Here is a 113,769-nt window from a genome sequence, read left to right on the forward strand (position 1 = left end):
TCGGCGGCCGCTTCAGCTCGCTGCTGCGCACCAGCGGCCTCTTGAAGGAAGAACCGAGCCCGGTGATCTAACCCTCGGTCGCTCAAAGCACGTTGAGAGTGTCGAGCACCTGGGCCGCATGCTTGCGGATGGCATCCTGCTTGAAGGGGTCCATGCGCCGCCAGGTCGCATACATGTTCGAAAGCCGCGGATTGCGGGCAAGCTTTTCGGTGTTGCGATCGAGAAAATCCCAATAGAGCGCATTGAACGGACAGGCGCGAGGCCCCGTCGTCAGCTTGGGATCATAGCGGCATCCACCGCAGAAATTGCTCATCCGGTCGATGTATTTTCCGCTCGCCGCATAGGGCTTGCTCGCCATGAGCCCGCCATCGCCATAAAGAGCCATGCCGAGCGTGTTCGGCAGTTCCACCCATTCATAGGCGTCCGAATAGACGGCCAGATACCACTCGCAGACCTCTGCCGGATCGATCCCGGCCAGCATGGCGAAATTGCCGGTCACCATAAGCCGCTGGATGTGATGCGAATAGGCATGCTCGATCGTGTCACTGATTGCGCCCTTCATGCAAACCATGTCGGTCTTGGCCGTCCAGTACATCTGCGGCAGCGGGCGTGCGGCCGAAAGATGATTGCGTTGCGCATAATCGGGCATCTCGGTCCAGTAGATGCCGCGCACATATTCGCGCCAGCCGAGGATCTGGCGGATGAAACCCTCGACCGCATTGAGCGGCGCAAGCCCCTCGAACCATGCGGCTTCCGCACGACGGATGACATCAATCGGCAAAAGCAAACCGGCATTCACGTATGAGGAGATAAGCGAGTGATAGAGATACGGCTCGCCCTTCACCATCGCGTCCTGGTAGTCGCCGAAATTGGGCAGGATCTCGTCGATGAACTGCTGCAGCTCCATCTCCGCCTGGTCCGAAGTCACGGCATAGTGGAAGCTGTCGAGTGAGCCCATATTGTCGGCAAACCGTTCCTCAACGAGTGCCAGTACGGATTTTGTGATTGCATCCTTGGCATGGCTGATCCGCCTTGGCCCCTTGAGCCCCTCGGCAGGCGGCTTGCGGTTGTCGGCGTCGAAATTCCATTTGCCCCCGACAGGCTCCTCACCCTCCAGCAGCACCCGATGCCGTCTGCGCATGTCGCGGTAGAAATACTCCATCCGCAACTGCTTGCGGCCCTTGCGCCACTGCCGGAAATCTTCGATCGAACAGAGGAAGCGATGATCTTCGCGGATCTCGACGGGTACGCCGAGATGTGTCTCCCAGCCCCGCATCTCCTCCGCCAGACGCCATTCTCCGCATTCGGTGGCGACGATGGAGGAGGCTCCGCTCTCGGCAATCGCCCGGGCAAGTTCACCCCTCAGGCTCTGCGTGTTCTCAGGGTCATCCAGCGTGACGTAACGCACCTGGAACCCCTTCTCCCGCAGCGCCTCGGCGAAGTGCCGCATGGCGGAGAAGAGGAAGGCGATCTTCTTCTTGTGGTGCTTCACATAGGTTGCTTCGCTCATGACTTCCGCCATCAGCACGAGCGAGCCCTGCGGATCGGCATCGGCAAGCGCAGACAGCGAATGGCTGAGCTGGTCACCGAGCACGAGATGGATGCGCGATGCTTTCACCATTCGATCGGCTGACCGTCATAGGCGAAGAAACCGCCCGTCTGCGCCGGCTCCAGACGGTCCAGCACCGAGAGCATCATGGCCACGCTTTCCGCCGGCTGGATCCGGTCATGGCCCTTGGAGAACCCGCCTGAAAAGCCGGTATCGACCGTCCCGGGATGCATCGCGACGACCACACTTTTCGGCCGGAGGCGAGCAATCTCGATCGCCGACGTTCGGGTGATCTGGTTGAGCGCTGCCTTGGCGGAGCGATAGGAAATCCAGCCACCGAGCTTGTTGTCCCCGATCGAGCCCACGCGTGCCGAGAGCGTCGCAAACACGCTCTTGCCTTCATTGGAGAGAAGCGGTGCAAAGTGCTTTAGCGCCAGCGCCGGGCCGATGGCGTTCAACGCAAATTGCGCCGCCATCACGTCGCCCTGGATCGCCTTGATGGTCTTTTCTGGGCCATTGCCATTGATGACGAGCGCGCCCGTCGCACAGAGGATGAGATCGAATTTCAACCCCGCATCGGAAAGCCGTGCAGCCGCAGCGCCGACGGCGCCATCATCCGTAATGTCGAACCCGTCGCGGCTTCGCGACAACTCCGTCACGCTGCCGCAGGCGGGATCGGCTTTGATGGCTGCGGCAAAGGCACCGCCGATACCACCGCTGGCTCCCAGCACGAGGGCACGGTAACCGGGGTTGAGGGACGTCATTCCGGAAAAGGCGGACATCTTGATCTCCTGCAGGTCTGTGTTTTCCAATACGGCGGACAGCAAGACCGGATCAGGCGCAGATTGTCTCAGAGGCGCTCGATGGCTCCGTCGAAGATAGGCATCGATCCGGCGTCGATATCCATCAGTCGGCAGACGAGACCGGCGATTTCTGTCTGCGCAAAAGGCTGATCTCGCTCCAGCCGGAAGCCGATCGTATAGAACGGAACCTCGGTCTCCTCAGGCGTCGGTCCGGCATGATTGCCGTCATCACCCATGCCATGATCCGCGGTGACGATGACGGTGTAACCGGCCTCGACCCAGCCTGGCAGGTGGCGGGCGAGCAGATCGCCCTGTGTCCGGGCCGCGTTGCGGTAACCGACACTGTCGCCCCCATGCTTGTGGCCCGCGTCGTCGACATTCATCGGGTGGAGCAGGAGAAAATCGGGCGCCCTGGAGCGGACGAGCCATTCGGCATCGGCAAAGAGATGGCTGTCGGGATAGGCGTCATCCCAGTAGAACAGGCCATGCGTGATGTCCCCGCTTCCATCGACGAGAAGGCGATCGCGATACCGATCGAACGGGCAGGAGACATAAAGCTCCGATACCCAGTGATAGGCGGCCGCAGCCGTCACGCCGCCATGCGCGCGCACCCGGGCGAAGAGATTGTCACCCACCGACCGCCGCACCACGCCATTGCTGACCACGCCGTGATCCACGGGCTTTCGGCCGGTCAGCAAGGTTTCATAGAGCGGTCGCGACATGGCCGGCAGTTCGCAGGTGAGCTTGCGCACATCGGCGCGGCCGGCTGCGACGAGCCCTTCCAGATAGCCGAGACAGGTACGGGCCGCGTCGTAACGCAGCCCGTCGAGAATGATCAGGATCACTTTGTTCATGGCGCGCACCATGCCACGCGATCCATGAAAGGCAAGCGACAGCGCCTCAGATGATTGGCTTGCCGCCGGTCACTGCGATCGTCGCTCCGGAAACGTAGCTGGAGAGCGGATCGGCCAGCATCACATAAGCCGTCTGCAACTCCGCCGGCTGGCCCGGGCGCTGCATAGGCACCTGCTTGCCGAAGTTCTTCACCTTTTCCTCCGGCATGGTCGACGGAATGAGCGGCGTCCAGATCGGACCGGGAGCCACGGCATTGGCTCGGATCTTCTTTTCCGCCAGCATCTGCGCCAGCCCGGCGGTGAAGTTCTGGATCGCACCCTTTGTGGTCGCATAGGCGAGAAGATTAGGGCTCGGGCTATCCGAATTGATGGACGCCGTGTTGATGATCGAACCGCCATTCGTCATGTGCGGCACTGCAGCCTTGGTCAGATAGAACATCGCATGGATGTTGACGCGGAAGGTGAGTTCCCACTCTTCATCCGGGATCTCGGTGATGTCTTCGAACGATGCCTGATGGGCGGCATTGTTGACCAGGATATCGACGCCACCGAGTTCGCGGACCGCCGTGTCCACGATCTCGCGGCAGTGATCGGCATTCTGGATGTCGCCCCGAACCAGCACCGCCTTGCGGCCGGCTTTTTCCACCCACTGGGCGGTATCCTTCGCGTCCTCATCCTCTTCGATATAGGAAATCAGGACATCGGCACCTTCCCGCGCATAGGCAATCGCCACAGCACGGCCGATCCCGCTGTCGCCACCGGTGATGATCGCCTTCAGGCCCTCGAGCTTTCCGGAGCCCTTGTAGCTGTCTTCGCCGTGATCAGGCCTCGGATTCATGTCGGCAGTCCGGCCCGGCATGGGGACCTTCTCCTGCGAGAACGGCGGTGTGGGATAATCGGCCATGTGTTCGTCTCCTCGTGTGGGGTTCGAGGGTCAAACCGGTGAGCCATGGATGAGTTCCGAACAGATCCGGCCGGAACGGAAAGGGCCGGCATGACGCCGGCCCCGAGTGAAGTTCCAATTTCAGACCCGCCAGGCGGCCACCGCCTGCGGTTTCAGCACGCGCTCGCCAAGCACCGGCTCCGCCCCTGCAGGCAGCGCCCAGTCTTCCGTTCCGTAGTTGAAGGCGAAGACGAGATCGCCGCGGCGACGGATACGGATGAAGTCGGGCACGCGGAGCGTCGAAACACCGGCCTTCTTGGTGGCCAGTTCCAGCACCTCAGCCAGCAGCCCGGCATCGGCCCAGCAGGCGAGATAGAGCACATTGCCTTTCTCGGTCAGCGCCGGATCGCCATTGTCGAAGGTGGCGAGCACCGACGCCGACGTCTCCACATATTCGCGCCAGCGGATCGCGTAACCCGAAACCGCACCGGAGACGCCATCAGAGAGACCCGGACGCAGGGAGGAAACCTGAACGACACGATTGCCCGTCAGTGCGCCGAGAGGACCCGGCGGCAGGTTTTCCGGGATGCGGAAATTGCGGTCGCGCGAACCCGTTCGCGCGCCGATCACGACGACACCCTTGGCCTTCTCAAGCTCAGCGCGTGCCGCTTCGGTCACTTCCGTCATGCAGGGCACGACAACAAGCGGATAACCCTCGAGCGAGGCACCCGGGCGGACGAAATCGACGTTCAGGCCAAGATGGCGAAGGGCCTCGTACCAGCGGAAGCAGAGCTCTTCGTAACGGAAATCCTTGCCCTGCGGCTGGATCATCGTCGACCAGTAGCTCTGGTAGTCGAAGACCAGCGCCACGGGTGCTTGCTTCGTCTCGGGAAGCGCGCCGAGAGCAAGGAGCTCCTCCGAAACCTGCATGGCTTCCTTGCCGCCCGGCGACCACTCGTCGAGGCCCGGCAGGTTCAGACCCGCATGCATCTGTTCCTGCGCGAAAGGTGCCTGGCGCCAGCGGAAATAGCTGACGACGTCGGCCCCATGCGCGAACGCCTCCCAGGTCCACAGACGCACCATGCCGGGCTTCGGCACCGGGTTCCACGGCGCCCAGTTGACCGGACCCGGCTGCTGCTCCATCACCCAGAAGCGACCCTTGCCGACGGCGCGGTAGAGATCGTGGTGATAGGGCGCGATATCGGGATGCGAGGTTTCGGCCCAGCGATTGCGCTCTTCCTCGGTAAAGGGGAACTTCTCAACGAAGCCGATCGGATAGCTGTCCCAGGAGGCCAGATCGAGATTGTCGCCGACCTTGAAGTGGTCGAAGTCGGACACGAAGCCCATGAAGTTATGGGTGATCCAACGGCCGGGCGAATGCTTGCGGATGATCTCGCACTGCGTCTTGTCGTAAGCCGCGACCTGATCCGAATGGAAGCGCCAGAAGTCGAGACGCGTCGCCGGGTTCGGCTCGGTCACCGTCAGGTTCGGCAGCGCAACGTCGTCGAAGCTCGAAAGCTCCATCGACCAGAAAACCGAACCCCAGGCTTCGTTCAACTGGTCCGTCGACTGGTAGCGCAGCCGCAGCCAGCGCTTGAAGCTCTTCAGATCCTCCGGCCCCCAAGAGAGCGTGGTATCGTGACAGCCATATTCATTGTCCGTCTGCCAGCCGACAATGCCGGGATGGGTCCCGTAGCGCTCGGCGACGATCTCGACGATCCGCGCGCTTTCCTTCCACCAGGTCTCCGATGAGAAGGTGTAGTGACGCCGCGAGCCGAAGCCGCGCGGGCGGCCCTGCTCGTCATAGGGAATGATATCGGGGCATTCGTCCACCAGCCACTTGGGCGGGGTCGCGGTTGGCGTGCCGAGCACGACCTTAAGGCCCGCTTCATGCAGCACGTCGATCGCCCGGTCGAGCCATTCGAAGGTGAAATTGCCGCGCGACGGCTCCAGACGGGACCAGGCGAATTCACCGATGCGCACGAAGGAAATGCCGAGTTCGCGCATCCGGCGCGCGTCGGTTCGCCACCGGCTTTCGTCCCAGTGTTCCGGATAGTAGCAGACGCCCAGCATTATCGTGTCAGATCCCCATTGATGACGGCCTTGCCGTCCTTGTCGAACAGATGGCAGGCCTTGGCATCGATGCCGAGGCGCAGCGTCTGGCCGGGCTTCTCGCTGGCGAGACCATCGGCCTTCACAGCAAGCTCAGAGCCATCGGCAAGCGTGACGAAGAACAGCGTTTCCGACCCCAGATATTCGGCGAGCTTGACGGTTGCCTCGATGACAACATCGCCCTGGCCGGTTGCATCGATATGCTCGGGTCGAATGCCGAAGGTCAGGTCGCCGGCCGGAACGCTCGCGCCTTGCGTCGGGATCGAGATCTCCGCCCCGGGCAGGCGCACCACGGCAACACCGTCGGCAGTCGAGGCCTGAACCTTCAGAAAATTCATCTTCGGCGAGCCGATGAAGCCGGCAACGAAGAGATTATTCGGGCGGTGATAGAGTTCGAGCGGCGAACCGACCTGCTCGATCTTGCCGGCCGACAGCACGACGATTTTATCCGCCATGGTCATGGCCTCGACCTGGTCGTGGGTCACGTAGATCATCGTCGCCTTCAGATCCTGATGCAGCTTGGAAAGCTCGGTCCGCATCTGGACGCGCAGCGCCGCATCGAGGTTCGACAGCGGCTCGTCGAACAGGAAGACTTCCGGATTGCGGACGATCGCGCGACCGATCGCGACACGCTGGCGCTGGCCGCCGGAGAGCTGGCCGGGCTTGCGCTGCAGGAGCGGCTCAAGCTGCAGCATCTTGGCGGCAACGGCAGTGCGCTCCGCAATCAGCGCCTTGGGCTGACCGGTCATCTTCAGACCGAAGCCGATGTTTTCCTCAACCGTCATGTGCGGATAAAGTGCATAGGACTGGAAAACCATGGCAACGCCGCGCTCGGAGGGGCCGATGCTGGTCATGTCCTGACCACCGATCGCAAGCGAACCGGCGGTGATGTCTTCAAGGCCCGCAATCATGCGCAGAAGCGTGGACTTGCCGCAGCCGGAGGGGCCGACGAAGACGCAGAACTCGCCGTCCTTGACGTCGAGATCCACACCCTTGATGACGCTGAGCGCGCCGAACTGTTTCTTGACGCCACGCAGGCTCACGTCAGCCATGGGTCTTGCCTCCCTTGATCGGTTCGAGTTCGAGGAGAAGTGCACTTTCCGGCATCAGCATCGGCAGCGGCAGGCCGGCAAGGCCGGCACCGGAAAGCGCGAAACTGACACCGCCGGAAAGCAGCGCTTTCTGCCCCTTGGAGATACGGATGAATTGTGGTTCTGCCGGCAGCACGGTCTTGATCCGCCACTGGCCACCGAACTGGGTCACGTGATCGGGCAGACGCAGCGGTGCTGGCTGTTCGCCTACCATCTGCGGCCCCTGAGCGACGATCACCACGATCTTCTCGTCCGAAGCCGCACCCCAGACATAACGGCCGTCGATCGGCTCCATGCGGAAACTTGCGCCCGGCGCGTGGAAGAGATCGCGTAGCCGCTTGTAGGTCTCGATATAGACCTTGAGTTCGTCGCGCTCCTCATCGGTGAGTTCGAGCGGGTTCAACTCCACACCGAGATGATAGGCGATGGCGACCAGCGCCCGGAAGGTCAGCGTATGGCGGCGACCGGTCTGATGGTTCGGCGAGGCCGAGATATGGCTTCCGAGAATTTCCGGCGGCACGAAGGCGGACGCGCCGCGCTGGATTTCCAGCCGCTCCAGCGCATCCGTGCAATCGGACGTCCAGACGCGATGGGTGCGCTTCAGGGCGCCGTAGTCGATACGCCCGCCACCGGAGGCGCAGCTTTCGATTTCGACATCGGGATGGGCCGCACGAACGCGGTCCATCAGTGCATAGACGGCGCGGGTCTGGGCTGATGTTTTCGCCTTGCCGTCGCAACCGGCCGCATGCGTCAGGTCGCGGTTCATGTCCCACTTGATGTAGGAAACGGCAAGGCTGGACAGCACCGCATCGATCTTGCCGAAGAGATAGTCGGAGACCTCCGGACGCGTCAGATCCAGTACCAGCTGAGTGCGTGATTCCAGGATAGGGCGACCCTCGATCGTCAGCGCCCAGTCGGGATGCGCCTTGTAGAGCTCGGACACCGGGTTCACCATCTCAGGCTCGAACCAGATACCGAACTGCATGCCAAGCCCGGTCACGTGATCGACCAGCGGCTTCAGACCATCAGGGTACTTGCGCGCATCGATATCCCAGTCGCCGAGGCTCGTGGTGTCGTTGTCACGCTTGCCGAACCAGCCGTCGTCGAGCACGAAGCGCTCGATGCCGAGCTCGGCTGCGGCTGTCGCCTGGGCTTTCAGCGAGTCCATCTGGTGGTCGAAGTAATTGCCTTCCCAGGTATTCAGCGTCACCGGACGGGGCGTCATCCGGCCGCCCGGCCAGCTGATCAGCTCCTCGCGTACGAAGGCGTGGAAGTCTTCCGTATCCGCACCGGCATAGGCAACCGGGCTCTCATAGCTTTGACCCGGACCAAGCACAATCTCGCCCGGCTCGAACAATTCGCCGAGATGCACGAGGCGCTGTCCATCATCGGTCCGGTCGATCACCATCTGATGGTTGCCGCTGAAGCCGAGCGTCACGCCGAAGATCTGGGTCTCGCTCTCGATGAACAGCATCGGAAAGCGATCATGCGAGGTGCGACCGCGGCGGTTCTCCTGGATCCAGGTGCCATTGCCGAGAAGCTCGCGCCGCGTCTGGAATTCGCGACCCCAGATGCCGGTGAAGCTCATCACCTGCAGGTCGCCAGCCGGCGCGAGGAAGGTGCCCGCCATGCAACGATCGAGCTGATAGTCCGTCTCGCCGCGATTGGTCAGCTTCGTTGCCATGGAAATCAGGCCGGACGGATGGGCCGTCAGCGTGATTGACAGCGCCAGCTTCGACACGGAGTCGAGACCGGCAAGCACGGTCTGGTTCTGATCCCGGAAATATTCCCACTGACCGAACTGGGCGACGAAATCGCGCCCGCCGCGATGTCCGGCAATCGCCGGCCAGCCGAAGAAACCCATGCCGCCTGTCGGCAGAAGTACAGAGGAGGGTACGGCCACGTCCATGCCGTTGACCCGGCTCGACCGTTCGATCTCGAACAGCGGATCGGCTTCCGCAGGCTCCGCCCCGAAGGAGATGATTTCCGGCATGCCGAGTTCCGGCAGGCGCAGGCTGAGTGCCAGTTGCCCCGAGTCGATGGTGATAATCTTGCTGGTCATCCCTTGGTCGCTCCGAGTGTGAGGCCAGCGATGAAGTGGCGCTGCATGAGGAAGAACATGGCGACCGGCGGCAGGGCCGCAACGATCGATCCGGCGGAAACGAGATGCCAGGCGGCAACCCACTGGCCGTTCAACGAATAGAGGCCAGCCGTGACCGGCATGGCATGCTGGCCCTGCACCAGGACCGTTGCCCAGAAGTAGTCGTTCCAGACGAAGGTGAAGATCAGCACGGACAGCGCCGCGATCGCCGGACGCATCAACGGCAGCACGATATAGCGGAAGATCCGCCATTCGGAGACGCCTTCCACGCGCGCCGATTCAATCAGCGCAAAGGGCAGGCCCTTGATGAAATTGCGCATGAAGAGCGTGCAGAAGCCGGTCTGGAAGGCGACATGGAAGAGCACGAGACCCATGGTCGTGTCGTAGAGCCCCGCGCGCAGCGTCATGTCGCGCACCGGAACCATCAGGATCTGGAACGGAATGAAGTTGCCTGCGACGAACATGAAGAAGAGGACGAGATTGCCCTTGAACTTGTAGACCGCGAGCGCAAAGCCCGTGAGGCAAGAGAGCGCCACCGCGCCGATCACCGTCGGGATCGTCACCTTGAACGAGTTCAGGATGTAATAGCCGATCGGCGAGTTGTTGAAGACCGCCGAATAGTTCTCGAAGCCGGCAAAGCCCGAGGGGATCCCGAAGTAATTGCCCGCGGCGAGGTCGCCTGCCGGGCGAACCGAGGTCACGGCCACGCCGATCAACGGCAAAAGCCAGAGGAAGAGCGCGACCGGCAGCAGGATCTTGTAGGCCGTCTGCGCAAAGGGCGAGGCCTTCTGGATCGGAGTGGGGAACATCAGGCGTTCCTTTCCTGGGCGAGTATGCGGACGATGAAGAGCGAGATGAAGACCATCATGATGAGGAACAGCACGACAGCGATCGAGGCGCCGTAACCCATGCGGAACCCGTATTCCGAGAGCGCCTGCTCATACATGAAGTAGGAGAGCACCTGGCTCGACCCGTAGGGCCCGCCGGCGGTCATGATGGATACGAGGTCGAAGGAGCGCAGCGAGCCAATCACGGTCACGACCATGGCGATGAAGGTCGCCGGCGCAAGCTGCGGCAGGATCACATACCAGAGCAGCTTCAAACCCTTGGCGCCATCCATGCGCGCGGCTTCCACCTGCTCCGGATTGATGTTGTTGAGACCTGTCAGATAGAGGATCATGCAATAGGCCGTCTGCGGCCAGAGACCCGCAACGATAATGCCGTAGGTGACGTAGCGTTCGTCGGCCAGCACGGCGATCTGTTCGCCGAACAGCATTTCCGTGAGCTTGGCGAACAGGCCGAAATCCGGCGCGTAGAACCAGGTGAACATCAGACCGACAACGACCTGGCTGATCACAAAGGGGAAGAAGAACAGAGATTTGTAGAGCCGGATCCCAGCGACGGTCTGGTTGAGAAAGAGGGCGACAGCGAGACCCGCCGGGATCGACAGCAGATAGAGCACCAGCCAGATCACGTTGTTGGACAGCGACGTATAGAAGGCATCGTCATCGATGAGCTCGGCATAATTGCCGAGGCCGATCCAGGTCATGGCGCCGAGACCGTCCCAGTCATGAAAGCTGATCCAGATCGACTCGAAGATCGGCACGAGCACATAGATCAGGAACATCAGCATGCCGGGCGCCAGGAACAGGAAGGGCGCAAGCGTCTGCTGGTTTCGCTTCCAGAAACCGGACGACGAAGGAACGGTGTTGCTCATGGCGGCACCTCTGAAGGTCAAGGGAAACGGCAACCGGATGCCATGGGCCCAGGGAGACCCACAGCACCCGGCGCAGGGAGCTCTAGTGTTTACTTGTGAACGCGGGCGCGAACCTTTTCGAGGCGCTCGAGGATCGCATCGAGGCGGTCAGGCTTGACCATGAATTCCTGGAAGCCTTCCATACCAGCCTTTGCCATTTCGGCATTGGCATCGCGATCGTAGAACTGCGCGAGCGCATAGGCGTTCGACAGCATCTCGAAACCGGCATTGAGGAATGGATCCGCCGGCTTTTCAGCCTGGTTGTTGACCGGCAGCTGGCCGAGCGTCGCGTTCATCTTGGTCTGCGCTTCCGGCGAAGCAAGATAGGCGAGGAACTTCTTCGCATCTTCCTTGTTCTTCGCGCCCGACGGGATGTGGAAGGTGTCGGTCGGCGCTTCCTCGGCCATCGGGATACCGGCCGTGATTTCCGGGAACTGCATGAAGCCGATCTGGTCTTCCGTCAGACCGCCGTCCTTCATCGTGGCAACGGCAAAATTGCCCATCAGATACATGGCGGCCTTGCCCTGCACCATCTGCGGGATAGCATCCTGCCAGTCGATCGCGGCATGGTTTTCATTGAAGTAGCCGGCATTGACGAGCTCGCCCCACTTCTCGAACACGGCCTTCACGCGCGGATCGGTGTAGGGAACCTTGCCCGAGGTCAGCTCCATGTGGAACTCATAACCGTTGACGCGCAGGTTCAGGTAATCGAACCAGCCGCCCGTCGGCCACAGGGCCTTGGTGCCGATGGTGATCGGCGTGATGCCGGCAGACTTCAGCTTCTCGCAGGCAGCCAGGAATTCCGCCCAGTTCTTCGGCGGCTCGATGCCCTGTTCCGCGAAGATGTCCTTACGGTAGTAGATGCCCCACTGGTAGTAGGTGTAGGGCACGCCCCACTTTTTGCCATCGATGGTCATCGAGGCAGACGCCGACTTCAGCTGGTCGTTCAGGCCATTGGCGTCCCAGACATCCGTGACGTCTTCGAACAGACCAGCCTTGACGAAGGGCTCCATGCGGTTGCCGGCATACCATGCGGCGACGTCAGGCGCATCGGCGGTCAGGAAGTTGCGGATGGCGGACTTGTAGCCTTCGTGGTCGAAGTTGTTCCACTTCACCGTGATATCGGGATTGGCCTTCTGGAAATCGGCGATCAATTCTTCCATCGCCTTTTTCGGCGCCGGATCGGAATGGTCGGAATTGAGAACGATTTCACCGGCGAACGCGGTAGACGACAGAAGGGCTGCACCCAGAGCAAAGCTGCTCAGGCTTTTGAAAAAGGTCATGTTTTCCTCCCTATGACCGTTATGCATCGCATTGCGGAGCTTGAAGCCCCGGATCCCACCGGAGCGGAATTCCCAGCTCTGCTTGATCATCCGATTCAAACCCGTAATAATCTACCGAGTTTTCACCGAACTTTTCCGGGATCCTAAGATTTGGAACATGTGAAGCCGCTGTTGGAGGACGAATCGGTCCCGGTTCACCCGGATCACGACCCACGCCACCCGCTGGTCATCTTCGGCGATCACCGCTTTTGTGCTGGCGAAAATCTGACGGTCCAGCGCATGGCAGGCCCGCACATGCACAGCCAGATCGAACTCAACTTCGTGCTGACAGGCCACATGACCTACTGGTTCGACGGACGCGAACTGACGGTCGACGAAGGACGACTCTGCCTCTTCTGGGGCATGATCCCGCATCAGGTGATCGACCGGCAGGAGGGCACACGTTTCGTCTGCCTATACGTGCCGATGTCGGTCTTCCTTGGCCTTGCGAACTTGAGCCGCTTTCGGGATGCGGTCTTCCGCGGCGCCATGATCGAAGCGCTCGAAATCCGCTCCTGGGACCGGGATATCTTCCAGCGCTGGCGGGAGGAACTCCTGGCCGGCGACGAGAACCTGACCGAGATCGTGCGCAACGAGTTGACGGCGCGGGTTCTCAGGATCGAACGCGACGGCTGGCGGGATCTGCGCGAGGAAGGCTCGGCGATCGCCAGCTTCAGCGCCAATGACAGCGAGCGCGTGGAGCACATCGAACGCATGCTGCGCTTCATCGCCGAGCACGCCCTGGACAGCATCTCCGCAGAGGACGTCGGCAATGCGGTAGGCCTGCATCCGAACTATGCGATGTCGATCTTCAAGCGCGCCGTCGGCCACACGATCAACCAGGCGATCGTGCGCCATCGTCTCGACACGGCCCAATCGCTGCTGATTTCGACCGATCTGTCGATCACCGACGTCGCCTTCGAAAGCGGCTTCGGCTCAGTCTCCCGCTTTTACGAGGCCTTCAGCGAACGCTTCGTCGAAAAGCCCACCGCCTTCCGGCGGCGCATGCGCTCGAAAGGCCAGCCACCGGCCTGATGGCCGGCTTCAGCGACCGGCAATGGCCGAGAGCTTCGGCATGGCGACCCCGGGACACCAGTCCTTGAAACCGATGATACGGCGGACGATCTTTTCCGCGTGGTTGCCGGCAATGTCGCGCAGCCGGTGGTCGAGGGTGGGATTGCGGAAACGCTCGAGCGTGGTCGCGACATAGACTTCCGCCTCGTCGCCCAGACCATGTTGGCGAAATCCCGGAACGACCTCTTGCGCATAGATCGCCTCGAGCTCTGTGCGGATCGCGGCATCGGCAAGGATCTCTTTCACACATTCCGCCTCGGGTCGTGCGTCCTTCAGCCAGCGATCGGCCAGGACCGTATGACCGAGATTGAGGATGTGCAGTTTCAGCCGCTCGTAAGGTGTCAGATCATCGACCACCTTGATTGCAGGATGCTCGCAAGGGATGGTCAGCCCCGGCTGCCGCTCGATCGCCCAGAGCGCATAAGGCTCCGCCACCGCGCCTGCCGGCTCGATCGGCTCCGACACGATGCGATCGACCAGCGTATTGCCCCAGATGACCCGCTCCGACAGCCAGAACACGAAGGTCGCGTCGGGAACATGGCGGCTCGCAAGGTCCACGATCAGATCCCGCAGCACCTCGCCATTCCGCGAGATGAGCTCGCAGGGCAATATCGTCAAGGGCATCGCGCCGCCGCGGAAGCGCGCGTGGAGAAGTGCCAGCAGTTTCATCGGAAAGGAGCGCGGGACCCCGTCGACGCTGTCCCCTTCGATCAAGGCATATCCCTTGTCTCCGGTATTGCTGAGCACAACCCTCGCCTCTTCGACGAAGATCCGCCTGACCTCGGCCCAGTCGCTTGAGGTCGAGAGCGATCGCGTTACCGATCGAACGCGCAGCTCCCGCTCGACCGGCCGCCCCTCCTCCAGCCCCCGGATGATCACCGGAAAACCTTCGGGCGCCGACAGGGCTCCGATGCGCCCGGCGCGCGCCGGATCACCCGACGTCTGCACCACAGTGATGGGTCCCAGTGCCTTTCCTGCCTCCATGGCCTCGCTGACGAAGAGGTCCGCATGTGCCTGGAGAAATCGGCTCGTGCCGAATTGCAGGATGGGCGTGCTCATGGTCAGGCGATCTCCTGGATGGATTGCAGCAATGTCTCTCGAGCGGACTTCAAATGCTGACGGCAGGCCTTCTCGATCTTGGCCGGATCCCGGGAGAACAGTGCCCGGGTATAATCGAGATGCTCCTCCAGCGCCCGCTGGTTGCGCGCCCGCGCGTTCGTCTTGTTCCACTGATAGTGGTAGTGAAAGACGATCGAGATGATGTCGTAGAAATCGATGATGAAGCGGTTGCTCGAGGCCTTCTGGACGAGCAGGTGGAAGCGCTCGTCGAGCTCCGAAAACTCGGTATAGCGGTTGTCGATATCGGCCAGCAGCGCGTGATGCTGGGCTTCCACCGCCTTGAGCTCCGCCCAGGCCGGATGATCTTCTGCCAGATGCACGAAGGCTGCTGCCGACCGCAGTTCGAACATCTCACGCACTTCGGTGAGTTCCAGCGCAAATTCGCGAGTAAAGCCCTTGAGCACCCAATGGCTGTTGGGCCGCTTCTCGATCAGGCCGAAGCGGCTGAAACGAATGAGGAATTCCCGAACGCTGGTCGTGCCGATACCGATCTCGCGGGCGAGCTCCAGCTCGTTGATCTGCATGCCCGGCTGAGCCCCCCCGGCCAGGATCCGCCGCATGAAGCTGCGCTCGATGATCTCCGAGAGCGAGTTCGTTTCTTCGTCCGGAAAATAATCGGCCTGTTCCGGCCGGCGCAGCACGGTCTTCGAGCGCTTGTCCCAGGCAACAAGCCCCACATCGCCGAGCCGCGTTAAAACCGCGCGCACGGTCGTCCGGCTGACGCTGAGCAAACCGCCGAGTTCCGGCTCCGAGGGAAGCGTGTCCGTTTCCTCGATCAGCTTCAGCGTGCGGTTGTAGGCATCCTTGAAGACGGTGTTCTGCTTGGCCATGGCCCTGCCTGAATGTTTCTTGGTCTAGCGTGTCGGTATTCTGCCTCTTGGCGCAAGACGCAGCCGCGCGCAATGAAAACCACCGATTGCGGTCTCCCTGCTTCCTTTGACGTTGAGCTTCTCCTCCCGCGCCCTCGTCGCGTAAATTGTTCTTTATCGATATCATACCCATTGACGAGCAACTGTCTATTGCCGATAAAAGACAAAACACAGAATCCGGTCTGGCCGGACGCATGGGAGAAACATCGGGTGTCGAAACCAGCCTGCATCCTGCTGTCGCAGGACGATAATGTTGCCGTGACCACTGTTGCGATCGAGGCGGGGTATGTCCTGCCCGGTGGCGCCGCAGCTTCGGCCAAGATCGATCCCGGCCACAAGGTCGCTGTCCGCGCCATTCATAAGGGCGAACCGGTCGTCAAATATGCGCAGGCCATCGGTCGCGCGACCACGGACATTGCGGCCGGCGACCACGTCCATTCCCACAATCTCGCCTTCGATGAAGACCGCCTATCGGTCAGCGGACTTGCCCCCCCCGAAGCCGCAACAGCAGCCGACAAGGGCCGTACCTTCATGGGTTACCGACGCGCCGATGGCCGCGCTGCGACCCGCAACTATATCGGCATCATTGCCAGCGTGAACTGTTCCACCACGGTCTGTCGCGCCATTGCGGATGCAGCGAACCGCACTATCCTACCACATTACGAGGGCATCGACGGCTTCGTGCCGATCGTCCACGACCAGGGCTGCGGCATGAGCTCGACCGGCGACGGCATGCGCACGCTGCATAGAACGATAGCCGGCTACACAAGACACGTGAATTTCGGCGGCGTGCTGATGGTCGGCCTCGGCTGCGAAGTGAACCAGCTCACGCTGTACGGCCAGAGCGGCGCCGGCGCCTCCAAGCGCCATTTTAACATCCAGGATGCTGGAGGCTCGCGCCGCGCGGTAGAAAACGCCCTTGCGATCCTCAAGGAAATCGCGGCCGAAGTTGGCACGCTCCGTCGTGAGCCGATCTCCGTCAGCGAGATCATCGTCGGCCTGCAATGCGGTGGTTCGGACGGCCTCTCCGGCATCACCGCCAATCCGGCCCTCGGCGTTGCCGTCGATATCCTGGCCGGTGCCGGTGGCACCGCCATCCTCTCCGAGACCTCCGAAATCTACGGCGCCGAACATCTCCTGCGCAGCCGTGCCGTCAACGAAGAAGTCGCCGTCAAGCTCGATGGGCTGATCTCCTGGTGGGAAGCCTATGTCGCCCAGCATGGCGCATCGCTCGACAACAATCCCTCGCCTGGCAACAAGAAGGGTGGCCTGACCACCATTCTCGAAAAGTCGCTTGGTGCCGTCGCCAAAGGCGGACGCTCGCCGCTGACCGCCGTCTACAATTACGCCGAACGCGTCACCGAACACGGCCTCGTCTTCATGGACACGCCTGGCTACGATCCCGTTTCGGCAACCGGCCAAGTGGCCGGCGGCGCCAATGTGATTGCGTTTACCACCGGCCGCGGCTCCTGCTTCGGCTCGCGCCCCGTGCCCTCCATCAAGCTGACCAGCAACACCGCCCTCTACAATGCGATGGAAGAGGACATGGACATCGACTGCGGCGTCATCGCCACGGGGGATGCCAGCGTCTCCGGGCTTGGCCGCGACATTTTCGATCTGATCATCGAGACCGCCTCGGGCAAGAAGACTAAGAGTGAGCTCTTCGGCTACGGCGACAATGAATTCGTGCCGTGGCACCTCGGTGCCACGCTCTGACCTCGACAACAAGGATCCGGATATCAGCATGAAGACGAGACGCATCGGCAAGACCGCCCTCGAAGTGACCGAATACTCCTTCGGCACGGCTCCGCTCGGCGGCCTCTACCGGCCCTGCCCCCGCGATGTCGGGATCGCCACGCTGCAGGCGGCCTGGGATCACGGCATCCGCTATTTCGACACCGCCCCCCATTACGGCTTCGGCCAGGCCGAGCGCTATGTCGGCGACTTCCTGCGCGACAAGCCGGAGGACAGCTATGTGCTCTCCACCAAGGTCGGCCGCCTGCTGGCGCCCGTGCCGAAGGACCAGATCCCGAATGTTGGCTTCGTCGATCCGCTGCCCTTCAAGCTGGTCTACGACTATAGCTATGACGGCATCATGCGCTCGGTCGACTTCAGCTATGCCCGCCTCGGCCTGAACCGCATCGACATCCTCTATGTCCATGACATCGGCGTCTATACCCATGGCCGCGCCGTCAACGACCACTACGTCAAGCAGCTCCGCGACGGCGGGTACAAGGCCCTCGACCAGCTGAAATCCTCGGGCGCCATCAAGGCCTTCGGTCTCGGCGTCAACGAAGTCCCGGCCTGCCTGGAGATGATGGCCGACATCGATATCGACGTCATCCTCATGGCCGGCCGCTATTCGCTGCTCGATCGCTCCGCTGTCGAAGAATTGCTGCCGCTCTGCGAAAAGCGCGGCACCTCCATCACCGCCGGCGGCGTCTTCAACTCCGGCATCCTGGCGACAGGCGCCGTACCCGGCGCCCATTTCGACTACACCCCCGCAACAGACGAGGTGCTCGCCAAGGTGCGCGCCATGGAAGACCTGGCAAAGCAGGCCGGCAAGCCGCTAGCCCAGTTCGCCATGCAGTTCCCGCTGCATCATCCGGTGGTCGCCTCCGTCATCATCGGCACCGCGAAGCCCGAGAGCCTCAACCGCAACATGGCGCTGACGACGGAGGAATTGCCGGCATCCGCCTTCGCCCCCTTCGAGGCGCATACGCTGGTCGCACCGCCGCTCGGCGATGACGCGGTCCGGGAATAGGAGCAGATCATGCTGAAAGGCATTCACCCCCTGCTCGGTCCCGACCTCCTGCACGCCATCGCCACCATGGGCCACGGCGACGAGATCGTGATTGCCGACGGCAATTTCCCGGCCTCGACCATGGGCCCGCCGGTCATCCGGGCCGACGGCGTCGGCGCCGTCGAGATCCTCGAGGCGATCCTCGCCCACATGCCGCTCGACCAGTTCGTCGAGGATGCCGCCTGGCGCATGCAGGTCGTCGGCGATCCGCATGCCGTCCCGGAAATCTGCGCCGAGTTCCAGGCGATGATCACGAGGCTCGCTGGCGATTTCCAGCTCGAAAGCCTCGAGCGCTTTGCCTTCTACGAACGGGCGCAGACCGCGGCCTATATTGTCGCGACGACCGAATTGCGGATTTACGGCAACATCATCCTGAAGAAGGGCGTCGTCTATCCCGAGGAAATTCACCGGGTCTGAAAGGGCCCGGAATGCCCTGAGAACAAGGGCGAAAGAGGTTTGGAGGAGACCGCTTTTGCCTGCTTGCAATCTCCAGAATGCTGGAGTAGCGTGCCTCGATAAAATGTTTTTTATCGATAAAGATCGTCCTGGTTGCGTTCTGCGGGCCGATCTAACCGGAGGAACAGGACGCGTTGAGAGGAGAACCCACAATGACCATTCTGAAGAGCATGACTCGCCGCGCCCTGATGGGGATCGCTGGCGCCGCAATGATGACATCGATGATGCCGGCCATGTCCTATGCCCAGGATGTGACCATCCCGATCATCGTCAAGGACACCACGTCCTTCTACTGGCAGATCGTGCTCGCCGGCGCCCGCCAGGCCGGCAAGGACCTCGGCGTGAACGTGTCGGAACTGGGCGCTCAGTCCGAATCCGACATCAACGGCCAGATCAGCATCCTTGAAAACGCCGTCGCCGGTGGCCCGGCGGCCGTCGTCATCTCGCCGACCGAATTCAAGGCGCTCGGCAAGCCGATCGACGAAGCCGCGAAGTCCGTTCCGATCATCGGCATCGACTCCGGCGCAGACTCCCAGGCCTTCACGTCGTTCCTGACCACCGACAACGTCCAGGGCGGCCGCATCGCCGCTGATGGTCTCGTTGCCGCGATCAAGGCAGCGACCGGCAAGGAAGAGGGCGAAGTCGCCATCATCACCAGCCTGCCGGGCGTCGGCTCGCTCGACCAGCGTCGTGAAGGCTTCCTGGACCAGATCAAGACCAAGTATCCGGGCATTCAGGTAACCGTCGACCGCTTCGCCGACGGCCAGGCAACCACCGGTCTGAACATGATGACCGACCTGATCACCGCCAACCCGAACATCGTTGGCGTCTTTGCCTCGAACCTGATCATGGCGCAGGGCGTCGGCCAAGCGATCGCCGAAAACAAGCTCGGCGACAAGATCAAGGTCATCGGCTTCGACTCGGATGAGAAGACCGTCGGCTTCCTCAAGGAAGGCGTTCTCGCCGGCCTCGTCGTCCAGGATCCGTACCGCATGGGCTATGACGGCGTGAAGACCGCGCTTGCCGTGTCCAAGGGCGAGAAGGTCGAGACCTTCGTCGATACCGGTGCAAACCTGGTGACCCAGGCCAACATGGCGGACCCGAAGATCGACGCCCTTCTGAACCCGAAGGTCAACTGATCGAGACTTCGGCACGCGCGGCCTTCGTCGCGCGTGCCGAAACGGAAACGGCAGGCGCGGGAGGCGTCGGCCGCTTTCATAGACTGACGGGAGGAATGACATGACTTCACTGCACGATGTGAGCCACCGGCACGACAATCAGCCCGAGCTGATGGAAACCGACCGCATTCCGCCGGGAACGCCGATCCTTGAACTCGTCGGCCTGCAGAAGAAGTATGGCGCCGTCGAGGCCCTGAAGCCCGCGACCGTCACCTTCCTCGCCGGAGAAATTCACGCCATCGTCGGCGAGAACGGCGCCGGCAAATCCACCCTCATCAAGCTTCTGACGGGCGTCATTCCGCGCACCGCGGGCGAAATCCGCTGGTGCGGCAAGCCAGTTGCGCTCGCGACCCCCAACGAGGCTATTCAGCGCGGCATCAATGCCGTGCACCAGGAAGTCGTTCTCTGCTCGCATCTCTCCGTCGCCGCCAACATGTTCCTCGGCGACGAGATGTCATCAGGTGGCATCATGCGCCAGCGCGCCATGACACAGGCTGCGCAAAACGTCCTCGACGACCTCGGTTTCAATCTTCCCGCCGGCGAGATCCTCGGCAACCTGACGATCGGTCAACAGCAGCTGATCGCCACCGCCAAAGCAGCGATGCGCGGTATCCGTTTCATAATCTTCGACGAACCAACCGCCTATCTGACACGCCAAGAATCAGCGCAGCTCTTCCGCCTCATCCGCCGCCTGCAGTCGGAAGGCGTCACCATCGTCTACATCAGTCACCGCATGGAGGAAGTCTTCGAGCTCGCCGATCGCGTCTCGGTCCTGCGCGACGGCACCCATGTCGGCACCCGCCTGATCAGCGAGACGAACGATGCCGAGCTGATCTCGTTGATGATCAACCGCTCGATCGAGCAGATCTACCACAAGGAAAAGCTGCCGATCGGCGCGACCATCCTGGAAACGAAAGGCCTGTCCGGCCCCGGCTTCTCGGATGTCTCGCTGACCGTCCGCTCGGGCGAGATCGTCGGCCTCTATGGCCTGATCGGCGCCGGTCGCAGCGAATTTGCGCTGGGCCTCTACGGTCGCCACAAATGCAGTGCCGGCGAGGTCTTCTGGGACGGCAAGAAGGTCGTCATTGACACCGAACGCAAGGCCATGGATCTCGGCATTGCGCTCGCCCCCGAAAGCCGCCGCGACCAGGGGCTGTGCCTCAACCTGCCGATCGGCCTCAACATCAACCTGCCGGTTTTCGGCCGCTTGAGCCGTGGCCTCACCATCAGCCCGAAACTGGAAGCCGGAAACGCCGACAAGCAGATCAACGATCTGAAGATCAAGACTCCAACCCGTGCCGTGCTGGCGTCTGCCATGTCCGGCGGCAACCAGCAGAAGATCGTCATCGGCAAGTGGCTGAGCCATGGCGCACGTCTCTTCATCTTCGACGAGCCGACCGTCGGCGTCGATGTCGGCACGAAGGCCGAAATCTACCGCCTCTTTGCCGAGCTCCTGAAACAGGGAGCGGGCATCATCCTGATCTCGTCTTACCTGCCCGAGGTTTATGAACTGGCGGACCGGCTGCATGTCTTCCGCCAGGGCAGGCTGGTAGCAACCCACGGTTACCGGACCGCCTCGCACGAGGATGTGCTGACCGAGGCGATCGGCGTCTGAGACGAGATGCCCTGAAGAACAAGCGACATGAAAAGACGACTGGGAGGACACCAATGAGCACCGATAACACCGAGACCAAGGTCGCGCCGAAGAGGGGCATGAGCATCCTCTTCAGCCTCACGCTGCTCGGCCTCCTGCTCTTCCTCTGGCTACTACTCGGCTTTGCCACCAACAGCTTCTGGACGCCCAACAACATCAGCAACCTGCTGCGTCAGGGTGCGATGACGGCGATCCTCGCCGTCGGCCAGACCTTCGTCATCATCACCGCCGGCATCGACCTCTCGGTCGGCGCTGTGGTCGGTTTCGCCAGCGTCATCCTCGCCTGGCTGCTCGCTGCCGGCCTGCCCGTCTGGCTTGCGATCATCCTCACCCTCCTGATGGGTGTCGCCATTGGCATGTTCCACGCTTTCGGCATCGTGCGCATGGGGCTTCCGGCCTTCATCATCACCCTCGCAACCCTGACCTCCCTTCGCGGCATCGGCCTCTTGATCACCAATGGTTCGACCATCTCGATCTCCAACGAGGCCTTCACCAACTTCGCCCGTGCAGACTTCCTTGGGGTACCCAGCCTCTTCTGGATGGTCATCGTGGTCGCCGTGCCCGCCTACATCTTCCTGCACCTGAGCCGCTGGGGCCGCTATCTCTTTGCGGTCGGCTCCAACAGCGAGGCGGCGCGTCTCTCGGGCGTCAACGTCAACCGCACCATCTACATGGCCTACATCCTGTCCTCGACCTGTGCAGCCTTCGTCGGCATCCTGCTTGCCTCGCGCATCGGGATCGGCAACGCCACCCAGGCAGAAGGCTGGGAGCTGCAGGCGATCGCGTCGTCGGTCATCGGCGGAACCAGCCTCTTCGGCGCCGTCGGGTCGGTCCAGGGTCCGCTGCTCGGCGCCTTCATTCTGGCGACGATCAACAACGGCGCCAACCTGATGAACGTCAACTCCTTCTGGCAGCGCATCATCACCGGTGCCCTGATCATCCTGATCGTTTATTTCGACCAGCTGCGCCGCCGCGGCAGCCGCTGAGAATTTCCCAAGGTGGGGGTGCCGCGAATGGCATCCCCTTTTTTTCGTCAAACCTTGCCGGGCAGCCGAAAGGAATAAGCATGAAGGCCGCATTGTGTGTCGAACCGGGCCGACTGGACATCGTCGATCGCGATCCCGCCCCGCACCCGAAACAGGGTGAGGCCCGGATCGCCATCAGCCATGTCGGGATCTGCGGGACGGACTACCATATCTTCGAAGGCAAGCACCCATTCCTCGAATATCCCCGCGTCATGGGCCACGAGATCTCGGCAGCGGTACGCGAAGCCGGCGAGGGTGTCGATCTCGCCGTTGGCACGAAGGTCATCGTCAATCCCTACATCGCCTGTGGCACCTGCATTGCCTGCCGCAAGGACAAGCCCAATTGCTGCACCAACATCCGCGTGCTCGGCGTGCATACCGATGGCGCGATGTGCGAGGAAATCACCGTCCCTGCCATCAACCTTTATCCAGCTGGCGATCTTTCACCGGAAGCCGCAGCCACCGTCGAATTTCTGGCCATCGGCGCCCATGCGGTCCGTCGCTCCATGGCACCCGCCGGATCAAGGGCACTGGTCATTGGCGCAGGCCCGATCGGCCTTGGCACGGCGATCTTCGCCCGCATTGCCGGCCACGACGTAACCCTGCTCGACACCAGCAGCGAGCGCCTGTCGATGGCAGCCGATCGCCTCGGCTTCACATCGGGTCTTCTCGCCGATGAGCACCTCGAGGCTGCGGTCGCGGACCTGACCGGGGGCGATGGCTTCGACGTCGTCTTCGACGCCACCGGCTACCGCGCCTCGATGGAACGCGCCTTCCGCTTCGTCGCCCATGGCGGTGCGCTCGTCCTCGTCAGCGTCGTGAAGGAGGACATCACCTTCTCCGATCCGGAATTCCACAAGCGCGAGATGATGCTGATCGGCAGCCGCAACGCGACCCGCGTCGATTTCGATCACGTGCGCAAGTCGATTGCGGAAGGCCTGGTGCCGATCGACCAGCTGATCACCCATCGCACGACACTGGACGATCTGGCGGCAGACCTGCCGCGCTGGGCGCGGGAGAAATCGGGTCTGATCAAGGCCCTGATCCAGATCGGCTGAAAACCGGACACGCAAAAGGCCCGAAGCTCAGCCTCGGGCCTTTTCAATTCGATATTCCTGAGCTCAGGCCTTCTGCAGGAAGGCAGCGATCGCATCGACCTCGCCTTGCGAGACCTCATGCCCACCCTGATGCAGGAAGGTCTCGACCGATGCCCCCTGCGCCTCGAAATAGGAGACCAGACGCTCGGTGAGCGGCAGCGGGCAGATCGGGTCGCGCTGGCCGGCCGTGACAAGGGCCGAAAGCGCTTGAAGCCCCGGCTGCGCCGGCGGATGGAAGGGGATCAGCGGATGCATCAGCACCACGCGATCGAAGAGATCGGGGGCTTCGAACAGAACCGAAGCCAGGATATTCGCGCCGTTCGAATAACCGAGCCCATACATTGCACGATCCGGGTTCTTCTCTTTATGAGCGCGGATGAACCCCGCCATCTTCGCCGTTCTCTCGGCGAGATCGGCCATGTCGTAGACGCCTTCGCCGGTGCGCTTGAAGAAGCGGGCGGCACCATATTCCGATACGTCCCCGCGCGGTGACACGATGCCCGCCTCGGGCAGGATCCGGTTGATGAGCCCCGGAAACTGATGTTCGTCTCCGCCGGTTCCGTGAAAGGTGAAGACCAGCGGCGCCGCACCCTGGGGTGCCTGGTAGAGGTGGATGTAGCTATCGAGTGCCATATTGATTCCTCCGCAACAGGGGCGACGCCGTCAGGCATCGCCCTCGCTGTGCGTTCAGTCCTGGATCGGGGGCAGATGGGCCTCGATCTGCGAGCGATACTGCTGGTAACGGGTCGGCAGCTTCAGCGCCTCGCCGAGATGCGCGGTGTCTTCGTCGCGGTTGAAGCCCGGTTCATTCGTGGCGATTTCGAACAGCACACCACCCGGCGTGCGGAAATAGATCGCCCAGAAGTAATCGCGGTCGATGACCGGCGTTACCTGGTAACCCGTGTCGAGCAGCGCCTTGCGCACTTCGAGCTGGGCAGCACGGTCTTCAACGGCAAAGGCAACGTGGTGGACCGACCCTGCACCCTGCTGGGCACGCGATGCACCGGGCAGGACTTCGAGATCGATATAATCAGCGCCATTGCCGCCGGGGACGGCGTAGCGCACGAAGTCGCCCTGCTTGTCGACCGGCTGATATCCCATGAACTTCAGGAGTTCACCCGTGGCACCTTCGTCGCGCAGCCGCATGGTCACGCCCCGGAAGCCATGAATGCCTTCGGAGACACCGACCGGACCACCGGCAAACGGCACGCGGCTGTCGCCGTCGACTTCCGCCAGCGCAAAGCCGTCGCCATCGGGACCGGCAAAGCGGAGGCGGTCTTCACCGAAGAGCGAATAGGAGCCGAGCTCCTTCACGCCTTCCTTCGACAGGCGCTCCTGCCAGAAAGCGAGCGTGCCCTTCGGCACGGAGAACACGGTTTCCGAAACCTCGCCGGCGCCGCGGCCACCCTTGCCCATATTGGCAAAGGGAAAGTAGGTCATGACCGAACCGGCATTGCCGAGTTCGTCGCCATAATAGAGGTGGTAGACGTCGGGAGCGTCGAAGTTGACGGTCTTCTTGACGCGGCGCAGGCCGAGCGTCTTGGTGAAGAAGTCATTGTTTTCCTGGGCATCCGCGGCCATCGAGGTAACGTGATGCAGGCCTTTGATCTGGGTAAGCATGGCTCTGATCCTTTCCCGGCACTCGCGCCGGTCTTGTTCTGTTGAAGCGAATATGGGCCATGGCTTTTGCGATGTGAACCGTTGTAATATTGCGGATATTATTTCACTGGGAGCAATAATCAGATGGGCGAGCTCGAAGCGATCAGAACCTTCCTGACGGTCGCGGACCAGAGCAGCTTCAGCGCTGCCGCCCGCCTGCTCGGCATGACACCCGCGTCGGTCACCCGCACGGTTTCCGGCCTTGAGGAACAGCTCGGCGTCCAGCTGCTTCTACGAACCACGAGAAAGGTCTCCCTGACCTCGGCCGGCGCGGCCTACGCAGCCCGCGTCGCGCCATTGGCGGAAGGCCTCGCCCGCGCGACGGAAGAAACCCGCGATCTGCAGAAGGTCACCGCCGGCTCGCTTCGTGTCTCGGCGCCGATGTCGCTCGGCATGAAAGTCCTGCCGACCGTCCTGTCGCAATTTGCCATCATCCATCCGCGCACCAGCGTGGCGATCGAACTCTCCGATCGCTTCGTCGATATCGTCCAGGAAAACTATGACCTCGCGATCCGCATTTCCGGACCTCCGACCGACAAGTCGACCATCTGGCGCAAGATCCGCCCCGTGCCCCGCCTTCTCGTCGCCGCGCCGTCCGTCCTGGCGCGCCATGGCACGCCGAAGGTGCCGGAGGATCTGACGACGCTGGAATGCCTGAGCTATCACGACCAGTCGAAGACCGAGACATGGGAACTGACACGATCGGGGCAGACGAGAACCGTGGAAGCGCGGGGACGCTTCGCCATCAACAACGGGGATTTTCTCTGCAAACTGGCCGTCGAGGGGGAGGGCATTGCGCTGCTTCCCCGCTTCATCGTCCAGGAGGAGCTGCGGAAAGGGGCGCTGGTCGAAGTCCTGCCGGGATGGTCAACGCCGGAAATCTGGCTGACCCTCTACTATCCGCCCTATGAGCAGCTGCCACTGAGGGTGGCAACCTTCTCGGATTTCTTCGAGGCCTTCATCAAGGAAAGCTGGGACGCGGGCCCCACGTCCTGACCGGCTTCAGCGGTCGCGCGTGAAAAATTCGCCGATCTCCTGGGCGATCTTGTCGGTCGCAATCGGCACGTCGACCTTCTTCACCTGCTCGAAAAGCGGTTCCGGAATGGCAGCCTTGCGCGCTTCTGCCAGCCCTTCGAAGAAACGCGGCGAAAACTCCGGATGCGGCTGGTAGGAAAGCCCCCAGTCTCCATAGCGGATGACGGCATTCTCGCAGGCATCGGTCTTGCCGACGACTTCAGCCCCTTCAGGCACCTTGATCACCTGATCCTGGTGCCAGGCAAGCAGCACCTGCTCTTCGCCCGTATCGGAGCGCTTGTAGGTTACGGGACCGGCAGACCAGCCGCCCTTGAACTTCTCGACATGACCGCCGAGCGCCTTGGCCATCACCTGATGCCCAAAACAGATGCCGACCATCGGCACCTTGGCTGCATGCACCTGGCGGATGAAATCCTCGAGCTTGCGGATCCAATCATGGTCTTCGTAGACGCCGAACTTCGAGCCCGTCAGCAGCCAGCCATCGGCCTCGGTCGGGCTTTCCGGGAACTCACCATCCACGACGAAGAAGCGCTTGAACGTGAAGTCGAATTTGCCGAGCAGCGCGGCAAACATGTCGGCATAGTTGCCGTACTCATCCGTGAGTTCGGCGGGCGAGTGACCCGTGACGAGAATGCCGATGGTCTTGGTGGTCATGTGAGCTTCCTGCTGAACAGCAAAAGGCGGATTCGGCCCTTGCACTCCGTCTGACTATACCAAATGTTAGTTTGATCAAATTTCAAGAGGGTGAACGGCCGAAGCGCGAGATTCAGCGCTTGGGCGGCATCCATCAGGACAGGGGAATCCGGTCGAACCATGGCGATCGAGGAACGCAGGGCGGAAGAATCGCTGAAGCAGCGCGTCTATCGGACGTTGCGCGCCCGTGTCATGTCGGGCGCCGTCGCCCCCGGTCTGCCCATCACCATCAATGGGGTCGCCGACGATCTGGGCGTGAGCGCCATGCCGGTTCGCGAAGCCCTGCACCGGCTGGTGGCCGATGGAGCGCTCGAATATCTCGACAATCGCCGCGTCCGCATACCGGAAATGACACTCTCGAAATTCGAGGAGATCATCGCCGCGCGCACGGCGCTTGAAACGCTCGCAGCGATCCGCGCCCTGCCGCACATCGACGCCAAACGCCTCGCGCGGCTCCAGGCGATCGACACCGAGATCGACGAAGCCTATGCCGCGAACGACCTGCTGCGCTCGACGGAGCTCAATTTCCTCTTCCATCGCACCCTCTACGAACCGGGGGCGAGCGGCGTGCTGCTCGATCTGATGGAATCCGTCTGGCTGCGCCTCGGTCCCTTCATGCGCCTTGCCACCGCCAAGCTTGAGGACAGCTACCGCATAGACCGCCACGCCGAGGCGATGGACGCGATCCGCAACAGCGACACCGCAGCACTTGCGAGAGCCATCGAAGCTGACATCCAGGACGGCGTCGGCCATCTCGGCCGGCATTTCCTGCGCGAGGAAGCCTCACCCCCGAAACGGGCCACAACCTGATCTGCAGGAAACGCTCAAACCCGCTTGCGCAGGGCAAGGCGCATCTGCTTTTCGACTTCCACCAGCGCGAAGAAGACCCAACCCAATCCCACGATCACCAGACCATCCATGAGCGGCACGCTTTCGGTGCCGAAGAGCCGCTGCATGAACGGCAGATAGGTGATGGCAAACTGCGCCACCGTCACCGAAATGACGCAGGCCCAGATAACCTTCGTTCCGCGGATGGCGCGCCAGGTCAGCGACGTCCCGTAGATGTTGCGAATGAAGAAGACGTGGAAGATTTCCATCACGACGAGCGTGTTCATCGCCATGGTGCGGGCAAGTTCCGCCGAATGGCCCTTGTCCAGGGCGTAAAAGAAGATCCCGAAGACGAGGGCCGCAAACAGCACGGAGACGAGAAAGATATGCCAGAGCAGGTCCGCCGTCAGCAGCGGCTCGTCGCGTCGGCGCGGCGGACGCTGCATTGTCCCGTCCTCGGAGGGCTCGAACGCCAGCGCCAGGCCAAGGGTCACCGCGGTGACCAGATTGATCCAGAGGATCTGGACGGCTGTCACCGGCAGAGCGAGCCCCGCAAAAAGCGCGATGATGATCGTTGCCGCCTCTCCCGCATTCGTCGGCAAGGTCCAGCTGATCACCTTCTTGATGTTGTCGTAGACGGTGCGCCCCTCGCGCACCGCGGCCGCGATCGAAGCAAAATTGTCATCCGCAAGCACGAGCTCGGCCGCTTCCTTGGCCGCCTCGCTGCCCTTGATCCCCATGGCGATCCCGGCATCGGCACGCTTCAGCGCGGGCGCGTCGTTCACGCCGTCTCCGGTCATGGCAACCGTCAGGCCCTGTGACTGCAAAGCCGTGACGAGCCGCAGCTTGTGCGCCGGCGAGGTGCGGGCAAAGATGTCGGTCTCGATGGCCGCCAGGGCAAGCGACGCATCGTCCATCCGGTCGATGTCGGCGCCGGTCAGCACGCGATCCGTGCGCTGCAGGCCGATCATTGCGGCAATCGCCCTCGCCGTCGCGGCATGATCGCCGGTGATCATCTTGACCCGGATCCCGGCCCGGTGGCACTCGGCAACGGCAGCGATCGCTTCCGGCCGCGGTGGATCCATGAGGCCGACGAGACCGATCAGGGTCAGCGTACCGACAAGCGCCTCTTGCGTCAGATGACGCATTTCCGGCCGCCATTCGCCGATGGCGACGGCAAGTACACGCTGCCCCTCGGCGGCAAGCATGTCCACCATATGCTCCCAATAGGCAACATCGAGGGGACCTGTCGAACCATCCGGCATGCGCTGACCCGCGCACAGCGCAAGGATCGCCTCGGGCGCGCCTTTGACATGCACGTGGCATCTGCCCTTGTCGTCGACATGGAGCACGGCCATGTAGCGATGGGCTGCATCGAAGGGAATGACGTCAACGCGTCTCCAGCCTTCAGTAAAGGGATCGGCACCTCCGCCAGTGATCTTCCCGGCAAGCGCCATCAAGGCGCCCTCCATGGGATCACCTTCGACCCGCCAGGCGCCGTTGGCCGAATGCAGCACCGCATCGTTGCAAAGGCCGGCTGCGCGCGCAAAGGCAGTGAGCACGGTATGATCGCGCGGATCGGCATCTGCCTCCTTCCAGCGCACGGCGCCCTCCGGCGCATAACCCTCGCCATCGACGGCATAGACATGCCCGGCCGCAACCAGGCTTGCCACGACCATTTCATTGCGCGTCAGCGTGCCCGTCTTGTCCGTGCAGATCACCGAAACGGAGCCGAGGGTTTCGATTGCCGGCAGTCGCCGGACGATCGCATTGCGTCGCGCCATGGCCTGGACCCCGACAGCCAGGGTTATCGTCATAACGGCCGGCAGGCCCTCGGGGATGGCAGCGACCGAGAGCCCGACAATCGTCATGAACAGTTCGGAAAAATCGAGATGGCCGACGACCAGGCCATAGGCGAGAAGAAGTGCGGCAACGATCAGAATGAAAAGCGTCAGCCAGCGGGCGAAGACATCCATCTGCCTCACCAGCGGGGTCGACAGGGTCTCCACCCTCTGCAGCATGCCGCTGATCTTGCCGATCTCGGTCGCCATTGCGGTTGCCACCACCACGCCCCGTCCAGTGCCAGCCGCAACGAGCGTCCCGCTGAACAACATGGAACTGCGGTCACCGAGTGCGGCGTCGCTGGCCACAGGGTCGCTCGCCTTGTCCACCGGCACCGATTCGCCGGTGAGGGCCGCTTCCTCGACCCTCAGGCTCCGCGCCTCGATCACCCGCAGATCCGCCGGCACGCGGTCCCCGGCTTCGACCAGAACGATGTCACCCGGCACGAGCTCGCTGGCATCGACGGAGGTTCTTCGACCGTCGCGCAGCACCGCAGCATGCGGCGCGAGCATGTCCTTGATCGCGTCCATCGCGGCTTCCGCACGCCCCTCCTGCAGAAAACCGACGATGGCATTGCCGAGGATGACGGCAACGATGACGCCGCTGTCGATCCAGTGCTGCATGAACGCGGTCACCGCGGCCGATGCGATCAGCACGTAGATGAGCACATTGTGAAACTGCGAGAGGAAACGGATGAGCCACCCCCGCGGCGCGACCATCGGGAGCCGGTTCAATCCATGGATGTGAAGCCTTTCCTCCGCCTCGTCGCTTCTGAGCCCCGATAATCGGGAAGCCGTCACCTCGAGTGCGCCCTCGGAAGGAAGAGCATGAAGCATCGGCATTTCGTGGCTGTCTGTCATGAATGTCTCTGCTCCAACCGGATCCGAATCACCTGAAACGCGAAATCTCTTGCTCGATCGTTTGCAGCCCTGGGCTGCAAAACGAGGCAAGCATGGCGGTCCGATCGACCCCTCGCCTTGATCCAAGACAATTCTGGCTATGGCACCGGCAGAACGGCTCTGGCGGCTCCGGCCGGCGACCAACCGGGGGATGTGAAAGCACAGGCTCAGGCAAGCCTTGACCGCTAGAAGCGCATCCATGCTGGGTGGAGTGTCCAACTGCCGGGCAAGACCTTGTGCCGGAAGCCACTGAAAAGGTTGAGACGAAAAGCCTCGATCGGACGGATGCCAACCGGTGAAACACTTTTGAGCGCATTCGTTTGAAAACAAGAGGCCGATAGACATGACGTCGTCCATTTCCCTGCTCAGCCCCGCCCAGATCCGGGCGCTTCCCAATTCGACGGTGAGCTCCTGGTCAGAAGAGGAGATCAGCTACCTCTCGAGCGCGCAGGTGAGCGCGCTGACGTCGTCCCAGATCTCCGCTCTGCAAACGGAAGCAGTTGCTGGTCTCTCGACCACGCAGTTGAAGGCGATCGCGCCCCGCTCGATCACCGGCCTCACCCTGGACCAGATCACCGCGCTCTCGCCGGATGATGTCTCGAGCCTCGTCTCGACCCAGGTCGCAGCAATGTCTGCCACCCAGCTCGGCGGCCTGAGCAGCGAACAGTCGGAGGCTCTGACCCCGGCACAGATTGCGCGCCTGACCGCAAGCCAGCTCAGCGCCTTCAGCATCGAGGATCTCGCCACCTTCTCTGCCGAAGACATGGCCGCGATCAACACGGCGGCTCTCCGAGGCCAATCGCCGGAGCGACTGGCCAGTTTCTCGGCAACACAGATCGCAGCATTGAAGCCGAATCAGATTTCGGCCCTGACACCTACCCAGATCGCAGCGCTGACGCCCGAACAGGTCGGCGCTTTGTGGAACACGCAAATCGCTGCCATGAGCGCCACACAGGTCGCGGCCTTGACCTCCGAGCAGCTCGATGTCTTGTCGACTTCGCAATTCACCGCAATCAGCACCCGAGCGATCGTTGGATTGAGCACAGAGCAGCTCGCCTCGCTCGGCGACGAAAAGATCGGCGCGCTGACCACAGGCCAGCTCACGGCCCTCACCTCGAGGCAATTGGCCGCCTTGTCCGTCGAGCAGGTCGCCAACTTCTCCAACACCCAGATCGCCGCGCTCAATCCGCGCGCCATCTCCGGCCTCACCACCGATCAGGTGGCGGGTCTGTCGCCGTCTCAGGTTTCCAGCCTGACCGCCACCCAGATTGCCGCACTGACCCGCACCCAGATGTCGGCCCTTAGTGACGATCAGCTGGCCGCCTTGACGACGACCCAGATCCGCGCCTTGAGCGCCACCCAGATTGCAGCCCTGCCGACGGCCACCGTCGCGGGCTTCACCACGCCGCAAATCGCGGCCCTCACGCCAAAGGCCGTCGCCGGGCTCAATGCCGAGCAACTGGCCGCCCTGAGCGTCGAGCAGTTGCAGAGCCTCAGCACCTCGCAGATCGCCGGAATGACCGCCGCCCAGGTCGCAAGCCTGTCGACGACCCAGATCGCCGGCCTCTCGCCGGCTCAGATCGGTGCCTTCAACTCGCCCGCTGTCACCGGCTTCACGCCCACCCAGATTGCCAGCTTGAGCCTCAGCCAGATCGGTGCCATGTCGAGCACGCAGATCGCGGCTCTGAAAGCAGCCCAGGTCGCAGCCTTGACGCCTGATCAGATTGCCGGCTTCACTGCGACCCAGATACGCGGCCTCACCGGCAACCAGATTGTCGCCATGTCCGTCGAAGCCGTCGCCAGTTTCTCGGGCGACCAGATTGCCGCACTCAGCGTCCGCGCCATCGCGGGCCTGACGGCCGATCAGATCGGCGCCATGTCCCTGGATCAGCTGGATGGTCTGAGCACCACCCAGATCGGCGCCCTGAGCGCCGCCCAGATTGCAGCACTGCCTTCGGACCTGATCGACGGCATGAGCCCAACCAAGATCGCCGCCATCAGCGCAAAGGCGATCACCGGCCTGACTGCCGAACGCATGGCATCGCTTGGGCCTGAGCAGATTGCCGCTCTGACGACCACCCAGATCCGCGCCTTGAAGGCAGAGCAGATTTCCGGACTGACAGCCTTCCATACGGAAGCCATGTCGAATGGCCAGATCGCGGCTCTCTCGGCCGCCCAGATCTCGGCTCTGTCCGTGGACGCGGTCAAGGCCTGGTCGCCGACCCAGATTGCTGCCCTTTCTCCGGCCTCGATCACGGGGCTGACCACGGACCAGATCGAAGCCCTCGATGACAGCCAGATCGAAGGTCTGACCGCTGCGCAGATCGCAAGAATGACCGGGCCGCAGATCGGCGCCCTGTCGGAAGCACAGCTTGCGGCCTTCCTGCCGGCGGAAATCGCGGCAATCTCGACAAGCGCGATCTCCTCCATCTCGGCCGACAAGATCGACGGCTTGAGCCTGGAACAGATCGCCAAACTGACGACGGCCCAGATTGCCGCGATGAAGAGCGAACAGGTCGTGGCCTTCACGCCGACCCAGCTCGCTTCGCTGACCGCAAGCCAGCTGCAGTCCGTCACGGCAGCCCAGATCGCGTCGCTGTCGCCGACCAACATCGCCTCTCTTTCGCGGGAACAGATCGCAGGCCTTTCCGCACGCACCATTGCCGCCCTCAGCACCGATCAGATCGCCGCCATGTCGGCGGATCAGATCGACGCCATGACGGCGACGCAGATTTCCGGCCTGACCGCGGCGCAACTCGGCGCCATGCGCAAGTCCGACATTCTCGCCTTCCTGCCGGCCGAAATTGCCGCCATCAACACCAGCGCCTTTGCAAGCCTGGACGCTGAGACGATCGCCGCCCTGAACCTCGATCAGGTCGCCGCGCTGACGCCGGCGCAACTCGGCGCGATGAGTGCTGACCAGGTGGCGGCCCTGACACCGACCCAGGTCGATGTCCTGAGCGCAAAGCAGATTGCGGGCTTCGGCGCGACCCAGTCCGCGGCGCTGACCACAGCCGCGCTAGGGGCCATGTCTCCCGAGCAGGTCGCCGCCCTGAGCACCTCGGCGATAGCAGCCCTGTCGACCACCCAGATCGCAGCGCTTTCCACCAACCAGATCGAGGCCCTGACCTCGGCCCAGATGGGGGCGCTGACCGCAACGCAGGTGGCAGCCCTCACGCCCACACAGCTCAGCAATCTCTCCACCGCGAAGCTCGCCGCGATCGGCGCAGCCGGCATCGCCGGCATGACGAACCAGCAGATCGCAGCGCTCGGAGCCGACCAGATCGCGGCTCTCACGACGAGCCAGATCGCAGCTCTGACGCCTGCGCAGGTCGGTGCGCTTACGCCGCAACAGGTGACGCTCTTCACCACGATGCAGATCGGCGCTCTCAGCTCCAGCCAAGTCGCTGCACTCTCCAACGACAGTCTGGCCACCCTGACGAGCGAGAAGATCGCGGCGCTGAACGTCAAGGCAATCCCCGGACTGACCACCTCCCAGATCGCCTCGATGTCGACGACCCAGATCGACAGTCTCAGCCAGACGCAGATCGCAGCACTCACCGCAACACAGATCGGTGCGCTCTCCTCCGCCCAGCTGGGAACGCTGTCCAATGCAGAGCTCGCGGCCATTGCGCCGACCGCAATTTCCGGCCTCTCGGCGGCCAACATCGCCGGCCTGAGCCAGGAGCAGATCGGCGTGCTGACGGCAGCACAGGTCGGCGCCTTGACCTTCGACCAGCTGAATGCCCTGCGGCCCGACCAGCTCGGCGTCATGACCGCAACCCAGATCGGCGCGCTGACGGCAACCCAGATCGCATCGCTTTCGGCCGGAACCATCTCCGCCCTCTCGGCGACCCAGATTGCCGCCATCTCCACCAAAGCCATCCCCGGCCTGAGCTCGGCGCAGATTGCCACGCTGACGGCAAGCCAGCTGGACGCGATGACCTCAGCACAGGTCGGCGCCTTGAGCGCCACGCAGCTGGCGGCCTTCAGCCCCACCGCGCTCGAAACCCTGACCGCCGCGGACATCGCGGCATTGTCACCAAGCGCGATCGGCGGGCTGACGCCTGCAGTCTTTGCAACGCTGCAGCCTGAACAGATTGCGGCCCTGACGACGGGACAGATCGCCGGCCTGAGCTATCATCAGCTCCGGGCGATGACGCAGGATCAGATCGGCGCGCTGACGACGGCACAGGTCGGCGCCATGAACGCGATCCAGCTCGCAACGCTTGGAACCGACAAGCTCGCCTGGATGTCGACGAGCCAGATCGCCGCCATGGATCCCAAGGCGATCGGCGGCCTGACGGTGGCGCAGGTCAGCAGCATGACGGCTGACCAGGCGGAAGCCCTGACGCCGACCCAGGTCGCCGGGCTGAACTCGGCGCAGCTGACGGCGCTCGGCGCGACCAACTTCAGAACCTTCTCGACGGAAGACATCGCAGCCATCAGCCAGCAGGCACTTCCCGGTCTGACGGTGAGCCAGATCTCAAACATGACGCCGGCGCAGCTGCAGGCGATCAGCGCCACCCAGTCCAACAATCTGAGCCCTGAGCAGATTGCAGCCATCCTCGCCGCCTACCAGGCTGTCTGAGGATGAAAGAATGAGAGGTCGGCCTGCAGCCGGCCTCTTTCAGTTTCGGATGGTGAACTGCACGCGATCCGCCGGGAAACGCGTCACCGCAAACTGGATCGGGCACCCCTGCGGATCCGTGTTGACCGCCCGCGTGACGAGCACGATCGCGCCCGGTGTCAGCTCCAGATGGGCGACATCATCAGGCTCGGCATGAACGGCCGAAATTTCCGTCACATCGCGCAGATAATCCTCCACCCCGCAGGCTGAGAGAGCCCGCGTGATCGAGCCGGTTTCGGCGAAGGCCTTGTCGATGCCGGCGAAGCGCTCGGACGGAAACCACATGGTGGAGCGCGAGACGGCTCGTCCGTCAGCCTTGCGGATGCCATCCAGTCTCAAAACCTCCTCACCCCGCGCCAACTGCAGCCGGTCACTCAACTCCGGCGTGGCCACCTCCCGTGACGAGGAAAGGAGAATACCCTTCAGTTCGCGGGCCTGTTCACCGATCCCTTCGGTGAAACGGGTCCGCCGTCCGATCGGGAAATCGAACTTGTCGCGCTGGGTGATCATCGTCCCGCGCCCCTGCGCGGCACGCACGATGCCCTCCTGCGCGAGTGCCGCGAGCGCCGCACGCACGGTATGGCGATTGACCCCGAATTCTTCCGCCAGCGCCGTTTCTGCCGGCACCATACCCGTCCTGTCATAGAGACCTGCCAGGATATTGGCGCGGATCCGATCGGAAATCTGGCGCCAGAGGGCAACGCCCTTCTGTCTCTGCATCACTGTTTTCGGTGTCCTTGTCACAAGCTTGTCACGACCAGCGGTTACTCCTAAAGTAACTTGTATGGTTGTCTATATTACTAGACATTTCGAGGACTGACAATGGACACAGCCAGGGAAATTGAAACAGGCCCGCAGATCGATCGAAAGCGGATCGCCGACCTGCTCGCCAAGGCAACGATAGCAGAGCTCAAGAGCGCACTTGCAGCGCTCGGCCCCATCCCGGACTTTACCGCCTTGCGCGGTCCCGAAACCGGGCTCGTGATGGTCAAGGGCCGGATCGGCGGCGGCGGCGCGCCCTTCAACCTCGGTGAAGCGACGGTCAGCCGAGCCAGCATTCGCCTTGCCGACGGTCGTGTGGGCCATGGCTACCGTCTGGGAACCGACCGCAAGGCAGCCCAGTTCTCGGCCGTGCTCGACGCTCTGGCACAGGACGAGGCCGCAAGGAACACGCTCGAAACAGCCCTCTTCGCACCCCTCGAAGCCCGCCTCACCCAAGAGGCCGAACGCCTCGAGGCCGAAACGGCCGCGACGAAGGTCGATTTCTTCACCATGGTTCGAGGAGAAGACTGATGCTCGACGTCACTGAAAGCCTGGACGGCGGCTTCCCCGATGCTGTCACCCACGCCCAGACGGTTTTTCGCAGTGTCATGGACGCCATGGCGCGCCCGGGGAGCCAGGGCGTGATCGACGTGCCGGTAGCCCCGCCCGCGCCGCTTGGCGTGGCGGCAGGCGCCTTGCTCCTGACGCTCTGCGACCACGACACCCCGATCTGGCTGACACCAGTCTTGGTCAAGTCCGCCCTGCCGGGCTGGATCGGGTTCCACACCGGCGCCAGCCTGACATCCACGAAGTCCGATGCGAAATTCGCCTTCGTCGAAGCGGGAGCACCCGTTCCCTCGCTCACGCAGTTTGCGCTCGGCACCCAGGAATATCCGGACCGTTCGACCACGCTGGTCGTTGAGATCACGGCTCTCGAGGGCGGCCAGCCTCTGCAGCTCTCGGGCCCCGGCATTCGCGACACAGCCATGATCGCACCGAAGGGTCTGCCGGAAACCTTCCTGCGGCAGTGGGCCGACAATCGCGCCCTCTTCCCCCGTGGTGTCGATCTGGTGCTGACCTGCGGTCCGCGCTTCATCGCGCTGCCGCGCACGACCAAGATCCGCGAGATGGAGGCCTGAGCCATGTATGTTGCCGTCAAGGGTGGCGAAAAAGCCATCGCCAACGCCCACAAGCTCCTTGCCGACCGCCGCCGCGGTGACCGGGCGCTGCCATCGGTGACGATCGACCAGATCGTCGCCCAGCTCGGCCTTGCCGTCGATCGCGTCATGGCCGAAGCCTCGCTCTACGACTGCGCGCTGGCAGCGCTCGCCCTCAAGCAGTCGCGCGGCGACATGATCGAAGCGATCTTCCTCCTGCGCGCCTACCGCACCACGCTGCCGCGCTTCGGCACCTCGCGGCCGATCGAAACAGGTAAGATGCGCGTCGAACGCCGCGTCTCCGCCACCTACAAGGATCTGCCCGGCGGACAGCTGCTCGGCCCCACCTTCGACTACACCCACCGCCTGCTCGATCCCTCGCTGCTCGATGACGAAACGGTCGATATGGGCGAGCAGCGCGAGGAAGGTCTGGAGCATGTCATGCGGGTCTCCGACATTCTCGACGGTGAAGGCCTGATCGAGCCGGATGGCGAAATGCCCGAGGATCACGTCGCCGCCGACATCACCCGAGAGCCGATGGAATTCCCGATGCCGCGCGACCTGCGCCTCCAGGCGCTCGCCCGTGGCGACGAAGGCTTCCTTCTGGCGCTCGGCTATTCCACCCAGCGCGGCTATGGCCGCACCCATCCCTTTGTCGGCGAAATCCGCATGGGTCTGGTCGAGGTCGAATTCGATGTACCGGAACTGGGCTTCGCCGTCTCGCTTGGCGAGATCCGCGTCACCGAATGCCAGATGGTCAACCAGTTCAAGGGCTCGGCCAAGGCCCCGCCGCAGTTCACCCGCGGCTACGGCCTCGTCTTCGGCCAGAGCGAACGCAAGGCCATGTCCATGTCACTGGTCGACCGGGCGCTCAGAACCCAGGAATTCGGCGAGGATGTCGTCGCCCCGGCCCAGGACGAGGAATTCGTGATTTCCCATTGCGACAACGTCCAGGCGACCGGCTTCGTCGAACACCTGAAGCTGCCGCATTACGTCGACTTCCAGGCCGAGCTCGACCTCGTCCGCCGCATGCGGGCAAAGCATGACGCAAGCCGCATTGAACAGACTGATCTGAAGGAGGCCGCAGAATGACCGCGCTGGCAACCGAACTCGCCACCTACAACTTCGCCTATCTGGACGAACAGACCAAGCGCATGATCCGCCGCGCGATCCTGAAGGCGATCGCCATTCCCGGCTACCAGGTCCCCTTCGCCAGCAGAGAAATGCCGATGCCCTATGGCTGGGGCACCGGCGGCGTGCAGGTCACCGCCTCGATAATCGGCCGCGATGACACGCTGAAGGTGATCGACCAGGGCGCCGACGACACGACCAACGCCGTCTCCATCCGCGCCTTCTTCCAGAAGGTCGCCGAGGTGGCCGTCACCACCAAGACCAGCGACGCCACGATCATCCAGACGCGCCACCGCATCCCCGAGGAGAAGCTCCGGGAAGGTCAGGTTCTGGTCTATCAGGTGCCGATCCCCGAACCCTTGCGCTTCCTCGAGCCGCGCGAGACCGAGACCCGCAAGATGCATGCGCTGGAAGAATACGGCCTCATGCATGTGAAGCTCTACGAAGACATCGCCAAGCACGGCCGCATCGCCACGACCTATGCCTATCCGGTCAAGGTCGAGGGCCGCTACGTGATGGATCCGTCGCCGACACCGAAATTCGACAATCCGAAGATGCACATGTCGGAAGCCCTGCAGCTCTTCGGCGCCGGCCGCGAGAAACGCATCTATGCCGTTCCGCCATACACCGACGTCGTCAGCCTCGACTTCGAGGATCACCCCTTCGAGATCCAGACCTTCGACAAGCCCTGCGCGCTCTGCGGCGCCCACAACGTCTATCTCGACGAGGTCGTGCTCGACGACAAGGGCGGCCGGATGTTCGTCTGCTCCGACACCGACCACTGCGAGACGCGCCAGGCCGAAGGCCATGTCGGCGAAATGCTCGCCCAGAACAAGGAGGCCGCAGAATGAGCGACCAGCCCCTTCTGAAAGTTCGCAACCTCTCGAAATTCTACGGCAACCGCATCGGCTGCTCTGAAGTCTCCTTCGATCTCTGGCCAGGCGAAGTGCTCGCCATCGTCGGCGAAAGCGGATCGGGCAAGACGACGCTTCTGAACTGCCTCTCGACCCGGCTGATGCCGACGACCGGCTGTGTCGACTACCACATGCGCGACGGTCAGTACCGCGAACTCTACCATATGGGCGAGGCCGAACGCCGCTTCCTCATGCGCACGGACTGGGGCTTCGTGCACCAGAACCCGGCCGATGGCCTGCGCATGACGGTCTCGGCCGGCGCCAATGTCGGCGAACGCCTGATGGCTGTCGGTGACCGCCACTACGGAAAGATCCGGCAGACGGCGAGCGAATGGCTGGAGCGCGTGGAAATCTCCATCGACCGCATCGACGACCAGCCGCGCGCCTTCTCCGGCGGCATGCGCCAGCGCCTGCAGATCGCCCGCAATCTCGTCACCGGTCCCCGCCTCGTCTTCATGGACGAGCCGACCGGCGGCCTTGATGTCTCGGTCCAGGCGCGCCTGCTCGATCTCGTCCGCGGTCTCGTCAACGATCTCGGCCTTTCGGCCATCGTCGTCACCCACGATCTCGCGGTCGCCCGCCTCCTCTCGCACCGGATGATGGTGATGAAGGATGGCCATGTGATCGAACACGGCCTCACCGACCGCGTGCTCGACGATCCCCGCGAACCCTATACCCAGCTTCTCGTCTCCTCGATCCTCCAGGTCTGACGGACGTCGCGAAAGGAAACCATCATGCCGACACCGCTCATCGTTTCGGAAGTCGCCAAGAGCTTCACCATGCATTTGCGCGGCGGCCTCGTCCTGCCCGTCGTGGCCAACGTGTCCTTCTCCGTTGCATCGGGAGAATGCGTCGTGCTCGGCGGCCCCTCAGGCATCGGCAAAAGCTCGATCCTGAAAATGCTCTACGGCAACTACGCCGTCGATCAGGGCCAGATCCTCGTCAACCATGACGGCCGCATCGTCGACATCGCCTCCGCCGATCCCCGCACGGTGCTTGAAGTCCGCCGCGGCACGCTGGGTTATGTCAGCCAGTTCCTGCGCACCGTGCCGCGCGTCTCGACCCTCGATGTGGTCGCCGAACCGCTCGTCGCACGCGGTGTTTCGACGGACGAAGCACGCGACCGCGCCGCAGAACTCCTAAGCCGGCTAAACTTGCCGCGCGATCTCTGGCAGCTGCCGCCCTCCACCTTTTCCGGTGGCGAGCAGCAGCGCGTCAACATCGCCCGTGGCTTCATTACCGATCACGGCGTCCTGCTGCTGGACGAGCCCACCGCCTCGCTCGATGCCGCCAACCGTGCGGTCGTGGTCTCGATGATCCGCGCGAAGAAGGAGGCAGGCGTCGCCCTGCTCGGCATTTTCCACGACGAGGAAGTGCGCGAAGCCGTCGCCGACCGCATCCTCGACGTCATGCAGTTCTCACCGCGAAAGGTCGCGGCATGACGAAGAAGCTCGGGCTCGAACCCCTCCTTCACGAGACTGCCCGGGTCGTCAATTCGACCCTTGGCCGCTACACCGAAGTCGCCGATCGCTGCCGCCTCGATGAAGTCGAGATGGGTGACTATTCCTACATCATGCAGGACGGCGCCGTCTGGTGCGCGACGATCGGCAAATTCGCCAACATCGCAGCCGCCGTTCGCATCAACGCCACCAATCACCCGACCTGGCGGCCGACGCTGCACCACTTCACCTATCGTGCCGCCGACTATTTCGACGGCGCGGAGAACGACCACGACTTCTTCTCCTGGCGTCGCGACAACAGGGTGTCGATCGGCCACGATGTCTGGATCGGCCACGGCGCAACCGTGCTGCCCGGCGTCACTGTCGGCGATGGCGCGGTGATCGGAGCGGGCGCGGTCGTCTCCCGCGATGTTGCCCCCTACACCATCGTCGGCGGCGTGCCGGCAAAGTTGATCCGCGAGCGTTTTCCAAGGTCGGTCGCCGAGCGCATGCAGGCGCTTGCCTGGTGGGACTGGGGCCACGACCGCCTGTTCGGCGCGCTTGAGGATTTCCGTCACATGGATGCGGAACAATTCATCGAAAAATACGCATAATTGCAGCGAAATCAGAGATTTACCTGGTTTCACAAATCCTACACGAAACTGACATTCGCATTTCACGGGCCAAGGCTAATGCCTATCCAGCACCGCAATCAATGACGGCGAAGGAAAGACGATGCTCTTCAGGCTGGACAACCTCACCCGCCAGTTCGGAACCAACAAGGCCGTAGATTCGGTCACGCTTGAAATCCCGGCTGGCCAGATGGTCGGCGTGATCGGCCGCTCCGGCGCCGGCAAGTCGACGCTCCTGCGCATGATCAACCGCCTGGTCGATCCCACCTCCGGCAGCATCCGTTTCGGCGATCTCGAAATCTCGAACCTGCATGGCACGGCACTGCGCAACTGGCAGCGCGACTGCGCCATGATCTTCCAGCAGTTCAATCTGGTGCCGCGCCTCGATGTGCTGACCAACGTCCTGCTCGGCCGCCTCAACCACCGCTCGACGGCTCTTTCGATCCTCAACGTCTTCACCCGCGAGGAGCGCCTGATGGCGATCGCCGCCCTCGAGCGTCTGGGCATCGAGCAGACCGCGCTCCAGGCCGCCGGCACCCTGTCGGGTGGCCAGCAGCAGCGCGTGGCAATCGCCCGCGCCCTGATGCAGTCACCGAAAATGGTCCTCGCCGACGAGCCGATCGCCTCGCTCGATCCGCTCAACGCCAAGATCGTGATGGATGCGCTGCGCGACATCAACGAGCGCGAAGGCATCACCGTCATCACCAATCTGCACACGCTCGATACCGCCCGCAATTACTGCGAGCGCATCATCGGCATGGCGCGCGGCCGCGTCGTCTTCGACGGCTCGCCGAACGAACTCACGGCCGAGGCTGTGCATGAAATCTACGGCGCCGACCAGCATGGCGCCGGCATCGACGAGACCATGACCTCGACGAGCATCAACATTGCGCATCAGGACAATGAGCAGCGCAAGATCCCATCCGCTGGCCTCCGCCCTCTCGCCGTCGCTGAGGCCTGAGCCACGAAGATCGCTGGCCCTGCGACACGGGCGATACGTCAAGACATACCCTCATCCTACGAAACAGGAGATGAACTCATGTTGAAGAAGACCCTGCTCGCCACGGCGGCTCTCGTTGCTCTGGCCTCCGGCGTTCACGCCGAAGACCTCAAGGAATTCCGCATCGGCATCCTCGGCGGCGAAAACGAAGCCGACCGCCTGCGCAACTTCCAGTGCATGACCGAAAAGCTTCCGTCGGTTCTCGGCGTTGAAAAGGTCTCGCTCTTCCCGGCCGCCGACTATGACGGCGTTGTTCAGGGCCTGCTGGGCGGCACGCTTGATTACGCCGAACTCGGCGCATCGGCCTTTGCCAAGGTCTACCTCGCCAAGGCTGACGCCGTCGAGCCGATCCTGACGACCGTCCAGACCGACGGTTCCAGCGGCTACTACTCGATCATGGTCGCTCGCAAGGATTCGGGCATCACCAAGGTCGAAGACATCAAGGGCAAGAAGCTTGGCTATGCCGATCCGGACTCCACCTCCGGCTACCTCGTCCCCCTCGTCACCCTGCCGGAAGCGCTCGGCGGCCCGGTGGACCAGGTTGTCGCCTCCACCGGCTTCGGCGGCGGCCACGAAAATCTCGTTCTCGAAGTCGTCAAGGGCACCTTCGACGTCGGCACGACCTGGGGTTCTGGCGTCGGCGAGTTCAAGGACGGCTACACCTCGGGCAACCTGCGCAAGATGGTCGACAAGGGCATCCTGAACATGGATGACCTGGTTGAAGTCTGGAAGTCCCCGCTGATCCCGAACGGTCCGGTCGTCGTTCGCACCTCGATGAACGAGGACATGAAGACCAAGTTCAAGGAATTCATGATGGGTCTGCCGGAGTCTGACCCGGCCTGCTTCTCGGCCATCCAGGGCGGCGATTTCAAGGGCTTCACCGAAGTCAACGTCGACTTCTACAAGCCGATCATCGACGCTCGTAAGGCCACCATCGGCGGCTGATCGCTGACGTAAGCAATGGGACCGCCGGTCGGGACACCGCCGGCGGTCTTTCCTTGAAGCCTTTCCAGAAGGAATTGCGGTGATGGCCATGACGGCGACACAGCCCCCCCTGAGCGAGCGCGGCGCCGCCGTCGAGCGCCACTGGCAGGAACTTGCCGCCAAGCGGCGCATGTATACGGGCCTCGGCGCCGTGATCCTGTTCCTGGCGGTGACCGGTTCGCTGTGGTTCGCCAACGAGACCAATGCCGGCAAGTTCTTCGACCGGCTGCCTTATTTTTTCGATTTCGTCGGTGAGCTTGTCCCCCGCGACGGCTGGGAAATCTGGCGTGCTCTGTTCGACCTGCCGTCCCCCTACGACGACGGAAGCCTGAAATACAATTATCCGGAAGGCCGGTTCTACATCACCGAGAGCCTCTACATCCCGGAATACTTCCACAAGATGCTCGAGACGGTGAACATCGCGCTGCTCTCGACCGTGATCGCCATGATCTTCGGCTATGCGCTGGCATTTCTGGCGGCGAAGAACACCATGGCCAGCGCCTGGATTCGCTGGCCGGTACGCCGCTTCATGGAAATCCTCCGTGCATTTCCGGAAGTGGTCATCGCCGGCTTCTTCTTGGCGATCCTGTCGCTCGGTCCGATCCCCGCCATTATTGCCGTCACGGTCCATACCATCGGGGCGCTCGGCAAGATGTTCTTCGAGGTCATCGAGAACGCCGATATGCGGCCGGACGAGGGTCTGAGAGCCGTTGGTGCGAACTGGTTCGAACGCGTCTGGTTCGCCATCACACCCCAAGTCATGCCGAACTTCATGAGCTATTTCCTGCTGCGCCTGGAAATCAACGTGCGTGCCTCGACCATCATCGGCGCCGTCGGCGGCGGTGGCATCGGCGAAGCACTCCGCCTGTCGATCGGCCAAGGCCACGAGGCCAAGACGCTCGCGATCATTCTCCTTCTTCTGTCGACGGTGATTGCCGTGGACCAGTTCTCTGCCTGGCTCCGCCGCAAGCTTGTCGGCGAGCAGGCCTTCCAGTCGGTCACGTGAGGTTCCCATGTCGATGATCAACACCGCCGAACTGAACCGCCTAGCCGAACGCTACCCACGCGTTCTGGAGCGCAGCCTTTGGCAACGCTACCGGATCCCTTTCTCAATCGGGATGCTATCGCTGTACTTCCTGTTCTGCTGGTGGTTTTTCGCCATCGGCAAGACGCTGTCGGAAGCCAATTGGGGCATCGCGGGCAACTATCTCGCCGACTGGGTATCGTACGAAATCCGTCCCGAATTCGACATTGACCGAGATGGTGCGCTGACGATCAGCTATCCCCGCTTCGATCCGATCGGCCCGAACCCGAACCCGGACTGGATCGAGACAACGCGCACAACGATCACCCGATCAGAAGCGCCAACGCCCTCGGCCGCAGCGCCCGCCCCGACTGCTCCTAAGCCGAGCTCCTCGTTCAGCTTCATGGCGTCCCCCACGCCGCAGGCATCGGCCCCCACAACGGCGGCCGGCAGCGCTGCGGCTGCGCCGGCAGTGACGACGGAGGAGGTGATCACTGAGGCACAGGTCGCCCTTTCAGGAAGCGCCCGAATCGACATCGCGGGTGACCGCGTGACGCTGACCCGCGGCAGTGAGACGGTAACGCTTCTGCTCGACCCGGAAGACGACACCGTGATGATCGAGGGCGCCCGGCCAGACTGGGTGGAGCAGCGCCTCGAAGGCGGCCGCGTCATCGCTTATTTCGGCTCGGCCGGCTGGATTGACGTGTCCTCCGATCGCGTCCGCGTCCGCAAGCGCTTCTTCGGCTGGGAGAACTTCATCTTCGATACCAACTCGCCCTTCTTCGGCCTCTCCACTGGCGAGGTCTGGCAGAAGATCACCTCCGGCGAACGCATAGATCCGAAAATGAGCAATCTGGCACTTGCCTGGAACAACATCCTCTACAACGCGTCATGGCAGCACCTCGACGTCTGGACCAAGTTGTTGCAGACCATCGTCATGGCTTTCATGGGCACCCTGCTCGCCATGCTGGTCGCCTTCCCGCTGTCCTTCATCGCCGCGCGCAACATCACTCGCAACCGACCGGTCAACCAGATCACCAAGCGCTTCTTCGACTTCGTCCGGTCGGTCGACATGCTGATCTGGGCCCTGTTCTTCACCCGCGCTTTCGGGCCGGGACCGCTTGCCGGCATTTCCGCGATTTTCGTCACCGACACCGGCACGCTCGGCAAGCTCTACGCCGAGGCCCTGGAGAACATCGATGACAAGCAGCGCGAAGGGGTCAAGTCAGTCGGCGCGCCGGCAGCAGCAGTCCAGCGCTTCGGGGTTCTGCCGCAAGTCATGCCAGTCTTCGCCTCTCAGGCGCTCTATTTCTGGGAATCGAACACGCGCTCGGCCACCATCATCGGCGCTGTCGGCGCCGGCGGCATCGGTCTGAAGCTCTGGGAAGCCATGCGCACCAATTCCGACTGGGAAAACGTCGCCTATATGGTGCTGCTCATCCTCATCGTGGTGTTTCTATTCGATGCCATCTCCAATAGCCTGCGCTCGCGCCTGATCGGCAAGAGTCGCCACTGACATACCGGGCGGGACCAGCCGCCCGCATTTAAGATACGAAAGCCAAAGCCTTGCGTTACGCCCTCTACTTCGCCCCCGCCGCCGATGATCCGCTGAACAGAACGGCAGCGGAGTGGCTGGGGCGGGATGCGTTCACCGGGACCGAGTTTCTCAAGGCCGCGGACGGTGGGCTTTCGAGCGACGAACTGGATGCGCTGACGGCCGATCCCCGGCGTTACGGCTTTCATGCAACTCTGAAAGCACCCTTCCACCTGGCCGACGGGCGAAGTGACGCAGAGCTGCTGGACGCGATGAAAGCCTTCACCGCGAAGACATCCGCCTTCGACATTCCTTCCGTGGTGGTCGGGCAGTTGGGCCACTTCTTCGCCCTGGTGCCGGAGAGCCTTTATCCGCCCTTGCAGGCGTTCGCGGCAAGCGTCGTGGAAACCTTCGAGCCCTTCCGCGCACCGCTTTCCGAAGCAGATATCGCAAGGCGCAAACCCGACTCGTTGCCGCCACGCCAGCGGGAAAACCTTGTGAGTTGGGGTTACCCTTACGTCTTCGACGACTTCCGTTTCCACATGACCCTGACAGGCCACGTGCCCGAAGCACAGGCGCCGGCCATGGCCGCAATCTTGAACCGACGTTTCGCCGATTTCATCCGCCGCCCCTTGAGGATCGACGCTCTCGTGCTTTTCGTCGAACCCGAACGCGGTGCTCCATTTTCCGTCCATTCCTGGCTGCCCCTGAAGGCGGCCCAACAGAACGGCTGATCTCATGTCTGAACAGATACTCTCAAACGCCCGCATCGTCCTTGAAGACCGGATCGTCGATGGCAGCGTCGTCATTCGTGACGGCAAGATCGCATCGATCGACGAAGGAAAGAGCAGCACGGGCGAAGACTTCGGCGGTGATTACCTGATCCCGGGTCTCGTCGAACTGCACACCGACCATCTGGAATCGCACTATTCCCCGCGTCCCGGCGTGCGCTGGCACATGACCTCGGCCATCCAGGCCCACGACGCCCAGATCGTCACCTCCGGCATCACCACCGTTTTCGACTGCCTGCGCATGGGCTCCGACGAGGACGGCGGCTTCGACAAGGGCGAGATGCGCGAGATGGCCGACGCCATCCAGGCCGCAGAACGCGACGACCGGCTGCGCGCGGAGCACCTCATTCACCTGCGCTGTGAAGTCGCCTCGGACAATGTGCTCGATCACTTCGCCGATTTCGAGAACGACCCGCATGTGCGCCTCGTCTCGCTGATGGACCATTCCCCGGGCCAGCGTCAGTTCCAGACGATGGACCAGTACACGCTCTACTACAAAACCAAGCGCGGCCTGACCGACGAACAGTTCGCCCGCTTCGTGGAAAGCCGCCTCTCGCTCTCGCAGAAATATTCCGCAGTCCATCGGGATGCACTCGCCAAGGTCTGCGCCGAGCGCGGCATCACCGTCGCAAGCCATGACGATGCGACGCTCGCCCATGTTGAAGAGGCCAAGGGACACGGCGTGAAGCTCGCGGAATTCCCGACCAGCTTCGAGGCTGCGGAAGCCTCCCACAAATCCGGCATGAGCGTGCTGATGGGCGCCCCGAATGTCGTGCGCGGCAAATCGCATTCCGGCAACATCGCCGCACGCGATCTCGCCAAACGCGGCGTGCTCGACGTCCTGTCCTCCGACTACGTGCCGCTCAGCCTCCTGCATGCGAGCTTCGTGCTCGCCGACGAAATCGACGGCATCTCGCTGCCCCAGGCGATCGCTATGGTCACATCAACGCCGGCACGCACCGTTAGCCTTGACGATCGCGGCCGCATCGAAGCCGGCCTGCGGGCCGATCTCGTGCGCGTCCGTCGGACGGATGGCGTTCCGGTCATCCGCTCGGTCTGGCGGGAAGGGCGTCGGGTGGCCTGATGACGCAAGCAGTCACGGAGCGGTCGGCAAGCAGGGAGACCGTCAGCGGCACGCTGGTCGCCGTCGTCGGCCCGAGCGGCGTCGGCAAGGACAGCCTCATGGACTTCGCGCGTCGGCACTTTGCCGGTCGCTCGGACTTGCACTTCGTCCGCCGCGTGATTACCCGTCCGCGCGATGCCGTGGGCGAGGACCATGAACCCGTGACGCTCGACCGCTTCGAAGCGCTTTCTCAGGCAGGCGCCTTCGCCGTCAGCTGGCGGGCCCATGGGCTCGGCTATGGCATTCCTGCCGATGTCTACCAGAGCCTAGGCCGCGGCGATGTCGTCATCGCCAATGGATCCCGCTCGGCGCTCGAAGCCTTCCGCTCCGCCTTCGCCAATCTCGTCGTCGTCAATGTCACCGCGCAACCGCAAGTCCTGGCCAAGCGCCTGGCGGCCCGCGGCCGGGAAACCGCTGCCGACATCGAAGCCCGGCTCGCCCGCGCGACCGAGCCCTTGTCTCCGGACTTGCACGTCGTCGAGATCGACAACAGCGGCGAATTGGAAGCGGCCGGCAGGACGCTTGTCGACCTGATCGAGAGCCTGCTACACAAGGACTGAGGAGCACGTGGCGCCGGTTCGCTGACAAGCCTGCCACACTCTGAACGCGAAAGCTTCGTCGTCTCGCTTTTTCCAGGCTTTCGGCTTGACTCCCGTCATGCCCTCACGTATGCGACGCTCGACTTAAAGCGTGGGCGAACTGCGCCTTTCGTTCTTCGCGATATCGCGAAGCGCAACCGGCGGGTCTTTTGATCCGCTCCTCCGACTGGCAAAAAGACGGCCCCTCGACAAGGGGAGAGCCGGAACGAACATGAAAGGATAAAAAATGTTCGCAGTCATCAAGACCGGCGGTAAGCAGTACCGCGTTAACGCCAACGACGTGCTGACCATCGAAAAGCTGGAAGCCGAAGCTGGCGCAACCATCGAATTCAACGAAGTTCTCGTCGTCGGCGAAGGCGAATCTGCAACCATCGGCGCGCCCTTCGTGGCTGGCGCCAAGGTTACGGCCGAAGTTGTCGAACAGACCCGCGGCAAGAAGGTCATCGCCTTCAAGAAGCGTCGTCGTCAGAACTCGAAGCGTTCGCGCGGCCATCGTCAGCACCACACCGTGGTGCGTATCACCGACATCGTCGCCGCCTGAAGCGCGTCTAACTACAAGGTTTAAAGGAGAACTCCCATGGCACACAAAAAAGCTGGCGGTTCCTCGCGCAACGGTCGCGATTCCAATTCCAAGCGCCTCGGCGTGAAGAAGTTCGGTGGCGAAGTCGTCATTCCGGGCAACATTATCGTGCGTCAGCGCGGCACCCAGTGGCATCCGGGCGCGAACGTCGGCATGGGCAAGGACCATACCCTCTTTGCACTCACGGCCGGCAATGTGGACTACCGTACGAAGTCGAACGGTCGAGTCTTCGTGTCTGTAATGCCGAAAGCCGAAGCAGCGGAATAAGCCGGTAGCGCTCTAAAACAGCCGGCGTCTCATCGACCCGGCTGACCGCACCAGGTTCAGTCTAGAAAACAGGGGAGATGGGGCGCCATCTCCCCTTTTTTCTTGTCCAACGAAGGAGACTGAACCATGCAAAGTCTGATGTTGAGGGACGACCAATCACGGTCGCCCGAAGAACGGCCAAGGCCCGATCGGCCGAGGAGCGATTGCCCTGTCTTATTGTCGCAAAGGCTGGTCCTGCGCGCACCCCACACCGAAGACATCGACGCCCTTGCCCATCTCGCCAACAACGCCGCCATTGCCACCATGGTGGCACGCATGCCGCATCCCTATACGGCGAAAGACGCGGCCGACTTCGTGCGACGCACGAATATCGGCGAGATTGGCAAGTGCGTCTATGCCATCACAAAGGCGGACAATGGCGAGTTCCTCGGTTGCTGCGCGCTGGAGCCCAATCCGGCCGACGACACCATCCTGGAAATGGGCTACTGGCTGGGCGAACCCTACTGGAACAAGGGTTATGCCACCGAGGCAGCCCATGCCCTGATCGACATGGCCTTCCGCACCCGCGAATGGGTAAGCCGCATCGATGCACGCTGCCGCGTCACCAACATCGCCTCGCGCCGGGTCATCCAGAAGTCCGGCTTCCAGTTCCAGGGCACCGGCATGGTCGGCAACCTTGCCATGGGCGGGCCGGTCCCCGTCGAATGGTACAGGCTCGACCGCAAGACCTGGCTGTCCCTGAAGAGCTGGGGGGAAATGCGATGAGCGCGATGCTGGCCGAAAGACCCGCCACAGTGCCGCTGATGCCGGGCGCCTGCCCGGTCATCGAAACGGCACGCCTGGTGCTGCGCCCTCACCGCATGCAGGATGCGGATGCGATTGCGAACTCGCTCACCGATTTCGCCGTTGCCCGCATGCTGACGCGCGTGCCTGTCCCTTACGACCGCGAGGATGGACGCGACTGGCTGAACATGGTGACGTCGGGCCTCAAGCCCGACTGGCACTTTGCGATCACGCTCGATGGCGTCCATATCGGGGTTGTGTCCCTGGAGCTCCGCCACGGCCTTTGGCACATCGGCTACTGGCTGAACCGCTTCTACTGGGGCAAGGGCATCATGTCCGAAGCCGTCGAGGCAGCCCTCGACCGTTTCTTCCGGCGCATGCCGCAAGCCGAGATTTTCGGCGGCGCCTTTGCCGACAACCCGGCATCGCTTCGCCTGCTGGAAGCCCGCGGTTTTCGCACGGTCGGCGTTGAGGACGTCTTCTCCAAGGCGCGCAATACCATGGCGCCGCTGGTCGAATTCCGTCTGTCCCAGCCGGACTTCGCCGGCCGCAGGAGACTTGCATAGCCGACAATGCTCCGGGCGCCAGCCGCCCGGGGCTCACCCTTCCGCCAGTTCGACCCAGACCGGCAGATGGTCGGAACCACGGGCGGAAGTATCCACACGACAGGCTTCAAGGCGACCCGCAAGGCCGCCGCTGACGAAACAGTAATCGAGATGCATGCGCCGCGCCCCGTCCTCGCTGATCCAGCTATACCCGTCCGCCGGCCGGGCCTTGAGGTATGCCTCCGCATCCGTCGGAAACCCGGAACGCGGCGCGCGCCCGTAATAGGCGTCGTTGCGGCCGACCATAGCGATATATTCGGGGCTTTCCGGCTCCATATTGAAGTCGCCCATGATCAGGAAGTCCTGCGGCAGCGGCGGATCCGGCAGGCCGAATTCATTGACGCCGGTCAGGGCGCCCCCTTCCTCGCCATAGAGCTGGACGCGATCCTTGAGGAAGGCGATTTGCGCCAGCCGCTCGTCCGGCGAGACATGGTCGAGATGAACGGAATAGACCCTGAGCGCCCCGCCCGGCGCCTCGATCACCGCCTCCAGCGCGCCCCGTTGCAGGTTGAGCCTGTCGAAGGTCCGGTGGCGCGGCAAGAGCAGGTTGCGGCTGGCGCGGATCGGAAAACGCGACAGCACCATGTTGCCGAACTGGAAGCGCCGCTCCCGCAGACGCCCATCGGTGACCGCATGATCGACCAGCACATCGCAGGCCGGTCCGAAGACAGTGAAATAGGTCGGAAAGGCCGCGGAGAAGATCTCGACAAGATCCGCATAGTCGTTCCGGCTGTAACCGCGGGTGACTTCCTGCAACGCAATCACATCGGCATCGCGGATGCTGTCGGCGATGCGATCGGGGTCGAAACGCCCGTCCTGACCGAAGCCGTATTGGATGTTGTAGCTTACGAACTTCACGATACTCTTTGACCTCCGCGCCAAGCGGCTATATCGATGGCCGCAATCTCCGCGCAGAACCTGACAGAAGAATTGACGGCAGCAAGATGAAATTTCTCGATGAGGCTAAGGTATACATTCGCTCGGGCGACGGCGGCGCCGGTGCTGTCTCGTTTCGGCGCGAAAAGTTCATCGAGTTCGGCGGACCCGACGGTGGCGACGGCGGCCGCGGCGGCGACGTGTGGGTCGAGGCCGTCAACGGCCTGAACACGCTCATCGACTTCCGCTTCCAGCAGCACTTCAAGGCAAAAACCGGCACGCACGGCATGGGCCGCAACCGGACCGGCGCCAATGGCGAAGACGTGACGCTGAAGGTTCCTGTCGGCACCCAGATCTTCGAAGAGGACAACGAGACCCTGATCGTCGACCTGACGGCCGAGGGCCAGCGTTTCCGCATTGCCAAGGGCGGCAATGGCGGCTTCGGCAACGCCCATTTCAAGACCTCGACGAACCAGGCGCCCGATTGGGCCAATCCGGGTCTCGAGGGCGAGGAAAAGACCGTCTGGCTGCGCCTGAAGCTGATCGCCGATGCCGGTCTCGTCGGCCTGCCCAATGCCGGCAAGTCGACGTTCCTGGCCTCGGTCACCCGCGCACGGCCGAAGATCGCCAATTACCCGTTCACGACGCTGCATCCGAATCTCGGCGTTGCCACTGTCGACGAACGCGAATTCATCCTCGCCGACATTCCCGGTCTGATCGAAGGCGCCCATGAAGGCGTCGGCATCGGCGACCGTTTCCTCGGCCACGTCGAGCGCACCCGCGTGCTTCTGCACCTCGTTTCTGCCCAGGAAGAGCAAGTCGGCAAGGCCTACAAGACCGTCCGCCACGAACTCGATGCCTATGGCGGCGGCCTCGAAGACAAGCCGGAGATTGTCGCACTCTCCCAGATTGACGTGCTGGACGAGGCCGAACTCAAGAAGAAGGCAGCGGAGCTGAAGAAGGCCTGCGGCCAGACACCGCTGCTTCTCTCGGCCATCACCAACAAGGGCATGACGGATGCGCTGCGCGCCCTGCGCGATGTGATCGTCGCGGCCCAGGGCAATCAGCCCCTGCCCGAGAAGCGTGAGAAGAACCGGCGGAAGCGGGACGACGACGGCAATCTCGAAGCCGGCTTCGACGGGGAAGGCGACGACTGATGACCACCCGGCTCCGCTCGCTCTCCCGCGTGAAGCGGGTCGTCATCAAGATCGGCTCCGCCCTTCTGGTTGATCGCGGTTCCGGCATGCGCAAAGCCTGGCTCGACGCCATCTGCGATGACATCGCGGCGCTGAAGGCAAGGGGCACGGACGTTCTCGTCGTCTCCTCGGGCGCCATCGCCCTCGGCCGCACCGTGCTCGACATGCCCTCCGGCGCCCTGAAGCTCGAGGAAAGCCAGGCCTGCGCAGCCGTCGGTCAGATTGCGCTGGCCCGCCATTGGGCAGAAAGCCTCTCCCGCCACCAGATCGTCGCGGGCCAGGTCCTGCTGACTCTGGGCGACACCGAAGAGCGCCGCCGCTATCTCAACGCCCGCGCCACCCTCAATCAGCTCTTGAAGATCGGCGCCGTGCCGATCATCAACGAAAACGATACAGTCGCGACGACCGAAATCCGCTACGGCGACAACGATCGTCTGGCCGCCCGCGTCGCCACCATGGCCGGCGCCGACCTGCTCGTTCTGCTCTCCGACATCGACGGCCTTTACACGGCCCCGCCCCATCTCGACCCGCAGGCGCAGTTCCTCGACACGATCGAAGAGATCACACCCGCGATCGAAGCCATGGCCGGCGGTGCAGCCTCGGAACTGTCGCGCGGCGGCATGCGCACCAAGATCGACGCCGGCAAGATCGCAACCAGCGCCGGCTGCGCCATGATCATTGCATCGGGCAAGACCATGAACCCGCTCGCAGGGATCGAAAACGGCGCAAGGCATTCCTGGTTTGCCGCCTCCAAGTCGCCGGTCACGGCACGCAAGACCTGGATCGCCGGTCAGCTACAGCCGGCCGGTATCGTGCAGGTGGACAATGGTGCCGAAGGTGCGCTGCGCTCCGGCAAGAGCCTGCTGCCCGCAGGCGTGCGATCCGTCTCCGGCGCCTTCCATCGCGGCGATACCGTGTCGATCGTGACGACTGAGGGGCGCGAGATCGCCCGTGGCCTGGCGGGTTACGATGCCGACGAGGCACGCCGCATCTGCGGGCGCAAGTCCAACGAGATCGAGAAGATCCTCGGTTATCCCGGCCGCGCCGCCATGATCCATCGAGACGATCTCGTCATGACCGAACCGAAACTGCGGGACACCGCAGCGAGTGACCGCAAGGATGCAGCCCATGCTTGATGCCGTGTCGAACCAGAACTCCGTCGAAGGCCTGATGCTCGACATCGGCCGCCGCGCCCGCGCCGCCGCTCGACCGCTGGCCATCGCCTCGACGGATGCCAAGAACAAGGCGCTTCTCGCCATGGCCGAAGCTCTCGTCGCCGCCGAGGCCGAGATCCTTGCTGCCAATGCGCTCGACCTGAAGAACGCGGCGGCCGCCAACCTCGCCGCCTCCTTCGTCGATCGTCTGACCCTGAATTCCGCCCGTGTCGCAGCGATTGCGCGGTCGATGCGCGAGATTGCCGAGCTGCCCGATCCCGTCGGCAGCATGATCACCGAATGGGACCGCCCGAACGGCTTGCATATCGAGCGCGTGCGCACGCCGCTTGGCGTGATCGGCGTGATCTACGAGAGCCGCCCGAACGTGACCGCGGATGCCGGCGCCCTCTGCCTGAAGGCCGGCAATGCCGTCATCCTGCGCGGCGGATCGGATTCGGTCCATTCCTCGCGGGCGATCCATGCCTGCCTGGTAAAGGGTCTCGTCTCCGCCGACCTGCCCGCCGATGCCATCCAGCTTGTGCCCACCACGGATCGCGCTGCCGTCGGCGCGCTGCTGTCGGGCCTCGAAGGTTCGATCGACGTGATCGTGCCCCGCGGCGGCAAAAGCCTCGTCGCGCGTGTGCAGCAGGAAGCCCGCGTGCCGGTTTTCGCCCATCTCGAAGGCCTCTGCCACGTCTATGTCGACGGCTCTGCCGATCTCGACATGGCAAAGAAGATCGTCGTCAACGCCAAGATGCGCCGCACCGGCATCTGCGGCTCGGCCGAAACCCTGCTCGTCGACAGTGCTGCCATCTCCACCCATCTGCAGCCGCTGATCGAGGTTCTGACGGAAGCCGGCTGCGAAATCCGCGCCTCGGCCACGGTGCTGCGGGTCATCCCGGGCTTGAAGCCGGCCACGGAAGAAGACTGGCGCACGGAATATCTCGACGCGATTATCTCGGTGGCGGTCGTTGACGGGATCGGTGGGGCGATCGACCACATAGCCCGCTATTCGTCGAACCACACCGAGGCCGTCATCGCGGAAGACCCCGCCGTCGTCGAGCGGTTCTTCAACGAGATCGATTCTGCGATCCTGCTGCACAATGCATCCACCCAGTTCGCCGATGGGGGCGAATTCGGCATGGGGGCGGAGATCGGGATTGCGACCGGCAAGATGCATGCGCGCGGTCCCGTTGGCGTCGAACAGCTGACCTCTTTCAAGTACCGTGTTCGCGGCAACGGCCAGGTCCGTCCCTGAGGTGGTGGAAACCGCACTCGCCCATCGCCATACCGTGATGCCGCATGTCGAGCGCGGCATGGTGGTCGGCCTGTTCGGCGGCTCCTTCAACCCCCCGCATCAGGGGCACCTGCTGGTGGCCGAGATCGCCTTGAGACGTCTTGGCCTCGATCAGCTCTGGTGGCTGGTGACGCCGGGCAATCCGCTCAAGAGCCGCAACGAACTGGCGCCGCTGGCGGAGCGGCTGGCGGCCTGCGAAGCGCTGGCCGGGGATCCGAGGATCAAGATCACGGCCTTCGAAAAGACGCTTGGCACGAGCTACACCGCCCGGACGCTGGACTTCATCCGCGCCCGCAATCCCCATGTCCATTTCATCTGGATCATGGGAGCCGACAATCTGGCCGGCTTCCACCGCTGGCAGCGCTGGCAGAAGATCGCAACGACCTTCCCGATCGCCGTCATCGACCGGCCAGGCTCCACGCTCGCCTATCTCTCGTCGAAGACGGCACGGACCTTCGATTACGCACGGGTTGACGAGGAGGATGCCGGTGTTCTCTGGCAGAAGCGGGCACCCGCCTGGACCTTCATTCACGGGCCGCGCTCGACCCTGAGCTCTACCGCGATCCGGGCCGCGGCAGGCAAGCCGCGATCTTGAGGATCGGCACCTTCGGCATTTTCGACCATGCCTTGAAAGTTTAACAGATCAATGCCACCTTTTGGTGGCGATCCGAGTTATAGAATCGCAGACGTGCTGTTCTGTTATTCCAAGGAAAGGACGAACTCTGACAACAGTACACACCAAGGGACGCGCCTCTCGCGCTATCCCGAAGAGCATGGAACGTGGCGCCGATGCTGCAGCCCGTGCGCTTGAGCTGGTCCTCGCAAGCCTCGAGGACTCTAAAGCAGAAGACATCGTCTCTATCGACATTGCCGGCAAATCGGCCCTGGGCGACTACATGGTGGTCGTGTCCGGACGCTCGAACCGTCATGTCTCGGCGATCAGCGAACACCTCATCTCCGATCTGAAGGACGAAGGCCTGGGCTCTGCCCGCGTCGAAGGTCTCGACAGTGGCGATTGGGTGCTGATCGATACGGGAGACATCATCGTGCATGTGTTCCGGCCCGAAATCCGTGAGTTCTACAACATCGAAAAGATGTGGGCGGCTCCGGACATCGAGGATCGCTTGCACTAATACGGCCGGCCGTCCTCAAGGACGGTCCCGAAGCCGGATTGACACGGCAGGGTAGTTCCTGCCGATAGAGATGGTTTTGTGACCTGAAACTGGGACTGCCCGCATGAAAATTGGCATCTATGCCGTGGGCCGGCTTAAGGCCGGTCCGGAGAAGGAACTCGCGTCCCGCTATTTGGACCGTCTTGCCAAGGCCGGGCCGCAATGTGGCCTTGAGTTCACCCGCTCCGTCGAGCTGAATGAAAGCCGCGCCGGCAATGCCGACACGAGAAAGCGCGAGGAAGCCCAGGAGCTTTCCCGCCAGATCCCCGACGGCGCGCTCATTGTCGTCCTCGACGAGCGTGGCAAGGCTTTTGACAGTGCCGAATTCGCGAAATTCGTCGGAGATGCCGCCGACAATGGCCAGCGCGACATGGCCTTCGTCATCGGTGGCGCCGATGGCATCGATCCCGAGCTGCGCGATCGCGCCCGCCTCGTCCTCAATCTCGGCAAGCTCACCTGGCCACATCAGCTGGTCCGCATCCTGATCGCCGAGCAGCTTTACCGCGCCGTGACCATCCTGACGGGACATCCCTATCACCGCGTTTGACGGCGCCGATCCCGATCGGCGACGCAATGCTTTGCCTTGATCGCAAATCAGCGTATTTTCGCCGCCGAACCGGATAGAGCCCTTGCCCACCGTCACCGAAGACATCGCAGCCGTCCTTCAAGGCCGCCGCCGAAAGGCGGGCCTGGCGATGGCTTGTGTTCTCGGAAGCCTTCTGGCATCGGCCTCGCCGCTTCTGACGCTGGCACAGCAGGCGCAGACCCCGGCGGCCCCAGGCGCCACGACGGGAGCCCTGCCGACCGCCCCGGCTCAGACAGGCGACCGGGTCGTGGCCGATCCGGCACCGGATCCGGCGCTCGAACTGCGCTCCAAGCGCGACCAGGTCAGCGCCGAACTGCAGGCCATCGCCTCCAGCATGAAGCTCTCGGAGGGAAAGGCGGCCGAACTGCAGAAGAGCATCGAAGATCTGGAAAAGACATCGGAGAGCCTGAAGACGGCCCTGATCGAGTCGGCCAGCCGCCGCAAGGACATCGAGAAGCAAATCAGCGAGGGCGAGAAGCGCCTCGCGGGTATTGGTCTGCGCGAAGACGATATCCGCGCCTCCTTCCGCGAACGCCGGGCCATGCTGGCCGAGGTTCTGGCCGCCCTCCAGCGCATGGGGCGCAATCCCCCGCCCGCTTTGCTCGTCAGCCCCGAGGACGCCCTGGGATCGGTCCGCACCGCAATCCTGCTCGGTGCCGTCGTGCCCGGGATCCGCCACGAGACCGACAAGCTTGCCGCCGATCTCGAAGAGTTGATCGCACTGCGCGAGGCCGGCAGGAAGGAGATGGACGGCATGGTCGCCGCCATTGCCAACCGCCAGGAAGAGGAGCGGCGGATGGATCTTCTGGTGGCGGAAAACGAGCGTCTCGCCCGTACCAATTCTCTCCAGCTCCAGGCAGAACGCAAACAATCGGAAGCACTTGCCGAACGCGCCTCGACCATGGAGGCGCTGATCCGCTCGCTGGAAAACGAGATCACCTCGGTGCGCCAGGCTGCCGAACTGGCGCGGGCGGAAGAGCTCAAGCGCAGCCAGATGAGCGAGGAGCAGAGGGCCCGCGCCCTGGAGCTTGCCCAGTCTGGACTGCCCGATAAAAACCGCATTGCGCCAGCATATCCGTTCTCGGAGCTGAAGCAGAAATTGGAATTGCCGGTTGCCGGCGAAACCCTGCGACAGTTCGGTGATCCGGACGGAACGGGCCACCAGGCTCAAGGGGTCGTCATTGCCTCGCAGCCTGGCGCGCTGGTGACCGCACCGGCGGATGCATGGGTGGTGTTTGCTGGAAATTTCCGAAGCTACGGCCAGATGATCATTCTGAACACGGGCGACGGCTATCACATGGTGCTGTCTGGTATGGACCGGATCAGCACGAGCCAGGGCAAGTTTGTTCTCTCCGGAGAGCCGCTGGCGACCATGGGTGAGAAAAGAGTGGCGAGCGCGACGGTATTGGCGCTGGAAACCGATCGGCCAACACTTTACATTGAACTTCGGAAAGACGGTAAACCGGTTGATTCCCGTCCCTGGTGGGCCGGAGGCGATTCTGGAAAGGCACAGAATGATACGTAGGGTCTCTCTTCTCCTCGTCGGCGCACTGATGGGCGCAACCGCGATGAGCGTCATCTATTCGGCAGGTGTTCCGGCGCAAGCGGCGGGCAATTCTACCTACAAGGAACTCTCGATCTTCGGCGACGTCTTCGAGCGCATCCGCGCCCAATACGTCACCCCGCCGGACGAGAACAAGCTGGTCGAAAGCGCCATCAACGGCATGCTGACCTCGCTCGACCCGCACTCGGTCTACATGAACGCCAAGGACGCGGCCGACATGCAGACCCAGACCCGCGGTGAATTCGGCGGCATCGGCATCGAAGTGACGATGGAAGAAGAACTGGTCAAGGTCATCACCCCGATCGATGACACGCCCGGCGCCAAGGCCGGCATCCTCGCCGGCGACTTCATCTCCGAGATCAACGGCGAAAGCGTTCGCGGTCTGAAGCTCGAAGAAGCCGTCGAAAAGATGCGCGGTGCCGTCAACACGCCGATCAAGCTGACCATCCTGCGTGAAGGCGCCGACAAGCCGCTCGACATCACCGTGACCCGCGAAATCATCCCGATCCGCGCCGTGAAGTCGCGCGTTGAAGGCGATGTCGGCTATCTCCGCGTCATCTCCTTCACCGAGAAGACCTATGACGACCTGGAAGCCGCGATCGAGAAGATCAAGAAGGAAGTGCCGGAAGACAAGCTGAAGGGCTTTGTCCTCGACCTTCGCCTCAACCCGGGCGGTCTGCTCGATCAGGCGATCTATGTTTCCGACGCCTTCCTGGAGCGCGGCGAAGTCGTTTCGACCCGCTCGCGCGATCCGCAGGATACCCGCCGCTTCAACGCAACGGCCGGTGATCTGACCGACGGCAAGCCGGTGATCGTCCTGATCAATGGCGGCTCGGCATCGGCGTCCGAAATCGTGGCCGGCGCCCTGCAGGACCTGAAGCGCGCGACGGTGCTCGGCACCCGCTCCTTCGGCAAGGGCTCCGTGCAGACCATCATCCCGATGGGCGACAAGGGTGCGCTGCGTCTGACAACGGCGCTCTACTACACCCCCTCGGGCAACTCGATCCAGGGAACCGGCATCGAGCCCGACATCAAGGTCGAGCAGCCGCTTCCGGAAGAGCTCCAGGGCAAGGTGCGCACCGAGGGCGAATCCTCGCTTCCGGGTCACATCAAGGGCCAGAACGAGAATGAAGAGGGCTCCGGCTCGGTCGCCTATGTGCCACCGGAAGCCAAGGACGACGTCCAGCTCAACTACGCGCTAGACCTGTTGCGTGGCGTGAAGACCGATCCGGCCTTCCCGGCAGACCCGCAAAAGGCGTCGCTGCAGTAAACCACTTGAAAATGGCCGCCCGCGTATCGATGATGCGCGGGCGGCCTCTTCGTATCTGGGCCGCCGGCATCACTGGAAATCGCGCATGGACCTTCATGCACCGCTCGGTCAAGAGCGAAAGGACAAACGCCGCGGCAGGTCACGCCTGCGCCTGTCCACCGTGTCTTCCGTATTTGCCGCTCTCGCTCTGCTCGGCCTGTCTGCCTGGACCTCGCTGGCGCCCATACCGCTTCAGAGCAATCCGCCGATCGGCCTCACACCGGCACCGCCGGAGCCCACGACCATCGCCAGCAGTCAGCCCGATCGCGATCCGACCGAGGCTCCGGCAGGCCTTGCGCCAAGCGGCCCTGATGACGGCGCCGTCATCCGCCGCACCACGACCGCAGACGGCAATGTCGTTACCACCTTCAGCCCCAATGCACGTCAGGGCCCGGTCGTCATAGACGCCAGCCGGACCCAGGACCCGCGGCTGGCAGGCCAGCCCAACGAGGACCTGATCGAGGTGACGGATGCCGGTGAACTCCCCACTGTCTCCGCATCGGGTCTGCGCCCTGTCGATTTTTACGCCCGCCCCTGGTCCGGCGCGCGCGGCACCCGCATCGCGATCGTGATCGGCGGCATCGGCCTCAGCCAGACCGGCAGCCAGAAGGCTGTCCAGGACCTGCCGGAGGACATCACGCTCGCCTTCGCCGCCACCGGCAACAGCCTGCAGCGCTGGATGCAGGAAGCCCGTCGCAAGGGCCACGAAATCCTGCTCCAGGTGCCCATGGAGCCCTTCGACTATCCGGCGATCGATCCCGGCCGCGGCACGCTGCTGGCCGAGAAGGCGGCCGCCAGCAATCTCGCCAATCTGCACCAGGCCATGGCCCAGATCACCAATTACACCGGCATCATGAACTATATGGGCGCCCGCTTCCTGTCCGATGACAAGGCCATGGACCCCGTCATGCGTGACATCGGCAAACGCGGCCTGATGTTCCTCGACGACGGCTCGACCGCCCGCTCGCTGTCAGGCGATTACGCCAAGGCGATCGGCTTCCCGCATGCCTATGCCGACGTGATGATCGACGCCCAGGTCGACCGTCAGGCGATCCTTGCTAAGCTCGACGAGTTGGAACGGATCGCAAGGCGCAATGGCCAGGCCATCGGCGTCGGGGCAGCCTTTGACGAAACCATTTCAGCGGTTGCCGAATGGCGCAACGAGGCCGTGGCCCGCGGCATCGAATTCGTCGGCGTTTCCGCTCTGGCGAACGAAAACACACCTTGAGGACATCATGACGAAGACCGGAACGACGAAGCCGCAGGTAAAGGCCGAGGATCTGCCCTATCGCCCCTGTGTCGGGATCATGGTGTTGAACCGGGAAGGACTTGTCTGGGCGGGCCGACGCATCCCCGAAGGCAATTCCGAATATGACGGTTCGCCGCAGCTTTGGCAGATGCCGCAAGGCGGCATCGACCCGGGCGAAGATCCGCTGCCGGCCGCCATGCGCGAGCTCTATGAGGAAACGGGCATCAAAACCGTCTCGCTGCTCGCCGAGGCCGGCCGCTGGATCAACTACGATCTGCCCGCCGAGCTGATCGGCATCGGCTTGAAGGGCAAGTTCCGCGGTCAGACCCAGCGCTGGTTCGCCTTCCGCTTCGAAGGCGACGAAAGCGAGATCGCCATCAACCCGCCCCCGGGTGGCCATGAGGCGGAATTCGACGCCTGGGAATGGAAGCCCATGCAGGACCTGCCCGGCCTGATCGTCCCCTTCAAGCGCGAGGTCTACGACCAGGTCGTCGCCGAATTCGCCCATCTGGCGGGGTAAGGTTCGCCCTCAGGCGTTTCGGAGGCCATGGGCCACGGCAAAGCCTTCATCCGCCCAGCCGGTCATGCCGCCGATCATGACCTTCACCTTCCGTCCAAGGCGGGCAAGGCGGAGCGCTGCCCGGTCGGTGCCGTTGCAATGCGGGCCGGCGCAATAGACGACGAAGAGTGTCTCCTCCGGCCATTCCGCCATGCGCCGCTCCGTCATCTTGCCATGCGGCAGGTTGATCGCGCCCGGCACATGTGCCCTTTCGAAGAGCTTCGGTCCCCGCACGTCGAGGAGAACGAAATCGGCCTCACCGCGGCTCATCACCTCATGCACGTCCCAGCAATCCGTTTCGAAGGCGAGCCGCGCGGCATAATGCGCTTCGACAAGGGCAGGATCGGCGGCAGGGATTTTGGTGACGAGGCTTGGCATGGGTGGCTCCTTTCGATTTCGGATATCGGGAACTTGCTTTTTCCTGCCGTTTGGCGAAATTGGCGCAGATGACAACATGCGTAAAGATCACGCCAAATGCCCGCACCGATTTCGCCTTTCTCCGCCTCCATGCTGACCGGCCCCAGGGTCGTCACGCTCGCCTATGACGGGCTCTGCACCTTCGAATTCGGGGTCGCCGTCGAGGTCTTCGGCCTCGCCCGTCCGGAGATGGGCAATGGCTGGTACCGCCAAGCCACCGCCGCGATCGAGCCGGGGCCTTTGCGGGCGGCCGGTGGCCTGACCGTCACCGCGGCGGGAGGGCTGGAGCTTCTGGACGAAGCGGACCTCATCGTCGTGCCCGGCTGGCGCGGCATCGATGAAGCCGTCCCGGTTACGCTTGTCGATGCCTTGCGCGGCGCCCATGCGCGCGGCGCGCGTCTGATGTCGCTCTGTTCGGGTGTTGCAGTGCTCGCCGCAACCGGCCTTCTCGATGGTCGGCACGCGACCACGCATTGGCGCTATGCCGATGCCATCAGCTCCCGCCATCCACTGATCCGCCTCGATCCGGATGTGCTCTACGTCGATGAAGGCGAAATCCTCACCGCTGCCGGCAGTGCAGCAGGGATCGATCTCTGCCTGCATGTGGTGCGCCGGGATTTCGGAGCAGAGGCCGCCAACAGCGTCGCCCGCCGTCTGGTGGTCCCGCCCCATCGCGAGGGCGGGCAGGCGCAGTTCATTGTCAGGCCGGTTCCGCAGGACCGCGAGGGCAAGAGGCTCGGACCGCTCATCGACTGGATCGACCGCAACCTGCAGCGGGAGATCACGCTCTCCGAAATGGCAACCCGCGCCGGCATGAGCGCGCGCACCTTCCAGCGGCGCTTCCGCGATCTGACCGGCAACAGCCCGGGCGAGTTTCTCCTCGCCCGCAGGCTGCGCCATGCCTGCGATCTGTTGGAGCGCCAAGCAGCACTCTCGCTCGATGACATCGCGCTTGCCGCAGGTTTCGGCACGCCGGCCACGCTCCGCCACCATTTCCGGACCCGGCTTGCGACGAGCCCGACGGCCTATCGGGCCCGCTTTGGCCATGCGAACTGAGACCGGCGCGCGACAGCGAGGCGATCATTTGACCGCCGAATTGCCGCCGTCGGCGTAAAGGGCGGAGCCGGCAACGAAACTGCCCATGGGCCCGGCGAGGAAGAGGGCGGCAGCGGCGATCTCCTCCGGTTCTGCAATGCGTTTCAGGGCATGCAGGGAGGCCGCCCAATCCTTCTGCGCCTGATCCCCGGCCATCGCCGTATCCGTTCCGCCCGGCAGCAGGGCATTGGCCCTGACACCCACTGCCGCATAATCCGCGGTGATCCCTTTGACGAGGCCCATCAGTCCAGCCTTCGCCGCACCATAGGCAGCCATCCCAGGCAGGCCGACACTGGTGCCAACGAAGCTGGACACGAAGACAAGCGCGCCGCCGCCACCTTCGAGCATGGCCGGGATCTGCACCCGCGCCGCCAGAAAGGCGGAGGTGAGATTGCCGCTGAGCACGGCATGCCAGCTGTCGGGATTAAGGTCTGCAAGAGGCGCGATCTGCCCCACGGTGCCGGCATTGTTGATCGCAATGTCGAGCCGGCCGAAACGCTCAAGCGCCGTTTCAACCAGCCGCACATGCGTGTCGGCCAGTGTCACGTCTCCGGGGATGGCCGCAGCCTGGCCACCATCCCTTCGGATCTCCTCCGCCACGCTTTCGAGGGCGTCGACGCCGCGCGCGTTTAAGACGACACTGGCGCCCTCTCTGGCAAACAGGCGTGCCGTTGCCCGTCCGATGCCGGATGAGGCACCGGTGATGATGGCAACCTTGCCGTGAAGACTCGTCATGATCAAAACCTCCGTGATTGGGAGGTCGGTGATAGGCGAACGCCAATGCTCGACCCACCCGTTTCCTGCGGGCAGGCTGCATCGGTCGGAAAAAATGAGAGCGAGGGCGTTACCGCTCGGCGGCAGCGGCTTCTTCGGCGCTTTCTTCGATCCGCTCCATATCGTCGTCGGACAGACCGAAATGATGGCCGATCTCGTGAATCAGCACATGGGTGATGATGTCGCCGAGCGTCTCTTCGTTTTCGGCCCAATAGTCGAGGATCGGGCGACGATAGAGAATGATCCGGTTCGGCATCAGGCCGGTTTCCATCGAAAACCGCTCCGAGATCCCGCGTCCTTCGAACAGGCCGAGCAGGTCGAAGGGCGTTTCCAGCGCCATGTCCTCGAACACTTCGTCGGTGGGGAAATCGGTGATCTCGATGATCAGATCCTTGGTGAGATCACGGAATTCCTGCGGCAGATGGCCATAGGCCTCGATCGCCAGCGACTCGAATGTGCTGATCGTCGGGGCATGTCGTTCGCGCCAATCCTCGCTCTGGTCTATGCGGGCCATGGATACTCCTTAACTGCCGAACATATAGGGGTTTTGCCGCGCCATTTCGAGAGTGAATTCAGTCAAGGAATAAATTCTTATTTGAATCCGGTTGACTCTTTCCTGAAGCTCTGGAATCCATAGGAACAAATAGAGAACAATTCATCAGGAGAGATCGTCATGGGCGAGAGCCCTCAGGCGCGTGAGACGCTTTTTGCCTTGCGGGAAGCCATTGCCCGGATCGAGGGAAAGCCGGACCATGTCGCGCGCACGGCCGCATCCACGGCCGCATCATTGCATCCGCAAAGCGGCAATGGCGCGCTTGAGGGCGATCGCAAGGATCTGTTCGACGGCCTGATGAACCAGATGCTGGCGCCGGGAAACCTGATCGAGATGCGCGGACGACGGCTGCAGCAGGCCGGCGCCGTGATGGGCTTCGGTCTGGCGCTGGCCCTCATGAGCGCTGAGAAGGACAGGGGAGCAAGGCAGCGCCTGCTGTTCATTGCCGATCCGCATGTCGTGCGCGAGGCCGGCCTCGCCTATGCGCCCGGCCTTCTCGATTTCGGCCTGTCATCGGCAACGCTGGTGCATGCCATGCCGCGCCGCATCGAGGATGCGCTGTGGCTAGTCGAGGCAGCACTCGCCTCCCGCGCCTTTTCGGCCATTCTCCTGGAAGTACACGGCAATCCAAAGAAATTCGGCCTCACCGAGAGCCGGCGCATGAGCCTCAAGGCACGCGCCACCGGTGGCAGGCTGATCCTCCTCCGGCAGGCCGGCGAAGAGGAGGCCTCCAGCGCTCTTCTTCGCCTGTCTGTCGAACCCGCGCCAGCGGCGGCGCGAACTCTCGCAGACGGATCCCTGCTGGGCGGCAGCATCGGGTCACCAGTCTTTCGCATCACCCTTGAGAAATCCCGCATTCCGGGCTCACCCGAACTCACTCTGGAGTGGAATTCCGATGACCGCCGCCTTCGCCTTTTCGAACAGTTCGCATCCTCAAGCCTCGGATCGTCGCATTCTGTCGCTCTTTTTCCCAAGGCTTCCGACCGACCGCATCGCCCGGCGCCGCTGGGGTCTCTCCTGGCGTTTGCCCCCCGCCTCGACCGCGCCTCCTGAGCGCGCGCCCTTCGTCTGCGCGGGTCGCATCGCCAATGCCATGCGCATCACGGCACTGGACGAGGCGGCGGAAAGCCTGGGCCTTCGAGTGGGACAGGGCCTGGCGGAGGCACGCGCCATTTGCGCCAAACTCGATGTAATCGAAGCGGATCCAGCCGCTGACCGCGCGCTCCTGGAAGCGATCGCCGACTGGTGCGATCGCTACACACCACTGGTCGCGCTCGACGGTGAGGACGGCCTGATGCTGGATATCACCGGCTGCGCCCATCTCTTCGGCGGCGAGGAGCGGCTGATCCGGGATGTCGATCATCGGCTCACCGCCTTCGGTTTCGCCGTCCGCATTTCGGTCGGCCCGACACCGGGCCTCGCCCGGGCCTGCAGCCGCTTCGGCCGGCCACAGCGTGTCGCGCCATCGGACATGGCTGCAGCCCTCGCCCCCCTCCCCATCGCCGCCTTGAGGCTTGAAACACAGACCGTCATGGACCTCGCCCGCGTTGGGCTGAAGACCATCGCCGATCTGCTGGCAGCCCCCCGGCCGCCGATCACGCGCCGCTTCGGCTCCGGCCCCATGCTCCGCCTCGATCAGGCACTCGGCCGGGAAGGCGAACCGATCTCGCCTCGGCGTCATCTGCCGCTTCTCTCGGCCGAGCGTCGCCTCGCCGAGCCGATCATGACCGAGGATCAGGTTCTCGATCTCGCCGGTCGTCTGGCCGCGGGTCTCAAGACATCGCTCGAAGCCCGCGGCGAGGGTGGTCGCCTGTTCGAACTCTTGGTGTTTCGCGTCGATGGCCGCGTCTTCCGCATCGAGGTCGGCGCCTCTGCACCACTGCGCGACGCCACCCGCATCCGCGCCCTCTTCGAAGAGCGGCTCAGCGTTTTGCAGGATGAACTCGATGCCGGCTTCGGTTTCGAACTCGTGCGCCTCAACGTTCTCCTGAGTGAGAACTTCGACGATGCCCAGCCGGCTTTGGCAGACGAGACGAACGACCGGGAGGATCTCACCCGCTTCCTCGACCAGGTTGCCGCCCGCTTGGGCGAGCGGGCGCTGCGCCTGCCCGTCTCGCTGGCCAGCCATTGGCCGGAACGGGCAACGCTGCATGCCCCCGTCAGCGACGCATCGGGATCCCTCGATCTTGTCCCATCCCAGACACAGAAGGCGGCCCGGACGGTCCGAGGCCTTCGCCCCCTGCGCCTGCTCGATCGGCCCGAGGAAGTGGAGGTCATGTCCGCCGTCCCCGATGGTCCGCCGGCCAGCTTTCGCTGGCGGCGCGTACAGCGGCGTGTTCTCAGGGCGGAAGGGCCGGAGCGCCTTGCGCCGGAATGGTGGGTGGATGACGAGGATTCACCGCCGCGCGATTATTTTCGCATCGAGGACACCGAAGGCCAGCGCTTCTGGCTCTATCGCGAGGGCCTCTATGAACGACGCACCGTCAGGCCGAGCTGGTTCCTCCAGGGCTTCTTCGCGTGAGGCATGAGCCATGACCGTTCAGCCCTTTTACGAGATCGGATTGCGCAGCAACTTTTCCTTCCTGGATGGGGCATCCCATGCCGAGGAACTGGTGGAGCGCGCACTCCTTCTCGGTCTCTCGGGTCTTGGCCTTGCGGATCGAAACACGGTCGCCGGCGTGGTGCGCCTGCATGCCTCCGCCAAGCTGAACGGCCTGGAATTCCGCCCCGGAGCGCGGCTCGTCTTTGACGACGACACGCCGGAATTGCTTGCCTATCCAATGAACCGGAAAGGATGGGGCAATCTCTGCCGCATGCTGAGCCAGGGCAATCTGCGCTCGAAGAAGGGGGTCTGCACCCTGTGGCAGGCGGATCTTCTGGAATGGTCCGGGGATCTTCTCTTCGTGGCCATGCCGCCTTCGCTGCCCGAAACCGCCGATGTCCAGACTTTCGAGACCCGTCTGGCCCCCATCCGCGCCCAGCTGGAAGGCCGCCTCTACCTTGCTCTGACACCCCGCTACGACGGTTTCGACCAGAAGACCTTCGCCGAACTCGGCGGGATCGCCGACCGTCTCGGCCTGCCGCTGATCGCCACGAATGACGCGTTTTACCACGCGCCGGACCGCAAACCCGTTGCCGATGTCGTCGTCGCGATCCGCGAGCATCTGCCGATCGCCGAAGCCGGTCTGCGCCTGCATGCCCATGCCGAACGGCATTTGAAGAGCCCGGCCGAAATGGCCCGTCTGCTGCGCGCCTGGCCCGAAGCGCTCGACAACAATATACGCTTCTTTAGCCGGCTGAATTTTTCGCTGGACGAGCTGTCGCATCAGTATCCCGACGAGATCTTCGATGGCGAATCCCCGGCCCGCGCGCTGCGCCGCCTGACCTATGAGGGCGCCCGCAAACGCTATGGGGACGACATTCCGAAGAAGGTCCTGGGTCTCCTGGACTATGAGCTGAAACTCATCGCGGAAAAACGCTACGAGCCCTACTTCCTGACCGTCTACCGGATCGTCTGCCATGCCCGAGAGGTCGGCATTCTCTGTCAGGGTCGCGGATCCGCGGCCAATTCCGCCGTCTGCTTCTGTCTCGGCATTACCGAAGTCGACCCGCAGAAGACGACGCTGCTCTTCGATCGCTTCATCTCCACCGAACGCGACGAACCACCTGATATCGATGTCGATTTCGAACACGAGAAGCGGGAGGATGTCATCCGCTTCATCTATGAAACCTATGGCCGGGAACATGCAGCCCTGACCGCCGCCGTCATCAGCTACCGCGCCCGCTCGGCCGGTCGCGAGGTCGCAAAAGCTTTCGGCCTTTCGGAAGATGTCCAGTCGGCGCTTGCCGGCTCGATCTGGGGCTGGTGGACCAATGACTTCACCGAGGAACAGGCAAACGCAGCAGGTCTCGACCTGCAGGATCCCACCACCCGGCGTGTGCTGAACTATGCCCAGACCCTGCAGGGCTTTCCCCGCCACCTGTCGCAACATGTCGGCGGCTTCGTCATCACGCGCGATCGTCTCGACGAAGTCGTGCCGATCATGAACACGGCCGATGGCCGCTTCATGGTCGAATGGGACAAGGATGATCTCGACACCTTGAAGATCCTGAAGATCGACGTGCTGGCGCTCGGCATGCTCACCTGTCTCGCCAAGGCCTTCAAGCTCTTGTCGAGCCATTACGATCGCCACGAGACCCTCGCCACGGTCAACCAGGATCAATGTTCTGAGGTCTACGACATGATCTGCCGCGCCGACACACTCGGCGTCTTCCAGATCGAAAGTCGTGCCCAGATGAGCATGCTGCCCCGGCTGAAGCCACGCGAATTCTATGATCTGGTGATCGAGGTCGCGATCGTCCGGCCCGGCCCCATCCAGGGCAACATGGTCCATCCCTATCTCGAGCGCCGTGAAGACAAGCTTGCAGGTCGGCCGATCGATTACCCCAGCGAAGAACTGCGCACCGTGCTGGAGCGCACGCTCGGTGTACCGCTCTTCCAGGAACAGGCGATGCAGATCGCCATCACGGCGGCCGAGTTCACCCCCGCAGAGGCCGACCGCCTCAGGCGCGCTATGGCCACCTTCCGCCGCACCGGCCAGGTCTCGAGCTTCCAGAAACGCATGGTGGAGGGCATGGTGCGACGGGGCTATGATCCCGAATTCGCCGCCCGCTGCTTCAGCCAGATCGAGGGTTTCGGCGAATACGGCTTTCCCGAAAGCCATGCCGCCTCTTTTGCCCTGCTGGTTTATGTCTCCTGCTGGTTCAAGGCTTTTTACCCGGATGTCTTTTGCGCCGCGATCCTGAACTCCCAGCCCATGGGCTTTTACGCGCCCGCCCAGCTGGTGCGCGATGCGCGCGAACACGGTGTCGATATCCGTCCCGTCGACGTCAATCATTCTGAGTTCGATTGCCTCCTAGAAGGCAATGAAAACGGATCATGCGCCTTCGATCCGGATCGCATCACTCCGCGTCATCGCATGATGAGAAGCGTCATCCGCTCGAAACAGGCCGTGCGCCTCGGTTTCCGCCAGATCAAGGGCCTCCCGAAAGACGCCGCCGATCTCCTCGTTGCGCGACGGGGAAAGGGCTATGATTCCGTTCGCGACCTGTGGCTGCGCACCCGGCTTCCCCGGGCCGTGATCGAAAAGCTTGCGGATGCGGATTGTTTTTCGTCCCTCGGCCTATCGAGGCGCGATGCCCTCTGGGCTGCCCAGGCGCTGGATGGAGACGCGGCGGTCGAAGTCCTGCCGCTGTTCGAAACGGTCCGCCAGGACGATCTTCAGGACGAGGCCGAAATGCTCCTTCCCCGCATGCCGCCGGGGGAAGAGGTGCTGAGCGATTACCGCACGCTGACCTTCTCCTTGAAGGCGCATCCCGTCTCGTTTCTGCGAGACGCCATGCATCGCGCAGGCCTCCGCTCGGCGGCAGATCTGGAACGCCTGCCGCATGGGGCAAAGGTGGAGATTGCCGGCCTCGTGCTCGTGCGCCAGCGCCCCGGCTCGGCCAAGGGCGTGATCTTCATGACGCTCGAAGACGAAACGGGCACGTCCAATGTCATTGTCTGGCCCAAGGTCTTCGAGCGTTATCGCCCCGTTGTCATGGGTGCCCGGCTGGTGGCGCTGCGGGGACGCCTGCAAAAGGCCCATGGTGTCATCCATGTCGTGGCCGACCATCTGGTCGATGCCAGCTCCCGCCTCGGTCTGCTTCTGGGCGATCTGAAGACGCTCGACACCCTCGCCCATGCCGATGAAGTGCGCCGCCCGGGCGTCGATCAACGGCAGGCCAAGCAGGAAAAAACCCCGCGTCCCGCCCTTGTAGCCGCGCCACCTCCCGGCCATCCCCGGCGCAGTGCCATGGCCGATCTCATGCCGAAAGGACGCAATTTCCATTGAACACCGGCTCGGGCTTTCGATCACATCTGTCGCCGGCCCCTCGAATTTTCTTGACAAAGCGCATCGTGTTTACGAGAAAGACGACAGTGAATGTCATGTTTGACGAGTGCCCCGACCATGCTGGTCTGCAGCTGCAATTACATCACCGACAAAGAGATCAAGGCCGTCATCAACGAGATGCTCGATGAGGACTGTTGGCAGCTGATCGTCCCCGGCAAGGTTTACCATGCCATGGGCAAGCGCGGTCGCTGCTGTGGCTGCTTCCCGAACGTCGTCGATCTCATCATCCGCACCACCCAGGAATACCACGCCGTCCGCCAGACCGAAGAAACCAAGGTCATCAACTTCATGGAGCGCCTGAAACAGTTCCATGAAGAGCAGAAGGCCGCCCTTGCCGCGCGCCGTCAGGCGATGATCGAGGCGAGGCGCGCTGCGGGCTGACGGTTGCTTTCCCGTCGGTCATTCCCGCTCGAACTCCCATCCCCCAATGCAATTTACCTGTCTTTCCGGCAATGCCTCTGGCTTTGCCGCGGGCTCTGCATAGGGCATACTAGGCTCAACCCGCAGAATTAGAATCTTTCTAAAAAACTCTCGACACACCCGGGTGCCATCGATAAAGTTGCAACATTCCATTCACATAAGGGACGAACATCATGAAGGGTGATCCGAAGGTCATTGAACGGCTCAACGAGGCGCTGTTCCTCGAGCTTGGCGCGGTCAATCAGTACTGGCTGCACTACCGCCTGCTGAACGACTGGGGCTACACGAAGCTCGCCAAGAAGGAGCGCGCCGAGTCGATCGAGGAAATGCAGCACGCCGACAAGCTCATCGACCGGATCATCTTCCTCGAAGGTCACCCGAACCTCCAGCAGGTCGCTCCACTGCGCATCGGCCAGAACGTCAAGGAAGTCCTGGAAGCCGACCTCGCCGGCGAATACGATGCCCGCACCGCCTACAAGGCCTCCCGCGACATCTGTCATCAGGCCGGTGACTACGTCTCGATGAAGATCTTCGAAGAACTGCTGATGGACGAAGAAGGCCATATCGACTTCCTCGAGACCCAGCTCGAGCTTCTGTCCAAGATCGGCGAAGAAAAATACGGCCAGCTCAACGCCGATTCGGCCGATTCCGCCGAATAATTCGAGCGTTCGACCGACCACGAGAGGCCTCGCTTGCGGGGCCTTTTTTCGTGAGGACAAGCTCGCGCGGCAGCCGCTGCCAAGCGATCCCTACCGCATTCTCAGCGATCTCGCCGTGCCATGAAGGCAAGACGCTCGAAGAGATGCACATCCTGCTCGTTCTTCAGAAGAGCGCCATGCAGCTTCGGCAGCGCATTCTTCACCTCGCCGCGCAGGTCAGTCGGGTCGACATCCTCGGCGACGAGAAGCCTGATCCAATCAAGCGCTTCCGATGTCGAAGGCTTCTTTTTCAGCCCCGGCGTTTCGCGGATCTCGTAGAATTGCGTCAGCGCATTGCGCAGCAAGGCCTTCTTGATGCCGGGATAGTGAACCTCGACGATTTTCTCCAACGTCTCGGCATCGGGAAAGCGGATGTAGTGGAAGAAGCAGCGGCGCAGGAAAGCGTCCGGCAGTTCCTTCTCGTTGTTGGAAGTGATGATCACGATCGGCCGAATCTTCGCCGTCACCGTCTCACCTGTCTCGTAGACGTGAAACTCCATCCGGTCGAGTTCCTGCAGAAGATCGTTGGGAAACTCGATATCCGCCTTGTCGATCTCGTCGATCAGCAGAACCGTCTTGCGCTCTGCGGCAAAGGCCTGCCAGAGCTTGCCCCGGCGGATGTAGTTTCTGACGTCGTTGACGCGGACGTCCCCAAGCTGGCTGTCGCGCAGGCGCGAGACGGCGTCATACTCGTAAAGCCCCTGTTGCGCCTTGGTGGTCGACTTGACATTCCATTCCAGCATGTCGAGACCGAGTGCGGCGGCAACCTGGCGCGCAAGTTCGGTCTTGCCGGTCCCGGGTTCCCCTTTGACCAGAAGCGGCCGCTCCAGCCGGATCGCGGCATTGACCGCAACCATCAGATCCTTGTCAGCCACATAGTCGGCGGTACCTTGAAACTGCATCATAACTGAGCCTCGCTCCATACTCGGCGGCAACGTAGTGACGCGTGTGACCGGGTGCAAGCACAGGTGCGGCTTTCGACCATTTGGCAGAAATAGCTTGTGTTTTCCCAGCAATCTGACAGGCTGCATCCCATGAACGCTGATGCGTGTCCGTCTGCAAGTGCCCCATCCGCAAGGACGGAATTTCGGGCTCCGGACATCACCGACCTTCTCATCGACCCACTATTCGCAGTCTGGACCCATTGGTCCGGCAGCAATGCCTCTTATAACGGCAGTCTCCTGTAGACCGGCGGAACGCTTTGTCCGACCCGCAGATCTCTCATGGATGTCTGTCCCGACCGCAGCCTCCCAGCTGCAGGAGACCCGCTTGACCAGACACCTTTATTCCATCGGCGACACAGTAACGCTGAAAGATGGCCCCATCCGCCTCGCCCGCAGCAATGGCTCCTGCAAGGTGCTGGCGACGCTCCCCGAAACGGGCGGCAGCAGGCAATACCGCGTGCGTTTCGAAAGCGAGAGCTTCGACCGTTGCATCGCCGAAACCGATATCGATCCAAGCCGCAGCAAGGCATCCGCCCGGGCACCGGCCACGCCGAAGAAGGAAACCACATCATGGCTAAAGGCCAGCAGCGTTCGAACCGCGAAGTAAGGAAGCCGAAACAGGACAAGGCCAAGCCGGCAGCAACCCCGGTTTCGACCTTCACCACGCAGATCAAGAGTGCGGAGGCCGCTTCTCCCAAGAAGCGCTGAAATCGTTAGACCCGGACCATGCCTGAAACGGCTGGTCCGGGAAGTCTGTCACAAGCAGTCCAGCGCTGTCTGCGACGCATTCTCCTTTCCCTTTCGGGTGAAGATGCGGTATGGGCAGGCGCATGAACGCCACCTCCTTCACCCTCCTGCTCGGCGGCACCCTGACCGTAACCGACCGCCTGCGCGCCCTCACACAAGGAAGCCGCGTGATCGCGGCCGACAGCGGCATGCGTCACGCCCTTGAGCTCAACGTGCTGCCGGAGCTCTGGGTCGGAGATTTCGACAGCAGCGACGCGGCCTTGATCGAACGCTTTCCCTCGGTGGAGCGCCGCACCTACCCGGCCGCCAAAGCCGCGACCGATGGCGAGATCGCCGTCGCCGAAGCGATCGCCCGCGGTGCCACGCGCCTGATTTTCGCCGGTGCGCTGGGTGGCGAACGCTCCGACCATGCGCTCCAGCACTATCTGAATGCACTCGGCCTCGTCGAAGACGGTTATGAAGTGGTGCTGACCTCGGGTGAGGAAGAGGCCTATCCCTTCGCGGAAGACAGCGAACTCGCCCTCGAGCTGCCCAAGGGCGCACTCTTTTCGGTCCTCGGCTTTACCACGCTCGAAGGCCTGACGATCAACAACGCGCGCTATCCGTTACAGGATTTCAAACTGCCCTTCGGCTCGTCGCGCACGATATCCAACATTGCCGAGGGGCCGATCTCGGTCTCGCTGTCCCGTGGCCGGGCCATGCTGCTCGCCCGCCCTTACGATCTTTCCGGAGCCTGATGCCTTGGCACCTCCCATTCTGAAACTCGACGACATTCATCTCTCCTTCGGCGGCACGCCTCTGCTCGCCGGTGCCGGCCTGCAGGTGGAGCCCGGCGACCGCATCTGCCTGGTGGGACGCAACGGCTCGGGCAAATCGACGCTGATGAAGATCGCTGCCGGCCTCGTCGAGGCGCAGTCGGGCGAAGTCTTCCGCCACCCCGCCTCGACCATTCGTTATCTCGAACAGGCCCCGGATTTCGCAGGATTCGCGACCGTCCAGGCCTATGCCGAAGCGGGCTTGGGTCCGGGCGACGATCCCTATCGCGTCACTTATCTGCTGGAACATCTCGGTCTCACCGGCCAGGAAGACCCGACCCGTCTCTCCGGCGGCGAAGCCCGCCGTGCGGCCCTTGCCCGCGTGCTCGCACCCGAGCCGGACATCCTGATGCTCGACGAGCCGACCAACCATCTCGACCTGCCGACGATCGAGTGGCTGGAAGGCGAGCTGTCGAAAAGCCGCAGTGCGCTCGTCCTCATTTCCCACGACCGGCGATTCCTGGAAAAGATCTCGACCGCCACCGTCTGGCTCGATCGCGGCCTGTCCCGGCGCCTCAACCGCGGCTTTGCCCATTTCGAGGAATGGCGCGACCAGGTGCTCGAAGAAGAAGAGATCGAGCAGCACAAGCTCGGTCGCCAGATCGAACGTGAGGAACACTGGCTACGTTACGGCGTCACCGCGCGGCGCAAGCGTAACATGCGCCGCCTCGGCAATCTCCAGGCGCTGCGTGCCAATTACCGCGGCCACAAGGGCCCGCAGGGCACGATCCAGGCCTCGGTGACCGAGGGCAAGGAAAGCGGCAAGCTGGTCATCGAGGCGGACAAGATCACCAAGACCTATGATGATCGCACCATTGTCGCGCCCTTCTCGATCCGTGTCCATCGCGGCGACTGCATCGGTCTGATCGGCCCGAACGGCGCCGGCAAGACCACGCTCCTGAAGATGCTGACGGGCCAGCTGGGGCCGGACGAGGGTCTGGTGAAGCTCGGCACCAACCTCGAAATCGCAGTCCTCGACCAAAAGCGCGAGGACCTCAATCCCGATGATTCCCTTGCCCATTACCTGACCGATGGTCGCGGCGAAAACCTTCTGGTCAATGGCGAGCAGAAGCATGTCACCGGCTATATGAAGGACTTCCTCTTCCAGCCGGAACAGGCCCGCACCCCGATCCGCAACCTCTCGGGCGGCGAGCGTGCCCGCCTGATGCTGGCGCGGATCATGGCCAAGCCCTCGAACCTCCTGATACTCGACGAGCCGACGAACGACCTGGACATCGAGACGCTCGATCTGCTGCAGGAAATCGTCGCCGGCTATTCCGGCACCGTCATCCTCGTCAGCCACGACCGTGACTTCCTCGACCGCACGGTGACCTCGACCATTGCGCCGGCCAATCCGGATGCCCCCGATGGCCGCTGGATCGAATATGCCGGCGGCTATTCCGACATGCTCGCCCAGCGCAAGGGCGTTGAGGACGAGCGCAGGCGCGTCGAAAAGGCGGAGAAGGCCAAGGCTCAGGAAGCCTCGGGCGGCAAGCCTGGCGGCAGCGCAAACAGCAAGGGCAAGCTCTCCTTCAAGCAGAAATTTGCGCTCGAAAACCTGCCGAAGGAAATGGAAAAGGCCGAGAAGGAGATCGCCGCCCGCGAAGCGAAGATGGCCGACCCCAACCTCTTCACCAAGGACCCCGTGACTTTCAACAAGCTGGCGGCGGAAATGGAAAAGCTGCGCGCCGATATCACACGCATGGAAGAGGAATGGCTGGAGCTTGAAATGCTGCGTGAAGAGCTGGAAGGCTGAGCCTGAGCGCCTCCGAACCTCAGGCCCGCTCCGCCTCGATCTTCTCCAGATGAACGGCTCTTGCGCCTGTTGCATCGGCGAGGGCAAGCGACCGACCGAGATAGATCAGGGTCGCATCCTGCATCTGCGCAAGAATGCTCGTGAGCCGCCTCTCCGTGTCCGGCTCCAGCCCCTCCAGAACGTCATGCATGACCAGCCAGCGCGGCTTGCGGATGAGGATATTGGCGAAGGCCAGCGCCATCTGCTGGTCCTTGTCCAGGATGCGCTCCCATCTGCCTCTCTCGTCGAGGCGTCCGGTAAGGTCCGCGAGACCCACGGTGCGAAGCGCCTCGATCATCTCGGCATCTGAGAAGCGTGCCGAAGCGACAGGATAGGCGAGAAGACTGCGCAAGCGGCCCTCGGGCAGGTAGCCGGTCTGCGGCACGAAGATGATGTCCTGGTCCCGAGGCAACGCAATCCGCCCCCGCCCGAAGGGCCAGATACCCGCCATGGCGTGAAACAGCATCTTGCGATTGATGCCCTGGTCACCATTGATCATCACGCGATCGCCGGGCGCAACCACAAGGTTGCGCTCCCGCAGCCGAAACGCGCTTTCGCAGACGTCGCCTTGGACGCGCGTGCAAATCTCCAGATTGTCCAGGCGCAGAGTTCCGTCATCGCTTTGCGAGTACTCAAGCCGGCCCGCTCCTCGCTGATCTTCGCCCATGCTGACCAACGCCGCACGAAACACGGTAACGCGCAGCAAAGCTGCCCGCCAATCGGCAATCGCTCCGAAATTATCCACGTACCAGCGCAGTGCCGAATAGACCTGCGTGAAGGCAGCAGCGGCCATCATCAGCCCGCCGAACGTGATCGTCCCGGCAAAGTAAGCGGGCGACGCAATGAGGATCGGCACGATGATCGCCAACCAGCCGAAACCGGCGGTAACCCAGGTGAGATTGGTGAGCGCCAGCGCCAGATGGCGGATCGAGCCCAGGACGCCGTCGAGGGATTGGTGGATGTGGCGCCGCTCCGTCTCCTCGCCATGGGCGAGCGCAATCGCCTCCAGATTTTCATTGGCGCGCATGAGCGAGAACCTGAGGTCAGCCTCGCGGCCATAGCGCTCCGCATTCAGTTTGGAGAGACTGCGCCCGACGAGCTCGCTCAGAAGCGATGCCAGAAGCGCATATACGAGCGCACCCCAGACCATATAGCCAGGGATATGAAAGCTGGTCTGCCCGATGCGGAAGGTGAAGTCGTTCGACAGGCTCCAGAGAACGCCAATGAAGCTGACAAGCAGGACCGTCGCATTGAACAACCCGATCGCCAGCGACGTGGTCATTTCTGCCAGTTTGCGCGCATCCTCGTGCAGCCGCTGGTCGGGATTGATGCCGAGCGGGCTGGAGAGCGACAGCCGGTAGGCACGCGCGCCATTGAGCCATTGATCGATGACATCGCGTGAGAGACCCTCGCGCATGTGCAGCGCCGTCATCTGATTGAGCCAGGCCTGGACGACATTCAGCACGAGCAGCGCCCCCGCAATGAAGGCGAAGTTGCGCAACTCGTTCAGGAAAGCAGCGAGATCACGCCGTTCCAGCGCGTTGTAGAATGGCGCGTTCCACTGGTTGAGGATCACGGTCCCGTAGGCGGTTGCCAGAATGACGACGATGAGCGCTGCGGCAAAAACAAGGATCCGGTTGCGGACGGATGACATCCAGAAACTGTCTGAGGCGATCCCGATCTGCCGCCAGAAACTGGATTCCACATCGGCGACACACCCATACGGTTCAATCCGAGCACTCGATTCCGTTCTCACCATCAACACCGCATCGTTCTGTCGTTCTGCTCCGGTTACCACTTGCTGCTGACGATTTCCTGACAGCCGCGAAGGCTGCCGCCATTCTCCACACCTTGCGCTCGCCGGTCCCGCGCGCTATCTCAAGGCTGCTCTAACGGGGTGCCCTTCGATCGCCAGCGATCGACGTGCTGAGAGGCGTCAGCCAACCCGCGGAACCTGATCCGGTTAACACCGGCGGAGGGATTAGACGCGTCGATCGCAAAGCGCCCTATCCCGATATCGATTGTCTTTTGGAGGAGGGCGTCATGCCATCAAACCTATCCGTAACCCTGCGCTCCGGCCTGGCCGCAGCGGTCCTGTCCCTCGGCGCCGCCTTTCCGACGGCCGCAGCCGACAAAACGCTGACGGTCTACACCTATGAGAGCTTCGTCTCCGAATGGGGCCCCGGCCCGAAGGTCAAGGAAGCCTTCGAGAAGACCTGCGAATGCACCGTCGAATTCGTCGGCGTGGCCGATGGCGTCGCGCTTCTGACGCGCCTGAAGCTCGAAGGCGAGACCTCCAAGGCCGATGTCGTGCTCGGCCTCGATACCAATCTCGTCGAAGAAGCCAAGCAGACCGGCCTGTTCGATACGTATGGCATTGATGCCGCTGCCCTGAAGGTGCCGGGCGGGTTCAGCGACGATGTCTTCCTGCCCTATGACTACGGCCACTTTGCCGTCATCTACGACACCGAGACGATTAAGACGCCGCCGACCAGCCTGAAGGATCTGGTCGAGGGTGATGCGTCCCAGAAGATCGTTATCCAAGATCCGCGCACCTCGACGCCGGGCCTCGGCCTTCTGCTCTGGGTCAAGTCCGTCTATGGCGACAAGGCACCGGAAGCCTGGGCCATGCTCAAGGATCGCATCCTGACCGTCACCCCCGGCTGGTCGGAAGCCTATGGCCTCTTCACCAAGGGTGAGGCGCCCATGGTCCTCTCCTACACCACCTCGCCCGCCTATCACATGATTGCGGAGGAGACCGACCGCTATCAGGCAGCCGAATTCTCCGAAGGGCATTACATCCAGATCGAGGTCGCAGGCCTTCTCAAGAATGCGCCGGAAAAGGAGCTCGCCCGGCAGTTCCTCGCTTTCATGCTCGAGCCCGGTTTCCAGGACACCATCCCGACCAACAACTGGATGATGCCGGCGGCCGCCACGTCCGAACCCCTTCCGGAAGCCTTCGGCAAGCTCGTGCAGCCGAAGACCACCTTCCTGATGGACCCGGCAGAGGTCGCGGCCAACCGCCAGGCTTGGATCGATGAATGGCTGAAAGCCATGACGCTGAAGTAAGACCGGATGCTTCGCCCGCTTCATCAGTCGAGACGCCAGAGGCTGCCCGCACTTGCGGGCGGCCTTTTCGTTCTCCTGGCTGTTGCGGGCTTTGTCGGCACGGCCCTGGCCGCGCTGCTTGCAGGACGCCTCTCAGGCGGCATTCTGCAGGCCTTTGCGGATCCGGTCGTTCGCTCCGTCCTGTCGTTCACGCTCTGGCAGGCCTTCCTGTCCACGCTCCTCTCGGTCGGACTGGCCCTGCCCGTCGCCAGCGCGCTTGCCCGACAGCCGGATTTCCCCGGCCGCATCTGGCTGATCCGTCTGATGGCCGTGCCGATGGGCCTGCCGGTGCTGATCGGCGCGCTGGGTCTGATTGGGATCTTCGGCCGCAGCGGCATCGTCAATGACGTCCTGACCGGCCTCGGTCTGGCCGAACCCATCTCGATCTACGGATTGACCGGCATTCTCGTGGCCCATGTCTTCTTCAATCTGCCGCTTGCCACGCGCCTGCTGCTTTCAGCCCTTGAACGCGTGCCGGCGGAGTATTGGCGGACCGCGGCAAGCCTCGGCTTTTCGCCGCTCTCCACCTTCCGCTTCATCGAATGGCCCGTGCTGGCGCGCGTCATTCCCGGCGCTGCCGGGCTGATCTTCATGCTCTGCGTGACAAGTTTCACCCTCGTGCTGATCTTCGGCGGTGGCCCGGCCGCAACTACGATCGAGGTGGCAATCTATCAGGCCCTGCGCTTCGACTTCGATCCGGAGCGCGCAGTATCGCTCGCGCTCCTCCAGATCATTGTCACCGGCATCATTCTCGCAGCGCTCAGCCTGCTTCCGGCAGCGTCTGATGCTGGGGTGACCAGCGGCCGGCAGTTTCCCCGCTTCGATGGGCGCCGACCCCTTGTCCGGATGGCCGACGGGCTTCTCCTGCTCGCAGCCGCTCTCTTTCTGGTCCTGCCGCTCGGTCAGGTGGTGGTTTCCGGACTGCAAGCGGATCTTGTTCGCCTCATTGGGCAGGATGCCTTCCAGGAGGCGGCCACAACCAGCCTCGTCGTCGCACTCGGCTCCGGGCTGATGGCAACCTTGCTGGCCTATGCGTCGGTCGCCGCGCGTGCTGAGATCGCCACCGCACGAAACAGGCATATCGGCAACAGGCTCTTGTCCTTTGCCCTCGCCGCCGTCTCTTCTCTGGTTCTGCTTGTGCCGACCAGCATACTCGCCACCGGCTGGTTCCTCGCGCTGCGGGCGCAAGGCGACATCGCAAGCTTTGCCCCCTTTGTTGTTGCCGGCATCAACGCGCTGATGGCCTTGCCCTTTGCCGTGCGGGTCCTGGAACCGGCCTACCGCGAACACCGCGCCGGCACCGCGCGTCTTGCCGAAAGCCTCGGGCTCTCGGTCTTTCAACGTCTGCGTCGGGTCGATTGGCCGGTTCTGAAGCGTCCCCTGTCGATGGCCCTTGCCTTCGCCATGGCTTTGTCGCTCGGCGATCTCGGCGCCGTCGCGCTCTTCGGATCGGAAAACATCATGACGCTCCCTGCCCTCATCTATGCGCGTATGGGAAGCTATCGCAGCACGGATGCCGATGGGCTGGCGCTGCTGCTCGGTCTGATATGCCTGATACTGGCGCTTCTCGGAGCACCGGGCGCACGGCGCTCAAGCCAGGGAAAGGAAAACCATGCCTGAGCAAGCGTCGAGTGCCATCCACCTCAATGCCGTCCGCTTGCAACTGGGCAAAAGCGCCTTCCATTTCGACGGCAGCCTGGAGAGCGGCCGTATAACTGCTGTCGTCGGTCCTTCTGGCTCGGGCAAGTCCACCTTGCTCAACCTGATCTCCGGCTTCGAGAAGCCCGACAGCGGCAGCATCGAGATCGCCGGACGGGATATCACGGCACTGGCACCGGCCGAGCGGCCCGTCTCCCTGGTCTTTCAGGACAACAATCTCTTCGCCCATCTCGATCTCTTCACCAATATCGGTCTCGGGATCCATCCGGCGATGCGCTTGACGCCCAGCGATCGCGACGCGATTTCGCATGCGCTGACCCGCGTCGGCCTAGAGGGCTACGAAACGCGGCTGCCGGGCTCGCTGTCAGGCGGGGAACGCCAGCGCGCCGCCTTTGCCCGCGCCCTGGTGCGTCGCCGGCCGGTACTTCTGCTGGATGAGCCTTTCGCCGCCCTGGATCCGGGCCTGCGGGCCGCCATGGTTGACCTTCTGGCAGATCTCCATGCCGAAACCCGCGCCACGATCCTTCTCGTCACCCATGATCCGCGGGATGTGGTGCGGCTCGCACACAATGTATTTTTCATCGAAAAGGGGAAGGTCCTCGTGAATGCGCCAAAAGAAGATTTCCTCGCGCGAGGCGACCTGCCTGCGATACGCGACTTCCTCGGCGAAGAACCCATTCAGCGCCAATCGCCTTAATTTGGTCGCCCGGGCCTGCCATGCGCCTACGGAATAGTTGTTCCGACGGCGAGACCATTGGTCATTTCTGCTGGCATGACTATCTTCTGGAGCATGCGGCATTTTCGCACTATGTGAAGGACGACCGGATCGGCATGATCGGATCCCGGTAGAGGACAAAAGGATGCTGCACCTGGGTGTCGGCCATGGCGGCCATGCTCCGGGGCAGGTTGAAGGGGCAGGATGCAGTTTTTGAGCCGGAACAGCACGATGGCTGCCGTAAGGGATCGGCGGCGCCGGCCCGTCAGGCTTGCGTCGAGCGTCGCTGTGCTGGTCTCTGCCGGCCTGGCGCTCTCGTCCTGTCAGTCGCTCTTCGAGCAGGCCTATGAGCCCTCCGTCGCGCCCTCGCGCAATCCGCAGATCGTCGATGAGGTGCAGAAGGGTGACCCCCGTGCTCAGATGGGCGCACGCGAACACCCGCGCATCGTCGCCTCCTACGGGGGCGAATACTCCGACGCGAAGACGGAGCGACTGGTGGCCCGCATCGCCGGCGCCCTGACGGCCGTTTCGGAAAACCCGAACCAGTCCTATCGCATCACCATCCTGAATTCGCCGGCGATCAACGCCTTCGCGCTGCCGGGCGGCTATCTCTATGTCACCCGCGGGCTGCTCGCGCTTGCAAACGACGCCTCAGAAGTGGCGGCCGTTCTCAGCCATGAAATGGCGCACGTCACGGCAAACCACGGCATCGAACGGCAGCGACGCGAAGAGGCGGAAGTCATCGCAAGCCGCGTCGTGGCTGAAGTGCTCTCCAGCGACCTCGCCGGCAAGCAGGCGCTGGCGCGCGGCAAGCTGCGCCTCGCCGCCTTCTCGCGCCAGCAGGAACTGCAGGCCGATGTCATCGGTGTGCGCACGCTGGGTGAGGCGGGCTACGACCCCTATGCGGCCGCCCGCTTCCTGGATTCCATGGCTCGCTACAGCCAGTTCACCTCGGTCGATCCCGATGCCGACCAGAGCCTCGACTTCCTTTCGAGCCACCCGAATGCGCCGCAGCGCGTCGAACTGGCCAAGCGTCATGCCCGCGCCTTCGGCCCCGAAGGCAGCCATGGCGAGACAGGCCGCGACTACTATCTGAACGGCATCGACGGTCTTCTCTATGGCGACAGCCCGCAGGAGGGATTCGTCCGCGGCCAGACCTTCCTGCATGGACAGCTCGGCATCCGCTTCGACGTGCCCCCGGGCTTCCAGATCGACAACAAGGTCGAGGCCGTGCTGGCAACCGGTCCAGGCGACGTGGCGATCCGCTTCGACGGCGTGGCCGATAACCAGAAGATCAGCCTGCCGAATTACATTTCGAGTGGCTGGGTGACCGGGCTGTTGCCGGACACGATCCGCACTATCACCGTCAACGGTTTGGAAGCGGCGACCGCGCGCGCCTCGGCCGATCGCTGGGATTTCGACATCACCGTCATCCGCATCGGACCGCAGATCTTCCGCTTCCTGACGGCCGTGCCGAAGGGCAGCCCCGCGCTGGAGACGACCGCCGCCCAGCTGCGCGCCTCGTTCCGCCGCATCACGTCGCAGGAAGCGGCTTCCCTGAAGCCGCTGCGCGTTCGCGTGGTCACCGTCGGATCGGGCGATACGGTCGGCACGCTCTCGGCGCGCATGATGGGCACCGACCGCAAGCTCGAGCTCTTCCGGCTGATCAACGCGCTCGGCCCAACCTCGACGGTCAGCCCCGGCATGCGCGTCAAGATCATCTCCGAGTAACGGGCCGCAGCACATTGAGCGGCATGAAAAAGCCGGCTCTGAGGCCGGCTTTTTGAAGCAGTTGGCGATCTGGTATCAGGCCATTTCAAGCCGCGCCGAATTCGGCGCCCGGTCCGTCAATGCCACCTTCAGCTTCTCCAGCGCACGCGTCTCGATCTGACGGACGCGTTCCTTGGAGATGCCGAGCTCGACACCGAGTTCTTCCAGGGTAGCACCATCTTCGGTCAGCCGACGGGCCTTGATGATGCGGCTCTCGCGCTCGTTCAGCCGGTCCATCGCGTCCCGCAGCCAGCCATTCCAGCGCTCGCCGTCGATGATCGAGGACACCTGCTCGTCCGGCAGCGCCTCGTTGCTTTCCAGCATCTCCAGCTGCTCGGTACCTTCGCCGTTTCGGCCGGCGACGGGCGTCTGCAGCGAAGCGTCGTTGCCCGAGAGGCGTGCATCCATGGACTGGACGTCCGCGAGGCTGACGCCAAGGGCCGAGGCGATCTCCTGATGGATGGCCTGATCCGAAAGACGATTGTCACCTTGGGCGAGCTTGGCGCGCAGGCGGCGCAGGTTGAAGAACAGCGCCTTCTGGCTGGAACTCGTGCCGCCGCGGACGATCGACCAGTTGCGCAGGATGTAATCCTGCATCGAGGCGCGGATCCACCAGCCGGCATAGGTCGAGAAGCGCACTTCACGGCCGGGATCGAAACGGGCAGCCGCTTCGAGGAGGCCGATATAACCTTCCTGGATGAGGTCGTTCAGCGGCAGGCCGAAACCCCGGAACTTCGAGGCCATGGCAATGACGAGGCGCATATGAGCCTGGGCGATGCGGTTGCGCGCGCCCTGGTCGTCATGCTCCTTCCACCGGATGGCGAGATCTAATTCTTCCTCGCGCTCTAGATAAGGCTGTGACATGGCATACTTGATGATGTGTCTGTCAGCGGATGTGGCTTTCATCGAACATCTCCATGGTCTCTCGGGACCGCTGGCCTATGGCAGGCCTTCTTGCCGGCATTGTTTCCTGAACGGCTGAGCGCCGGTCAGGTTCCAAAGCTTGCCGACACAGCGGTGGTTGCGTCGCTCTCATCTGCTTGTCTGACCTCTAATACGCGGCCCATGCGACATCGGATTGCCGCTTGGGGTGCGACCTTCTGTCGAACAGGGGCGATCACGGGGAAGTGACAGATGCAGGGGTCGCAGGCACCCGGAAACGCAAAAGCGGCGCGGGTTGCCCCGCGCCGCCTCGTCGATGACAGTAAGTTATTAAATCAGGCGGAGAGCGCCTTGAACTCGGCAAGGATCGCGTCACCCATTTCCACGGTGCCGACCTGCCGGCAACCCTCGGCCATGATGTCGCCGGTGCGGATACCCTGGTCGAGCACATTGGCGATGGCCTTCTCGAGGCGGTCGGCTTCCGTGACCATGTTGAACGAATAGCGCAGGCACATGGCAAAGGACGCGATCATGGCGATCGGGTTGGCAATGCCCTTGCCGGCGATGTCGGGTGCGGAACCATGCACCGGCTCGTAAAGCGCCTTGCGCTTGCCGGTCTTGGCATCCGGAGCACCGAGCGAGGCCGACGGCAGCATTCCGAGCGAGCCCGTCAGCATGGCGGCGACGTCGGAGAGCATGTCGCCGAACAGGTTGTCGGTGACGATAACGTCGAACTGCTTGGGCGCGCGGACCAGCTGCATGCCGCCGGCATCGGCGAGCATGTGGTCGAGCTTGACGTCGGAGAACTTCTCCTTGTGCGTCGCGGTCACGACCTGGTTCCACAACACGCCCGACTTCATGACGTTGCGCTTTTCCATCGAGCAGACGGCGTTGTTGCGGGTGCGGGCCAGTTCGAAGGCGACGGCGGCGATGCGCTCGATTTCGTAGGTGTCATAGACCTGGGTATCGATCGCGCGCTTCTGGCCATTGCCGAGATCGGTGATCGTCTTCGGCTCGCCGAAGTAGACGCCACCGGTCAGCTCGCGCACGATGAGGATGTCGAGACCCTCGACCAGTTCCGGCTTCAGCGACGAAGCATTGGCAAGCGCCGGATAGCAGATCGCCGGACGCAGATTGGCGAAGAGTTCGAGATCCTTGCGCAGGCGCAGAAGGCCGGCTTCTGGACGCACGTCATAGGGCACATCGTCCCACTTCGGACCACCAACGGCACCGAAAAGTACGGCATCGGCGGCGAGCGCCTTGGCCATGTCTTCTTCCGAAATGGCCGCGCCATGGGCATCGTAAGCGGAACCGCCAACGAGACCTTCATCAGTGACGAAGCCGGCACCCTGCGCCTCGTTCATATAGGCGATGATCTTGCGAACTTCGGCCATGGCCTCGGGGCCGATGCCGTCACCGGGCAGCAGGAGAAGATTGCGAGCCGTCATGGAAACCCTCCACTCGTAAAAGAAGTCGCGGCTTCTTACGCGCGAGACAGGGCCTTTTCAAGCGAGATAGGCCGGAAACGGTACGGTTCGCGGCCCCTTGCGTCAGGGTTTTGCCGGTTGACCCATGCGGTTCCGAGGTCCAAAAGATGCACTCCCTCCAGCCTCTTCGAGTCCCCCTCCATGCCCCTTTCTCCCCTGCACATCGAAACACCGCTTCTGCGGACGGCTGCCGACTATAGCGCAAGCGGCCTGCCGCTCTGGCTGAAGCTCGACGCCCTGCAGCCCTCCGGCAGCTTCAAGCTGCGCGGCGTCGGTCTGCTTTGCCAGCACGAGGTGGCCAAGGGCGCGCGCGAGATTTTCTGCGCCTCCGGCGGCAATGCCGGCATTGCAGCTGCCGTTGCGGGCAGAGCGCTCGGTGTGCCCGTCACCATCGTGGTGCCGGAAACGACGTCGCCCGAAGTCCGCACCCGCATCGCCGCAACCGGTGCCAAGGTCCTCGTGCATGGATCGGTCTTCGACGAAGCCAATTCCCATGCCGTTGCCTTGGCAGCCGAACGTAAGGCGGCCTATGTCCACCCCTATGATCATCCGCTGCTCTGGGAAGGTCACGCGACCCTGATCGACGAAGTGGTGAAGGCCGGTGCCGAATTCGACTGCGTCGTCACCAGCGTCGGCGGCGGTGGGCTGCTTGCCGGGATCGTCGAAGGTTTGCGGCGCAATGGGCTGCGCGACATTCCCGTGATAGCCGTCGAGACGGACGGTGCCGCGTCGTTGAATGCAGCCGTCGCCGCCAAAGAACGCGTTACGCTGCCGGCCATCACTTCGATCGCTGTTTCGCTGGGCGCGCGGCAGGTCGCGCAACATGTCTTCGATCTTCTGGAGACGCATCCGATCGAAAGCGTCACGGTGACCGATGCCGAAGCGGTTGCCGCCTGCCTAAAATTTGCCGACGCGCATCGGGTGCTCGTCGAGCCGGCCTGTGGTGCAGCACTTGCCGTGGCCGATGTGCATGCCGATCGGCTCTCGCGCTACAAGGCCCCGCTGATCGAGGTCTGCGGCGGCATCGGCGTGTCGCTCGCCGCACTCGAGGCCTGGCGCGCCCGCTTCCTCTGAGGCCAAAGAAAAAGCCGGGCTCACGCCCGGCTTCAACATGTCAGCGCTTGAGCAGGGCTCAGGCCCAGGGGCGCTGGGCCGCGTTGGACTGCTCGAAGGTCGAGATGCTCGAGGCCTTCTCGAGCGTCAGGCCGATATCGTCGAGACCGTTCAGGAGGCAGTGGCGCTTGAAGGCGTCGATTTCGAAGGAGATCTTGCCACCATCGGGACCGGTGATTTCCTGGGCTTCCAGGTCGACCGTCAGCACGGCATTCGAACCGCGGCTGGCATCGTCCATCAGCTTGTCCAGATTGTCCTGGCTGACGACGATCGGCAGGATGCCGTTCTTGAAGCAGTTGTTGTAGAAGATGTCGGCGAACGACGTGGAGATCACGCAGCGAATGCCGAAATCGAGCAGCGCCCACGGCGCATGCTCGCGCGAGGAGCCGCAGCCGAAATTGTCGCCGGCAACGAGGATCTGCGCGTTGCGATAGGCCGGCTTGTTCAGAACGAAATCGGGGTTTTCCGAACCATCTTCCTTGTAGCGCGCCTCGGCGAAAAGGCCGGTACCGAGACCGGTGCGCTTGATGGTCTTCAGATAGTCCTTGGGGATGATCATGTCCGTGTCGACATTGACGACCGGAAGCGGTGCCGCGACACCGGTGAGCTTTACGAACTTGTCCATCAGTCTGCCTTCGATCTGGCTAATGCGCGTGTGATGCCCCGCCCTTAGAGCAAAATCGGACTAATTTGAAGGAGAATCTTGCCAGGCCCGGAGCGGCACGTCTGTTGGCGCAATACGCAGCCACAGGAACTCACCCGCCATGCGGGTGAGTGAGAGGGTCTTTTGGTCCGACCGATCAGAGGTCGATGATCGTACCCTTGCCGTCATTCCAGACTCGCACGTCTTCGCGACGCTTCGCCTTGACGTAGACGGGCGCGCGCTTGGTCTTGCCCATCAGCATGCGGGCACCGAGCGTCACGGTCAGGAGCGCACCGACCACCAGCGTCAGCGAAACCGCGAAAGCGGCAGCGAGACCGACAAAGGCGAGGCCGGCAAGGGCGTAAACGGCGGATCGAAGGTTCTGCATGATCATGTCCTTTCTCGATGACCAAGGTGGTCCTTATTCCGGGGCAATGCAAGGGCCTTTCACCCAATTGTCATCTTGCGTGGCAGGGCAAAGCTTGCCAGAACTCGCCCATGACATCTGACGTCTCCTCCTTCCGCGGGCACCATCCCTCCCGTATCCGCCGTTCCGTGCTGACCGTCCCGGCCATCAACGACCGGGCGCTCGAAAAGCTCATGAGCCTGGACTGCGATGCGGTGATCTTCGATCTCGAGGATTCCGTCGCCGAGAACCGCAAGGGGGATGCGCGCACCAACCTTCTGAATTTCCTCAGAGATCGCGATCTCGGTCACCGCGAGCGGATCATCCGGATCAACGCTGCCGACACGCCATTTTATCGCGAGGACATGGAACTCGTCATCGAAGCCGCACCTGACGCCGTGCTGATCCCGAAGGTCGAGGAGCCGGTAGCCGTCCAGAACGTGGCCGACATGCTGGGCGAGAACGATGCGACGGAAGGTCTCAGGCTCTGGGCGATGATCGAAACGCCACGCGGCGTGCTGAATGCCGCAGCGATTGCTTCGTCGGGGCGCACCAGCGACAGCCGGCTCGATGCCTTCGTCGTCGGGCTGAACGATCTGCGCAAGGCAACGGGCATCCCGGCGGCACCGGGCCGGATCTATCTGGTGCCCTATCTCATGCAGGTCGTGCTCGCCGCCCGCGCCTATGGGCTCGATGTCATCGACAGCGTGTCGAATGACTTCCGCGACATGGACGCCTTCTCGGAAGAATGCGCCCAGGGCCGCGCCATGGGTTTCGACGGCAAGATGCTGATCCATCCGGCCCAGGTGGAGCCGGCCAACCACCATTTCGGTCCGTCGGAGGCCGCCATCACGGAGGCCCGTCTGGTTGCCGCCGCCTTCGCCGACCCCGCCCATGCGGGCTTCAACGTGATCAACATCGATGGGCGCATGATCGAGAGACTGCATGCCGAGGAGGCCGCCCGCCTTCTCGACAAGGTCGCCACGATCACCGCCAGAAAGGACAAGCCATGAAAGTCTATCGTTTCCTCACCGGCCCGGACGATTCCAGCTTCTGCCACCGCGTCACCGACGCGTTGAACAAGGGCTGGGAACTGCACGGCTCGCCGAGCCACACGTTCAATGCCGCCGAGAACCGCATGTATTGCGGCCAGGCCGTGGTCAAGACCGTGCACGGCAAGGACTATGATCCGTCAATGAAGCTCGGCGAGCAGTGAATGCTCCTCTCCCCTTTGTGGGAGAGGTTACAAAATCGAAGGTTTAGCCCGATCAGGGCTAAACCGCAGATTTTGTTGGTGAGGGGATCGGTGATGGTGGCGGGTTCCCATCTCCCCCTCGGTGGGGGAGAAAGCGATTTCGATGAGTTAGGCGAGCGTAAGCCGCCTAAACATCTGAAATCGCAAGTGATGGGGTCGGTCATCCCGTGCCCGCAGCACGGATCCCCTCACCAGGAAAATCTGAAGTTTAGGCCGCTTACGCTGGCCTAAGCCTTCGATTTTCCGTCCTCCCCCGCAAGGGGGGAGGTGGGCGGCAGCCGGCGCCGTTTGTGGCCTTTGCCCCTCACCCTACCCTCTCCCCGCAGGCGGGGAGAGGAAGGCACGCGCGGCTGCCCACTCGGCCTTCTCCCCGCCTGCGGGGAGAAGGTGCCGGCAGGCGGATGAGGGGCTGAGGCAGCAAACGCCTTCCCCATTGATTCGCGTGTCCGACAGGCGTAAAAGGCCACGTGTTCCGTGGTGATTTGGCCGGCCGGCTTGCAGCCACGTAAAATAAGTCGCTAAAGGGCCGAGGCGAGTTAGCAAGACTTTCCGAGGACCGGTGGCGATATGAAAAGCTGCCGGTGTTTTTGTTTCCGCGGTCTTAAAACCGCCGTGACAAGGAAAGTCGAGAGTAAGATGCCGATCAGGATCCCCGATACGCTGCCCGCCTTTGAGACCCTCGTGCATGAGGGCGTGCGGGTCATGACCGAAACCGTGGCCATTCGCCAGGACATTCGCCCGCTGCAGATCGGCCTGCTCAATCTCATGCCCAACAAGATCAAGACCGAGGTGCAGTTTGCCCGGCTGATCGGTGCCTCGCCGCTGCAGGTGGAGCTGACGTTGGTGCGCGTCGGTGGCCACAAGGCCAAGAACACGCCGGAAGAGCATCTCCTCTCCTTCTACCAAACCTGGGACGAGGTGAAGGAGCGCAAGTTCGACGGCTTCATCATCACCGGCGCGCCGGTCGAGACCCTGCCCTTCGAGGAAGTGACCTACTGGCCGGAACTGCAGGAAATCCTGGATTGGACCGAGACCAATGTGCATTCGACCATGAATGTCTGCTGGGGCGGCATGGCGGCGATCTATCACTTCCACAAGGTGCCGAAGCACCCGCTCAAGGAAAAGGCCTTCGGTGTTTATCGCCACCGCAATCTGGCGCCCTCTTCCGTCTATCTGAACGGCTTCTCCGACGATTTCCAGGTGCCCGTTTCGCGCTGGACGGAAGTCCGCCGCGAAGACATCGAGAAGGTACCGGAGCTGAAGATCCTGCTCGAATCCGAGGAGATGGGTGTGTGCCTGGTGCAGGAGAAGCGGGCAAACCGGCTCTACATGTTCAACCATGTCGAATACGATTCCACCTCGCTGGGCGACGAATATTTCCGCGACAAGACGGCGGGGATCCCGATCAAGCTGCCGCACAACTATTTCCCGCACAATGACGACACGCTGACGCCGCTCAACCGCTGGCGCGGCCATGCGCATCTCTTGTTCGGCAACTGGATCAACGAGATCTACCAGATGACGCCCTATGATCTGAACGAGATCGGCAAGGATCTGGCAGGCTGACGGGCAATGAGAACCGGCAGCGGATTTTGACGGGACAGGCGGCGTCCTCTGTGACAGGATGCCGCCGCCTATGAACCGAGCCTTTTTCCTCCGATGTTCCTGCCCTTTTTCCTGCGCCTGAAAGAACAGAAGGTTCCCGTCACTCTGCGGGAATATCTGGCGCTGCTCGAAGGCCTGGAGGCGGGGCTCGTCGATTTCGACCCGGAGGGCTTCTACTACCTCGCCCGCACCACCCTGGTGAAGGACGAACGCTTCATCGATCGCTTCGACCGGGTGTTTTCCGAGATCTTTGGCGGCATCCTGAGCGAAGGCGCAGCTGACGGCGTCGAGCAGCGCGCAATCCCCGATGACTGGCTGCGGAAGCTCGCGGAAAAGCATTTGTCGGACGAGGACAAGAAGCTGATCGAGAGCCTTGGCGGTTTCGACGAGCTGATGGAAACGCTGAAACAACGCCTGGCCGAACAGAAGGAGCGCCATCAGGGCGGCAGCAAATGGATCGGCACGGCCGGCACCTCGCCCTTCGGCGCCTATGGCTACAATCCGGAAGGCGTGCGCATCGGCCAGGAGGAAAGCCGCCATCGACGCGCAGTGAAGGTCTGGGACAGCAGAGAGTTTCGCAATCTCGACGACCGCGTCGAGCTCGGCACGCGCAACATCAAGGTGGCGCTCAGACGCCTGCGCCGCTTCGTGCGCGAAGGGGCGGCAGAGGAGCTCGATCTCGCCGGGACGATCCGCTCCACCGCCGAGCATGGCTATCTCGATGTGAAAACGCAGGCTGAGCGCCGCAATGCCGTGAAGCTTCTGATGTTCTTCGACATCGGCGGCTCGATGGACGACCATGTGCGCGAGGTCGAGGAGCTGTTTTCGGCGGCCCGCTCCGAATTCCGGCACATGGAGTATTTCTACTTCCACAACTGCCCCTATGAGCGCGTCTGGAAGGACAACCAGCGGCGCCATGCCGATACCATTCCGACAGCTGATGTCATCAGGACCTTCGGCTCTGACTACCGGCTGATCTTCGTCGGCGATGCGGCGATGAGCCCCTATGAGATCACCCATCCCGGCGGATCGGTCGAGCACTGGAACACCGAGAGCGGCGCGGCCTGGTTGACGCGATTGACCGACCATTTCCGGCGGCATCTCTGGATCAACCCGCTTCCGCAGGCGAACTGGGACTATACGATGTCCGTCGGCCTGATTCGCCGGCTGATCGGCGAGCGGATGTATCCGTTGACGCTGGGCGGCCTGGAGGCCGCGGCGCGTGAACTGGCGCGATAAGAAAAGACTGATGACCAAGTTGCAAGGTGAGGAAACGACAGGATGACGAAGACGATATTCGGCGTGATGCCCACGGGGGAAGCGGTCGAGAAGGTCGTGCTGAAGGGTGGCGGTCTCACGGCCTCGATCATCACCTTCGGCGCGGTGCTGCAGGACCTCAGGCTCGACGGCCACGACGCGCCGCTGGTGCTCGGCTTCGAGGATCTCTCGGGCTATCTCGACCATTCGCCCTATTTCGGTGCGACGCCGGGACGCTGCGCCAACCGCATCGGTGACGGTCGCTTCACGCTGGATGGTGTCGACTACCAGCTCGAACTGAATGAAAAGGGTGTCAGCCACCTGCATGGCGGTTCCGACGGCATGGGCCGGCAGAACTGGACGATCCTGGAGCATGGCACCGACTACGTCGTGATGGAGGTGACCGATCCCGACGGCCGCGCCGGCTATCCGGGCACGACGCGCACCCGCGCCACCTTCGCGCTGAAGGACGGCGGCACCTTCTCGGCGCTTTACGAGACGGTGACCGACAAGCCGACCATCGCCAATGTCTGCCACCACGCCTATTTCAACCTGGATGGCCGCGCGGACATCCTCGGCCATGACCTGATGATCGCAGCCGACCACTACACGCCGGTCGATGACCGCCTGATCCCGACGGGCGAAATCCGCCCGGTCGAAAACACCGCCTTCGATTTCCGCGAGATGCGGCCGATCCGTCTCGAGGTCGACGGCGAACAGCTCGGCTACGACCACAATTTCTGCTTTTCCAGCAGCCGCGTCGCCAAGCGTAGCGTGGCACTGGCCCGCAGCGTCAATTCGGGCGTCACGATGGAGATCCTGACGACGGAGCCCGGCGTGCAGTTCTATGCCGGCGGCAAGGTCGCTCCCGCCGTTCCGGGCCTAGAGGGCCGCCACTACGGCGCCTTTGCCGGCTTCTGCATGGAAACCCAGGTCTGGCCGGACGCCATCAACCATCCGAACTTCCCGAACGCGGTTCTGCGTCCCGGCGAGGTGCTGCGCCAGGAAACGGACTACGTATTTTCGAAGGCGTGAGAGATGAGAGAGCCGGCTGCGGGGTGACCTGTGGCCGGCAGCGCTTTGCGACGAGGGACGCGCAAAGGCGCGCCATCGATCCTGCAAAACTATAAACTGTCTGGAGGAAGAATGGAGCGGGTGAAGCGATTCGAACGCTCGACCCCAACCTTGGCAAGGTTGTGCTCTACCCCTGAGCTACACCCGCTCATCAACCGCGATCCTGGGGTAGTGTCTGGATCGTGGGCCGTCCGTCTTGCGGCGACGGGCGCTATATGGCCTAACCGATTTTCAAATGCAACAGGGAAATGACGGATCATCGCGAAAAAAATGCAGCGCCGTGACAACAGCCTGAGAAAGCTCAGCTTTTCCGGGCTTTTTGGGCGGCAGAAAGATTGCGGGATGTCGGTCTTGGGCCTATGCCTCCAAGAAAAAGCAGCTAGATGACCGCCATCAGACCCGGACATTTCAAACGAGGCCCCCATGACGACGCCGAAAACGCCCGACGATCTCTTCCGCTTTCTCGACGAACTCGGGATCGCCCATAAGACGAAGACCCATCCGCCGGTCTTCACCGTTGCCGAATCGGTGTCGCTGCGCGACGAAATTCCCGGCGGGCACACCAAGAACCTCTTCGTGAAGGACAAGAAGGACAACTTCTTCCTGCTGACGGTGGAGGAAAATGCCTCCGTCGATCTGAAGACCGTGCATACGATCATCGGTGCGGCGAGCAAGGTCTCCTTCGGCAAGCCGGAAAAGCTGATGGAATATCTGGGCGTCGTCCCGGGCTCCGTGACAGCGCTCGGCGCGATCAACGACACCGGCAAGAACGTGACCTTCGTGCTCGACAAGGATCTGATGGAGCATGACATCATCAACTGCCATCCGCTGTCGAACGACGCGACGACCTCGATCGGGCGGGATGACCTGATCCGCTTCATGGAGGCGACGGGGCACACGCCGCTTGTCTTGAAAGTCACGGCCTGACATACGATCTTAACGGCAAGAATGGCAGCCTCTCCGAAGGCTGCGACACAGGCGGGAGATGCACGATGAGCGATTACGGCAACCCTTACGGCGGCTATGGCAATCAGACCATGACGGCCAATGCGCAGTTTGGTGCCGCTCCGGCAGGCTCGGCCCCGGCCCCGGCCGGTGATCTGATCAAGGACACGACCACCGCGAATTTCGCTCGCGATGTCATGGACGAATCGCGCAACCAGCCGGTGCTCGTCGACTTCTGGGCGCCCTGGTGCGGCCCGTGCAAGCAGCTCACGCCCGTCATCGAAAAGGCGGTCAAGGAAGCCGGTGGCCGCGTGAAGCTGGTCAAGATGAACATCGACGACCATCCTTCGGTCGCGGGCCAGCTCGGCATCCAGTCGATCCCGGCCGTCGTTGCCTTCGTCAACGGCCGTCCGGCCGATGGCTTCATGGGCGCGCTGCCCGAAAGCCAGGTGAAAGCCTTCATCGACAAGGTGGCGGGTCCGGCCGGTGCAGATCAGGCAGCCGAGATCGCGGCAGTCATTGAAGAAGCATCGACCCTGCTCGCTGCCGGTGACATCGACGGCGCAGCACAGCTCTACGCCGCCGTTCTGCAGGCCGACCCCGACAATACGCAGGCGATCGCTGGCCTCGCGGAATGCATGATCGGCGCGAACCAGCACCAGCGGGCGCGCGAACTGCTGACGCAGATGCCCGGGGAGCTCGCCAAGGCACCGGAAGTGCAGGCGCTTCTCAAGCGCCTCGACCAGATCGACGAAGCCCGCAAGCTGGGCGATCCGGTAGCGCTTGAACACACGCTGTCGCTGAACCCCGACGATCACGAAGCGCGCATGAAGCTCGCCAAGATCCGCAACGTCGAAGGCCGTCGTGAAGAGGCGGCAGAGCACCTGCTTTTGATCATGAAGCGGGACCGCACCTTCGAGGATGACGGCGCGCGCAAGCAGCTCTTGCAGTTCTTCGAAGTCTGGGGACCCAAGGACCCGGCAACGATCATGGCGCGCCGCAAGCTGTCGTCGATCCTCTTTTCGTGAGCCGCCGCGGGCCTTGAGTTTTGGGTTCGGCGACCCAGATAGAAGCAAGAATGAACACCGGCATAAGTCCGGACAGGATGTGCTTCAATGCAAGTGGGAAATGCCCGATATCTGACGGCTGCGGACCTTCCCGAAACGGTCCCGGTCTTCCCCATCTCCGGCGTGCTGCTGCTGCCCGGCGGCCAGCTCCCCCTGAACATTTTTGAGCCGCGTTATCTGGCCATGCTCGATGCGGCGATGTCCGGTAACCGGCTGATCGGGATGATTCAGCCCGCCATGACCGAGGTGCAGGCCAATATCCTGCCAGAGCGCCCGCAGCTCGCTCCGGTCGGCTGCCTGGGACGAATCACCTCCTTCACCGAAACCGGTGATGGCCGTTACATCGTGTCGCTCGCCGGCGTCTGTCGCTTCCGCCTGATGGACGAGGTCTCGACCTCCAAACCCTTCCGGACCTTCCACATAGCGCCCTTCGTGGCCGATCTGACAAGCGGCGAAGACGACGGCCAGATCGACCGCGCGGGACTACTGGCGGCCTTCCGGGCCTATCTGGAGGCGAACAAGCTGGAAGCGGACTGGGAAAGCGTCGAGCGGGCATCCAACCTCACCCTCGTGAATTCGCTATCGATGATGTCGCCCTTCGGTCCGCCGGAAAAGCAGGCGCTGCTCGAAGCCCCCGACTTGAAGACCCGCGCCGAGACGCTGATTGCCATCACCGAAATCGTGCTCGCCCGCACCTTCGGCGATGGCGACACCATGCTGCAGTGAGCCTATGCCCGACAATCCGACCAGCCTCGTCGATCCGAAAATGCTCGAGCTCCTCGTCTGCCCGCTGACGCAGGGCATTCTCAAATGGGATCGCGAGAAAGGCGAACTGATTTCGGAGAAGGCGCGTCTTGCCTATCCGATCCGGGACGGCATACCGATCATGCTGGTCTCCGAGGCGCGCAAGCTGGAGATGCCGGTCTGAAGCCGGCCCAGGACGCGATAGCGTCCTGGTTTCATCCGACCATCAGATACTCTGTCCGCCGAGCAAGCGGGGACGGTTCTGCCCGGACGACCCGGCGGCCTCGCGGATGAAGTAGTTTTTCAGCCCCGGGATGCGATCGACCACGCCGAGCCCGAAATCGCGCAAAACCCGGATCGGCGTGACATCGTTCGAGAACAGCCGGTTCAGCACATCCGTCGTGACCCCCATGCGGAAGGTGTCGAAACGGCGCCAGATCTGGTAGCGCTCGAGCACATTGACCGAACCGATATCGAGGCCCAGGCGATCCGCCTCGACCACGGTCTCCGCGAGTGCGGCCACGTCCTTGAAACCGAGATTGAGACCCTGGCCCGAAATCGGGTGTATGCCATGGGCTGCATCACCGGCGAGCGCCAGTCGCGGCGCGATGAAGGCACGCGCGAGCGTCAGCCCGAGCGGGAAGGCACGACGGTCGGGCGTCGCCCGGATCGTGCCGAGCTTGTGTCCGAAGCGCCGTTCGAGCTCCGCCTCGAAGAGCAGGTCGTCGGATGCGACGAGGCGATCGGCATCTTCGGTGCGCTCCGTCCAGACGAGCGAGGAGCGGTTGCCCTTGAGCGGCAGGATGGCGAACGGACCTGCGGGCAAGAAATGTTCTTCCGCAACACCCTCATGCGGCCGCTCGTGCTCCACCGTGGTGACGATGCCGGATTGGCCATACTGCCAGGTGACGGTCTTGATGCCGGCGAGATCACGAAGCTTGGAGCGCACGCCGTCGCAGGCGACGACGAGACGCGAGGCCATGACCCGACCATCCGACAGGGTGAGTTCGGCACTGGGGCCGGTATCGCGAAAGCCGGTGGCGCGCAGCCCATGTTGGATGGTGATGCCGCGCTCGGCACAGGCATCGCGCAGAGCCGCGACCATGCTGACATTCGGGATCATATGCGCAAACGGCCGGCCATCTTCGACGGCGCCGTCGAAGGTCAGGAAGACGGGGCGCACGGGATCCGATGTCTTCGAATCGGTGACGATCATGCGCGTGATCGGTTGCGCGTCCGGCTCGATCCGATCCCAGAGGCCGAAAACATCGAGCATCTTCGTTGCAGCCGCGATGATCGCAGACGCGCGCGGATCCTTCTTCCAGGCCTCTTCGGGCGCCGCTTCGATGACCTCGATCGCCAGATGCGGCGCGGCCTGCTTGATCGCAACGGCTGCGGAGAGCCCCACATAGCCACCGCCGACGACGAGCACATCCAGCATGGCACATTCCTTTGTTCTTGTAGACCTGATGACACCTATATAGATCAGCCTTGAACGGGTGCCTATAAGCGGAGCAATGCATTATGTCGCAGCCATCTGGCCAGACCAAACCCATGCAGGATCTGATCGAGCGTCTCGATCTGGAAAAGCTGGAGGAAAACCTGTTTCGCGGCAGCAGCCCGCAAAACGGCTGGCAGCGGGTCTTTGGCGGCCTTGTCATTGCGCAGGCATTGATGGCGGCGCAGCGCTGCGTCGAGCCTGACCGCATCGTGCATTCGCTGCACGCCTATTTCATGCGGCCCGGCGATCCTTCCATTCCGATCGTCTATCAGGTCGAGCGCATCCGGGATGGCTCGTCCTTCACCACGCGACGCGTGGTTGCCGTTCAGCACGGCAAGGCAATCTTTTCCATGTCGGCCTCCTTCCAGGTGGAAGAACCGGGCTTCGATCATCAGATCTCCATTCCGAATGTCCCGGCCCCGGAAACGCTCATGGGAGAGGCGGAGTTTCGCGCGGCCTTCCTGGCCCAGGCACCGGATACGGTGAAGAAATACTGGGGGCGCGAGCGACCGATCGAGATCCGCCCGACATCGCTCACCCATTATCTCTCGCGCGAGAAGCTGGAACCGCAGGCCCATATCTGGGTGAAGGCCTCAGGTCTGGTTCCGGATGATCGGCACTATCAGGCCGCCATCCTCGCCTATCTCTCGGACATGACGCTGCTCGACACCTCGCTCTATGCGCATGGTACCTCGATCTTCGATCCCGAACTGCAGGTGGCGAGCCTCGACCACGCCATGTGGTTCCACCGCCCCTGCCGGCTGGACGACTGGCTGCTCTACACCCAGGACAGCCCCAGCGCTGCCGGCGCCCGCGGAATGACCCGTGGCAGCATCTTCACCCGCGATGGCAGGCTGGTCGCCTCGGTCGCTCAGGAGGGGCTGATCCGCAAACGGGCAAATGACTAAAACGGCATCAAATATCATTTTATGCCTATTTTTTATGCGCACATTGCGCATTCAATTGCCCGTTTATTAGCTTCCCTCTACAGAGCCTTTAGATTTCAATAACTTATATCGAAATCTGAATCTGGCACGCCTTTTGAATGTCACTCGTCAGTCGCTGCGCGAATGTTCCAGCCGGCGGCAAGGAGAGTCGGCTCCGAGCCGAGGACAAGCAAAGGATGGGAAACCAGATGAAGATTGTGATGGCTATCATCAAGCCGTTCAAGCTGGACGAGGTACGCGAGGCCTTGACGGCTGTGGGCATCCAGGGCCTGACCGTTACCGAGGTCAAGGGCTATGGCCGCCAGAAGGGGCACACCGAAATCTACCGCGGCACCGAATACGCCGTCAGCTTTCTGCCGAAACTGAAGATCGAGATCGCTGTCTCGTCCGAACTTGCCGACAAGGCCGTTGAAGCCATCGCTTCCGCCGCCAAGACCGGCCAGATCGGCGACGGGAAGATCTTTGTCTACTCGATCGATCAGGCCGTGCGCATCCGCACCGGCGAAACCAATACCGAAGCGCTGTAAGAACGGCTGTAAGGGGAGTTGTTACTGATGTCACTTGCCAAGTTGAATTCCAACCTCATGCGCCTTGGCGCCGCGTCTGCAGCCATGCTGGCGCCGGTTGTCGCCTTCGCGCAGGAAGCTGCACCGGCTGCAGCCGAAGCCGTCGCAGCAGCGCCGGTTCCGAACAAGGGCGACACCGCCTTCATGTTCCTTTGCACCATCCTCGTGCTCTTCATGCTCATCCCGGGCCTCGCACTCTTCTATGGCGGTCTCGTCCGCGCCAAGAACATGCTGTCCGTCCTGATGCAGTGCACGGTCATCGGTTCGGCCATCATGCTGATCTGGGTGATCTATGGCTACTCCTTCGCCTTCGGCGGCTCGGAAAGCGCTTACTTCGGCGGTTTCGCCAAGCTCTTCCTCTCCGGCGTGACGCCGGAAAGCACGGCGGCCACCTTCTCTGACGCCGTCATTCCGGAATACATCTTCATGCTCTTCCAGATGACTTTCGCGGCCATCACCCCTGCCCTGATCGTCGGCGCCTTTGCCGAGCGCATCAAGTTCTCGGCAGCGGTGCTGTTCTGCATCCTCTGGGTCACCTTCGTCTACTTCCCGGTTGCCCACATGGTCTGGGACGCCAACGGCCTGATCTTCGGCTGGGGCGCACTCGACTTCGCCGGCGGCACGGTCGTTCACATCAATGCCGGCGTTGCCGGTCTGATCGGCGCGATCATGCTCGGCAAGCGTACCGGCTACGGCAAGGACATGATGGCTCCGCATTCGATGACGCTGACGCTCGTCGGTGCAGCCATGCTCTGGGTCGGCTGGTTCGGCTTCAACGCGGGCTCGAACCTTGAGGCTTCGGGCGGCGCCATGCTCGCCACCGTCAACACCTTCATCGCGACCGCAGCGGCTGTCGTCTCCTGGTGCCTGGTTGAAACCTTCACCCGCGGCAAGGCTTCGATGCTCGGCGCTGCTTCGGGCATGATCTCCGGCCTTGTTGCCATCACCCCGGCCGCCGGCATTGCCGGTCCGATGGGCGCGATCGTCATGGGTCTGCTCGTCTCGCCGCTCTGCTACTTCTTCGTCGCCGTCGTGAAGAACAAGTTCGGCTATGACGACACCGCAGACGTCTTCGGCGTACACGGTGTGGGCGGCCTCTTCGGCGCCATCGCCACCGGCGTCTTCGCCTCCGCTTCGCTGGGCGGCATCGGCTATGCCGAAGGCGTGACCATGGGCGGCCAGGTCATGACGCAGATCTACGCTGTCGTCGTCACGCTCCTGTGGTGCGGCATCGGCTCGATCATCCTCTACAAGCTGGTCGATCTCATCGTCGGTCTGCGCGTACCGGTCGAAGCCGAACGCGAAGGTCTCGACCTCGCCTCGCACGGCGAAGCTGCCTACCACAGCTGAGACCATCCAGGGTCTCTCATCAGAAATGCGGCAGCGCCCGGGTCTCATCGCCCGGGCGTTTTCTGTTGTGCATTTGCCCGCCACACCAGAGGCCTGCATGGTTAATGCACCATTAACCCTCCCTCCTGTAGGGTGCTGGATGGCGATCCCGGCTGAAGTCGGGCGTCCGAAGGCATTCCCGGCAACAGGACGGACAGTTACCCCATGAGCAGAAGCCAATCCGCAGCACTTCCGGAGCATTCCAACCGCTCCGCGTTGTCGGCGTTCTTGTTTCGGCAGGTCTTCGCGCTGGCCGGCTTCGCCCTCTTCCTGCTGCTGGTGCTCTCGGTGGCAGCGCTGGCGACCTGGAACGTGTCCGACCCCAGCCTCTCTTATGCCACCGACAATCCGCCGACCAATATCCTGGGCCTGCCCGGCGCCGTCTTCGCCGATCTGATGATGCAGTTCTTCGGCCTCGGCAGCCTGCTGGCGCTTCTGCCCGTGCTGGCCTGGTCCTTCGCGCTCATCGGCGGCCGTCAGCTGAACCGCATCCCGGCCAGGATAGGCGCTTGGCTCGCCGGTGCTCTGGTTGCCGCGGCGGCCGTCGGCTGCTTCCCGCCGCCGACCACCTGGCCCTTGCCGAGCGGCACCGGCGGCGTGCTGGGCGACCTCATCCTGCGCTTTCCGGCCCTCTTCATCGGCGCCTATCCCACCTCGACCTTCGCGATGGCCCTGGGCAGCATCCTGGCAGTCCCCGCCACATGGCTGATGCTCTTTGCCTCGGGCATTGTCGGCAAACCGATCGAGCGACTGGAAGACGATGAGCCGGTGGCACCTGTCGCGCGCCGCAAGGCAAAGGAACCCGTTTTCGAAGACGAGGACGTAGAGGACGAGCCCGAGGGACCGATTGCCCTGATGATGGGCGCCGTCACCCACAACTGGTACACCGCCCGCGCCCGCGTGAGACGCCTCTTCGGCCTGAAGACGAACGAGCGCCGCGACCGTGACTTCGATCAGCCCTACGACTTCAACGACGACGAATTCGGCACCCTGAACGAGCCGACACGGGCAAAGGCGCCGCCGCTCAACGCGCGCGTCGAGCCGTCGCTGGATGGCGCACCCGCCCGTCCCGCGGCTCGGTCCATCGTCTCGCCGCCGCCGATGTCGGCCGGCCATTTTGACGACGAAGACGACGACTTCGATCTCGACGACATGCCGCGTCCAGCCGGCATTCTGCCGGATGATAATGCCCGGCTCGTTGCACGGGGTGCTGCAGCCTCGCCGCGCGTTGCCGCGCCTGCCGCCCGCCCGAAGCCCGGTCCGCGCGTCGACCGTGACGCCCAGGGCTCGCTTCTGCGTCCTGACGGTTTCCAGCTGCCCTCGGTGCATCTTCTCGCCGAGCCGCGCGCCGTGACGCGCGACGCCAGCCTCTCGGCCGAAGCGCTCGAGCACAATGCGCGCTTGCTTGAAGGCGTGTTGGACGACTTCGGCGTCAAGGGCGAGATCATCCATGTCCGCCCGGGCCCTGTTGTCACCCTTTACGAACTCGAACCGGCGCCGGGCATCAAGTCGTCCCGCGTGATCGGCCTCGCCGACGATATCGCCCGCTCGATGAGCGCGATCGCCGCCCGCGTCGCCGTGGTCCCGGGCCGCAATGCGATCGGCATCGAACTGCCGAACCAGACGCGCGAAACCGTTTATCTGCGCGAGCTGATCGGCAGCCGCGACTTCGATGGTAACAAGGCGAAGCTCGCCATGGCACTCGGCAAGACGATCGGCGGCGAACCCGTGATCGCAGACCTCGCCAAGATGCCCCACCTGCTCGTGGCCGGTACGACCGGTTCGGGTAAGTCGGTTGCGATCAACACCATGATCCTGTCGCTCCTCTACAAGATGACGCCGGAACAGTGCCGCCTGATCATGATCGACCCGAAGATGCTGGAACTCTCCGTCTATGACGGCATCCCGCACCTGCTCTCGCCGGTCGTGACGGATCCGAAGAAGGCGGTCGTGGCGCTCAAATGGACCGTCCGCGAGATGGAAGAGCGCTACAAGAAGATGTCGAAGATCGGTGTCCGAAACATCGATGGCTTCAACACGCGTGTCGCCCAGGCGCTGGAGAAGGGCGAGGTGCTGACGCGCACCGTCCAGACCGGCTTCGACCGCCAGACGGGCGAAGCGATCTACGAGACGGAAGAATTCGACCTGCAGCCCCTGCCCTATATCGTCGTGATCATCGACGAAATGGCCGACCTGATGATGGTCGCCGGCAAGGACATCGAAGGTGCGGTGCAGCGTCTCGCCCAGATGGCGCGTGCCGCCGGTATCCATGTCATCATGGCAACGCAGCGCCCCTCGGTCGACGTTATCACCGGCACGATCAAGGCCAACTTCCCGACCCGTATCTCTTTCCAGGTGACATCGAAGATCGACAGCCGCACGATCCTGGGCGAGCAGGGCGCAGAACAGCTGCTCGGCATGGGCGACATGCTCTACATGGCCGGCGGCGGCCGCATCCAGCGTGTCCACGGTCCCTTCGTCTCCGACCACGAGGTCGAGGAGATCGTCGCCTATCTGAAGACGCAAGGGTCCCCGCAATATCTGGAAGCCATCACCATCGATGATGACGAAGACGGCGAGGATGGCGGCGGCCCCGTAGGCACCGGCAATCTCGGCGAGTCCGACGACCCTTATGACCAGGCGGTGGCGATCGTCCTGCGCGACGGCAAGGCATCGACCTCCTATGTGCAGCGCCGCCTTGGCATCGGCTACAACCGCGCCGCCTCGCTGATCGAGCGCATGGAGAAGGAAGGCATCATTGGCCCGGCCAATCATGCCGGCAAACGAGAGATCCTAGTCCCGACGGAAGAGTGAGCCGAGAAGATCGGGTTCCCCAATGGAACATCAGGGGCCCGCACGAGTTGCCGCAGCGGCACTGGCATTCATGGCCATGAAGCCGCCGCCTTTTTCGGCGAAAACATGAGCATATGAAGGAGTACCGCATGACCAACAAAACTGTAAGCGACGCCCGCATGCCAGTGGTGGCCAGCCGTCGCCAGTTCGTGCTGGGCACGGCAGCATTCATGGCTTGCGCCGCCCTGCCGTTCCCCGTCTTTGCCGCACCGACGGCAGCACAGCAGATCGCCGACCACTTCTCCAGCGTGAAGACGATGATGGGCGAGTTCGTCCAGTTCGGCCCGCGCGGCGAGCAGACGGGCGGCAAGTTCTTCATTGAGCGTCCGGGCAAGCTGCGCTTCAACTACGAGAAGCCCTCGCCGATGCGCGTCATTTCCGACGGCAAGAACGTGGTCATCGGCAATATGAAGCTGAAGACATGGGATCTTTATCCCCTGAACAAGACGCCGCTCAGCCTGCTTCTCTCGGAGCGCATCGACCTCGGCAACCAGATGGTTCGCGACGTGAAGCAGGAAGCCGATCTGACCACCATCGTGCTTGGCGACCGCACCATCTTCGGCGATTCGACCATCACCTTGATGTTCGACCCGAAAACCTTCGAACTGCGGCAGTGGACGATCACCGACATGCAGAAGAAGGACACCTCCGTGATGATCTTCAACGTGCAGAACGGCGTGAACCTGGATCCGAGCGTCTTCGAGATCCCCTATGCCGAAGTGCATGGTCAGAAGCGCGGCGGCTGATTTCAGGCACGCGAGTTGTGGAGAAGGCGGCAGACCGCAAAGGTCGAGCCGCCTTTTTCTGTTCATGGCCCGGCTAATCCCCTAAACACGCGGAGGAACCTGGAAAGCGGACGCCATGACACTCTCGATCTCCACTTGGAACATCAATTCGGTGCGCCTGCGCCTTCCGATCGTCGAGGACTTTCTGAAGCGGGCCAATCCGGACATCCTCTGCCTCCAGGAGATCAAGTGCCAGAACGACCAGTTCCCGGCCGACGCCATTGCCGCGCTGGGCTACGGCAACATCGTGATCCATGGCCAGAAGGGCTATCATGGGGTCGCGATCTGCTCAAAGCTGCCGCTGACCGAAGATCACCGGCAGGACTATTGCGGCGTCGGCGACAGCCGCCATATCTCGGCGATCTTCGAATGGGCCGGGCGCCGGATCCGTATCCATAACTTCTATGTTCCGGCCGGCGGCGACGAACCCAATCGCGAGATCAACCCGAAATTCGGCCACAAGCTCGACTTTGTGGAAGAGATGAAGCTGCTCTCCGCCGAAGCGGAACCGAACACTGCCTCCATCCTTGTCGGCGACCTCAACATCGCGCCGCTCGAGCATGATGTGTGGTCCCACAAGCAGATGCTGAAGATCGTCAGCCACACACCCGTCGAGACCGAAGGGCTGCTTGACGTCATGCGCCAGGGCAAATGGGTGGACCTGATGCGCCAGCAAGTGCCGGCCTCGGAAAAGCTCTACACCTGGTGGAGTTACCGGGCGAAGGACTGGGCCGCAGCCGACAGGGGTCGTCGCCTTGACCATATCTGGTCCTCGGCCGATCTGGCACCGATGCTCAAGGGCATCGATGTCCTCAAGGAAGCCCGCGGCTGGACGCAGCCGTCCGACCACGTGCCCGTGACGGCACGCTTCGACGCTTCATAGCAGGCGATATAAAGCTGGCTGTTCAGTTGAAGCGGGGTGCCAGCGCTTCCGAGCCCTCGATCAGGGCGGCAAGCGACTGCTTGATGCGCCCCTCGACCTGTCGGGCCATCTGCGGATACTCTTCCAGAAGCCTGTGAAACAGCGTGCGCGTGATGCGGATGACATCGACATCCTGGACGGCCACCGCCGTGTATTTCCGCTCCACCATGGTCACGAGCGCGAGCTCTGACAGCATGATACCCTCGCCGACGCGGGCTTCGAGATGCGGCTTGCCGTCGCGGCCGATGACATAGAGTTCGATCTCGCCACGCGCGATGACATAGGCGCATTCGGCCGGTGCTTTTTCCCGGAAAAGCGCCTGCCCGGCCGCCACCTGTCGGTGCTCGGCCCCGAAGGCGATCAGGCGAAGCTGATCCATGTCGAGCCCGGAAAAGAGCGGCAGCTGCGCCAGGAGCTCGATATCATCGCTGAGTGCCATGGACTTTCCTCTGCGGATGCTCTGCAGATTGCATCCGACGTCACTGTCCATAACGTAAAACGGGGAGAGTGACGACCCGTTGGCGCCGCTCTTCCCGAGGGATTTGCTTTGGACGTCCTCAAGGGACGATCTTGTAGCCGCCGTTTTCGGTGACCAGGATCTCAGCATTCGACGGATCGCGTTCGATCTTCTGGCGAAGACGATAGACATGCGTTTCCAAGGTATGGGTCGTGACGCCAGAATTGTAGCCCCAGACTTCCTCGAGCAGCACGTCGCGCGTCACCACCTTCTGGCCGGCGCGGTAGAGGTAGCGGATGATCGCCGATTCCTTTTCCGTCAGCCTGATCTTCTTGCCGTCATCGGTCGTCAGAAGTTTCTGGCTCGGCTTGAAGAGATAGGGGCCAACGCCGAAGGTCGCATCCTCGCTCTGCTCGTACTGGCGCAGCTGGGCGCGGATACGGGCAAGCAGGACGGCGAAGCGGAACGGCTTGGTGACATAGTCATTGGCGCCGGCTTCGAGGCCGAGGATCGTGTCGGAATCGGTGTCGTGTCCGGTGAGCATGATGACGGGCGACTTGAACCCGCCCTTGCGCAATAGCTTGACGGCCTCGCGGCCGTCCATGTCCGGCAGACCGACATCCATGATCATCAGGTCGACCTGGGCGGTCTTCGCCGTCTGCATGGCACGGGTGGCGTTGCTTTCCTGCAGCAGCGAAAACTCTTCATAGAGCGAAAGCTGCTCGACCAGGATCTGCCTCAGATCATCGTCGTCATCTACAAGCAGAATGGTCCGCGTCGTCATCCGTCATCCTTCCAGAATGGTCCATCGGCGAAGGCCTTGCTGCCCTCCTGCACGGCATGTAAGTCGTTGTTGCAGCAGTTTAAGAGCCCAGAGTACAACAATAATCACGAACAAGGCAAAAAGTCGTGACCAAGAGACCGAAAGCTTCCCCGCAGGCTCGAAAGACTTTGGCGCGCATCCTGGTTCGCGCAGCACCCCGGGATCAGCGACGCGCCATACTGCAGGCAGGCCATCTCACCATTCCGGCAGCACTCGGACGAAGCGGCCGAACGAGCCGCAAGCGCGAAGGCGATGGAGCGACACCGATCGCCACCATGCCGCTCCTCCACGCATACCGAAGAGCAGACCGCCTGATCCCTCCGCCAAGCCTGCTGCCGCTTCGTCCGACGCGCAGCGACATGCTGTGGTGTGACGCAAGCGCGGACCCCAACTACAACAGGCCCGTTCGTGCACCGTTCAAGCCAAGTCATGAGAGGCTGAAGCGGGAGGATGAACTCTATGACATCTGCGTGGTGATGGACTGGAACATCCGCATGCGAAAACGCGGCTGCGGTTCCGCCATCTTCTTCCATATCGCAAGACCCGGCTTCACCCCGACCGAAGGCTGTGTCGCCATCAGCAGCCGGGACATGTGCCGCCTGCTGCCGCACCTTGCTCGAAAGACAGTGCTTCAGGTTCTCTGACATCTTCTTCAGCCAAATTGGATGCCGCGCCTCTTTCATCACCGCAAGATCGGCCTAGGTAGGGGATGCGGCCGGCAAACATGCCCGGCATCCGCCACCCATTCTTCGCAAGCATTGCGCCGACCATTCCGACCTGGAGATTTCCCATGACTGATCAATTGTTCATCACCCTGAGCGACGGTGCCCGCATTCCGCAGGTGGGCCTTGGCGTATGGCAGACGCCCAACGACGAAGCCGCACCTGCGGTGAAGGCCGCTCTCGATGCGGGCTATCGCCATGTCGATACGGCCGCCGTTTATGAGAACGAGGAAGGCGTCGGCGAAGGCATCCGCCAGTCCGGTCTCTCCCGTTCCGACATTTTCCTGACCACCAAGCTCTGGAACAACGACCAGGGCTACGAGCAGACACTGAAAGCCTTCGAGGCCAGCCTGACGCGTCTCGGCACCGACTACGTCGATCTTTACCTCATTCACTGGCCGTCGGCGCATCGCGGGCTCTTCGTCGACACCTGGAAGGCTCTGGTGAAGCTGAAGGAAGAAGGCCGTGCAAAATCGATCGGCGTGTCAAATTTCTATCCCGAGCACATCGAGAAGATCGTTGCGGAAACCGGTGTGACGCCTGTCATCAACCAGATCGAACTGCATCCGGATTTCCAGCAGCGCGAAACCCGCGCCTTCCACGAAAAGCACAAGATCGCGACGCAGTCCTGGAGCCCGCTCGGTCAGGGCAAGCTGCTCGGCCATCCCGTGATCGCCGAGATCGCGCAAACGCTCGGCCGCACGCCGGCTCAGGTGATCATCCGCTGGCACATCGACAACGGTCTGGTGGTGATCCCGAAATCCGTCACGCCGTCGCGCATCGTCGAGAACTTCAAGGTGTTCGACTTCCAGCTCTCGCCCGAGGACCTGCAGGAGCTGAACGGCCTCGACGACGCCGGCGCACGCATCGGCCCGGACCCGAAGACGGCAAGCTTCTGATTCACGTGTGACATTCAGGTCTTGATCGGGAGCCGCGTTCGATGAGAACGCGGCTCCTGGCCTTTCCGGGGCAGGCAAGGGCAGGCGCGGGAGGATGCTGATGTCCACGTTTGCGAAAAGCACGGTCCTTGCAATCCCGGAACAAGATGTGACACTGTGCGCTGCCACAATTCGGGAGATTTCCATGCTGTTTCGCCGCGCTGTCCTCGCCGGTCTCTCCGCCCTTGCGCTTTTGCCGATCGCATCCCACGCCAATGACCTGCCGGATCTCGGCGGCAAGACCGTGGTGGTCGTGACCGAAAACGCTTACCCGCCGCTGCAATTCGTCGACCCCAAGTCGGGTGAACAGATCGGCTGGGAATATGATGCGATGAACGAGATCGCCAAGCGTCTGAACTTCAAGGTCGAGTACCAGAACACCTCCTGGGACGCGATGATCCAGGCCGTGTCGGACGGTCAGTTCAACATCGGCATGACCGGCATCACCATCAAGGAAGACCGCAAGGAAAAGGTCGACTTCTCCGAGCCCTACATGCGCTCGGAACAGTTCATGCTGGTCCGCGGCGACGAAAGCCGCTTCACCGACGGCAAGAGCTTCGGCGAATTCAAGGATGGTCTGGTCGGCGCACAGCCGGGCACCACGCCTTTCTACACGGCCGTCTATGAGATCCTCGACGGCAACGAGCAGAACCCGCGCATCAAGCTGTTCGAGACCTTTGGCGCGACCGTCCAGGCGCTCAAGACCGGCGATGTCGATGTCGTCCTGACCGACGGCACGGCCGGCAAGGGTTATGTCGATGCCTCGAATGGCGGCCTGAAGCTGATCGGCGGCCCGCTGGGCTCGGAAGACTTCGGCTTCATCTTCACCAAGGGCTCCGACCTTGTAGCTCCGGTCAACGCGGCGATTGCCTCGATGAAGGCTGACGGCACGATCGACGCGCTGAACAAGAAGTGGTTCCTCGACTACAAGATGGGCGAATGAGCCATCTTGAAACCTGCGACCTGAAGGCGGGTGACTGATGGCGTTCCAGACCCTGCCGCAGGGTGACCAGAAGGGCGATCGGCCGTGGTGGCTGATCGCCTTCGTCGTGATGGCGCTGACCCTCGGAGTCGTCATCTTCGTCAGTGATCTCTACACGCAAGTCTTCAACACCGTGGTTAAAGGGCTCGGTGTCACGGTTTTCGTGACGCTGATCGGCTTCCTGCTGGCCACCGCGCTTGGCCTGCTGATTGCGTTGCTCGGCATGTCGGACCACATGGTCCTGCGGCAGGTGGCCCGTTTCTACGTGGAGGTTGTGCGGGGCATCCCGATCCTGGTGCTGCTGTTCTACATCGCCTTTGTCGGCGCGCCCGCCTTTGTCGCGCTCTATAATCTCGTGACCGCGCCGCTGATCTCGATCGGCCTGACGGACGAGATGGTGGTGCGCGACTTCTCCCTGATGTGGCGAGCCATCATCGCCCTGATGATCGGCTATTCGGCCTTCATCGCGGAAATTTTCCGCGCCGGCATCCAGTCGATCGACAAGGGGCAGATCGAGGCGGCGAAAGCCTTGGGACTCAGCCGCGCGCAGCGGTTTCGCCTGGTGGTCTTCCCCCAGGCCATTCGCGTGATCTTCCCGCCGCTCTCGAACGACTTCGTCGCGATGGTGAAGGACTCGTCCCTCGTCTCGGTGCTCGGCGTCGCAGACATTACCCAGATGGGCAAGGTCTACGCCTCCGGCTCTTTCCGCTTCTTCGAGACCTATTCGATCGTCGCCTATGTCTATCTGATCCTGACGATCGGCCTGTCCATCATGCTTCGCGGCTTCGAAAAGCGCATGCGCACCCGCATGCGCGACTGATCCACCCGGTCAGTAGCGCTCCGGCACATACATGTCCGTCGGCACGGGATGGCGGATGTAATCGGCATTGCGCACTCGCGCGGGCAGCTCGATCGCTTCCTTCGGAACATGTTCGTACGGCACCTGCGACAGGAGATGGGCGATCATGTTGAGACGCGCCTTCTTCTTGTCGACCGCCTGGACGACCCACCACGGGGCCTCCGGAATATGCGTGCGCTCCAGCATTTCTTCCTTGGCGCGCGTATAGTCCTCCCAGTGAACCCGGCTTTCCAGATCCATCGGTGAGAGCTTCCACTGTTTCAGCGGATCATTGATGCGCATCTGGAAGCGGAATTCCTGCTCCTCGTCGGTGATCGAGAACCAGTATTTGACGAGGATGATGCCGGAGCGCACCAGCATCCGCTCGAATTCGGGCACGGAGCGGAAGAACTCTTCGAGTTCGTCCGGCGTGCAGAAGCCCATGACCCGCTCGACGCCGGCGCGGTTGTACCAGGAGCGGTCGAAAAGGACCATTTCGCCCGCCGTCGGCAGATGCTGCACATAGCGCTGGAAGTACCACTGGCTGCGCTCGCGCTCGGTGGGTGCCGGCAGGGCCACGACCCGGCAGACGCGCGGGTTGAGCCGCTGGGTCACCCGCTTGATCGCACCACCCTTGCCGGCCGAATCGCGGCCTTCGAACAGCACCACCATCTTCAGCTTCTTGTACTGCACCCAGTCCTGCAGGCGCACCAGCTCGTGCTGCAGCCGGAAAAGCTCGCGGAAATAGATCTTCCGGTCGATGGTCGGCTCCGCCATGCCGTCTGCAACCAGTTGGTCGAGGCGTTCCTCGTCGAGCTGTTGCTCCAGTTCCTCGTCGAAGCTATCGAGGATTTCGGTCTTGATGCGATGGATGTCTTCGTTCATGGCGCGGGTTCCGGCGGGGCGAGCGTTTACTGACGAAGATCAAGCATGCTTGCACGACTGCTTCATGACAGACCGATGTCAGAGGCCGTGCGAAGCAATTGCCGACATCTGCGAAAACTGGTATGACGCCGCCCATGGGATCGAAATTCGGATGCCTCGCGAACCAGTTTATCGTGCTGCAGGACCACAAGCGTCTGCCGGCACGCTTCTTCGCGCGCGTTCAGGGGGCCCTGGCGAGCCTTCGCGGCTGATCGCCTTTGGCCGAAAATCCGGCCCTTCTGCATCCTCGAAGATCCAAATCCCTTTTTCCTCAGTCTGGACGGAATTTACCCATGAGCGCACCTCGCACCCTTTACGACAAGATCTGGGACGACCACGTCGTCGATCGCCAGGACGACGGCACCTGTCTCCTCTACATCGACCGTCACCTCGTTCACGAAGTGACGAGCCCGCAGGCGTTTGAAGGTCTGCGCATGGCCGGCCGCAAGGTCCGCGCGCCGCAGAAGACGCTGGCCGTTGTTGACCACAACGTGCCGACCTCGCCGGACCGCCACCTCGGCATCAAGAACGAGGAAAGCCGCATCCAGGTTGAGGCGCTGGCCAACAACGCCGCCGAATTCGGCGTCGAATACTACTCCGCTTCCGACAAGCGCCAGGGCATCGTGCACATCGTCGGCCCGGAACAGGGCTTCACCCTGCCCGGCATGACCATCGTTTGCGGTGACAGCCACACCTCGACGCATGGCGCCTTCGGCGCGCTCGCCCACGGCATCGGCACGTCCGAGGTCGAGCACGTGCTCGCGACCCAGACGCTGATCCAGAAGAAGGCGAAGAACATGCTGGTGCGCGTCGACGGGAAACTGCCCGAAGGCGTGACGGCGAAGGACATCATCCTCGCCATCATCGGCGAGATCGGCACCGCCGGCGGCACCGGCCATGTCATCGAATTCGCCGGCGAAGCGATCGAATCGCTCTCGATGGAAGGCCGCATGACCATCTGCAACATGACGATCGAAGGCGGCGCCCGCGCTGGCCTGATCGCGCCGGACGAGAAGACCTTCGAATACATCAAGGACAAGCCGCGTGCGCCCAAGGGTGAAGCGCTCGAGCAGGCGATTGCCTATTGGAAGACGCTGAAGTCCGACGAAGGCGCGCATTTCGACCGTGTCGTCGTTCTCGACGCCGCGAACCTGCCGCCGATCGTGTCCTGGGGCTCTTCGCCGGAAGACGTCGTCTCGGTTCAGGGCATCGTGCCCAATCCTGACGATATCCAGGACGAAACGAAGCGCGCTTCCAAGTGGCGTGCGCTCGACTATATGGGCCTGAAGCCGGGCACGAAGATCACCGACATCGCGATCGACCGCGTCTTCATCGGCTCCTGCACCAATGGCCGCATCGAAGACCTGCGCGCCGTCGCGAAGGTCGTCGAAGGCAAGAAGGTCGCGTCCACCGTTTCCGCCATGATCGTTCCGGGCTCCGGCCTTGTGAAGGAACAGGCGGAAGCCGAAGGTCTCGACAAGATCTTCAAGGAAGCCGGCTTCGACTGGCGCGAGCCGGGCTGCTCGATGTGCCTGGCGATGAACGACGACCGCCTGAAGCCGGGCGAGCGTTGCGCCTCGACCTCGAACCGCAACTTCGAAGGGCGCCAAGGCTTCAAGGGCCGCACGCATCTCGTGTCGCCTGCCATGGCCGCGGCTGCAGCCGTTGCCGGCCACTTCGTCGATATCCGCGACTTCCACTAAGCGAGACAACGACTGAGTTTATCCCTGCCGCCCGCTCCCAAAGCGGGCGGTTTCTTTTTGTGCCACCCCGTTGCAAAGACAGGTGAAGCCGCTATCGTCGCACTGTCACGAAACTGTCACATACCGCCCGCGGGTCTCCCATGAACATCAGAGAATTTCTCCTCATGCACCGCAAGGCGCGGTCGTGAGTGCCGTCGCCGTTGGGCTGGCGCTCGTGGCAGCGATCCTCCATGCCAGCTGGAATGCCTTCCTGCGAACGGGGGCCGACCGGCTCTGGTCGATCACCGTGATGAGCCTGACCGGCAGCATCATCACGCTTCCCCTGCTCTTCCTCGTTCCCGTTCCCGGTGCCGCCGCCTGGCCCTACATCCTGCTCTCGTCGGGCCTGCAGGTCGGCTACAGCCTGTTCCTGGTCGCAGCCTATCGGCAGGGTCAACTCGGCCAGGTCTACCCGATCGTGCGCGGTACCGTGCCTTTGCTGGTGACGCTGGGCGGTTTCCTCTTCTTCGGCGAGGTCTTAGGCCCCTGGCAGACGCTGGGCGTGCTGCTTATTGCGACAGGCATCATGAGCTTGTCGCTCGGCAAGACCCGTGCGGCGACATCGTCAATCCTCTTTGCCCTGACGACCGGGCTCATCATCGCCTGCTATTCGACGGTGGACTCGCGCGGAGTGAAGCTCGCCGAGCTTCCGGTCGCCTATGCGCTGTGGGTGCTATTTCTCTTCGGCATCATGATCACCATCGCCTTCGCGGTTACGCGGAGAGGTCTTGCCATTGACCTGCAGTCACCGCTCACCTGGAAGGCTGCCGGTGGCGGCGTGGTCGCCATGTTCGCCTATGGACTGGTGGTCGTGGCCTATGCCTATGCGCCGGCGGGCCTCGTCACGGCGGTGCGCGAAACCAGCGTGGTCTTCGCCGTGCTGATCGGTGCGCTGATGCTGGGCGAGCCGCTGACCGTCCGGCGACTTGTCGCCTGCGTGGTCGTCGCGGGCGGGGCGATCAGCGTCAGCCTCTGATCCGCCAAGCAGTTGCTGAACGCCTCAACGAAAAAAGGCTCCGGAAACCGGAGCCTTTGATCAATGCAAAACCGTGTCTGCTTATTCGGCAGAAGCGTCGCCAGCGGCAGCAGCTTCAGCAGCAGCGGCCTTTTCAGCGGCTTCGGCTGCAGCCTTTTCAGCGGCCAGAGCCTGTGCTGCTGCAACCTTTTCGGCTTCCAGACGTGCCTTTTCCTCGGCAACGGCGGCGCGCTCGGCGTCGTTGAGCTTGCGGGCGCGGGTGCCGGTGTTTTCGACGATACGAGCAGACTTACCGCGACGGTCGCGCAGGTAGTAGAGCTTGGCGCGACGGACCTTACCGCGGCGGACGATTTCGACGCTTTCGACGAGCGGCGAGTAGACCGGGAATACGCGCTCGACGCCTTCGCCGTAGGAGATCTTGCGAACGGTGAAGCTCTCGTTGATGCCAGCGCCCGAACGCGCGATGCAAACGCCTTCATAGGCCTGTACGCGGGTACGGTTGCCTTCCTTGACGGTGACGTTGACGCGGAGCGTGTCGCCTGGGGAGAATTCCGGAAGCTTGCGCTTGGCTTCGATCTTGGCGGCCTGTTCGGCTTCCAGCTGCTGAATGATGTTCATGTCTAACCTCGGTTCTTCTGAAACAGCCAGAGCGCTCAACGATGATCCCTTGGTCCGAAGCCTTGGGATTTTGACCCTGACGGGCCGGAGCGAATTCGCAGTTCTTTGTTGTGGCAGACGGGCGAAACGCCCATTTCCGAGGGGGCCATTACACCAAGACGGCAGACTTGTCACCCCATCAGAGGCAAATTTTGCGTCTGCTTGCGGCGCCGGACGCCTTGCTGC

General features: G+C 62.8%; 108 protein-coding genes, 1 tRNA gene and 2 riboswitches (1 of these 111 only partly in view). Of the genes, 76 read left to right on the forward strand and 33 right to left on the reverse strand.

Annotated elements, in window-relative coordinates; genetic code table 11:
* On the forward strand, positions 1-71 hold the 3' end of the coding sequence (locus tag M1E12_RS18265; protein WP_479562822.1) for a glucan ABC transporter ATP-binding protein/ permease. 1,675 nt of this gene lie to the left of the window's left edge; only the last 71 of its 1,746 coding nucleotides appear in the window; its start codon lies off the left edge, out of view; it ends in the stop codon at positions 69-71.
* Positions 72-82: 11 nt separating this feature from the next.
* Here M1E12_RS18265 and M1E12_RS18270 read toward each other — a convergent pair whose 3' ends face one another.
* The 10 genes from M1E12_RS18270 to M1E12_RS18315 form a co-directional block, all read right to left on the reverse strand.
* Positions 83-1,621: a cryptochrome/photolyase family protein gene (locus M1E12_RS18270; RefSeq protein WP_479562823.1), complete on the reverse strand. Its 1,539-nt coding sequence runs from the start codon at positions 1,619-1,621 to the stop codon at positions 83-85.
* The gene (locus M1E12_RS18275; RefSeq protein ID WP_479562824.1) at positions 1,615-2,331 is read right to left on the reverse strand and encodes an SDR family oxidoreductase; all 717 of its coding nucleotides are present in this window, start codon (positions 2,329-2,331) and stop codon (positions 1,615-1,617) included. Before M1E12_RS18275 ends, M1E12_RS18270 begins: the two co-directional genes overlap by 7 nt.
* A 68-nt stretch (positions 2,332-2,399) precedes the next feature.
* A complete protein-coding gene (locus M1E12_RS18280; protein WP_479562825.1) occupies positions 2,400-3,206 on the reverse strand; it encodes an alkaline phosphatase family protein in 807 nt (268 codons plus the stop codon).
* A 46-nt stretch (positions 3,207-3,252) separates the two neighbouring features.
* Positions 3,253-4,110, reverse strand: a complete 858-nt coding sequence (locus M1E12_RS18285; RefSeq protein ID WP_479562826.1) for an SDR family oxidoreductase — start codon at positions 4,108-4,110, stop codon at positions 3,253-3,255.
* Between the two features lie 120 nt (positions 4,111-4,230).
* On the reverse strand, positions 4,231-6,162 hold the full coding sequence (locus M1E12_RS18290) for a beta-galactosidase (RefSeq protein ID WP_479562827.1): 1,932 nt from the start codon (positions 6,160-6,162) through the stop codon (positions 4,231-4,233).
* On the reverse strand, positions 6,162-7,253 hold the full coding sequence (locus M1E12_RS18295; protein WP_479562828.1) for an ABC transporter ATP-binding protein: 1,092 nt from the start codon (positions 7,251-7,253) through the stop codon (positions 6,162-6,164). The genes M1E12_RS18290 and M1E12_RS18295 overlap by 1 nt, the downstream gene beginning before the upstream one ends.
* The gene (locus M1E12_RS18300) at positions 7,246-9,354 is read right to left on the reverse strand and encodes an alpha-galactosidase (RefSeq protein WP_479562829.1); all 2,109 of its coding nucleotides are present in this window, start codon (positions 9,352-9,354) and stop codon (positions 7,246-7,248) included. The genes M1E12_RS18295 and M1E12_RS18300 overlap by 8 nt, the downstream gene beginning before the upstream one ends.
* Entirely contained in the window at positions 9,351-10,202 is an 852-nt protein-coding gene (locus M1E12_RS18305; protein ID WP_113458995.1) for a carbohydrate ABC transporter permease, read from the reverse strand. The genes M1E12_RS18300 and M1E12_RS18305 overlap by 4 nt, the downstream gene beginning before the upstream one ends.
* Positions 10,202-11,110 (reverse strand): carbohydrate ABC transporter permease, encoded by a 909-nt coding sequence (locus tag M1E12_RS18310; RefSeq protein WP_479562830.1) that lies wholly within the window; start codon positions 11,108-11,110, stop codon positions 10,202-10,204. Before M1E12_RS18310 ends, M1E12_RS18305 begins: the two co-directional genes overlap by 1 nt.
* Before the next feature lie 89 nt (positions 11,111-11,199).
* Positions 11,200-12,432 carry an ABC transporter substrate-binding protein gene (locus tag M1E12_RS18315; RefSeq protein WP_310242701.1) on the reverse strand — a complete coding sequence of 411 codons (1,233 nt, stop codon included), beginning with the start codon at positions 12,430-12,432 and terminating at the stop codon, positions 11,200-11,202.
* Positions 12,433-12,582: 150 nt separating this feature from the next.
* Here M1E12_RS18315 and M1E12_RS18320 point away from each other — a divergent pair, with 150 nt between their 5' ends.
* Positions 12,583-13,506 carry a helix-turn-helix domain-containing protein gene (locus tag M1E12_RS18320; protein WP_113458997.1) on the forward strand — a complete coding sequence of 308 codons (924 nt, stop codon included), beginning with the start codon at positions 12,583-12,585 and terminating at the stop codon, positions 13,504-13,506.
* Between the two features lie 9 nt (positions 13,507-13,515).
* On the opposite strand, the gene M1E12_RS18325 is transcribed toward M1E12_RS18320, so the two are convergent.
* Positions 13,516-14,604: a mannitol dehydrogenase family protein gene (locus M1E12_RS18325; protein WP_479562831.1), complete on the reverse strand. Its 1,089-nt coding sequence runs from the start codon at positions 14,602-14,604 to the stop codon at positions 13,516-13,518.
* Positions 14,605-14,606: 2 nt separating this feature from the next.
* On the reverse strand, positions 14,607-15,494 hold the full coding sequence (locus M1E12_RS18330; RefSeq protein ID WP_479562832.1) for an FCD domain-containing protein: 888 nt from the start codon (positions 15,492-15,494) through the stop codon (positions 14,607-14,609).
* A gap of 249 nt (positions 15,495-15,743) precedes the next feature.
* Between M1E12_RS18330 and M1E12_RS18335 the strand changes: the two genes are divergently transcribed.
* The 7 genes from M1E12_RS18335 (at position 15,744) to M1E12_RS18365 (ending at position 23,707) form a co-directional block, all read left to right on the forward strand.
* Complete coding sequence (locus tag M1E12_RS18335; RefSeq protein ID WP_479562833.1) at positions 15,744-17,249, forward strand: UxaA family hydrolase; 1,506 nt, start codon at positions 15,744-15,746, stop codon at positions 17,247-17,249.
* Positions 17,250-17,277: 28 nt separating this feature from the next.
* Complete coding sequence (locus M1E12_RS18340) at positions 17,278-18,297, forward strand: aldo/keto reductase (protein ID WP_113459181.1); 1,020 nt, start codon at positions 17,278-17,280, stop codon at positions 18,295-18,297.
* 9 nt (positions 18,298-18,306) lie between these two features.
* Positions 18,307-18,753 (forward strand): RbsD/FucU family protein, encoded by a 447-nt coding sequence (locus tag M1E12_RS18345; protein WP_479562834.1) that lies wholly within the window; start codon positions 18,307-18,309, stop codon positions 18,751-18,753.
* A 191-nt stretch (positions 18,754-18,944) separates the two neighbouring features.
* On the forward strand, positions 18,945-19,931 hold the full coding sequence (locus M1E12_RS18350; RefSeq protein ID WP_479562835.1) for a substrate-binding domain-containing protein: 987 nt from the start codon (positions 18,945-18,947) through the stop codon (positions 19,929-19,931).
* 100 nt (positions 19,932-20,031) lie between these two features.
* Positions 20,032-21,585, forward strand: a complete 1,554-nt coding sequence (locus M1E12_RS18355; RefSeq protein ID WP_479562836.1) for a sugar ABC transporter ATP-binding protein — start codon at positions 20,032-20,034, stop codon at positions 21,583-21,585.
* A 53-nt stretch (positions 21,586-21,638) separates the two neighbouring features.
* Positions 21,639-22,610 carry an ABC transporter permease gene (locus M1E12_RS18360; RefSeq protein WP_479562837.1) on the forward strand — a complete coding sequence of 324 codons (972 nt, stop codon included), beginning with the start codon at positions 21,639-21,641 and terminating at the stop codon, positions 22,608-22,610.
* Positions 22,611-22,690: 80 nt separating this feature from the next.
* Positions 22,691-23,707, forward strand: coding sequence for a zinc-binding alcohol dehydrogenase family protein (locus tag M1E12_RS18365; protein WP_479562838.1), 1,017 nt, complete (start codon positions 22,691-22,693; stop codon positions 23,705-23,707).
* 63 nt (positions 23,708-23,770) lie between these two features.
* Here the strand turns inward: M1E12_RS18365 and M1E12_RS18370 are convergent, their stop codons facing one another.
* Together M1E12_RS18370 and M1E12_RS18375 are read right to left on the reverse strand one after the other, a co-directional pair.
* Positions 23,771-24,379, reverse strand: coding sequence for an alpha/beta hydrolase (locus M1E12_RS18370; protein WP_479562839.1), 609 nt, complete (start codon positions 24,377-24,379; stop codon positions 23,771-23,773).
* Between the two features lie 54 nt (positions 24,380-24,433).
* Positions 24,434-25,366 (reverse strand): ring-cleaving dioxygenase, encoded by a 933-nt coding sequence (locus M1E12_RS18375; protein WP_479562840.1) that lies wholly within the window; start codon positions 25,364-25,366, stop codon positions 24,434-24,436.
* Positions 25,367-25,489: 123 nt separating this feature from the next.
* Here M1E12_RS18375 and M1E12_RS18380 point away from each other — a divergent pair, with 123 nt between their 5' ends.
* Positions 25,490-26,401: a LysR family transcriptional regulator gene (locus M1E12_RS18380; protein ID WP_479562841.1), complete on the forward strand. Its 912-nt coding sequence runs from the start codon at positions 25,490-25,492 to the stop codon at positions 26,399-26,401.
* A gap of 6 nt (positions 26,402-26,407) precedes the next feature.
* On the opposite strand, the gene M1E12_RS18385 is transcribed toward M1E12_RS18380, so the two are convergent.
* Positions 26,408-27,094 carry a type 1 glutamine amidotransferase gene (locus M1E12_RS18385; protein ID WP_479562842.1) on the reverse strand — a complete coding sequence of 229 codons (687 nt, stop codon included), beginning with the start codon at positions 27,092-27,094 and terminating at the stop codon, positions 26,408-26,410.
* Positions 27,095-27,253: 159 nt separating this feature from the next.
* Between M1E12_RS18385 and M1E12_RS18390 the strand changes: the two genes are divergently transcribed.
* Complete coding sequence (locus M1E12_RS18390) at positions 27,254-27,943, forward strand: GntR family transcriptional regulator (RefSeq protein WP_479562843.1); 690 nt, start codon at positions 27,254-27,256, stop codon at positions 27,941-27,943.
* Between the two features lie 14 nt (positions 27,944-27,957).
* On the opposite strand, the gene M1E12_RS18395 is transcribed toward M1E12_RS18390, so the two are convergent.
* On the reverse strand, positions 27,958-30,663 hold the full coding sequence (locus tag M1E12_RS18395) for a cation-transporting P-type ATPase (RefSeq protein WP_479562844.1): 2,706 nt from the start codon (positions 30,661-30,663) through the stop codon (positions 27,958-27,960).
* Positions 30,664-31,045: 382 nt separating this feature from the next.
* Here M1E12_RS18395 and M1E12_RS18400 point away from each other — a divergent pair, with 382 nt between their 5' ends.
* Complete coding sequence (locus M1E12_RS18400; RefSeq protein ID WP_479562845.1) at positions 31,046-35,293, forward strand: beta strand repeat-containing protein; 4,248 nt, start codon at positions 31,046-31,048, stop codon at positions 35,291-35,293.
* Between the two features lie 39 nt (positions 35,294-35,332).
* Here M1E12_RS18400 and phnF read toward each other — a convergent pair whose 3' ends face one another.
* A complete protein-coding gene (phnF, locus tag M1E12_RS18405) occupies positions 35,333-36,052 on the reverse strand; it encodes a phosphonate metabolism transcriptional regulator PhnF (RefSeq protein ID WP_136539335.1) in 720 nt (239 codons plus the stop codon).
* A gap of 102 nt (positions 36,053-36,154) precedes the next feature.
* Here phnF and phnG point away from each other — a divergent pair, with 102 nt between their 5' ends.
* The 18 genes from phnG to M1E12_RS18495 all read left to right on the forward strand — a co-directional run bounded on the left by phnG (position 36,155) and on the right by M1E12_RS18495 (position 50,618).
* Positions 36,155-36,625, forward strand: a complete 471-nt coding sequence (gene phnG / locus M1E12_RS18410) for a phosphonate C-P lyase system protein PhnG (RefSeq protein WP_479562846.1) — start codon at positions 36,155-36,157, stop codon at positions 36,623-36,625.
* Positions 36,625-37,233, forward strand: coding sequence for a phosphonate C-P lyase system protein PhnH (phnH, locus tag M1E12_RS18415; RefSeq protein WP_479562847.1), 609 nt, complete (start codon positions 36,625-36,627; stop codon positions 37,231-37,233). The genes phnG and phnH overlap by 1 nt, the downstream gene beginning before the upstream one ends.
* Positions 37,234-37,236: 3 nt before the next feature.
* The gene (locus M1E12_RS18420) at positions 37,237-38,343 is read left to right on the forward strand and encodes a carbon-phosphorus lyase complex subunit (protein ID WP_479562848.1); all 1,107 of its coding nucleotides are present in this window, start codon (positions 37,237-37,239) and stop codon (positions 38,341-38,343) included.
* On the forward strand, positions 38,340-39,233 hold the full coding sequence (locus M1E12_RS18425) for an alpha-D-ribose 1-methylphosphonate 5-phosphate C-P-lyase PhnJ (protein ID WP_310242671.1): 894 nt from the start codon (positions 38,340-38,342) through the stop codon (positions 39,231-39,233). Before M1E12_RS18420 ends, M1E12_RS18425 begins: the two co-directional genes overlap by 4 nt.
* Complete coding sequence (gene phnK, locus M1E12_RS18430) at positions 39,230-40,006, forward strand: phosphonate C-P lyase system protein PhnK (RefSeq protein ID WP_479562849.1); 777 nt, start codon at positions 39,230-39,232, stop codon at positions 40,004-40,006. The genes M1E12_RS18425 and phnK overlap by 4 nt, the downstream gene beginning before the upstream one ends.
* A gap of 24 nt (positions 40,007-40,030) precedes the next feature.
* The gene (phnL, locus tag M1E12_RS18435; RefSeq protein WP_479562850.1) at positions 40,031-40,738 is read left to right on the forward strand and encodes a phosphonate C-P lyase system protein PhnL; all 708 of its coding nucleotides are present in this window, start codon (positions 40,031-40,033) and stop codon (positions 40,736-40,738) included.
* Positions 40,735-41,349 (forward strand): DapH/DapD/GlmU-related protein, encoded by a 615-nt coding sequence (locus M1E12_RS18440; RefSeq protein ID WP_479562851.1) that lies wholly within the window; start codon positions 40,735-40,737, stop codon positions 41,347-41,349. Before phnL ends, M1E12_RS18440 begins: the two co-directional genes overlap by 4 nt.
* 121 nt (positions 41,350-41,470) lie before the next feature.
* Entirely contained in the window at positions 41,471-42,328 is an 858-nt protein-coding gene (phnC, locus tag M1E12_RS18445; RefSeq protein ID WP_113459019.1) for a phosphonate ABC transporter ATP-binding protein, read from the forward strand.
* A gap of 78 nt (positions 42,329-42,406) precedes the next feature.
* Positions 42,407-43,312: a phosphonate ABC transporter substrate-binding protein gene (phnD, locus tag M1E12_RS18450; RefSeq protein ID WP_113459020.1), complete on the forward strand. Its 906-nt coding sequence runs from the start codon at positions 42,407-42,409 to the stop codon at positions 43,310-43,312.
* 82 nt (positions 43,313-43,394) lie between these two features.
* Positions 43,395-44,357, forward strand: coding sequence for a phosphonate ABC transporter, permease protein PhnE (gene phnE, locus M1E12_RS18455; RefSeq protein WP_136539319.1), 963 nt, complete (start codon positions 43,395-43,397; stop codon positions 44,355-44,357).
* 7 nt (positions 44,358-44,364) lie between these two features.
* Positions 44,365-45,891: a phosphonate ABC transporter, permease protein PhnE gene (gene phnE / locus M1E12_RS18460; RefSeq protein ID WP_479562852.1), complete on the forward strand. Its 1,527-nt coding sequence runs from the start codon at positions 44,365-44,367 to the stop codon at positions 45,889-45,891.
* A 50-nt stretch (positions 45,892-45,941) separates the two neighbouring features.
* Positions 45,942-46,643, forward strand: a complete 702-nt coding sequence (locus tag M1E12_RS18465; protein ID WP_479562853.1) for a DUF1045 domain-containing protein — start codon at positions 45,942-45,944, stop codon at positions 46,641-46,643.
* 4 nt (positions 46,644-46,647) lie between these two features.
* Positions 46,648-47,784, forward strand: a complete 1,137-nt coding sequence (locus M1E12_RS18470; protein ID WP_479562854.1) for an alpha-D-ribose 1-methylphosphonate 5-triphosphate diphosphatase — start codon at positions 46,648-46,650, stop codon at positions 47,782-47,784.
* Positions 47,784-48,383: a phosphonate metabolism protein/1,5-bisphosphokinase (PRPP-forming) PhnN gene (gene phnN / locus M1E12_RS18475; protein ID WP_479562855.1), complete on the forward strand. Its 600-nt coding sequence runs from the start codon at positions 47,784-47,786 to the stop codon at positions 48,381-48,383. Before M1E12_RS18470 ends, phnN begins: the two co-directional genes overlap by 1 nt.
* Positions 48,384-48,648: 265 nt before the next feature.
* Positions 48,649-48,963, forward strand: a complete 315-nt coding sequence (rplU, locus tag M1E12_RS18480) for a 50S ribosomal protein L21 (RefSeq protein ID WP_113377745.1) — start codon at positions 48,649-48,651, stop codon at positions 48,961-48,963.
* Between the two features lie 36 nt (positions 48,964-48,999).
* Positions 49,000-49,269: a 50S ribosomal protein L27 gene (rpmA, locus tag M1E12_RS18485; RefSeq protein WP_110791351.1), complete on the forward strand. Its 270-nt coding sequence runs from the start codon at positions 49,000-49,002 to the stop codon at positions 49,267-49,269.
* A gap of 126 nt (positions 49,270-49,395) precedes the next feature.
* Positions 49,396-50,034: a GNAT family N-acetyltransferase gene (locus tag M1E12_RS18490; RefSeq protein ID WP_113459026.1), complete on the forward strand. Its 639-nt coding sequence runs from the start codon at positions 49,396-49,398 to the stop codon at positions 50,032-50,034.
* Positions 50,031-50,618, forward strand: a complete 588-nt coding sequence (locus M1E12_RS18495) for a GNAT family N-acetyltransferase (protein WP_479562856.1) — start codon at positions 50,031-50,033, stop codon at positions 50,616-50,618. Before M1E12_RS18490 ends, M1E12_RS18495 begins: the two co-directional genes overlap by 4 nt.
* A gap of 33 nt (positions 50,619-50,651) precedes the next feature.
* On the opposite strand, the gene M1E12_RS18500 is transcribed toward M1E12_RS18495, so the two are convergent.
* Positions 50,652-51,515, reverse strand: a complete 864-nt coding sequence (locus M1E12_RS18500) for an endonuclease/exonuclease/phosphatase family protein (protein WP_479562857.1) — start codon at positions 51,513-51,515, stop codon at positions 50,652-50,654.
* 86 nt (positions 51,516-51,601) lie between these two features.
* On the opposite strand from M1E12_RS18500, the gene obgE reads away from it, so the two are divergent.
* The 10 genes from obgE (at position 51,602) to M1E12_RS18550 (ending at position 61,580) form a co-directional block, all read left to right on the forward strand.
* Positions 51,602-52,690, forward strand: a complete 1,089-nt coding sequence (gene obgE / locus M1E12_RS18505) for a GTPase ObgE (RefSeq protein WP_310242651.1) — start codon at positions 51,602-51,604, stop codon at positions 52,688-52,690.
* Positions 52,690-53,865, forward strand: a complete 1,176-nt coding sequence (gene proB, locus M1E12_RS18510; protein ID WP_479562858.1) for a glutamate 5-kinase — start codon at positions 52,690-52,692, stop codon at positions 53,863-53,865. Before obgE ends, proB begins: the two co-directional genes overlap by 1 nt.
* Positions 53,858-55,141, forward strand: coding sequence for a glutamate-5-semialdehyde dehydrogenase (locus M1E12_RS18515; RefSeq protein ID WP_479562859.1), 1,284 nt, complete (start codon positions 53,858-53,860; stop codon positions 55,139-55,141). Before proB ends, M1E12_RS18515 begins: the two co-directional genes overlap by 8 nt.
* A gap of 37 nt (positions 55,142-55,178) precedes the next feature.
* Positions 55,179-55,775 (forward strand): nicotinate-nucleotide adenylyltransferase, encoded by a 597-nt coding sequence (locus M1E12_RS18520; RefSeq protein WP_479564914.1) that lies wholly within the window; start codon positions 55,179-55,181, stop codon positions 55,773-55,775.
* A 127-nt stretch (positions 55,776-55,902) separates the two neighbouring features.
* Entirely contained in the window at positions 55,903-56,313 is a 411-nt protein-coding gene (gene rsfS, locus M1E12_RS18525; RefSeq protein ID WP_183954621.1) for a ribosome silencing factor, read from the forward strand.
* Between the two features lie 103 nt (positions 56,314-56,416).
* Positions 56,417-56,899 carry a 23S rRNA (pseudouridine(1915)-N(3))-methyltransferase RlmH gene (gene rlmH / locus M1E12_RS18530; RefSeq protein ID WP_479562860.1) on the forward strand — a complete coding sequence of 161 codons (483 nt, stop codon included), beginning with the start codon at positions 56,417-56,419 and terminating at the stop codon, positions 56,897-56,899.
* A 148-nt stretch (positions 56,900-57,047) separates the two neighbouring features.
* Positions 57,048-58,463 carry a murein hydrolase activator EnvC family protein gene (locus tag M1E12_RS18535; protein ID WP_479564915.1) on the forward strand — a complete coding sequence of 472 codons (1,416 nt, stop codon included), beginning with the start codon at positions 57,048-57,050 and terminating at the stop codon, positions 58,461-58,463.
* Positions 58,453-59,772: a S41 family peptidase gene (locus M1E12_RS18540; RefSeq protein WP_479562861.1), complete on the forward strand. Its 1,320-nt coding sequence runs from the start codon at positions 58,453-58,455 to the stop codon at positions 59,770-59,772. The genes M1E12_RS18535 and M1E12_RS18540 overlap by 11 nt, the downstream gene beginning before the upstream one ends.
* A gap of 85 nt (positions 59,773-59,857) precedes the next feature.
* The gene (locus M1E12_RS18545; RefSeq protein ID WP_479562862.1) at positions 59,858-61,039 is read left to right on the forward strand and encodes a divergent polysaccharide deacetylase family protein; all 1,182 of its coding nucleotides are present in this window, start codon (positions 59,858-59,860) and stop codon (positions 61,037-61,039) included.
* Between the two features lie 7 nt (positions 61,040-61,046).
* A complete protein-coding gene (locus M1E12_RS18550; RefSeq protein ID WP_479562863.1) occupies positions 61,047-61,580 on the forward strand; it encodes an RNA pyrophosphohydrolase in 534 nt (177 codons plus the stop codon).
* A 9-nt stretch (positions 61,581-61,589) separates the two neighbouring features.
* On the opposite strand, the gene M1E12_RS18555 is transcribed toward M1E12_RS18550, so the two are convergent.
* Positions 61,590-61,997, reverse strand: coding sequence for a rhodanese-like domain-containing protein (locus M1E12_RS18555; protein WP_479562864.1), 408 nt, complete (start codon positions 61,995-61,997; stop codon positions 61,590-61,592).
* Positions 61,998-62,093: 96 nt separating this feature from the next.
* Between M1E12_RS18555 and ftrA the strand changes: the two genes are divergently transcribed.
* On the forward strand, positions 62,094-63,092 hold the full coding sequence (gene ftrA / locus M1E12_RS18560; protein ID WP_479562865.1) for a transcriptional regulator FtrA: 999 nt from the start codon (positions 62,094-62,096) through the stop codon (positions 63,090-63,092).
* 24 nt (positions 63,093-63,116) lie between these two features.
* Here the strand turns inward: ftrA and M1E12_RS18565 are convergent, their stop codons facing one another.
* Positions 63,117-63,866 carry an SDR family oxidoreductase gene (locus M1E12_RS18565; protein WP_479562866.1) on the reverse strand — a complete coding sequence of 250 codons (750 nt, stop codon included), beginning with the start codon at positions 63,864-63,866 and terminating at the stop codon, positions 63,117-63,119.
* Positions 63,867-63,975: 109 nt separating this feature from the next.
* Complete coding sequence (locus M1E12_RS18570) at positions 63,976-64,419, reverse strand: metallopeptidase family protein (RefSeq protein ID WP_113459038.1); 444 nt, start codon at positions 64,417-64,419, stop codon at positions 63,976-63,978.
* Between the two features lie 159 nt (positions 64,420-64,578).
* Between M1E12_RS18570 and M1E12_RS18575 the strand changes: the two genes are divergently transcribed.
* From M1E12_RS18575 to bfr, 5 genes are all read left to right on the forward strand, one after another.
* Positions 64,579-65,511, forward strand: coding sequence for an ImuA family protein (locus M1E12_RS18575; RefSeq protein ID WP_479562867.1), 933 nt, complete (start codon positions 64,579-64,581; stop codon positions 65,509-65,511).
* 40 nt (positions 65,512-65,551) lie between these two features.
* Positions 65,552-66,979, forward strand: a complete 1,428-nt coding sequence (locus M1E12_RS18580) for a Y-family DNA polymerase (RefSeq protein WP_479564916.1) — start codon at positions 65,552-65,554, stop codon at positions 66,977-66,979.
* Positions 66,980-66,989: 10 nt separating this feature from the next.
* Complete coding sequence (locus M1E12_RS18585; protein ID WP_479562868.1) at positions 66,990-70,352, forward strand: error-prone DNA polymerase; 3,363 nt, start codon at positions 66,990-66,992, stop codon at positions 70,350-70,352.
* 117 nt (positions 70,353-70,469) lie between these two features.
* Complete coding sequence (locus M1E12_RS18590; RefSeq protein ID WP_136539281.1) at positions 70,470-70,793, forward strand: (2Fe-2S)-binding protein; 324 nt, start codon at positions 70,470-70,472, stop codon at positions 70,791-70,793.
* Positions 70,794-71,005: 212 nt separating this feature from the next.
* The gene (gene bfr / locus M1E12_RS18595; protein WP_113459042.1) at positions 71,006-71,491 is read left to right on the forward strand and encodes a bacterioferritin; all 486 of its coding nucleotides are present in this window, start codon (positions 71,006-71,008) and stop codon (positions 71,489-71,491) included.
* Between the two features lie 101 nt (positions 71,492-71,592).
* On the opposite strand, the gene M1E12_RS18600 is transcribed toward bfr, so the two are convergent.
* A complete protein-coding gene (locus M1E12_RS18600) occupies positions 71,593-72,432 on the reverse strand; it encodes an AAA family ATPase (RefSeq protein ID WP_479564917.1) in 840 nt (279 codons plus the stop codon).
* Positions 72,433-72,799: 367 nt separating this feature from the next.
* Between M1E12_RS18600 and M1E12_RS18605 the strand changes: the two genes are divergently transcribed.
* The 4 genes from M1E12_RS18605 (at position 72,800) to M1E12_RS18620 (ending at position 75,792) form a co-directional block, all read left to right on the forward strand.
* The gene (locus M1E12_RS18605) at positions 72,800-73,081 is read left to right on the forward strand and encodes a cold-shock protein (RefSeq protein WP_113459187.1); all 282 of its coding nucleotides are present in this window, start codon (positions 72,800-72,802) and stop codon (positions 73,079-73,081) included.
* A complete protein-coding gene (locus M1E12_RS18610) occupies positions 73,045-73,182 on the forward strand; it encodes a hypothetical protein (RefSeq protein WP_167494915.1) in 138 nt (45 codons plus the stop codon). Before M1E12_RS18605 ends, M1E12_RS18610 begins: the two co-directional genes overlap by 37 nt.
* A gap of 122 nt (positions 73,183-73,304) precedes the next feature.
* Positions 73,305-73,958, forward strand: coding sequence for a thiamine diphosphokinase (locus tag M1E12_RS18615; protein ID WP_479562869.1), 654 nt, complete (start codon positions 73,305-73,307; stop codon positions 73,956-73,958).
* A gap of 4 nt (positions 73,959-73,962) precedes the next feature.
* Positions 73,963-75,792, forward strand: coding sequence for an ABC-F family ATP-binding cassette domain-containing protein (locus tag M1E12_RS18620; RefSeq protein WP_479562870.1), 1,830 nt, complete (start codon positions 73,963-73,965; stop codon positions 75,790-75,792).
* A 19-nt stretch (positions 75,793-75,811) separates the two neighbouring features.
* Here the strand turns inward: M1E12_RS18620 and M1E12_RS18625 are convergent, their stop codons facing one another.
* Entirely contained in the window at positions 75,812-77,536 is a 1,725-nt protein-coding gene (locus M1E12_RS18625; RefSeq protein WP_479562871.1) for an ABC transporter ATP-binding protein/permease, read from the reverse strand.
* A gap of 178 nt (positions 77,537-77,714) precedes the next feature.
* Positions 77,715-77,829, forward strand: a riboswitch (TPP riboswitch).
* 45 nt (positions 77,830-77,874) lie between these two features.
* Between M1E12_RS18625 and thiB the strand changes: the two genes are divergently transcribed.
* From thiB to M1E12_RS18645, 4 genes are all read left to right on the forward strand, one after another.
* The gene (gene thiB / locus M1E12_RS18630) at positions 77,875-78,900 is read left to right on the forward strand and encodes a thiamine ABC transporter substrate binding subunit (protein ID WP_479562872.1); all 1,026 of its coding nucleotides are present in this window, start codon (positions 77,875-77,877) and stop codon (positions 78,898-78,900) included.
* 6 nt (positions 78,901-78,906) lie between these two features.
* Positions 78,907-80,559, forward strand: coding sequence for a thiamine/thiamine pyrophosphate ABC transporter permease (gene thiP, locus M1E12_RS18635; RefSeq protein WP_479562873.1), 1,653 nt, complete (start codon positions 78,907-78,909; stop codon positions 80,557-80,559).
* Positions 80,552-81,295: a thiamine ABC transporter ATP-binding protein gene (locus M1E12_RS18640; protein ID WP_479562874.1), complete on the forward strand. Its 744-nt coding sequence runs from the start codon at positions 80,552-80,554 to the stop codon at positions 81,293-81,295. Before thiP ends, M1E12_RS18640 begins: the two co-directional genes overlap by 8 nt.
* Before the next feature lie 249 nt (positions 81,296-81,544).
* Positions 81,545-83,044: a M48 family metalloprotease gene (locus M1E12_RS18645; RefSeq protein WP_136539267.1), complete on the forward strand. Its 1,500-nt coding sequence runs from the start codon at positions 81,545-81,547 to the stop codon at positions 83,042-83,044.
* 75 nt (positions 83,045-83,119) lie between these two features.
* Here the strand turns inward: M1E12_RS18645 and M1E12_RS18650 are convergent, their stop codons facing one another.
* Positions 83,120-83,989: an RNA polymerase factor sigma-32 gene (locus M1E12_RS18650; RefSeq protein WP_136539265.1), complete on the reverse strand. Its 870-nt coding sequence runs from the start codon at positions 83,987-83,989 to the stop codon at positions 83,120-83,122.
* Positions 83,990-84,300: 311 nt separating this feature from the next.
* A complete protein-coding gene (gene leuB / locus M1E12_RS18655; RefSeq protein WP_113459048.1) occupies positions 84,301-85,413 on the reverse strand; it encodes a 3-isopropylmalate dehydrogenase in 1,113 nt (370 codons plus the stop codon).
* A 180-nt stretch (positions 85,414-85,593) separates the two neighbouring features.
* Between leuB and M1E12_RS18660 the strand changes: the two genes are divergently transcribed.
* Positions 85,594-86,526 carry a pyridoxal-phosphate dependent enzyme gene (locus M1E12_RS18660; RefSeq protein ID WP_479562875.1) on the forward strand — a complete coding sequence of 311 codons (933 nt, stop codon included), beginning with the start codon at positions 85,594-85,596 and terminating at the stop codon, positions 86,524-86,526.
* Between the two features lie 58 nt (positions 86,527-86,584).
* Here the strand turns inward: M1E12_RS18660 and leuD are convergent, their stop codons facing one another.
* Positions 86,585-87,190, reverse strand: coding sequence for a 3-isopropylmalate dehydratase small subunit (leuD, locus tag M1E12_RS18665; protein WP_136539259.1), 606 nt, complete (start codon positions 87,188-87,190; stop codon positions 86,585-86,587).
* A gap of 175 nt (positions 87,191-87,365) precedes the next feature.
* On the reverse strand, positions 87,366-87,596 hold the full coding sequence (locus tag M1E12_RS18670) for a hypothetical protein (protein ID WP_113377967.1): 231 nt from the start codon (positions 87,594-87,596) through the stop codon (positions 87,366-87,368).
* Between the two features lie 110 nt (positions 87,597-87,706).
* On the opposite strand from M1E12_RS18670, the gene M1E12_RS18675 reads away from it, so the two are divergent.
* From M1E12_RS18675 to M1E12_RS18695, 5 genes are all read left to right on the forward strand, one after another.
* Entirely contained in the window at positions 87,707-88,627 is a 921-nt protein-coding gene (locus M1E12_RS18675) for an HpcH/HpaI aldolase/citrate lyase family protein (protein ID WP_479562876.1), read from the forward strand.
* Positions 88,624-88,830, forward strand: a complete 207-nt coding sequence (locus M1E12_RS18680) for a DUF1737 domain-containing protein (protein WP_136539253.1) — start codon at positions 88,624-88,626, stop codon at positions 88,828-88,830. Before M1E12_RS18675 ends, M1E12_RS18680 begins: the two co-directional genes overlap by 4 nt.
* Positions 88,831-89,333: 503 nt before the next feature.
* Positions 89,334-89,411: riboswitch (SAM riboswitch) on the forward strand.
* Between the two features lie 94 nt (positions 89,412-89,505).
* On the forward strand, positions 89,506-90,435 hold the full coding sequence (gene metA / locus M1E12_RS18685) for a homoserine O-acetyltransferase MetA (RefSeq protein ID WP_479562877.1): 930 nt from the start codon (positions 89,506-89,508) through the stop codon (positions 90,433-90,435).
* A gap of 93 nt (positions 90,436-90,528) precedes the next feature.
* Entirely contained in the window at positions 90,529-91,713 is a 1,185-nt protein-coding gene (locus M1E12_RS18690) for a vWA domain-containing protein (protein ID WP_479562878.1), read from the forward strand.
* A 42-nt stretch (positions 91,714-91,755) separates the two neighbouring features.
* Positions 91,756-92,766: an aldose epimerase family protein gene (locus tag M1E12_RS18695; RefSeq protein ID WP_479562879.1), complete on the forward strand. Its 1,011-nt coding sequence runs from the start codon at positions 91,756-91,758 to the stop codon at positions 92,764-92,766.
* Positions 92,767-92,878: 112 nt separating this feature from the next.
* Here the strand turns inward: M1E12_RS18695 and M1E12_RS18700 are convergent.
* Positions 92,879-92,953, reverse strand: a tRNA-Gly gene (locus M1E12_RS18700).
* A 275-nt stretch (positions 92,954-93,228) separates the two neighbouring features.
* Between M1E12_RS18700 and M1E12_RS18705 the strand changes: the two genes are divergently transcribed.
* The 4 genes from M1E12_RS18705 (at position 93,229) to M1E12_RS18720 (ending at position 95,745) form a co-directional block, all read left to right on the forward strand.
* The gene (locus M1E12_RS18705; RefSeq protein WP_136539244.1) at positions 93,229-93,732 is read left to right on the forward strand and encodes a prolyl-tRNA synthetase associated domain-containing protein; all 504 of its coding nucleotides are present in this window, start codon (positions 93,229-93,231) and stop codon (positions 93,730-93,732) included.
* Between the two features lie 65 nt (positions 93,733-93,797).
* Positions 93,798-94,778, forward strand: coding sequence for a thioredoxin (trxA, locus tag M1E12_RS18710; RefSeq protein ID WP_479562880.1), 981 nt, complete (start codon positions 93,798-93,800; stop codon positions 94,776-94,778).
* Between the two features lie 87 nt (positions 94,779-94,865).
* Positions 94,866-95,543 carry an LON peptidase substrate-binding domain-containing protein gene (locus M1E12_RS18715; protein WP_479562881.1) on the forward strand — a complete coding sequence of 226 codons (678 nt, stop codon included), beginning with the start codon at positions 94,866-94,868 and terminating at the stop codon, positions 95,541-95,543.
* Between the two features lie 4 nt (positions 95,544-95,547).
* Positions 95,548-95,745, forward strand: coding sequence for a Trm112 family protein (locus tag M1E12_RS18720; RefSeq protein WP_136539238.1), 198 nt, complete (start codon positions 95,548-95,550; stop codon positions 95,743-95,745).
* A gap of 42 nt (positions 95,746-95,787) precedes the next feature.
* Here M1E12_RS18720 and M1E12_RS18725 read toward each other — a convergent pair whose 3' ends face one another.
* Complete coding sequence (locus tag M1E12_RS18725; protein WP_479564918.1) at positions 95,788-97,032, reverse strand: ubiquinone biosynthesis hydroxylase; 1,245 nt, start codon at positions 97,030-97,032, stop codon at positions 95,788-95,790.
* Between the two features lie 53 nt (positions 97,033-97,085).
* Here M1E12_RS18725 and tesB point away from each other — a divergent pair, with 53 nt between their 5' ends.
* From tesB to M1E12_RS18755, 6 genes are all read left to right on the forward strand, one after another.
* Positions 97,086-97,970 (forward strand): acyl-CoA thioesterase II, encoded by an 885-nt coding sequence (gene tesB, locus M1E12_RS18730; RefSeq protein WP_479562882.1) that lies wholly within the window; start codon positions 97,086-97,088, stop codon positions 97,968-97,970.
* Positions 97,971-98,185: 215 nt separating this feature from the next.
* The gene (locus M1E12_RS18735; RefSeq protein WP_162760140.1) at positions 98,186-98,536 is read left to right on the forward strand and encodes a P-II family nitrogen regulator; all 351 of its coding nucleotides are present in this window, start codon (positions 98,186-98,188) and stop codon (positions 98,534-98,536) included.
* Between the two features lie 27 nt (positions 98,537-98,563).
* Positions 98,564-99,925, forward strand: coding sequence for an ammonium transporter (locus tag M1E12_RS18740; protein ID WP_113459062.1), 1,362 nt, complete (start codon positions 98,564-98,566; stop codon positions 99,923-99,925).
* A gap of 204 nt (positions 99,926-100,129) precedes the next feature.
* Positions 100,130-102,778 (forward strand): FtsK/SpoIIIE family DNA translocase, encoded by a 2,649-nt coding sequence (locus tag M1E12_RS18745; RefSeq protein ID WP_479562883.1) that lies wholly within the window; start codon positions 100,130-100,132, stop codon positions 102,776-102,778.
* A 128-nt stretch (positions 102,779-102,906) separates the two neighbouring features.
* Positions 102,907-103,563 carry an outer membrane lipoprotein carrier protein LolA gene (locus M1E12_RS18750; protein ID WP_377344234.1) on the forward strand — a complete coding sequence of 219 codons (657 nt, stop codon included), beginning with the start codon at positions 102,907-102,909 and terminating at the stop codon, positions 103,561-103,563.
* Positions 103,564-103,678: 115 nt separating this feature from the next.
* Entirely contained in the window at positions 103,679-104,485 is an 807-nt protein-coding gene (locus tag M1E12_RS18755) for an exodeoxyribonuclease III (RefSeq protein ID WP_479562884.1), read from the forward strand.
* 22 nt (positions 104,486-104,507) lie between these two features.
* On the opposite strand, the gene M1E12_RS18760 is transcribed toward M1E12_RS18755, so the two are convergent.
* Together M1E12_RS18760 and M1E12_RS18765 are read right to left on the reverse strand one after the other, a co-directional pair.
* Positions 104,508-104,963, reverse strand: a complete 456-nt coding sequence (locus M1E12_RS18760; protein WP_479562885.1) for a cyclic nucleotide-binding domain-containing protein — start codon at positions 104,961-104,963, stop codon at positions 104,508-104,510.
* A gap of 118 nt (positions 104,964-105,081) precedes the next feature.
* The gene (locus M1E12_RS18765) at positions 105,082-105,765 is read right to left on the reverse strand and encodes a response regulator transcription factor (protein WP_102021136.1); all 684 of its coding nucleotides are present in this window, start codon (positions 105,763-105,765) and stop codon (positions 105,082-105,084) included.
* A 125-nt stretch (positions 105,766-105,890) separates the two neighbouring features.
* On the opposite strand from M1E12_RS18765, the gene M1E12_RS18770 reads away from it, so the two are divergent.
* The 4 genes from M1E12_RS18770 to M1E12_RS18785 all read left to right on the forward strand — a co-directional run bounded on the left by M1E12_RS18770 (position 105,891) and on the right by M1E12_RS18785 (position 109,266).
* Complete coding sequence (locus M1E12_RS18770) at positions 105,891-106,448, forward strand: L,D-transpeptidase family protein (protein WP_479562886.1); 558 nt, start codon at positions 105,891-105,893, stop codon at positions 106,446-106,448.
* A gap of 146 nt (positions 106,449-106,594) precedes the next feature.
* Positions 106,595-107,425 carry an aldo/keto reductase gene (locus M1E12_RS18775; protein WP_479562887.1) on the forward strand — a complete coding sequence of 277 codons (831 nt, stop codon included), beginning with the start codon at positions 106,595-106,597 and terminating at the stop codon, positions 107,423-107,425.
* Positions 107,426-107,609: 184 nt separating this feature from the next.
* Positions 107,610-108,407 (forward strand): basic amino acid ABC transporter substrate-binding protein, encoded by a 798-nt coding sequence (locus M1E12_RS18780; protein ID WP_479562888.1) that lies wholly within the window; start codon positions 107,610-107,612, stop codon positions 108,405-108,407.
* 37 nt (positions 108,408-108,444) lie between these two features.
* Positions 108,445-109,266: an amino acid ABC transporter permease gene (locus M1E12_RS18785; protein ID WP_479562889.1), complete on the forward strand. Its 822-nt coding sequence runs from the start codon at positions 108,445-108,447 to the stop codon at positions 109,264-109,266.
* A 9-nt stretch (positions 109,267-109,275) separates the two neighbouring features.
* Here the strand turns inward: M1E12_RS18785 and ppk2 are convergent, their stop codons facing one another.
* On the reverse strand, positions 109,276-110,169 hold the full coding sequence (ppk2, locus tag M1E12_RS18790; protein ID WP_479562890.1) for a polyphosphate kinase 2: 894 nt from the start codon (positions 110,167-110,169) through the stop codon (positions 109,276-109,278).
* A 332-nt stretch (positions 110,170-110,501) separates the two neighbouring features.
* Between ppk2 and leuC the strand changes: the two genes are divergently transcribed.
* Both leuC and M1E12_RS18800 read left to right on the forward strand, forming a co-directional pair.
* Positions 110,502-111,911 carry a 3-isopropylmalate dehydratase large subunit gene (gene leuC / locus M1E12_RS18795; protein ID WP_113377836.1) on the forward strand — a complete coding sequence of 470 codons (1,410 nt, stop codon included), beginning with the start codon at positions 110,502-110,504 and terminating at the stop codon, positions 111,909-111,911.
* Between the two features lie 184 nt (positions 111,912-112,095).
* Entirely contained in the window at positions 112,096-112,926 is an 831-nt protein-coding gene (locus tag M1E12_RS18800) for an EamA family transporter (protein WP_479562891.1), read from the forward strand.
* Between the two features lie 81 nt (positions 112,927-113,007).
* Here M1E12_RS18800 and rplS read toward each other — a convergent pair whose 3' ends face one another.
* On the reverse strand, positions 113,008-113,544 hold the full coding sequence (gene rplS, locus M1E12_RS18805) for a 50S ribosomal protein L19 (RefSeq protein WP_113377838.1): 537 nt from the start codon (positions 113,542-113,544) through the stop codon (positions 113,008-113,010).
* Positions 113,545-113,769: the final 225 nt, after the last annotated feature.

It is taken from the genome of Rhizobium sp. K33 (assembly GCF_056501445.1).

Bases quoted from the DNA above. Each gene is read 5' to 3' on its own strand.
- M1E12_RS18775 (WP_479562887.1), top strand. From the start codon at position 106,595: ATGACTGATCAATTGTTCATCACCCTGAGCGACGGTGCCCGCATTCCG.
- M1E12_RS18750 (WP_377344234.1), top strand. From the start codon at position 102,907: ATGACCAACAAAACTGTAAGCGACGCCCGCATGCCAGTGGTGGCCAGC.
- M1E12_RS18350 (WP_479562835.1), top strand. From the start codon at position 18,945: ATGACCATTCTGAAGAGCATGACTCGCCGCGCCCTGATGGGGATCGCT.
- phnE (WP_136539319.1), top strand. From the start codon at position 43,395: ATGGCCATGACGGCGACACAGCCCCCCCTGAGCGAGCGCGGCGCCGCC.
- M1E12_RS18490 (WP_113459026.1), top strand. From the start codon at position 49,396: ATGCAAAGTCTGATGTTGAGGGACGACCAATCACGGTCGCCCGAAGAA.
- M1E12_RS18670 (WP_113377967.1), bottom strand. From the start codon at position 87,596: ATGCAGAACCTTCGATCCGCCGTTTACGCCCTTGCCGGCCTCGCCTTT.
- M1E12_RS18330 (WP_479562832.1), bottom strand. From the start codon at position 15,494: ATGGCCAAGCAGAACACCGTCTTCAAGGATGCCTACAACCGCACGCTG.
- M1E12_RS18420 (WP_479562848.1), top strand. From the start codon at position 37,237: ATGTATGTTGCCGTCAAGGGTGGCGAAAAAGCCATCGCCAACGCCCAC.
- M1E12_RS18715 (WP_479562881.1), top strand. From the start codon at position 94,866: ATGCAAGTGGGAAATGCCCGATATCTGACGGCTGCGGACCTTCCCGAA.
- M1E12_RS18610 (WP_167494915.1), top strand. From the start codon at position 73,045: ATGGCTAAAGGCCAGCAGCGTTCGAACCGCGAAGTAAGGAAGCCGAAA.
- tesB (WP_479562882.1), top strand. From the start codon at position 97,086: ATGTCGCAGCCATCTGGCCAGACCAAACCCATGCAGGATCTGATCGAG.
- M1E12_RS18720 (WP_136539238.1), top strand. From the start codon at position 95,548: ATGCCCGACAATCCGACCAGCCTCGTCGATCCGAAAATGCTCGAGCTC.
- M1E12_RS18675 (WP_479562876.1), top strand. From the start codon at position 87,707: ATGACATCTGACGTCTCCTCCTTCCGCGGGCACCATCCCTCCCGTATC.
- M1E12_RS18640 (WP_479562874.1), top strand. From the start codon at position 80,552: ATGCCTGAGCAAGCGTCGAGTGCCATCCACCTCAATGCCGTCCGCTTG.
- leuC (WP_113377836.1), top strand. From the start codon at position 110,502: ATGAGCGCACCTCGCACCCTTTACGACAAGATCTGGGACGACCACGTC.
- thiP (WP_479562873.1), top strand. From the start codon at position 78,907: ATGCTTCGCCCGCTTCATCAGTCGAGACGCCAGAGGCTGCCCGCACTT.
- M1E12_RS18290 (WP_479562827.1), bottom strand. From the start codon at position 6,162: ATGCTGGGCGTCTGCTACTATCCGGAACACTGGGACGAAAGCCGGTGG.
- M1E12_RS18785 (WP_479562889.1), top strand. From the start codon at position 108,445: ATGGCGTTCCAGACCCTGCCGCAGGGTGACCAGAAGGGCGATCGGCCG.
- M1E12_RS18540 (WP_479562861.1), top strand. From the start codon at position 58,453: ATGATACGTAGGGTCTCTCTTCTCCTCGTCGGCGCACTGATGGGCGCA.
- leuD (WP_136539259.1), bottom strand. From the start codon at position 87,190: ATGGACAAGTTCGTAAAGCTCACCGGTGTCGCGGCACCGCTTCCGGTC.
- M1E12_RS18590 (WP_136539281.1), top strand. From the start codon at position 70,470: ATGCTGGTCTGCAGCTGCAATTACATCACCGACAAAGAGATCAAGGCC.
- leuB (WP_113459048.1), bottom strand. From the start codon at position 85,413: ATGACGGCTCGCAATCTTCTCCTGCTGCCCGGTGACGGCATCGGCCCC.
- phnL (WP_479562850.1), top strand. From the start codon at position 40,031: ATGCCGACACCGCTCATCGTTTCGGAAGTCGCCAAGAGCTTCACCATG.
- M1E12_RS18375 (WP_479562840.1), bottom strand. From the start codon at position 25,366: ATGCTTACCCAGATCAAAGGCCTGCATCACGTTACCTCGATGGCCGCG.
- phnK (WP_479562849.1), top strand. From the start codon at position 39,230: ATGAGCGACCAGCCCCTTCTGAAAGTTCGCAACCTCTCGAAATTCTAC.
- M1E12_RS18695 (WP_479562879.1), top strand. From the start codon at position 91,756: ATGACGAAGACGATATTCGGCGTGATGCCCACGGGGGAAGCGGTCGAG.
- trxA (WP_479562880.1), top strand. From the start codon at position 93,798: ATGAGCGATTACGGCAACCCTTACGGCGGCTATGGCAATCAGACCATG.
- M1E12_RS18585 (WP_479562868.1), top strand. From the start codon at position 66,990: ATGACCGTTCAGCCCTTTTACGAGATCGGATTGCGCAGCAACTTTTCC.
- M1E12_RS18570 (WP_113459038.1), bottom strand. From the start codon at position 64,419: ATGGCCCGCATAGACCAGAGCGAGGATTGGCGCGAACGACATGCCCCG.
- M1E12_RS18575 (WP_479562867.1), top strand. From the start codon at position 64,579: ATGGGCGAGAGCCCTCAGGCGCGTGAGACGCTTTTTGCCTTGCGGGAA.
- phnC (WP_113459019.1), top strand. From the start codon at position 41,471: ATGCTCTTCAGGCTGGACAACCTCACCCGCCAGTTCGGAACCAACAAG.
- phnN (WP_479562855.1), top strand. From the start codon at position 47,784: ATGACGCAAGCAGTCACGGAGCGGTCGGCAAGCAGGGAGACCGTCAGC.
- M1E12_RS18740 (WP_113459062.1), top strand. From the start codon at position 98,564: ATGTCACTTGCCAAGTTGAATTCCAACCTCATGCGCCTTGGCGCCGCG.
- M1E12_RS18600 (WP_479564917.1), bottom strand. From the start codon at position 72,432: ATGCAGTTTCAAGGTACCGCCGACTATGTGGCTGACAAGGATCTGATG.
- M1E12_RS18565 (WP_479562866.1), bottom strand. From the start codon at position 63,866: ATGACGAGTCTTCACGGCAAGGTTGCCATCATCACCGGTGCCTCATCC.
- M1E12_RS18680 (WP_136539253.1), top strand. From the start codon at position 88,624: ATGAAAGTCTATCGTTTCCTCACCGGCCCGGACGATTCCAGCTTCTGC.
- M1E12_RS18315 (WP_310242701.1), bottom strand. From the start codon at position 12,432: ATGACCTTTTTCAAAAGCCTGAGCAGCTTTGCTCTGGGTGCAGCCCTT.
- M1E12_RS18550 (WP_479562863.1), top strand. From the start codon at position 61,047: ATGACGAAGACCGGAACGACGAAGCCGCAGGTAAAGGCCGAGGATCTG.
- M1E12_RS18515 (WP_479562859.1), top strand. From the start codon at position 53,858: ATGCTTGATGCCGTGTCGAACCAGAACTCCGTCGAAGGCCTGATGCTC.
- rpmA (WP_110791351.1), top strand. From the start codon at position 49,000: ATGGCACACAAAAAAGCTGGCGGTTCCTCGCGCAACGGTCGCGATTCC.
- M1E12_RS18780 (WP_479562888.1), top strand. From the start codon at position 107,610: ATGCTGTTTCGCCGCGCTGTCCTCGCCGGTCTCTCCGCCCTTGCGCTT.
- M1E12_RS18735 (WP_162760140.1), top strand. From the start codon at position 98,186: ATGGGAAACCAGATGAAGATTGTGATGGCTATCATCAAGCCGTTCAAG.
- M1E12_RS18545 (WP_479562862.1), top strand. From the start codon at position 59,858: ATGGACCTTCATGCACCGCTCGGTCAAGAGCGAAAGGACAAACGCCGC.
- phnE (WP_479562852.1), top strand. From the start codon at position 44,365: ATGTCGATGATCAACACCGCCGAACTGAACCGCCTAGCCGAACGCTAC.
- M1E12_RS18360 (WP_479562837.1), top strand. From the start codon at position 21,639: ATGAGCACCGATAACACCGAGACCAAGGTCGCGCCGAAGAGGGGCATG.
- phnG (WP_479562846.1), top strand. From the start codon at position 36,155: ATGGACACAGCCAGGGAAATTGAAACAGGCCCGCAGATCGATCGAAAG.
- M1E12_RS18270 (WP_479562823.1), bottom strand. From the start codon at position 1,621: ATGGTGAAAGCATCGCGCATCCATCTCGTGCTCGGTGACCAGCTCAGC.
- M1E12_RS18765 (WP_102021136.1), bottom strand. From the start codon at position 105,765: ATGACGACGCGGACCATTCTGCTTGTAGATGACGACGATGATCTGAGG.
- obgE (WP_310242651.1), top strand. From the start codon at position 51,602: ATGAAATTTCTCGATGAGGCTAAGGTATACATTCGCTCGGGCGACGGC.
- M1E12_RS18285 (WP_479562826.1), bottom strand. From the start codon at position 4,110: ATGGCCGATTATCCCACACCGCCGTTCTCGCAGGAGAAGGTCCCCATG.
- phnF (WP_136539335.1), bottom strand. From the start codon at position 36,052: ATGCAGAGACAGAAGGGCGTTGCCCTCTGGCGCCAGATTTCCGATCGG.
- M1E12_RS18440 (WP_479562851.1), top strand. From the start codon at position 40,735: ATGACGAAGAAGCTCGGGCTCGAACCCCTCCTTCACGAGACTGCCCGG.
- M1E12_RS18650 (WP_136539265.1), bottom strand. From the start codon at position 83,989: ATGAAAGCCACATCCGCTGACAGACACATCATCAAGTATGCCATGTCA.
- M1E12_RS18470 (WP_479562854.1), top strand. From the start codon at position 46,648: ATGTCTGAACAGATACTCTCAAACGCCCGCATCGTCCTTGAAGACCGG.
- phnD (WP_113459020.1), top strand. From the start codon at position 42,407: ATGTTGAAGAAGACCCTGCTCGCCACGGCGGCTCTCGTTGCTCTGGCC.
- M1E12_RS18300 (WP_479562829.1), bottom strand. From the start codon at position 9,354: ATGACCAGCAAGATTATCACCATCGACTCGGGGCAACTGGCACTCAGC.
- M1E12_RS18755 (WP_479562884.1), top strand. From the start codon at position 103,679: ATGACACTCTCGATCTCCACTTGGAACATCAATTCGGTGCGCCTGCGC.
- M1E12_RS18280 (WP_479562825.1), bottom strand. From the start codon at position 3,206: ATGAACAAAGTGATCCTGATCATTCTCGACGGGCTGCGTTACGACGCG.
- M1E12_RS18370 (WP_479562839.1), bottom strand. From the start codon at position 24,379: ATGGCACTCGATAGCTACATCCACCTCTACCAGGCACCCCAGGGTGCG.
- ftrA (WP_479562865.1), top strand. From the start codon at position 62,094: ATGCCCGCACCGATTTCGCCTTTCTCCGCCTCCATGCTGACCGGCCCC.
- M1E12_RS18555 (WP_479562864.1), bottom strand. From the start codon at position 61,997: ATGCCAAGCCTCGTCACCAAAATCCCTGCCGCCGATCCTGCCCTTGTC.
- M1E12_RS18340 (WP_113459181.1), top strand. From the start codon at position 17,278: ATGAAGACGAGACGCATCGGCAAGACCGCCCTCGAAGTGACCGAATAC.
- M1E12_RS18310 (WP_479562830.1), bottom strand. From the start codon at position 11,110: ATGAGCAACACCGTTCCTTCGTCGTCCGGTTTCTGGAAGCGAAACCAG.
- M1E12_RS18400 (WP_479562845.1), top strand. From the start codon at position 31,046: ATGACGTCGTCCATTTCCCTGCTCAGCCCCGCCCAGATCCGGGCGCTT.
- M1E12_RS18385 (WP_479562842.1), bottom strand. From the start codon at position 27,094: ATGACCACCAAGACCATCGGCATTCTCGTCACGGGTCACTCGCCCGCC.
- M1E12_RS18745 (WP_479562883.1), top strand. From the start codon at position 100,130: ATGAGCAGAAGCCAATCCGCAGCACTTCCGGAGCATTCCAACCGCTCC.
- M1E12_RS18760 (WP_479562885.1), bottom strand. From the start codon at position 104,963: ATGGCACTCAGCGATGATATCGAGCTCCTGGCGCAGCTGCCGCTCTTT.
- M1E12_RS18705 (WP_136539244.1), top strand. From the start codon at position 93,229: ATGACGACGCCGAAAACGCCCGACGATCTCTTCCGCTTTCTCGACGAA.
- ppk2 (WP_479562890.1), bottom strand. From the start codon at position 110,169: ATGAACGAAGACATCCATCGCATCAAGACCGAAATCCTCGATAGCTTC.
- M1E12_RS18325 (WP_479562831.1), bottom strand. From the start codon at position 14,604: ATGAGCACGCCCATCCTGCAATTCGGCACGAGCCGATTTCTCCAGGCA.
- M1E12_RS18395 (WP_479562844.1), bottom strand. From the start codon at position 30,663: ATGACAGACAGCCACGAAATGCCGATGCTTCATGCTCTTCCTTCCGAG.
- metA (WP_479562877.1), top strand. From the start codon at position 89,506: ATGCCGATCAGGATCCCCGATACGCTGCCCGCCTTTGAGACCCTCGTG.
- M1E12_RS18365 (WP_479562838.1), top strand. From the start codon at position 22,691: ATGAAGGCCGCATTGTGTGTCGAACCGGGCCGACTGGACATCGTCGAT.
- M1E12_RS18495 (WP_479562856.1), top strand. From the start codon at position 50,031: ATGAGCGCGATGCTGGCCGAAAGACCCGCCACAGTGCCGCTGATGCCG.
- M1E12_RS18305 (WP_113458995.1), bottom strand. From the start codon at position 10,202: ATGTTCCCCACTCCGATCCAGAAGGCCTCGCCCTTTGCGCAGACGGCC.
- proB (WP_479562858.1), top strand. From the start codon at position 52,690: ATGACCACCCGGCTCCGCTCGCTCTCCCGCGTGAAGCGGGTCGTCATC.
- M1E12_RS18615 (WP_479562869.1), top strand. From the start codon at position 73,305: ATGAACGCCACCTCCTTCACCCTCCTGCTCGGCGGCACCCTGACCGTA.
- M1E12_RS18520 (WP_479564914.1), top strand. From the start codon at position 55,179: ATGCCGCATGTCGAGCGCGGCATGGTGGTCGGCCTGTTCGGCGGCTCC.
- rplU (WP_113377745.1), top strand. From the start codon at position 48,649: ATGTTCGCAGTCATCAAGACCGGCGGTAAGCAGTACCGCGTTAACGCC.
- M1E12_RS18380 (WP_479562841.1), top strand. From the start codon at position 25,490: ATGGGCGAGCTCGAAGCGATCAGAACCTTCCTGACGGTCGCGGACCAG.
- M1E12_RS18390 (WP_479562843.1), top strand. From the start codon at position 27,254: ATGGCGATCGAGGAACGCAGGGCGGAAGAATCGCTGAAGCAGCGCGTC.
- M1E12_RS18580 (WP_479564916.1), top strand. From the start codon at position 65,552: ATGCGCATCACGGCACTGGACGAGGCGGCGGAAAGCCTGGGCCTTCGA.
- phnH (WP_479562847.1), top strand. From the start codon at position 36,625: ATGCTCGACGTCACTGAAAGCCTGGACGGCGGCTTCCCCGATGCTGTC.
- M1E12_RS18645 (WP_136539267.1), top strand. From the start codon at position 81,545: ATGGCTGCCGTAAGGGATCGGCGGCGCCGGCCCGTCAGGCTTGCGTCG.
- M1E12_RS18295 (WP_479562828.1), bottom strand. From the start codon at position 7,253: ATGGCTGACGTGAGCCTGCGTGGCGTCAAGAAACAGTTCGGCGCGCTC.
- M1E12_RS18355 (WP_479562836.1), top strand. From the start codon at position 20,032: ATGACTTCACTGCACGATGTGAGCCACCGGCACGACAATCAGCCCGAG.
- M1E12_RS18425 (WP_310242671.1), top strand. From the start codon at position 38,340: ATGACCGCGCTGGCAACCGAACTCGCCACCTACAACTTCGCCTATCTG.
- bfr (WP_113459042.1), top strand. From the start codon at position 71,006: ATGAAGGGTGATCCGAAGGTCATTGAACGGCTCAACGAGGCGCTGTTC.
- rlmH (WP_479562860.1), top strand. From the start codon at position 56,417: ATGAAAATTGGCATCTATGCCGTGGGCCGGCTTAAGGCCGGTCCGGAG.
- M1E12_RS18275 (WP_479562824.1), bottom strand. From the start codon at position 2,331: ATGTCCGCCTTTTCCGGAATGACGTCCCTCAACCCCGGTTACCGTGCC.
- M1E12_RS18345 (WP_479562834.1), top strand. From the start codon at position 18,307: ATGCTGAAAGGCATTCACCCCCTGCTCGGTCCCGACCTCCTGCACGCC.
- thiB (WP_479562872.1), top strand. From the start codon at position 77,875: ATGCCATCAAACCTATCCGTAACCCTGCGCTCCGGCCTGGCCGCAGCG.
- M1E12_RS18535 (WP_479564915.1), top strand. From the start codon at position 57,048: ATGGCTTGTGTTCTCGGAAGCCTTCTGGCATCGGCCTCGCCGCTTCTG.
- M1E12_RS18660 (WP_479562875.1), top strand. From the start codon at position 85,594: ATGCCCCTTTCTCCCCTGCACATCGAAACACCGCTTCTGCGGACGGCT.
- M1E12_RS18690 (WP_479562878.1), top strand. From the start codon at position 90,529: ATGTTCCTGCCCTTTTTCCTGCGCCTGAAAGAACAGAAGGTTCCCGTC.
- rplS (WP_113377838.1), bottom strand. From the start codon at position 113,544: ATGAACATCATTCAGCAGCTGGAAGCCGAACAGGCCGCCAAGATCGAA.